Genomic DNA, 115,343 nt, shown 5'->3' with positions numbered 1-115,343 from the left:
AGCGTGAAGGTGGATCCCGCCTACGCCGGAGACGGCAGCGACCTGAAGAACACCGCCCAGGTGACGGCCGACAACATCGACCCGGCGAGCGGGAACGACAAGAGCACCGCGACCGTGCCCGGCGGGCACGTCGCGGCTCCCGCCGCGGACCTGGCCATCACCAAGAAGCCCGTCCAGACCAGCCCCGTGGCCCCGGGCGAGACCTTCGACTACGCCCTGACCGTCACCAACAACGGCCCCTCCCAGGCCGAGCAGATCACGGTCTCCGACACGCTGCCGACCGCGCTGAGCTTCGTGTCCGGCGACGCCACCTGCACCTCGGGACGGACCGTCACCTGCGGCGCACTGCCGCGGCTGGCGCCCGGGGCCTCGATGACCTGGGTGATCACGGTGAAGCTGGACCCGGAGTACACGGGGAACGGCTCCGACATCCGCAACACCGCCACCGTCGACTCCCTGACCGCCGACCCCAAGCCCGCGAACAACACGAGCGCGGCCGCCGGCCCGCCCGGCGGCACGGTCAAGGACCCGACGGCCGACCTGGAGGTCGGCAAGACGACCCCCTGACCCCGTCCCCCCACGGAAGGCCGGCAGGGCACCCCGCCCTGCCGGCCTTCCGGCGCGCACGGGGCCTCCCCGCTCCTGCGGATTCACCCGAATGGCGGCGCTCGAATGTCCCATCGCTCGCCCGCCGCGGACGCTGGGCGCAGCGCAGGACCCTCGGCGTCCCGCCCGACGAAGGAGCCTCTCGTGGCACAGGCAACGCCCCCCAGCAGGGCCCCCGGCAGCAGATACACCGACGAGAACCCGTGGGCGGCGAGCGGCGCCGTGTTCGCCGCCGTGCTGATGCTCGTGGAAGGCGTCATCGGCATCCTGAAGGGAATCACCGGCATCGCGAACGACGACGTCTACGCGAGGGTGGGCGACTACACCTTCAAGTTCGACGTCACCGCCTGGGGCTGGATCCACCTCCTCCTGGGCATCGTGCTCGTGGTCGTCGGCGCCGGCATCCTCAAGGGTGCGTCCTGGGCCAGGGCCACGGGTGTGGTGATCGTCGCGCTGGACATCATCCTCAACTTCCTGTGGCTGCCCTACACGCCGCTCTGGGGCCTCATCTCGATCGCCATCGGCGTCTTCATCATCTGGGCCCTCTGCACGGAGAAGGGCTCCCGCTCCCTCGTCTCCTGAACGGGGCACCGGGCGTCCTTCCCGATCCGCGCACCGGCCGACGGCCGGGGCGGCGGACGGGAAGGACGCCCGTCGGTGCGTTCACCGGCAGGTTCATACCTCTGAGTGAGGTCGGTGAGGTTCGCGAGGAGAGGGAGCCGACATCTGCCTAGGGTGACTCCCGGTGGGCGGGCGGCCGCTCCGACCGGCGTGTCGACTCATGGATGTACGGGAGCTTGCGTGGCGCAGCAGCACACGACGTCACTGCGGCTCCGGCTCCGGTACCGCTTCGACCATCTGGTCTCGGGCGGAACGACCGCGCTCATCGGCTGGCTCGCCCTGGCCTGCCTGGTCGTCGTCGTTCCGGCGAGCACGGTCCTGGTCTGGTCCGACCGGTCCGCTCCGACCACGCTCTCCGGCCGGCTCACCGCCGTGTGGGTCAGCGTCGGCCAGACCCTGAAGATCGGGGGCGCCGTCGGCTCCCCGCTCTACGTACTGGCCTCCGTGTCCCTCGCGCTCGTGGCGCTGCTCTTCGTGTCGACGCTGGTCAGTCTGATCACCACGGGGATCAACCGGCGCATCATGTCGCTGCGCCTGGGTCACTCCACCGTGCTGGAGACGCGGCACACCGTCGTACTGGGCTGGTCGGACCAGGTCTTTCCGGTGATCGGGGAGCTGGTGGCCGCGAACGCGAACCAGCGCAGGTCCGCCATCGCGGTGCTCGCCCCGCAGGACAAGGTGGGGATGGAGACCGAGATCTCCACCCGCGTCGGCGACAGCGGCCGGACGCGGATCATCTGCCGCAACGGGAGCACCACCGACCCCACCGAGCTGTGCCGGGTGAGTCCGCACACCGCGAAGGCCGTGCTGGTGCTGCCTCCGACCGGGGACGGCGGTGACGCCCACGTGGTGAAGACGCTCCTCGCCCTCGACGCGGCCGTGCCCGGTTCCGGCGAGGGGGACGCGGTGGCGGGCGAGGGGCGAGCGGTGGTGGTCGCCGCCGTCCGTGACTCCCGCAACCACGTCACCGCCAGGCTGGCCGCCGGGCCCTCGGGGCACGTCCTGTGCGTCGACGACATCGTCGCGCGGCTGCTCGTCCAGACGGCCCGGCAGCCCGGACTTTCCCTCGTCTACTCGGAGTTGCTGGACTTCGCGGGAGACGAGTTCTACCCGGTCGACGCCGGGGACCTCGTGGGACTGCCCTTCGGCGAGGCGCTGCTGTCGTTCGCCACGTCCTGCGCGGTCGGCCTGCTGCACGCCGACGGGAACGTCAGCCTCAACCCCGGCCAGGAGATGGTGATCGGCCCGGCGGACCGGATCATCGTCATCTCCCGGGACGACGACACGGCCGTACGGACGGACGCGGCCTCCCTGGCCTCCCTGGTCGACGAGGAGGCGATCGTGTCGGCCGTGCCCGGGCCCGCCCCGGCCGAACGACTCCTCCTGCTCGGCTGGAACCGCCGCGCCCCGCTCGTCATCGAGCAGCTCGACCAGTACGTGAGCCCGGGGACGACCCTGGACGTCGTGGCGCTCGGCGAGTACGCGGCCACGCACGCCGCCCGCGCCGTCACCGCCGCGCGGTCCCGCCTCGACGTCTCCCTCCACACCGGCGACATCACCGACCCGCTGACCCTGGCCAAGCTGGACGTGCCCTCGTACGACGGCGTGATCGTGATCGGCGAGACGGAGCACGCCGCCCCGGACGCGCCCGGCACCCTGCTCCCTCCGGACCCGGATCCGGATCCGGAGGGGCGGGCGGACGACAGGACGCTGGTGGCCCTGCTGCACCTGCGGGCCATCGGGGACGCCGCGCAGCGGGAACTCGCGCTCACCACGGAGATGTCCGACGACGGCAACCGGCTCCTGGCACCCGCCCGGGGCGGCGCGGACTTCATCGTGAGCGGCCGGCTGATCAGCCTGCTGATGACCCAGATCTCGGAAAGCCCCTATCTGGCCGAGGTCTTCGAGGAGCTGTTCAAGGCGGAGGGGCACGAGTTCCACCTCAAACCGGCCGCGGACTACGTCCGGACCGGCTCCGAGGTCTCGTTCGCCACGGTCGTCGAGTCGGCGCGAAGGCGCCGCGCCTGCGCGGTCGGCTACCGACTGCGCGCACGGAGCGCCACGGCCCCCGACCACGGCGTCCGGATCAACCCCGACAAGCGGCACCTCATCCGGTTCTCCGAGGAGGACTGGGTGATCGTGCTCGCCGAAAGCTGAGGGCTGCACCGGAGTCACCGGTGCAGCCGGGGTCCGCCGCTATGCGGTGTGGACCTCCAGGGCGGTGCGGATCGCCGATTCGAGGGCGCCCTCGATCCATGCGGGCTTGATGGACGTGTGGCAGCCGGCGAAGTGGAGGTTGCCCTCGGCCTTTCGGACGTGGGGGAAGAGCTCGGTGTGCTGGCCGGGCAGGAGGACGGAGGCCTCTCCGTAGGCGTACGGGTCGCGCATCCAGGACTGGGTGCGGCCGACGCCGGTGTAGAACACCTCGATGCGCTGGCCGAACACCTCCTGGACGCCCGCGAGGGCGCGCGGGTAGCGCTCCTCGTCGTCCAGGGAGTCCCACTTCAGGGCGTCGTCCGACCAACTGTAGGAGGCGAGGACGACTCCGCCGGCGCTGCCTTCGACGGGGTAGGAGGGCTGGAACATGAAGCGGTTGGGGTTGTCGGTGGCCGAGCCGCCGCCGATGACGCCGGCAGCCTCGGGCTGGTCGCGGGTGACGGCGCGGCTGGCGGCGTAATGGGCGCGCTGGGCCTCGGAGATGTGGCCGTCGGGTACGGAGGGGTGGGCGCCCAGCAGGGCCCCGTCCGCCGGGGTCTTCGCGACCTGGTAGCTCCGGTAGAGGCCGGTCTTCACGGCCTCCAGTTCGCGCTTCCAGTCGGCCTCGTCGAACTCCCACCAGCGGCGGCTGAATTCGAGCAGCACCTTGGTTGCGGCGTCGTAGTGCAGCTCGGTGACCGCCCGCCGCTTGCCGTACGAGAGCGCCGGGGTGATGGGGATGTGGCGGAGCCCGGAGAAGGGGACCGTGATGATGGCGGTGTCCCCGGTGAAGGTCTCGCGGCGTACGGGGCTGCCGCCGCGGCCCTCGGAGACGGTCTCGACGGTGACCTTGCCCTCGCCGTGGGTGATGCGGGTGGCGCGGCGGTCGAGCCGTACGAGGTCCTTGACGCGGGCGTACATGGCATCGGCCAAGGTGGCGGTGCCGTCGGGCAGTTCGTAGAAGGCGGTGTCGGGGCTGATCAGCGAGGCGCCGATGAAGCTGTGCACGAAGGCGAGGTGCAGGCGGGAGGTGAGGTTCTCGACGGTTCCGATCAGGTCGATGGTCCGCTCGTCGAGCTCGGCCTCCTCCGTGAGGAAGCGGTACATCGACATGTGACCGTAGCGCTGGATGACGCGCGCCCAGCCCTCGACGAGTTCCTTGTCCTTCTTGCCCTCGATCTCCTTGCGCACGGGGGCGAAGGCCTCGCGGACGATCTGCGAGGCGGGCACGGACTCGTAGGCCTGCGGCACTCCGAAGGAACGATTGAGCGTCTGCGGGGCGCGCGCGTAGTCGGCGCGGCGGACGCGGATGCCGTTGACGTAGATCCACGTCCGGTACGCGGGACGGCCGGTGGCGTCCACGTCGACCAGGTGGAAGCGCCGACGCTTGAGGCCGAGGCCGTCCATCAGGCCGGTGACCAGCGGGTGGCTGTCGGGGATGCGCATCGCGCCGGCCTCGGCGTACTGCTTCGGGTCGGCGAAGGGCTGGGCGGCCTTCTCGTGGCCGCCGGTGCGGAAGGTCTTGATGCGGCCGCCCACCCGGTTGCCGTTCGCCTCGATGACGGTGACCTGGTGGCCTGCTTCGCGCAGGAGGTGTGCGGCGGTGAGGCCGGCCGGCCCGGCGCCGACGATCAGCACCTTCTTCCCGGGCCGGCCCGAGCGGGGCAGGCCGTTCTTCAGCAGGATGTCGGCGTACCGCGGTACGAGCGGCTGGTCCTCCTCGTCCCGGACGAGGATGGCCCGCGCGATCGTCAGGCAGGTGCCCCAGTCGGCGACGGCGGCGCCGGGGACGGCCTGCGAGGTCTCGGCGGAGGTGACGGCGACCGTCAGGCCGCCGGTCGCGGCGACGGCGGCCGCGCCGGCGATGACGGTCCGGCGGGAGGGCCTGCGGGCGGGTCCGCGGGAAGGCCGGCGGGAGGGTGCCGGTGCGCCGCCGTCCGGGGTTCCGGACGGTTCGGGGGTTTCGGAGTGGGCATCGGGATCCATGATCATGAACCCACCTTCGCCGTCCGCGCGGTCCCGATCGGCCGGATCGCGCCCGCACGGGCAAGGACCACCCGGACGTGCGTCGGGCGCCGTCCCGTGCTGACGAACTGGGTTTCGTACGACCACTCTTGCCACGGGCGACGCCCCCGTACGGAGCGTCAGGAGGTCGGGGCCGCCCGCAGGATGGACGAGAGGGTGCGGTCCAGGATGTCGGGGACGTCCTTGACCTTGAGGTGCCGTGCGTCGGCCTCGGCGCCCGCCGCGTGCAGCAGGCTGTAGAAGGTGGTGACCAGCCAGGAGAGCGGCAGGTCGGTGCGGAACACGCCCTCCGCCTGGCCGCGGACCAGGACCCGTTCCACCCGCGCGAGGACCCTCTCGTGGTGCGCACGACGGCGGGCCGGCGTGATGACCCCTTCGGAGGCGGCGAGCAGGAACGCGTGGCGCTCCAGGATCCGCCAGCCGGACCGGACGAGGCGGGAGAACGCCTCGTCCGCCGGGCCCTCGTCGAGCCCCTGGGCCTGGAGGGCGGCGTCCGCCTGTCCGACGGAGTGGTCCAGTACCGCGTCGACCAGGGCCTCGCGGGACGGGAAGTGCGCGTACAGCGTGACCCGGCTGACCCCGGCCGCACTGGCGACGGCGGTCAGGCTCACGTTGGGGTCCTGTCGGAAGCAGTCGATCGCGGCGGCGACGATGGCCGCGATGCTCCGCTCCGCATCCGCCCGGCGGCGGGGTTCCTCCCGGCCTGCTGCAGGGGTGCGGCGGGCTTTCTGAGACGGCGTGGACATGGGTGGGAGCGTATGCCACCTCCTTCGCGGCACGCCAGGTCACTGCCTCCCCCGCGCGCCTGATTGCCCATCAACTTGAACAGCACTGTACAGAATACGGGCGGCGTGCCTACAGTAAACCTGACAGCACTGTTCAACTTAAGGGAGTGTGCGGTGAACCTGGAGAGTCATACCCGAGTACCGCCGGACCCGCGCCGGTGGCTGATCCTCGCGCTGCTGTGCACGGCACAGTTCATGCTCATCGTCGACGTCACCGTGGTGAACGTCGCACTGCCCACCATCGGCGCCGAACTGGGGCTGAACGCGGGTGCGCTGACCTGGGTCGTCACCGCTTACACGCTGTTCTTCGGCAGCCTGCTGCTGCTCGGCGGCCGACTCGGCGACCTGCTCGGCCGGCGCCGGATGTTCCTGGTGGGGCTCACGCTCTTCACCGCGGCCTCACTGGCCTCCGGCCTGGCCGAGAGCGGCGGCTTACTGATCACCGCTAGGGCCGTGCAGGGCATCGGCGCGGCCGTGATGTCGCCCGCGGCCATGGCGCTGATCACGACGGTGTTCCAAGGGCCCGAACGCAACCGGGCGCTCGGGGTCTGGGCCGCGATCGGCGCCACCGGCGCCGCCTTCGGCGTCCTGCTGGGCGGGGTGCTGGTGTCCGGTCCGGGCTGGGAGTCGATCTTCTTCGTCAACGTGCCGATCGGCCTCGCCGTCCTGGTGGCGGTTCCCGCCCTCGTCAAGGAGACGACGACCGCCGGACACGGACCCGGCCACGGCCACGGCCACGCCGCAGCCCCCACCGGGTTCGACCTGCCGGGCGCGCTGACGATGACGGCCACCCCCGCCCTGCTCATCTACGGCCTCGCCCGGGCCCGGGACAATGGATTCGGCGACATCGGCGCGCGGCTCCCGCTCCTGGGCGCGCTCGTCGGAGCCGTGCTGTTCGTCGTCGCGGAGCGCTCCGCCACCGCACCCCTGGTACGGCTTCCGTTCCTGGCCCGGCGCTCGCTCATCGGCGGCTGCCTGCTGATGCTCGCCGCGTCCGGGGTCCTGATCTCGGCGTTCTTCCTCTGCTCGCTCTACCTCCAGCACGTCCTCGGCTTCAGCGCCCTGCGCACCGGCCTGACGTTCCTGCCGGCCGCCCTGGCCACCCTCGTCGGCGCACACCTCGGCTCGCAGGCCGTGGCGCGGCTGGGATGGCGGGCGACCGCCGCCGGCGGCATGGCGGTCGCCGTGGCCGGGGCACTCCTGCTGACCGGCCTGGAGCGGGACGGCAACGCGTGGACCCAGGTCATGCCGGGCTTCGTCCTGCTCTCGTTCGGGCTGGGCATCGGCTTCGTCTGCGCCATCACCAGCTCCATGCACGGCGTCGAGCACGAGGACGCGGGGCTGGGCTCCGGCCTGGTCAACACCTGCCACGAACTGGGCGCGTCCCTGGGCATCGCCGTGATCGCGGCGGTGGCCGGCGCGAGCCTCGAGGGCACCACCCCGTCGGTCGACGGTTTCGGCAGCGCCTTCACCGCCTGCGCGGTCATCGCCGCCGCGGCGGCCGTGGCCGGCCTGACGCTGCTCCCCAAGGGGCTGCCCGACCCCTCGGCCGGGCCGGTGTTCGCCCACTGAAAGAGCCGACTCGAACCGTCGGTTCGCTCCGCCGGCACATCGTGGACAGCCGCTCACGGCCGTTCCTGCACCGCCAGGGCTTCCCCGACGCGCAGCGCACCCACACCGGACCCGACTAGGCAGACCTTCCCGTGGTGCATTGCGTCGAGCACCTCCCGGGGATGCCCGTACCACTCGATCTCCGTCAGTTCCACCGTTCCGTCCGCCGGCGACGGCAGCCGGTAGAGCGTCCCGATGGGTGCGGAGCCGTACAGGCTCCGCACCACGCACACGGCCCGTGAGGCGTCTGCGCTCTCGACCGAGACGATGAGGAGCCGGTGGGCATCAGCCCCCGTGCTCATGAGCCCTCCACCTCTCAGCCGCCTGGCGATGTCGATGTCGTTCCGGAGCGCGCTGAGACGGGGAAACGGCTCGCGGGCGGCGTCCAGCACGCAGACGTGGAGCTTGTCGCCGGCTTGCGGTGGCGCCACGTTCTCGTCCCGCCAGGACGGATGCTTCACCTGGTCGACGAACCCGAAGAGGCCGGCGGATCCGTCCACTTCCACCTTCGCGCCCACGGGAGCGACCGCGACCACCGTCACGTCGAGTTCTTGATGGTCATGGAACATCGATCGGGCCCTCCAAGCCGTCCCCATCGGCGAGCGGGACGGCAGCGGTCAGGACGGCGCCCTCTCCGGGGGCCGACTCGATGGTCAGGGTCCCGCCGAGCTGGCGTATCCGGGCCCGCATCGCCGGAACGCCGTGTCCGCGCACGCCCGACGGGGCCTCGGGGAGGGCGGTGGGGTCGAACCCGTGCCCATTGTCGGCCACGTCGAGGACGACCTGGTCGTCGAGCCGGGTGAGGGTGAGCGCGGCGGTGGTGGCGCCGGAGTGCTCCCGTACGTTGGCCAGCGCGCCCTGGGCGATGCGGAGCAGTGCGGACTGCACGCGTTCGGGCAGCGGGGCGGTCCGCCCGCCCGCGTCGATGTGGACGCGCACCGTGAGTCCGGCGCCGGATTCCCGTTCCGCGAGGGCGTGCAGCGCGGCGTCGAGGCCGCCGCCGTGGGCGAGGTCGGCGGGTGCGAGGTCGTGCACGAAGCGGCGGGCTTCGGCGAGGTTGAGCTCGGCGATGGACGTGGCAGAACGGACATGGCTACGGGCCTTGGCCGGGTCGGCGTCCCAGGTCCGGTCGGCGGCCTGGAGCAGCATCTGCTGGCTGGACAGGCCCTGGGCGAGCGTGTCGTGGATCTCCATGGACAGCCGTTGGCGTTCGGCGAGGGTGCCTTCCCGGCGCTCGGTGGCGGCGAGCTCGCGGCGGGTGCGGACGAGGTCGTCGATGAGGGCGTGCTGGCGGTCGGCTTGCCGCTGCATGTGGAGGAAGACGGCGGTGGTGAGCGCGGAGACGGCCGCCGGTCCGATCACCAGGTCGAGGTTGAAGCGGGGGGCCAGCGTCAGCTGCGCGAAGATCACGAGGAGGGTCAGGAACGCCACGAGGACGTACGCGGCGACGGGCGGCAGGGTGCGCAGCACGGAGTAGAAGAGGGGGACCGCGACCCACGCGAAGCTGGGCGCGAGGAGGACGAGGACGGCCCACGCGGTGACGACCATGCCCAGCCAGGCCAGCCGCGGGGCCGGAGGCCACGGCGCGCGGCCGCGGGCCTGGTGCGCCTTGACCTCGGTGGCGGGGCCCAGCAGGTAGAGGACGGCGAGCACCACGGCGAGGGCGATGACCCAGGGCGCGCGGGCTTCCTGGGTGTGCCGCTGGACGAAGCGGGCCATCGAGGTGCCGATCAGCACGAAGAAGGTGACGCGCATGACCAGCGCCAGCCACCGGTCGTCAGGATCGCTGCCGGAGCCGGCGGGGTCGCTGGGGTCGGGCCGCACGTGCACCTCTTGACATTGGGTCCCTGAACTGGACAAACAGTCACATTGTCGCCGAGTGGAACCGTGCCGGGGTCGACCGATCGGATGACCCGCGTGTCCCCCTCCTGCCCGCCGTACGCAGCCGCCCAGTCGACGGGTCGGGGCCGCCGCCGGGCCCAGGATGGATATCAGAGCGGGGCAGCCGGAACGGACGTCCCCCACACCCCTCATCAAGGAGTCGGTACACATGAAGCAGGTCAAGGTCTCCCAGCGCACCCGTGCGATCACCGGCGGCGCTCTGGTCGCGGCCCTCGCCCTCGGCGGCTTCGGCGCCTACGCCGCCAGCGCCGCTCCGGCCCAGGCCCCGGCCCCGGCCCCGGCCGCCCAGGCCGATGCGAAGACGGACGCCAAGAACAAGAACCTGACCGAGTCGACCCACCTGACCATCGACGCCGCCACGAAGGCCGCCCAGACGGCGCTCGACGCCGCGAAGAAGGAGAACCAGCGCGTCACCGTCGCGGTGGTGGACCGCAACGGCAACACCATCGTCACGCTCCGCGGCGACGGAGCCGGCCCGCAGTCCTACGATGCAGCCCAGCGCAAGGCCTACACCGCCGTGTCCTGGAACGCCCCGACCTCCGTACTGGCCGGCCGCCTCGCCCAGACGCCGACCCTGAAGGACATCCCCGGCACCCTCTTCCTCGGCGGCGGCGCCCCGGTCACCGCGAAGAACGCCCCCATCGCGGGCATCGGTGTCGCGGGCGCACCCTCCGGCGACCTGGACGAGAAGTTCGCCCAGGCCGGTGTCGCAGCGCTGAACAAGTAACCCTGCGGGACGAGTAGTCGTGCGAGCCTGACGGCGCGACTCACCCCGACCCACCCGAGGAGGACCCCCATGCCCGCTGCCGACCGAGGCCTGCTGGCCGCCGCCGACGAGGGCGACGCCGACGCCGTGCGCGCGGCACTCGCCGCCGGCGCCGACATCGAGGCCCGCGACGAACACCGCCGCACCCCGCTCCTGCTCGCAGCCCTCGGCGACCGCGTGGAGGCGGCCGAGGTCCTCGTCGCCGCCGGGGCCGACCCGAACGCCCAGGACGACCGCGACGACAGTGCCTGGCTGGTCACCGGTGTCACCGGCAGCGTCCGCATGATGCGCACCCTGCTCCCGGCCCGCCCCGACCTCACCCGGCGCAACCGTTTCGGCGGCATCTCCCTGATCCCCGCCGCCGAACGCGGCCACGTCGACTACGTGCGGGCCCTGCTCCGGGAAACCGACATCGACGTCGACCACGTCAACCGGCTCGGGTGGACCGCACTGCTCGAAGCCGTCATCCTCGGCGACGGCGGCCGCGCGCATCAGGAGATCGTGGAACTGCTCATCACCGCCGGCGCCACGGCGCACCTCCCGGACGGCGACGGCGTGACCGCGCTCGAACACGCGGAACGCCGCGGATTCACGCAGATCGCCGGCCTGCTGAGGTCCGTACGGTAGGAACGGCCACGGGACAGGCAAGGGACGGGCGAGGGGCGGGCAAGGGGCGGGGCGGACCTCGGCGGACGCGCCCGAGCACGCTCTGTCCTGTGTAGGACATGTCGATTCCAGGACACCCAGGAACCCTGGAACACCCCTTTCACCTGCGGCAATCTGATCGAGCAACCGGCGCCCCGGCCCCGTCCCCGCCCCGGGGCCCGAGCCACACGGTCGAGTTGCTCGTTCTGCCTCCCCTTGCCGCCGCGGCACCGCCCGCTCGGTGCCTACTTCCTGGAGCCTGTCTTGAAGAGATCTGCTGTGGCCGTCGCGATGGCCGCGGGCCTCCTGCTCGGCGCCCTGCCGGTGGGCCTGGTGCCCCTGGTCGGGGCGGCCCCGGCGGCGGCCGAAGAGGTCCCGGTGGACCCGGCTTTGGAGACCGGGACCGACGGCACCGGCACGGTCCGGGTGAACGTGGTGACCCAGACCCGCTCCGATGTGGCCGCGGCCGCCGCGGCGGGCGAGACGGAGGTGGCGTACGACCGGCTGCCGATGGTCACCCTCACGGTGGACCGGGCGGGGCTCACCGCACTCCGCTCCAACCCGGACGTGGTGAGCGTGACGGAGGACGTCCCGGTTCCCCCGATGCTCGACAACTCGACGATCCGGATCGGCGCGGACAAGGCGTTCGCCGGCGGTGCCACCGGGGCGGGCACCGCGGTCGCGGTGATCGACACCGGTGTCGCGAAGGGCCACCCCTTCCTGAGCGGCCGGGTGACGGCCGAGGCCTGCTTCTCGGTGAACGACGAGAGCTACGGCGCGACCAGCCTCTGCCCGAACGGCGGGACCGCCCAGGAGGGCACCGGCAGCGCCGACGCCGATGCCGGCAGCTGCGCGGAACTGGGCGCGGGCTGCTCACACGGCACCCACGTGGCGGGCATAGCCGCCGGCAACGGGACGGGCCTGAGCGGCGCCCCGAAGCGCGGGGTGGCCCCGGGCGCGAACATCGTGGCGATGCAGGTGTTCTCCCGCGTCAACTCCGACGCCTACTGCGGCGCCGGCAAGAGCCCCTGCGTACTGAGCTTCACCAGCTCTCAGATCAAGGCGCTGGAGAAGGTGTACGCGCTGAAGCAGTCCGGCATGGACATCGTGGCGGCCAACATGTCGCTGGGCGCCGGACGTTGGACCGCGGCCTGCAACACCGACCCCCGCAAGTCCGCGATCGACAGCCTGTACGCGGTGGGCGTGGCGACGGTGGTCGCGGCCGGCAACAACGGGTACGGCGACGCGGTCAACGCCCCCGGCTGCGTCCCGTCGGCGGTGACGGTCGGCGCGACGACCAACGACGACCAGGTGGCCACGTTCAGCAACCGCGGCCCGCTGCTGGACGTGATGGCGCCCGGCGCGGCCGTGGTGTCCTCGGTCCCGGGCGGCGGCTACGCGGCGAAGAGCGGCACCTCGATGGCGGCCCCGCACGTGGCGGGTTCCCTGGCGGTGCTGCGCCAGAAGTACCCGGCCAAGAGCATCGGGGACCTGGTGGCGATGCTGGGCACCACCGGTACGCCGATCACGTACACCGGGGCCGTCACCCCCCGGACCGACCTCGGCAAGGCCATCGGCGGCACGCCCGCCCCGGAGCCGGCGCCGGCCGCCCGGCCGCGTCCCTCCCAGGTCTTCGACGACACCGACCGGCCGATCCCGGACCCGGGCACCGTGGAGGCCCCGCTGACCGTCACCGGAGTGCCCGGCAACGCGCCCAAGGCGCTCCGGGTCGAGCTGGAGGGCACCCACTCCTGGCGCGGTGACCTCAAGATCGACCTGGTGGCCCCCGACGGGAAGCTGTACCGCCTGAAGTCCGCCTCCGGCACCGAGGGGGCCGGCGCGCTCGGCGGCTTCACCGTCGACGCCTCCGCCTCCCCCGCCTCCGGCACGTGGAAGCTGCAGGTGCAGGACACCTCGGCCGGCTCCACGGGCACCCTCCTCGGCTGGTCGCTGAACTTCCCCACGCCCTTCGCCATGACCGGCAACCTCAGCGTCCCGGACGGCGGTTCGGTCACCTCCGGCCTCACGGTGGCCGGCATCGGCGGGCAGGCCCCGGCCGCCCTCCAGGTCGCCGTGGACATCACCCACGAGTGGCGCGGCGACGTCCGGATCGACCTGCTCTCCCCGGACGGCCGGACCTACCCGCTGCGTTCGGCCTCCACCGCCGCCACCGAGAACGGCGGGGTGCTCCGCGAAACCTACCGGGTGGACGCCTCCGCCTCGCCCGCGGACGGCGCGTGGACGCTGAAGGTCTCCGACCCGTCCACCGGCGCCGTCGGCACCCTCAACGCCTGGTCGATGACGTTCCCCGCGTACGAGGTGCAGACCCCGCACTCGGTCCCCGACCCGGGCACCGTCGAGGTCCCGGTCACCGTCACCGGCATCGCGGGCAACGCGCCGAAGAACCTCCAGGTGTACGTGCACGCCACCCACAGCTGGCGCGGTGACCTGGACGTCAACCTGGTCGCCCCGGACGGCAAGGTGTACGTGGTCAAGGATTCCGTGGAGGACGAGGGCGAGGGCGTGATCCAGCAGATCTACACGGTGGACGCCTCCGCTTCCCCGGCGAGCGGGGTCTGGAAGCTCCGGGTCGAGGACATCTCGGCCGGCTCCGCCGGGACGCTCGACCACTGGACCCTGAAGTTCTGACCGGTCCCGACCGGACCACTCCGCACCACTCCCGAACCACTCCCGAACGCGCGGCCCCCGGCATCCCCCGCCGGGGGCCGCTGCTGCACCCCTGCATCCCTGCATCCCGCACACAATCCTTCCCACCTGTCCCTACCATCTGGGCATGGGGGATGACATGTTCGCGCCGGGCGGGTCCGTGGCCGACGGTCGCTACCGCATCGACGGGGTGCTCGGGAGCGGGGGCATGGCCACGGTCCACCGGGCCTGGGACACCTCGCTGTCCCGGCCCGTCGCGATCAAGACCTTGCTGGTGCGCCCGGAGGCGGACAGCGAGGCCGCGACCCGCTTCCAGCGCGAGGCCCGGGCCATGGCAGGGCTGGCGCACCCGCACGTGGTCACCGTGTACGACACCGGCGCCGAGCCGCAGGCGGACGGGCCGCCCGTACCGTACTTCGTCATGGAACTGGTGACGGGGCCGTCCCTCGCCGACTCGCTCCGCGAGCGGGGTGCGTTACCCGTCGCCGAGGCGGTGCGGATCGCGGACCAGGTGCTGGCAGCGCTGGAGGCCAGCCACGCCCGCGGGATGGTGCACCGGGACATCAAGCCCGCGAACGTCCTGCTCTCCGAGGACGGCACCGCGAAGGTCGCCGATTTCGGGATCGTCCGTGCGGGCGCGGGCGACGGCACCGCCCTGACCGGCACCGGCTTCACCATCGGCACACCGGAGTACATGTCTCCCGAGCAGATCCAAGGGCCGGCGGAGATCGACGGCCGGTCGGACCTGTACGCCGTCGGGTTGCTGCTGTTCGAGATGCTGACCGGCCTCCGGCCCTTCGCCGGGGCGAACCGGCTGACGATCGGCTACCACCACGTGCACGAGCCCCCGCCGACGCTCACGGCCGCAGGCCTACCGGGCCAACCCGGCCTGGAACGCATACTCACCGCCGCCCTGGCCAAGCTTCCCGAACACCGCCCCCGTGACGCCGCCACGATGCGCACCGCACTCACGGCGGCGGCTGCGCCCCACCCGGCCACGGAACTCTCCCACCCGGCCCCACTGGCCGAAACCCTGACCGCCGTGGCCGCCGCCCCGCAGTTCCTCGGCGCCCTCGCGCCCCCGCCCCGGCCCCCGTTCCCACCCACGCCGACGGCGACCGCCTGGCAGCCGCCGGGCCGCCCCCGCCGATGGCGCCTGCGCTTGCGCTTGCGGACACCCCGCTCCCTCTGGGTCAGGGCCCTGTTCCTCGTGGTCGCACTGCTGCTGGCCCTGCTGCACCTCGGGGAAGCGAGCTCGCTGAACGAGTCTCCCCGCCCGGTCGCGTTCCTCCTCGTCGGCATACCCGGGCTGCTCTGCACGTTCTACGGCCGGTCCCGCTCCCGAAAGGGGCCCTCCACCGGATGCCTGTACATGCTGTACGACACCCTCACCGGAGTCATCCTGGTCGGGCACGGCATAGCGGTGGTGTTTGCACTGACCACGCTCGGCTGGCCGGCATGAGGCACGACGGCGTCCACCGCCTTTCCCGGCCGCTGAACTCGGTTCCGGTCACGGCCGGTTCGGCCGTACAGATCCATGCCCTCCGGCGCCTCCACCGCCTCCGTCACCAGACCCAGACGGGAGGAGAGCTTGCCCTCCCCCGCCCGGTCGTCACGGGTGAAGATCACGCCCTGCAGGCCCCGCGCATCGCGGTTGTGGGCGATCTGGAGCGCCGGCGTGCTTTTGCCTGGGCATCCACCACGTTTCAGCTCGGTCCCTGCACCGCCAGGGCTTCCTCGGCACGCAGCGCACCCGCACCGGAACCAACGAGGCAGACCTTCCCGTGGTGCATTCCGTCCAGCACATCCCGGGAATGCCCGTATTCCAGCAGGGGGTCCATGTCCGCCTGGCTGATCCGACCGGGGACATGGATGCCCATGGGTACCGTGCCGTCTCGGCCCGGGTCACACGGGGCGGTCCTCGAAACGGTGGACGACGATCCAGTAGTCGTCATCCTCCTCGGTGAGGGCGCACAGCCTTCGGCCGTCCGGGGACATCGCGATGACCATGGAGCCGGCCCCGGGTACGAGGGCGGCGGAGAGCGCGGTGTGCGAGGTGCCACGCACCCGGACCCAGTCTCGATCGGCCCCCCGGACCAGGAAGCAGCCCTCGCCATCGATGACGGCAGCGGTCCGTGCGTGCTCCACCCACAGCCGGTCGGCCTCCGCCGGCGCCCCCGGCGCCGAGCGCGCCACGGTGGCCTGCGGGACCACCTCGACGTTGACGACGGCCTTGAAGGCCCGCGCGTACGAGGGCAGCCCCTCGGCGACGCCCTGCGCCACGACCTCCAGCCCGGCCTTCGCCAGCTGCGGCGCCGGCGCGCTCCCGCTCTGTTCGTCTGTCATCCTCAGCCACCGTTCTCGTAGAACAGGTGATGGTCGCCGCCTTCTTTGTTGATCTTGGCGTAGCGTTCCATCTCCTTGTAATTGCTGTTGTCCCAGCCGAAGTTGACGAATTGACCACCGTCGGGACGCTCACCCATGGCCTTCGGCATGCCCGCGTGGAAGTGCGGGCCCGCCGGATCGTGGGTGTGCTCCACGACCACGCGGGAACCTCCGCCGTTCTTGAGCTCGTACTGCCAGAAGGTACCCAGGTGGGAGGCGTTGTCGGAGTAGGTGTAGCCCTCGACATGCTTGAGACCGATGTCGTCGGTGACCTTCCAGGTGGCCCACAGGTCGTCCACGGCGGGGTCCACCCCGGCCAGCCTGTGCGCGGCCTCCCGGGCCTCCTCCCTGGTCTTGAACGGGTTGCTCTTCTCGCCCTTGGGCGGGCAGCCGTCCGGGGCCAGGCCCAGCGGATCGGCCCAGATGTGCGGGTTGACCACGTAGGTCGAAGGATTCGGCGCGGGGGCCAGGCCCAGCGGGTCGGGGCTGAGGTAGCGGGCCGTCAGCGGGTCGTAGTGACGGAAGACGTTGTAGTGCAGACCCGATTCCGGGTCGAAGTACTGACCCGGGAACCGCAGCGGGGTGTAGGCCGTCGCGTCCCGGTTCCAGGTGGTGCTCCCCCAGAGGGTGGAGCGGGTGCGCCAGGCGACGGCGCCCCGCTCGTCGACCAGCTCCGTCGGGGTGCCGACGAGATCCGTGACGATCGCGAAGAACCGCTGGTCGACCTCGCCCTGGTCCGCGGTGCGTATGCGTTCGGTCTGCGCCAGCGGATGAAGACCGCGGTGCTCCCAGGTGAGGGTCACTTCCCGGGCCGAGCCGGCCGTGCGCGTCGTCTGCTCGCACAGGGTCGAGCCGTCCCAGGTGAACACCACCTCCTCCGCGACCTCGCCGGCGTGCGTCAGCCGCTGCTTGGCCGTGCGCCGGCCCAGTTCGTCGTACCGATAGCGCCAACGGGTCCCGTCCGGCGTCCGCACGGCGACCAGTCGGTCCTGGCCGTCCCACTCGTAGCGCCAGGTGTCGGGCTTGCGCGAGAGCCGGGGCTCCTGCCGTAGTACGACGCGTCCCAGCGCGTCGTACTCGTAGCCGACCCGGCCCGCCCGGGTCAGCCGCGTCCCCTCGTAGGCGCGGAATCCGGTGGCGGACTCACCGCCCGGGTGGGACTCGGGCCAGGACGCCGACCGCTGGTTGCCCGCCTCGTCGTACGCGTAGCGCTCGGTCCACTGCGCCGCCCGCACGGCGATGACCCTTCCGGCCGGGTCCAACTCGAACCGCCGTCGGCCGCCGTGCGCGTCGTCGATCTCGACGAGCGATCCGTCGGGGCGGTAGGAGTACCCGCGGCGCTGGATCAACCTGCCGTCGTGACCGGTGACGGCCTGGTCCGCCAGCCGGCCCCGGTCGTCCCAGGTGCTGGAGAGGGTGAGGTGTTCGCCGATCCGCCGCACGAGCTCGCGGCCGGCCGTGTCGTACTCGAAGGTGATCGTGCGGCCGGAGGCCGTCATCTCACGGCAGTGGCCGGCCTCGTCGAAGCTCCACGCGCTCACGGATCCCGCCGGGGTGGTGCGCCCGGTGCGGCGGCCCAGCTCGTCGTGCTCGTACGTCAGCGTGCGCCCGTCGACGGTCTCCGAGCGCAGCCGGCCGGCGCTGTCGCGCAGGCGGGTCAGCTTGCTGTGCGGCCCCACCGCGTGGGCAAGCTTCCCGAACACGTCGTATTCCAGGGTGGTGACCACCCCGTCGCACTCCCTGCGGACGATCTGCCCGAGGTCGTTGCGGTGGTAGACGCTCTGCCCCAGGGCATTGGTCCGGCTCAGCAGCCCGCCCGCCGCGTCGTAGGCGTATGCCACGGTCCGGCCGTCGAAGTCGGTCTCGGCGATCAGCCGGCCCGCCGGATCGTAGGTGTACGACCAGTGCAGGCCCTGGGGGTTGGTGACCCGGGTGAGCTGGAGGTCGGAGTCGTGTTCGAAGGCGTGGCGCACCCCGTCGGGCCCGGTACGCGCCACCAGGAGGTCGAAGTCGCCGTACTCGTAAGAGGTGACACCGCCCAGGCCATCGGTGTGGCGCACGCAGTTGCCCTCGCCGTCGTACTCCCAGGCCTGCTCGGTGCCGTCCGGTTCGGTTCGGCGCAGCAGACGGCCCTCGGCACTCCAGGTGAGTCGGGCCGTGTTGCCGAGCGGGTCCGTGACGGCCACGGGGCGTCCGAAGGCATCGCGCCGGTAGCGGGTCACGGCTCCCAGCGGGTCCGTGATCCGCAGCGGCAGTCCGGCACGGTCGCACAGGATGGCGGTGGTGCGGCCGAGCGCGTCGGTCAGCGACGCCAGGTTCCCCCGCTCGTCGTAGGTGAAGGTGGTCGCGCTGCGGGCGCTGTCCGTCGCGGAGGTGATGTTGCCGCGCTCGTCGTAGGTTCGGCGGACCGTGGTGCCGTCGTGGCGGGTGAGGTGGGTCGGGCCTCCGTGACCGCCGTACCGGGCGGTCGCCTCTCGGCCGTCCGGCCGGATCAGGGAGACCAGTCGGCCGTCCTCGTCGTACGCCATGCGACTGCAGCGGCCGAGGGGATCCGTCCGGGAGACCAGTCGGTTGAACCGGTCATAGGCGAAGCGGGTGACGGATCCGTTGGCGTCGGTCTCGGCCACGATCTGGGCCCGCTCGTTGACCTCGTACCGGCGTCGGTGTCCGAGGGCGTTGACGACGGTGGTGACGCTGTCGCCGTACTCGAACCGGGCGTTGAGGTGCCCGTTGGTGCCGGACTGGGCGACGCAGCGGTCGCGGTCGTCGTAGACGTAGTCGAAGTGGCGGTCGTTGGTGTCGGTCCAGGAGATGATCCGGCCATGGTCGTCGTAGCCGAACCGAAAGGGCAGGCCCGAGGAGTTGGTGACCTCGCAGAGGTGGCCGTCGGTGTAGCCGTAGCGCAGGATCTCGGTCCCGTCGGCCAGGGCGAGCCGGGTGATCCTGCCCGCGGTGGCGGTCAGCTTCAGGTGGTAGCCGCCGCTGTGGACCACCTCCTGAGGGGCGCCGTCCTCGTCATGGGCGAAGGAGACGTGGTTGCCGTTGCGGTCGTCGATCTGCACCAGGAGCGCCAGCTGGTCGTTGTGGACGGCGAAATGCCATACACGGCCGCTGCGGGGGTCGGTGATGTGGTACCCGGCGCCGTCGGCGTCCCGGGAGAGCGGCCAGCGGTGGCCGTGCGTGGGGTGGACGGGGACGCCGGGCGCCGGATGCGGGTAGGCCAGGACACTGGAGTCCTCCCGCACGAAGACGATGCCCTCGGCATCGATCTCCAGCCGCTGGTCAATGGTGCTGGCCCAGGCCGGGCCGAACCACCGGCCGGCCCGGTAGGAGGACTCGAAGGTCCGCTCGAAGAGGAGCGGCAGGGTTCCGGGTAGGGCCACGTCGGTCTGGGTGAGGATCATGCGGCCGGTCGCGACGTCGACCGGGTCCTCCTCGCACGTCTTGTCCTTGGACGAGTCGCGGGAGGAGCTGTCCGGGCCGTCCTTTTCAAGGTGACTGCGGCCCAGCCCCTTGGCATCGTCGGCGTGTTTGGCGGCGGAGCCGACCTTCTTCAGCGCACCGAGCCCCTTGGAACCGATGAGTTCCGGGATCATCTTGCCGATGCCCTCGGAGGGGTCCTTCATGAACTCGTCGAGCATCTGCTTGCCCGCCCCGAGCGGGTCGTTGGCCATGGTGACCAGACCCGCGGCCGTCGAGTTCAGGTTCGTCACGTACTCGGCCGGATGCGTCAGGTTGTACGGGTCCATCGGGTTGAGCGCCCGCGCGAAGTTCACGATCCCCGCCGTGCCCTTGAACACACCACCCGCAAGGTGCGTCTTGGCGAGATCCATGTAATCCATGCCGTCACCGAGCTGCTTCGCGTACGAAGGCTTCGGCGGAGCAGCGTCCCGCGCCGCCCGCACCGCCGTACGGACCGTCTCCGCCACGTCGTTGCGCTGCTTGCGGGCGCTATCGAGCTTGTCCTGCGCGGCCGTCGCGATCGCGGTCCCCGGATCGGTGAAGTTCTCCGAGGGGCGGGGCGGCAGCGGATCCTGCTTCGCCTTCAGCGCAGTGTTGTAGGTGTCGACCAGCTTGTTGTGCGCGGTGCGGGCCTCGGTGGAGACCTTCTTCGCCCGGTTGTACTCCTCCAGCGCTTCCTTGGCCTGGCCCTGCGCCCATTCCACGGTCTCCGCGAACCGGCCCATCGCGTCGGCGGCCTTCCCGAAGGCCTCGGCCGCCTTGAACCAGCGCGGTGGCTCCTTCGCCACCGACTCCCGGAACGCATCGGCCGCCTTGCCCTTCAGGCCGTCCGGCTCTCCCATCCCCTTCAGGCCGTTGCCGACCTTGTCGAAGGAGGCCTTGAAGTCGTTCAGGTGGGACACCTGCGCCCGGATCTTCGACACGCTGCCGTAGACCAGCCGGTTCGGGTCCTCGGTCTGCCCAAGCTCCAACTCCGCAACATCCGCGCCGAGCTGGTTGGCAGCCGAGCGGCTCTTGTCCCGGATCCAGTCCCCGGCGTCGTCCAGGCCGACGTCCTCGGCGAAGTCGGCCGTCTTGTCACCGGCCCACTCGACCGCGTCACCGACCTTCTCCGCACCCTTCTCGACACCGTCCTCGATGACGTCCGGTACGAAGTCCCGCCAGCCCATCAGTGACCGCCCCCGTCACGCTTCGCCTGCTCCAACAAGTCCTTGAGCGAACCGATCTTCCCGCTGGAGGTCAGCTGGTCCCCCGTGTCCGACCAGGTCTGCTTCATCTCCTCGGCACTCTTCTCGAAGGACTCCGCGCTGTAATCGGGCTTGTAGGCGTCCGCGGAGAAGATGTCACCCCAGGACTTCTGCTCGATCTCGTCCTCGGAGGCGTGCGGATTGCCGTACGCCGCGTTCGCGACCACCTTGAAGGTGCCGTGGAGGTACTGCTCCTCCTCCCACACCGTGCCTGCCGCGATCCCCAACGACCCGGCGAGGGTGCTCGCGTTCTGCACGAGGGCGCGAACACCCCACTCCCAGCGCTCGCAGAAATCCTCGAAGTCCGTGGCGAGCCCGGCGTGGCCGGCCTCCATCCCCGTCATCGACAGGTTCTCGAACCCCGCACCCATCGAAGCGCCGGCCGCGTCCCCCGACTCCCGCAGCTCCCCGATCGCCGCCCGCAGCCCGTCCTGGATGTTCTTGACCGCCGCCGGCGAAACCTCAAGATCCCCGCTACCCGCCATCAGGCAGCCACCCCGCCGTCAGTGAGATCCACGGCGCTGCCGTCCGGAACGATCCCCGCGACCGGCGGGAAGAACATCGACCCGTCCCCGTCGGCGACGTTCACCACCACACCCGCCGGACCGTCCGCCAACGGAACCACCGCGTCCACCAGCCGCGCACCCAGCACCGAGAGGAACTCCCACTCCCGGCCGGACTCCGCCTCACCCCGCGCCACCGCGAACCGGGCCAGCGCCTCCTCATCCGTAAACGCGTAGATCCAGCGGATGCCGCCGGACACGGCCGACATCAGACCGCCGTCGGGGCCGTCGGCCAGCGGAACCAGCAGGGCAGCCCGCCGGAACTCCCCCACCAGACGTCCGGGATCACCCGCCCCGTTCCGTATAGCCGCGATCTCTGCGGTCAGTTCCATGGGCTGCATCCCTCCAGTGCCGGTCAGCATCTAGGAAGAACACGCTATCGGGGACCCCATCGGTTCCCTCAGGCCCCCTGAGGCCCTGGAGCCCTGTCAGGCGTGGTTGACCGGGAGGACGTCCGGGGAGAGGGCGCCGGCGTGGGCGGCGGCCGAGGTCATGCGCCTGCGGTGGTGGCGGCGGCAGAGGACCTCGTAGCCGATCTCCTCCGCCGGGCGGTTCACGTCGCCGACCACCACCTGGGCGCCCTCGACCACCATCTCCCCGCCCACCGTGCGGGCATTGTGCGTGGCACGGGCCCCGCACCAGCACAGGGCCTCCACCTGGAGCTGCTCCAAGCGGTCCGCCAGCTCGATCAGGCGCTGCGAGCCGGGGAAGAGCTTCGTACGGAAGTCCGTAGTAATGCCGAAGGCGAAGACGTCCATGTCGAGGTCGTCCACGATGCGCGCCAGCTGGTCGATCTGGACAGGCGCCAGGAACTGGGCCTCGTCCACGATCACGTAGTCCACTCTGCCGCCCGCCGACAGCTGGGCGACGAGGTACGCGTACAGGTCCATGCCCTCCGGCGCCTCGACCGCCTCCGTCACCAGACCCAGACGGGACGAGAGCTTGCCCTCCCCCGCCCGGTCGTCACGGGTGAAGATCACGCCCTGCAGGCCCCGCGCATCGCGGTTGTGGGCGATCTGGAGCGCCAGCGTGCTCTTTCCGCAGTCCATCGTTCCGGAGAAGAACACCAGCTCGGGCATGGGGAGTACAGCGCCTTTCGAAGGGAGGGTGAGGGGAGGCGGGGCGGCGGCGGGAGCGTCAGGAGCGGATTTCGAGCAGCGGGACGAGCTGCTCGGCCGGGGTCATCGAGCCGTGCATGCCCGCGAGGGCCGACTCGTTGGGCTCGGCCCGCGAGGCGGTGATCGCCACGTCTGCCTGGGCGGCCGCGATCACGTCGCCGATGCGGCCCAGGACCCGCTCGTCGCATGCGCCCGGCGCCCCGAACCAGCCCAGGTCCAGGGCTTCCGCGCGGCTCGCGACCCAGAAGCGGTCACCGAGCACCTCGCGCCAGACGGTCAGCACGTCGGCCTCGGCGCCCGGTACGGCGTACACGTGCCGGGCCCGGCCCTCGCCGCCCAGCAGGGCCACGCCCGCGCCGAGTTCCCAGTCGTCGTCGTAGTCGATGCGGGAGTCCTCGTCGAAGGGGACGTCCACCATGCCGTGGTCGGCCGTCACGTAGAGGGCCGTGCGCGGCGGGAGTTGCTCGGCCAGGCGCTGGACGAGGCGGTCCACGTACATCAGCTGGCCGCGCCAGGCGTCGGAGTCGACGCCGTGCCGGTGGCCGGCCCCGTCGAGCTCGCTGTAGTACGTGTAGACCAGGGAGCGGTCGCCCGCCCCGAGGCGCTCGGCCGCGAGGTCCATGCGCTCCTCGCCGGTCATCCGGCCGAGGAAGGTGCCGCCGCTCAGCGCGACCTTGGTGAGCGGGGTGGTCTGGAAGGCGGGCGAGGACACCTGCGCCGTGGCCACTCCGGCCGCGTCCGCCTGCTGGAAGACGGTCGGGTACGGCTGCCAGGGCTTGGGCGAGGTCCACGGGTGCCAGCGGAGCTGGTTCATCAGTTCGCCGGTGGCCGGATTGCGCACGGTGTAGCCGGGCAGGCCGTGCCGCGCGGGCGGCAGGCCGGTGCCGACGGAGGCCAGCGAGGTGGCGGTGGTCGCCGGGAAGCCCGCGGTGATCGGGCGGCCGGTGCCGCCGCGCGAGCTGCCGAGCAGCGAGGTGAGGTACGGGGCCTCGTCCGGGTGGGCCTTGATCTGCTCCCAGCCCATGCCGTCGACCAGGAACACGCAGTTCCGGTCGGCCGGGGTCAGCTCGGCGATGGAGGCCTCGAAGCCGGGTACGCCCTGGCCGGCCACGAGGGTGGGCAGCAGGTCGGCGAGCGAGCCGGTGCCGTAGTGCGGCACCGGGGCGCCTGCCAGGTCCAGCAGCTCGGGCTCGTCCTGCCAGCTCTGCGCGGCGGAGTACGCCATCAGCGGGCGGGGGTGGAGGTGGCCGCGGTCGCTTCGCTGAGTGCCTGCGCGAAGACCAGGGTCTGGCGGACCGCCTCGGGACCGTCGCCGGCCTCGCTGACGCGCAGGCTGAGGTCGTCGGCGGTGGAGTTGCCGGTGTAGCCGTGGTCGGCGTCGCAGTTGGCGTCGCCGCAGGCGGCGGGCTCCAGGTCGATGCGCGAGACCGCGCCCCAGCCGATGGTCAGGACGACCTCGCGGGGCAGCGTGCCCGGGGTGTAGGACTCCGGGTTGGCCACGACGCGGCTGAGCACCACGGAGGAGATGCTGGCCAGCTTGACCGACTCGGTGGAGGTGGTCGCGTACGGCGACGGGGAACCGGCGTCGGCGGCCTGCTCGTCGGTGTGGCTGACGATGAAGCGGTTGCCGGTCAGGACCAGCACGGTGACGTGCCGGCGCACCTCGTTGGAGTCGAAGGTCGTCTCCTGGTGGACCAGGTACGACGAAATCGGCTCGCCGCCCACCGCGGCCTCCACGGCCTCGGCCACGAGGGCCGGGTAGTAGCCGCTGCGCTCGATCGCCGTGCGCAGCCCCTGGGTCGTCGTACCGGATTTCGCCATGAGGTCCATCCTAAGGCCCGTAAGGGGCACCTCGGCCGCCCTGGTGCCCGCCGGACCTCAGTAGCTGGGCAGGGTCCGCGGGCCGAGGTCTCCGCGGGCGGGCGGGTGGGCGACGCGGACCGTCGCGCTGAGCACGGACAGGCCCTCGGTGGCGACGACGACGGGCTCCAGGGCGACGCCGACGACCTCGGGGTGGTCGTCGACGAGGCGGGAGAGGCGCAGGAGCAGTTCCTCCAGGGCGGGGGTGTCCACGGGGTCGCTGCCGCGCCAGCCGAAGAGCAGCGGGGCGGTGCGGATCGAGCGGATCAGGCTCGCCGCGTCCTTGTCCGTGGCGGGAACCAGCCGGTGGGCGGTGTCGCCGAGGAGTTCGGAGGCGACCCCGGAGAGCCCGAAGGACAGGACGGCGCCGGCGGCGGGGTCGATGACGGAGCGGATGACGGTGTCGACGCCCCGCGGGACCATCGACTGGACCACGGGGAGCAGCTCCTGCGGTTTGCCCAGCGCGTGGGTGAGCTCCTCGTACGAGCGGCGCAGCTCGGCCTCGGTGGTGAGGTCGAGGCGGACCCCGCCGAGGTCGGCGCGGTGGCGCAGGTGCGGGGCGGTGGTCTTGAGCGCCACGGGGTAGCCGAGGACCCGGGCGGCGCGGACCGCGGCGTCGGCGCTGGGGGCCGGGAGCGTGGAGAGCACCCGGATCCCGTAGCGGGCGAGCAGCTCGCGGGCATCGGGGTCGTCCAGGGTGGCCACCTCCTCCTCCCCCACACCGGCCAGCAGGCGGGAGAGCTGCCCGGCGGCCCCGCTCTCGTCGATGTCCTCGAACTCGGGCACCTGCCCGACCTCGGCGACGCCCCGGCGCCACTGTCCGTACCGCACGGCTTCGGCGACGGCCTTGACGGCCCGCTCGGCGGCGGGATAGCTCGGGATCCGGGCGGTTCCGGGAGCGGGCACGGCCGCGCTCCCCGCACCCTCGGCTGCCGGCTCCGGCCGGAAGGGCGCCGCCGCGGCGGCGGGCACGGCCTCGGGCTCGGCGTCGGAGGCGGGCACGGCGTCGGAGGCGGGCGCGGCATCGGAGGCGGACACCGCGTCGGAGGCGGACCCGGAGCCCAGGGCTGCCAGAGCCGTCGCGGGCGTCGGCAGCGTGGCGGGCAGTGCGTCCGCGAGGTCCGTCGCGGCGGTCGGCGCCGTGGCCGCGGAGAGCGCCTCCGCGAGGGCGCCCAGCTCCACGTGGACCACCGCCACCGGCTTGCCGGGGTGCGCGGCGGCGGCCGCCCGCAGGGCCTCCGCCAGGTCGTCGGCGAGCGCGTGCTCGCTCACCCAGGGGATCGCGGTGACGACGACGGCGTCGGTGTCCGGCGAGGCCAGCGCGGCGGAGACGGCCGTACGGAAGTCCTCCGGCGAGGCGGCCGTGGTCAGGTCGAGCGGCGGCAGCGGCCGCAGCCCCTCGGTCAGGCAGGCGTCGTAGGTGAGGACCCCGAGCGATTCGGAGTTGCCGAGGATGGCCACCCGCGGGCCGGCCGGTACGGGCTGCGAGGCCAGCAGCAGGCCGACGTCCACCAGCTCGGTCACCGTGTCGACCCGGATGACGCCGGCCTGCCGCAGCAGCTCCGAGACCGTCGCCTCGGGCAGCCGGGTGCCGGGGACCACGTGTCCGGCCGGGGTGTGCCGGCCTCCCTTGGCGACGACCACGGGCTTGACGGCCGCGGTGCGCCGGGCGAGCCGGGTGAACTTCCTCGGGTTGCCCAGGGTCTCCAGGTACATGAGCGCGACGTCGGTCGCCTCGTCGTCGTACCAGTACTGGAGGATGTCGTTCCCGGAGACGTCGGCCCGGTTCCCGGCGGAGACGAAGGAGGACAGCCCCTCCCCGCGCCGGAGCAGCCCGGAGAGCAGCGCGATGCCGATCGCCCCGGACTGGGTGAAGAGGCCGACCCTTCCCCGCGCGGGGGCCGGAGCGGGGGCCAGGGAGGCGTTCAGCTCCACCTCGGGGGCCGTGTTGATCACCCCGAAGGCGTTCGGTCCGATCAGCCGCATCCCGTACGAGCGCACCTGGCGCACCAGTTCGCGCTGGCGGGCCATGCCCTCGGGCCCGCTCTCCCCGTATCCGGCGGACAGCACGACCAGCCCCTGCACCCCGTGTTCACCGCAGGCGGCCACCGCGTCCGGGACCCGGTCCGCCGGGACCGCGATGACGGCGAGGTCGACCGGGGCGCCGACGGCGCCGAGCGTGGGGTAGGCCCGTACGCCGTCGAGCAGATCCCGGGTGACCGCCTCGTTGACGGCGTAGAGGTGGCCGTGGAAGCCGCTGTCGCGCAGGTTGCGCAGGGCCGCCGCGCCCACGCCCGCGAGGGAGCGGCTGACGCCGATCACCGCCACCGAGCCGGGGGACAGCAGCCGCTGGACGGAGCGGGCCTCGGCACGCTGTTCGCGGGCGCGCTGGACGGCGAGGGACTCGGCGGTCGGTTCGAGGTCGAGGGTGAGGTGGACGGAGCCGTCTTCGAAGCTGCGCTTCTGCTGGTAGCCGGCGTCGGTGAACACCTTGATCATCTTGCTGTTGGCCGGCAGCACCTCGGCCGCGAAGCGGCGGATCCCGCGTTCGCGGGCCACCGCGCCGATGTGTTCGAGCAGGGCGGAGGCGACTCCGCGTCCCTGGTGGGCGTCCTGGACGAGGAAGGCGACCTCGGCCTCGTCGGAGGGCCCGGTGGCCGAGCGGCCGTCGGCGCCGATCCGGTCGTAGCGGACGGTGGCGATGAACTCGCCGCCGATCGTCGCGGCGAGGCCGACCCGGTCCACGTAGTCGTGGTGCGTGAAGCGGTGCACGTCGCGGTCGGAGAGCCGGGGGTAGGGAGCGAAGAACCGGTAGTACTTGGACTCGTCCGAGACCTGCTCGTAGAAGCTGACGAGCCGGCCCGCGTCGTCGGTGGTGATGGGCCGGATCCGGGCGGTGCCGCCGTCCCGAAGGACGACGTCGGCTTCCCAGTGATCCGGGTACGAGGGGTCGGACGCGGTCGTCATGGGGTCACCTTAAGGCTCGAACGCTTCGAGTGGCCTGGGCGCGGCGCATCGGGCAAGCTGGCTCGAATAAGGGCAAGCTGGGGTAGGTCGAACGGCGGGAAAGTCGGGCCGAAGGTCGGTTCGACCATTCCGGACGCCGTGAGAGACTGGTCTAGACAACCCGTAAGAACCTGAAGGGCATCACCATGGCAGAGCGCCGCGTCAACGTCGGCTGGGCCGAGGGCCTGCACGCTCGTCCCGCCTCGATCTTCGTCCGCGCGACGACCGCTTCCGGCGTCCCGGTGACCATCGCGAAGGCCGGCGGCGACCCCGTCAACGCCGCCTCCATGCTGGCGGTCCTGGGCCTGGGCGCCCAGGGCGGCGAGGAGATCGTCCTCTCGTCCGAGGCCGACGGCGCCGAGGCCGCACTGGACCGCCTCGCGAAGCTGGTCGCCGAGGGCCTCGAGGAGCTCCCCGAGACCGTCTGACCCCTTCGGGTTCGACCCGCAGGACTTGCTGCACTTGCACGACGAAGCCGTTGCCCCCGACCACCACGGTCGAGGGCAACGGCTTCGCTGCTTTCCGCACGGGAGTCCGGCCGGACATACCTGCGCCGCCATTGCGGCGCACTCCATTCCGGCGCACCCCATTCCGGCGGCCGGAATTCAGGCAGGAATAACGTGCGAGACGCCGGGCACGCGAGCCGAATTATCCGGCCCGGATATCCCTCCTTTGTATACGGCGTTTGTTAATGCGGAACGCTTGCCGTGTTTACGGCAGGTTGCAAAGTCCTCACGCGCATCCGGTGGGCCCCCGCCGCCCGGTCCACGTGCGCCGCGGTCAGCGCCCGCGCCCGCTCGGCATCACCCCGGGCCACCGCGTCCACGATCGCGCCGTGCTCCACCCAGGACTCCACGGGCCGCACCGGGGCCTCCACCACGTACATCCAGGCCACCTTGTGGCGCATCTGGGTGAGCAGTGCGATGAGCCCGGGACTGCCCGAGGCCTGGGAGAGCGTCTCGTGGAACCAGCCGCCCAGGGACCGCAGGTCCTCTCCCTGCCCCCTCCTGGCCCGCTCCTGGCCCAGCCTGACCAGGCCGCGCAGCACCTTGAGGTGGGCCTCGCTGCGCCGCCGGGCCGCCCGGGCGGCCGCGAGGGGCTCCAGGAGCATCCGCAGCTCCAGGAGGTCGGCGGCCTCCTGTTCGGTCGGCTCGGCCACGCAGGCACCCGCGTGCCGGCGGGTGGTCACGAACCCCTCGGACTCCAGCGTGCGCAGCGCCTCGCGCACCGGGACGCGCGAGACCCCGTACCGGCGGGCCAGCACCTCCTCGGTCAGCCGGGCGCCGGGCCCGAACACCCCGGAGACGATGTCGTCGCGGATCGCTGTGCATACCGTGTGCGCGGGAATACGCAAGACCGGACCTCCGCCTTTTTCGTATGGCTGTGCGCGTTGCGACTCTATTGCAACACACGATAATTTCCGAGGACGGCCGGAAATACGAAACATTCACACATCGCGCAGCGCGAAGTACCCGGCACTGGACACTCGGCACGACGAAGGCCCCGGCTCTCAAAGAGCCGGGGCCTTCGCGGAAGACGTGTGCTGCGGAGCGCAGCGGGTCAGACGGTGACGCCGTGCGAGCGCAGGTACGTGACCGGGTTGATGTCCGTACCGTAGTCGGCGCCGGTGCGGGCCTCGAAGTGCAGGTGCGGGCCGCTGGAGTTGCCCGTGGAGCCCGACAGGCCGATCTTCTGGCCCGGGGTGACCTGCTGGCCGACGGAGACGCTCAGCGAGGACATGTGGCCGTACTGGGTGTACGTGCCGTCGGCGTGCTTGATGACGACGTTGTTGCCGTACGCGCCGCCGTAGCCAGCCTCGACCACGGTGCCGAGGCCCACGGCGTGCACCTCGGTGCCGGAGGCGGCGTGGAAGTCGATGCCGGTGTGGCTGCCGGAGGACCACATGCCGCCACCCGCGTGGTACTGGGTGCTGACGTAGGTGTCGTCGAGCGGGGAAACGAAGGTGTTGAGGCGCTTGCGCTCCTCTTCGCGGGCGGCGCGCTCGGCGGCCTCGCGCTCGGCCTTGGCCTGGGCTTCGGCCTGCGCCTTGGCCTCGGCGGCCCGCTGCTTGGCGTCGGCCTCGGCCTGCGCCTTGGCGGCGGCGGCCTCGGCGGCCCGCTGCTGGGACTGGGCCTGGGCCTCGACGTCACCGGCGAGCTCGTCGGCCACCACGATGGTGTTGAGGGTGCCGGTGTCCTCGATGGAGGGGCTGTGGTCCGCGGCGAACGCGGGACCGGCCAGGGAGCCGACGACACCAGTGGTGGCGAGGGCGGCTATGCCGGCGTAGCCGGCGGTCCTGCGGCTGAGACGACTCGAACCACGGTGCTTGCCGGAACCGGAACCGGCGGCACGACTGCCAAACGCCATGAAGGGGTTGATCCTTTCCTTCCCTCTCGCCTACCGGGTTAGCTGACGGGTTCGGAGCAGGAAGGTCTCCTACGGGCCCCCTCTTGCGAGGCGGTCCGATTCACCCCAGGGACACAAGTGGGTCCCCGGCTCCCCAGGCTCGCGCCTGACGGGGACTCGGCGATCGCTGCCCGGTGCCGCGGACGCGGCGGTTACAACTGACGGACAGCACGGCCGACGCTAGGCGGATCATCAGTCAATCGCCAAACAGACACGCCTTTTTGTTGCGTACGCCACACCACATACAAGCAACCACACCACTAAAGGCCAGATAAAGGACAAAAGGGACCCCGGCGGACAAGCCGCCGGAGCCCCTTGAATGGCGGGCCAGTTGACGGCCCGCCGGAGATCAACTGACGATCAGTTGGTGACCACGGTCACTTCGCCGATCCCGAGGGCCCGCACCGGCTCCTCGATCTGCGAGGCGTCGCCGACCAGGACCGTGACCAGACGGTCCACCGGGAAGGCGTTGACGACCGCCGAAGTGGCCTCCACCGTCCCGGTTTCGGCGAGCCGCGCGTACAACTGCGCCTGGTAGTCGTCCGGCAGCTCCTGCTCGACCTGGTCGGCGAGCGTGCCTGCGACGGAAGCGGCCGTCTCGAACTTCAGCGGGGCCACCCCCACCAAGTTCTGCACGGCCACGTCCCGTTCGGCGTCGGTCAGGCCGCCCTGCGCGAGGGTGCGCAGCACCGTCCAGAGGTCGTCCAGGGCCGGGCCGGTGTTGGGGGTGTCCACCGAGCCGCTGATGGCGAGCATCGAGGCGCCCTTGCCGTCGGCGGTGGAGCGCAGCACCTGGCCGAAGGCGCGCACGCCGTACGTGTACCCCTTCTCCTCGCGCAGCACCTTGTCCAGCCGGGAGGTGAGCGTGCCGCCGAGGCAGTACGTACCGAGCACCTGGGGCGCCCAGACCCGGTCGTGCCGGTCCGCGCCGATGCGGCCGATCAGCAGCTGCGTCTGGACCGCGCCGGGCCGGTCCACGATGACCACGCGGCCCGTGTCGTCGGCGGTGATCGGCGGGACCGGACGCGGGGCGGTGGTGTCACCGGTCCACGCGCCCAGGGTGTCGGCCAGGACGGCGTCCAGGTCGATGCCGGTCAGGTCGCCCACGACCACCGCGGTGGCGGTCGCGGGGCGCACGTGGGCCTCGTAGAAGGCCCGTACGGCCGCGGAGTCGATGCGGGCGACCGTCTCCTCGGTGCCCTGACGCGGGCGCGACATCCGCAGGGTGGCCGGGAAGAGCTCCTTGGAGAGCTGCTTGGCGGCGCGGCGCTGCGGGTTGGCGCTCTCGTGCGGGATCTCGTCGAGCCGGTTGCGCACCAGGCGGTCGACCTCGGCGTCGGCGAAGGCCGGCGTGCGCAGCGCCTCGGCGACCAGCCCCAGCGCCTTGTGCAGGCGGGACGCCGGGACCTCCAAGGAGACCCGCAGGCCCGGGTGGTCGGCGTGCGCGTCGAGGGTGGCGCCGCAGCGCTCCAGCTCGGCGGCGAACTCCTCGGCGGAGCGCTTGTCGGTGCCCTCGGACAGGGCGCGCACCATGATGGTGGCCACGCCGTCGAGGCCCTCGGGCTCCGCGTCGAGCGGGGCGGCGAGGTTGATCTCGACCGCGACCACCTGCTGGCCCGGGCGGTGGCAGCGCAGCAGGGTCAGGCCGTTGGCCAGGACCCCGCGCTCGGGGGCCGGGAAGGCCCACGGCTGCGGCTCGCCGGCCTCGGGGCGCGGGTGGAAGGTCATCGTGACGGCTGCGGTGTCGGCTGCGGTGTCGCTCACTGCTCCGCCCCTTCGTTCTCGTCGTTCTCTGCGTGCTCGTCGTGCTCGTCCGCGGCGATCGGCTCGTAGACGAGCACCGCCCGGTTGTCGGGGCGCAGTCGGGCAGCGGCCACGGCCTGCACTTCCTCGGCGGTGACGTCGAGGACGCGCTGGACGGCGGTCAGAGCGAGCTGCGGGTCGCCGAACAGCACCGCGAAGCGGCACAGTTCGTCGGCGCGGCCGGCCACCGTGCTCAGCCGGTCCAGCCATTCGCGCTCCAGCTGGGCCTGCGCGCGCTCCATCTCCTCGGCCGTCGGGCCCTCGGCGGCGAACCGCGCGAGCTCCTCGTCGACGGCCGCCTCGATGGCGGGCACCTCGACGCCGCTGGAGGTCTTGACGTCCAGCCAGCCCAGCGAGGGTGCGCCGGCGAGGCGCAGCATGCCGAAGCCGGCCGCGACGGCGCTCTGGTCGCGGCGCACCAGGCGGTTGTGGAGCCGGGAGGACTCGCCGCTGCCCAGGACGGTCAGCGCCACGTCGGCGGCGTCGCACTCGCGGGTGCCGTCGTGCGGGAGCCGGTAGGCCGCCATCAGCGCGCGGGCCGGAACCTCCTCGACGACCTCCTCGCGCAGTTGCTCGCCCATGATCTCGGGCAGCGAGCCGTCGCGCGGCGGCTGCTTGCCGTCGTGGCCGGGGATGGTGCCGAAGTACTTCTCGACCCAGGCGAGGGTCTTCTCGGGGTCGATGTCGCCGACGACCGAGAGCACCGCGTTGTTGGGCGCGTAGTACGTACGGAAGAACGCGCGCGCGTCCTCCAGGGACGCGGCGTCCAGATCGGCCATGGAACCGATCGGGGTGTGGTGGTACGGGTGGCCCTCCGGGTAGGCCAGCGCCGTCAGCTTCTCGAAGGCCGTGCCGTACGGGACGTTGTCGTACCGCTGGCGGCGCTCGTTCTTGACGACGTCGCGCTGGTTCTCCATGGACTCGTCGTCCAGGGCGGCCAGCAGCGAGCCCATCCGGTCCGCCTCCAGCCACAGCGCGAGCTCCAGCTGGTGGGTCGGCATCGTCTCGAAGTAGTTGGTCCGCTCGAAGCTGGTGGTCCCGTTGAGGGAGCCGCCGGCGCCCTGGACCAGTTCGAAGTGGCCGTTGCCGGAGACGTTCTTCGAGCCCTGGAACATCAGGTGCTCGAAGAGGTGAGCCAGGCCCGTACGTCCCTTGACTTCGTGGCGCGAGCCGACGTCGTACCAGAGGCAGACCGCGGCGACCGGGGTCAGGTGGTCCTCGGACAGCACCACGCGCAGGCCGTTGGCCAGCCGGTGCTCGGTCGCTGTGAGGCCGCCGGAGCCGGCGTGAGCTGTGGCCGTGTGACCCATGGGCATGTGGTCCCTTCGATCGCGATGCAGAGATTCCTGTCAGACCTGCCACTGTATGCAAGCGTGTCGGCCGGCGGAGAAGTTCCCGGCCCAGTCCTGGGTCGGAGTCGGCGTTGTCGGTGCCTCGGGCCACAATGGTCCGCGTCACCCCTGTCCGAAACCGGTCCGCACCCGTACCGGCACCGCCCCAGCACCGTCCCCGTCCCACCCCCCGCCCCACCCCGTGAGAGCTCAGCTCATCCCGATTCTTGGTTAAGGAGCCGCGCAGCGATGGCCCGCCGCAGCACGAAGACCCCGCCGCCGGAGGATTTCGAGGAGAAGATCCTCGACATCGACGTCGTCGACGAAATGCAGGGCTCCTTCCTCGAGTACGCGTACTCGGTGATCTACTCCCGTGCCCTTCCCGACGCCCGCGACGGCATGAAGCCGGTGCACCGGCGCATCGTCTACCAGATGAACGAGATGGGCCTGCGCCCCGACCGCGGCTACGTGAAGTGCGCCCGCGTCGTCGGCGAGGTCATGGGCAAGCTGCACCCGCACGGCGACGCGTCGATCTACGACGCCCTCGTGCGCATGGCGCAGCCCTTCTCCATGCGGCTCCCGCTGGTCGACGGCCACGGCAACTTCGGCTCGCTCGGCAACGACGACCCGCCGGCCGCGATGCGGTACACCGAGTCGAAGATGGCCGACGCCGCCTCGTTGATGACGGACGGGATCGACGAGAACACCGTCGACTTCGCCGCGAACTACGACGGCCAGGAGCGCGAACCGGTCGTCCTTCCCGCCGCGTACCCGAACCTGCTGGTCAACGGCGCGTCCGGGATCGCGGTGGGCATGGCCACCAACATGGCCCCGCACAACCTCGGCGAGGTCATCGCGGCCGCCCGCCACCTGATCCGCTACCCCGAGGCGGACCTGGACGCGCTGATGCGCTTCGTCCCGGGTCCCGACCTGCCCACGGGCGGCCGGATCGTCGGCCTCGCGGGCATCAAGGACGCCTACGAGAACGGCCGCGGCACCTTCAAGATCCGCGCCACGGTGGCCCTGGAGGACGTGACCCCGCGCCGCAAGGGGCTGGTCGTCACCGAACTGCCCTTCACGGTCGGTCCCGAGAAGGTCATCGCGAAGATCAAGGACCTGGTCGGCTCGAAGAAGCTCCAGGGCATCGCGGACGTCAAGGACCTCACGGACCGCTCGCACGGCCTGCGCCTGGTCATCGAGATCAAGAACGGCTTCCACCCCGAGGCCGTGCTGGAGCAGCTGTACAAGCTGACGCCGATGGAGGAGACCTTCGGCATCAACAACGTCGCGCTGGTCGACGGGCAGCCGCTGACGCTGGGCCTCAAGGAGCTGCTGGAGGTCTACCTCGACCACCGCTTCGAGGTCGTCCGCCGGCGCAGCGAGTTCCGCCGCGGCAAGCGGCGCGACCGGCTGCACCTCGTCGAGGGCCTGCTCGTGGCGCTGCTCGACATCGACGAGGTCATCCGGATCATCCGGGACAGCGACAACTCCGCGCAGGCCAAGGAGCGCCTGATGGAGCGCTTCTCGCTGAGCGAGATCCAGACCCAGTACATCCTGGACACCCCGCTGCGCCGGCTCACCCGCTTCGACCGGATCGAGCTGGAGTCCGAGCGCGACCGGCTGGCCGGCGAGATCGACGAGCTGACCGGGATCCTGGACTCCGACAGCGAGCTGCGCAAGCTGGTCTCGGCGGAACTGGCCGCGGTGTCGAAGAAGTTCGGCACGGAGCGCCGTACGGTGCTGCTGGAATCGGCGGGGACGCCGGTCGCGGCGGTCCCGCTGGAGGTCGAGGACACCCCGTGCCGGGTGCTGCTGTCCTCCACCGGCCTGCTCGCCCGCACGGCCAACGCGGACCCGCTTCCCGAGGAGGAGGGCGGCGCCCGCGCCAAGCACGACCTGATCGTCTCGCAGGTCGCGGCGACCGCGCGGGCCGACATCGGCGTGGTCACCTCGTACGGCCGGCTCCTGCGGCTGTCGGTCATCGACCTGCCGCAGCTGCCCGACACCCACGCCGCGCCGAACCTGGCGGGCGGGGCCCCGGTCTCGGAGTTCCTCTCCGGGCTGGAGGCGGACGAGCAGGTCATCTGCCTGACCTCGCTCGACGAGTCGGGGCAGGGCCTGGCGCTCGGCACCGAGCAGGGCGTGGTCAAGCGGGTCGTGCCGGACTATCCGGCCAACAAGGACGAGCTGGAGGTCATCACCCTCAAGGACGGTGACCGGATCATCGGGGCGGTCGAGCTGCGCACGGGCGAGGAGGACCTCGTCTTCATCACCGACGACGCCCAGCTGCTGCGCTACCCGGCGGGCCAGGTCCGTCCGCAGGGCCGCCCGGCGGGCGGTATGGCGGGCATCAAGCTCGCGGACGGCGCCAAGGTGATCCACTTCTCGGCGGTGGACCCGGCGCGCGAGGCCGTGGTGTTCACGGTGGCGGGCTCGCACGGGACGCTGGACGACTCGATGCAGTCCGGAAAGCTGACCCCGTTCGACCAGTACCCGCGCAAGGGCCGGGCCACCGGCGGAGTGCGCTGCCAGCGCTTCCTGAAGGGCGAGGACGTCCTGCTGCTGGCCTGGGCGGGCGGTTCCCCGGTCCGCGCGGCGGCGGCGAACGGCACTCCGGCCGCACTGCCCGCGGCCGACCCGCGCCGCGACGGCTCGGGCACGGCCCTGCCGGCGGTGGTCGCGGCGCTGGCGGGTACGGCGCTGTAGGAAGTTCCAGCCCATTCGGGTGGTACGTCCGAGGGACGTACCACCCGAATGGCGACTAGTGTTTTCCCTCTTGGCACTGTCGGGTGGGGCGGGGAGACACAGAACTGATGAGTCGTCGGTCGGGCGGATTGATCAGTGACTGGGCCGAGGCCCAGCGCCGGACGCAGCAGACGCAGCTGATCCAGCAGCGCGAGGCGGAACGCCGGCAGCGGGCGTACGAACGGGACGTGGCCCGGGGGCAGCGCGAACAGCAGGCCGCCTATAAACAGCACCGCGACGCCCAGGCCCGGCGGGCGACCGAGCAGCTCGACGCCCGGGTCGCGGCCCTGCAAGGGCTGTTGGCCGCGGGCTGCCGTGCCCCGGCGTTCCGGCTGGCCTCCCTGGTCAGGCCCGAGCGGCTCGACCCCTTCGATCCGGGGAACCTGGCGCACCCCGTGCCGCTGCCGCAGCTGCACCACTTCCAGCAGCAGAGCAGCGGCTGGACGCTGGGCTCGAACCGGCGGGCGCAGGCGGAGCGGGAGGCGCACGCCCGGTACACGCAGGCCTGGCAGGCGGCGCAGGCCGCGGAGGCGCAGCGGCAGCAGCAGCTGGCGGCGTACCGGCAGCAGTACGACCGCTGGGCAGCGGAGCAGCTCGCCGGGATCCGCGGGCACAACGGCGGGCTCACCGAGCTGGCCGGCGCGCTGCGCGCGGGCGACGCGGAGGCCGCGGTGGAGTACTTCTCGGCGGCCCTGTACGCCTCGGCCGGCTGGCCGGAGAACCTGCCCCGACAGGTGTCGGCGGCCTACGACCCGGCGCGCCGCCAGCTGGTACTGGACTGGGAACTGCCCGGCTACGAGGTGGTGCCGGAGGCCAAGTCGGTGCGGTACGTGCCGAGTACGGACCAGGACAAGGAGACGGCCCGCCCGGCCACGCAGCGGCGGGCGGTCTACCGGGACCTGCTGGCGCAGTGCGTGCTGCTGGTGGTCCGCGATCTGTACGCGGCCGACGAGTTCGACGCCCTGGACTCCGTCGTCGTCAACGGCTTCGTGGACGCTCACGATCCGGTGACGGGGCGGGAGGCGCAGCTCGTGCTCGCCTCGGTGTCGGCGCCCCGGTCGGCCTTCACCGGGCTGCGGCTGGAGCTGGTGAGCGCGGTGGACTGTCTGGTGGAGGGGCTGGGCGGGCAGTTGTCCGCACGGCCGGACCAGCCTGCCGCCGTGCGCCCGGAGCGTCGGCCCGGTGAGGTGGGCGGCGTCGTCCGTCACGGAGGTCACGCCGGCCGCGACGAGGACGAGCCGGACCTCTTCGCGATGGACCCGATCGCCTTCGAGAACCTGGTCGCCGAGCTGTTCCGGGCGATGGGCATGGAGGCGGTAACCACACAGCGCTCTGGCGACGGCGGGGTGGACATCGAGGCGAACGACCCGTCCCCGATCACGGGCGGGCGGATCGTGGTGCAGGTCAAGCGCTACCGCAACACCGTGTCGCCGACGGCCGTCCGGGATCTTTACGGCACGGTGCAGGACAAGGGGGCGAACAAGGGGGTGCTGGTCACCACCGCGACCTTCGGACCCACGTCGTACACCTTCGCCGACGGCAAGCCGCTGGAGCTGGTTCACGGCGCCGCCCTCGTGGAGCTGCTGCACCGGCACGGACTGCGCGGCCGCCTCGGCCCGGGCGCGGCGCCCTCGGTCCCGGCCCAGCGGACGGCCGAGCCCGAACCCGCCGCGGACCACAACGTGCTCGGCATGTCCTGGGCGGGGTCGGTCGCGCTGGACGTGTGCGCGCTGGTCTGCGAAGGCAACCGGGTGCTGAGCGAGGACCACTTCGTGTTCTTCAACAACCCGAACACCCCGGACGGTTCGGTACGGACCCATGCGCACGCGGCACCGGACAAGGCGGCGCTGCTGGTCGCCTTCGACGCGTTGCCGCAGCGGTCCGACCGGCTGGTCCTCGTCGCCGCGATCGACCCCGAGGCCGATCCGCACGCCGATCTGGCCGGCTTCACCGACGCCCGGATCCGGCTGCTGGGGGCGGGTGGCGAGGAACTGGGCCGGTTGGAGGTCTCCGACGGCCGCGCCGGCGAAACCGCCCTGGTCCTCGGCTCCTTCCGGCGCCGCCCGGGCGGCGACTGGGACTTCGTCCTCGGCGGCAAGGGCTACCCGGGCGGCCTGGAGCCCCTCCTCGGCGACTTCGGCATCGAGGTCGCCTGACCCTGCGCGGGGCGGCCCCTAGTAGTCCTCGGGATCGGGATGATCATCCGGATCCGGATCCGGATCGGATTCCGGATCGGGATCCGGAGCCTGCTCCGCCGGGCGGTGTACGTAGCGCAGGACGCCCCACATGCTCTCCGGGGCCGCGTGCCACGGCTCCGGTTCGCGGCAGTCCTCCAGCTCGCGGAGCAGCGCGGGGCCGTCGGTGCCCGAGCCGATCAGGACGAGCTGCGTCAGGCGCGGCTCGCCCCGGCCCCAGGGGTGCGGGGCGAAGCGGAGGAAGCGGCCGACCGCGTGGACCTCGTAGCGCTCCTCGTGGCCGGGGACGCCGAAGTAGACGGAGCCCTTGATCCGGTAGAGGCCGGCCGGGCGGCGGTCGAGGAACTCGATGAACCGGCGCGGGCCGAGTGCCTGCTCGGACACGAACTCCGTGCTCTCGTAGGCCGCGTGGACGTGGTCCGCGTGTTCATCGCCGTCGTGGTCGCGGTCATGGTCGTGTGCCTGGGCCAGCAGGTCCTCGAAGGACAGCTGGCCGCGCGTTTCGGTCCACGGGCGGCGGTCGAAGAGCAGCTCCGGGTCGATCCGCCCGTGGTCCGCGCCGACGACCGGGATGCCCGGTGCGCAGAGCGCGGCGAGCGCGCCCTCGATCCGGGTGCGTTCGGCGGCGTCGATCCGGTCGGTCTTGTTGAGCACCACCAGGTCGGCGACGGCCAGGTGCCGGTCGGTCTCGGGGTGCCTGGCCCGGGTCGCGTCGAACTCCGCCGCGTCGACGATCTGCACCATGCCGCCGTACCGGACGCCCGGGTTCTCGTTGGCGACGAGCATCCGGACCATCTCCTGCGGCTCCGCCAGCCCGCTCGCCTCGATGACGATCACGTCGATGCGGTGGACGGGGTCGGCGAGCTTCTCCAGGTACGCGTCCAGCTCGCTGCCGTCCACGGCGCAGCACAGGCAGCCGCCGCCGAGGGAGACCATCGAGTCCCCGACCTGGCCGGCCACCGCCATCGCGTCGACCTCGATGGAGCCGAAGTCGTTGACGACGACCCCGATCCGGGTGCCGCCCCGGTTGCCGAGGAGGTGGTTGAGGACGGTCGTCTTGCCGGATCCGAGGAATCCGGCGAGGACGACGACGGGGATGCTGTTCACCCGATCGATCGTAGCCAGCGTCAGCCGAGGGCGGGCACCGGCCGGGGCGGGGTCGGACCGGTGTAGCGGGCTGCCGGCCGGATGATCTTCGAGTCTGCGGCCTGTTCCAGGACGTTCGCGCTCCAGCCGACCACGCGGGCCGCGCAGAAGGTCGGCGTGAACATCTCGCGCGGCAGCCCGCACAGCTCCATGACCACGCCCGCGTAGAACTCCACGTTGGTGTGCAGCTCCCGGCCCGGCTTGAGCTCGGCGAGGATCTCCTCGACGTGCCGCTCGACCTCCACGGCGAAGTCCACCAGCGGGCCGCCGAACTGCAGGGCGATCCCGCGCAGCATCCGCGAGCGCGGGTCCTCGGTGCGGTAGACGGGGTGGCCGAAGCCCATGATCCGGTCGCCCGCGAGGACGCGCTCGCGGATCCACGGATCGATCCGGTCCGCCGTGCCGATGGCGTCGAGGGTGTCCAGGGCCCGGCTGGGGGCGCCGCCGTGCAGCGGGCCGGAGAGTGCGCCGATCGCCCCGGTGAGACAGGCCGCGACGTCGGCGCCGGTGGAGGCGATCACGCGGGCGGTGAAGGTGGAGGCGTTGAAGCCGTGGTCGATCGTGGAGATCAGGTACCGCTCGACCGCGCGGGCCCTGACCGGCTCGGGTTCCCGTCCGGTCAGCATGTGGAGGTAGTTGGCCGCGTACGGGAGGTCGTCCCGCGGTTCCACCGGCTCCAGCCCCTGGCCGAGCCGGTACAGGGCGGTGAGCAGGGTCGGTACGGCGGCGCAGGCGGCCAGCGCGTCGGCGGCCCGGCATTCGGGGGCCAGGTCGTAGACCGGGCGGAAGCCCGCGGAGGCGCCGAGCAGGGAGAGCGCCGTGCGCAGCCCTGAGAGCGGGCCGGACAGGGCGGTGGCACGGGCCAGGGCGGGCAGGGCGTCCCGGACCTCGGCGGGGAGCCGGCGCAGCGGGGCGATCTCGGCGGTGAAGGCGGCGCGCTCGGCGGCGTCGGCGGGCAGTGCGCCGCGGAACATCAGGTGCCACACGTCCTCGAAGGTGCGGCTCTCGGCGAGCTCGACCGCCGAGTACTGGCGGTAGTGGTAGAAGCCCTCACGGCCCCTCACGTCACCGAGCTGGGTCTCGGTGACCACGACTCCCGCGAGTCCGCGGGGGGTTTCGGCGGGTGCGACGGTGGTGTTCATGGATCGACCATCCATGATGCACTCAATCACTGTCAATATTGATCGAATCAACATATGTAGGGTGTGCGTCATGAACGACGAGCCCGGTGAGCGAAGGATCGGCACCCAGGAAGCGGCCCGGCTGCTGGGGGTGAAGCCCGCGACCGTGTACGCGTACGTCAGCCGCGGCCAGCTCACGAGCCGCCGCGACCCGGTCGGACGCTCCAGCAGTTTCGACGCCCGCGAGGTGGAGGCCCTGGCCCGGCGCAGCCGACGCGAGGCGGCGGGTCCCCCCGGGTTCGCCGCCTCCGCCGGGGAGCTCTCCGTACGCACCGCGCTCACCCTCATCGAGTCCGACCGGTACTACTTCCGCGGCGTGGACGCCGTGGAACTGGCCTCGCGGTACCGCTACGAGGAGGTCGCCGAGTGGCTCTGGACGGGGACCCTGGTGCGCGGGGCCCGGTTCACCGCTCCCCCGGAGTCCCTCGCCGCGGCCCGCCGGGCGGTCGCCGCGCTCCCCGAGCACAGCGGGCCGATCGACCGGCTGCGGGTGGCCGTCGCCGCCGCGGCGGTCGCGGACCCGCTGCGCTTCGACCTGTCCGAGTCCTCCGTACTGGGCTCCGCACGCGCCCTGATCCCCACCCTGGTCGGCGCCCTGCCCGAGGTGGGCCCGGCGCAGTGGGGCGGGGACGGCCGCCTCTCCCGGCAGCTGTGGCCGCGGCTCTCCGCCCTGGACCCCGATCCGGACGCGTTGGCCGTCCTGGACCTGGCCCTGGCCCTGCTGACGGACCACGACCTGGCCGCCTCGACCCTGGCCGTACGGGTGGCCGCGTCGGCGCGCGCACATCCGTACGCGGTGGTCTCGGCCGGGCTCGGCGCGCTCGAAGGCCCCCTGCACGGAGCGGCCGGGCGGCTCGCGCACCGGATGCTGGTGGAGGTGCTGGAGCGCGGCGGCGCGGCTCCGGTGGTGGCGGAGTACCTGCGGGCCGGACGCAGGGTGCCCGGGCTCGGGCACCGGCTGTACGGGGCTGAGGATCCGCGGGCGACGGCGCTGTTCGCCCGCCTGGAGCCGCTGGCGCAGGCCGGTCCGGCGCTGGGCGCGGCGCGCGAGGTGGCCGGGGTGATGGCCCGGCACGGCGGCGGCCTGTACCCCAACGTGGACCTGGCGCTCGCCGTGCTGACGGTCTCCTGCGGGATGGCTCCGGAGGCCGGGGAGACGGTCTTCGCGGTGGCCCGTACGGCCGGCTGGATCGCGCACGCGTTGGAGGAGTACGAGGAGCGCCCGCTGCGGATGCGACCGAGCGGGCAGTACCACGGACCCCGCCCGCCACAGCCGTTGCCGTGACGGGCGGGGTGTCACCGGGCGGGGTGTTCCCCGGCGGGGTGCCGGGGCTCAGCCGGCGTAGGCCTCGAACTCGCCGAGCTGCCCGGCCGGCCAGCCGGTGTTGCCGGTGAAGGCCAGCCGCAGGTGGCGCAGGTTCGTACCGGCGGGAAGGGTGATGGTCACCTTGTTCCCGCTCGCCGGGTCGAAGACGTGGCCCTGGGGGGCGACGACGGTGGTGAAGGAGGAGCCGTCGGTGCTTCCCAGGACCGACAGGGTCTGGGTCCTGGCCCCCCAGGCTGCCGGCGGCGGCAGTTTCAGGACCAGGCGCTTGACGGCCGTGGTGGTGCCGAGGTCGACCGTCACCGACTGCGGGAAGGCGTTGTTGAGGCTCTCCCAGTAGCTGTTCGGGTCTCCGTCGACGGCCTTGGCCGCGTCATAGCCCTGGGTGTGCGAGGACTCGGCGACCGGCCGGCCCTGGGCCAGGTTGCGGGTGGGGTCCGGGGTCGGAGTCGGGGTCGGGGTGGGCGTCGGAGTCGGGGTGGGCGTCGGCGTGGGAGTGGGGCGCGGCGTCGGAGTCGGCGTCGGGCTCGGCGTGGGAGTGGGCGTCGGGCTCGGCGTCGGTTCCGGTCCCGGCTGGTCGGTCGCCGGGGGGAACGGCCCGCAGTAGGTGTTCGGCAGCTTGGTGTTCCAGCCGGAGTTCCCGCTGCCCTGCGTCAGCTTCAGCTGCGCGCCCAGGCAGCTGTAGACCGGCTCGGTGAAGCCGATCCGGGTGGCCCTGACGTTGCTCATGGAGAGCTCGGCCGGGTCGTTGAACTGGAGCGCGAACGTCCCGGTCTTGTCGATGGTGATGTTGTCGAAGTGCACGCCCTTCGTGCTGCCGGACACGAAGTGGATGGCAGCGTAGGAGCTGTCCAGGATGTCGCTGTCGGTCACGTTGATCGCGGCCTTGTCGATGGAGCTCGACCGGCTGTCGAACCACACGGCGCCGATCGGGAAGTTCCACCCGTAGTCGGTGTTCCCGGTCCGGATCAGGGTGTTGCGGGCCAGCGTGAAGGTGCCCGAGACGTCCGTCCCCTGGCCGGGGGTGACCCCGGGATAGCGGTTGCCGACGTGCAGGCCGCCGCCGTTGGACAGGGTCTCGGCGGCCACGTTGTCGGTGACGCTGATGTCCTTGCCGCCGTAGATCGCGATGTTGTTGGCGAGGATCGGCAGGACGACGGTGTTGTGGCTGAAGGAGTTGGCGACGTTGTTCTTGGTGTCCGCCCACATGGCGAGGCCGTCGTCGCCCAGGTTGCGCAGGAAGGTGTTCTCCACGGAGGAGCGGGTGACGCCCCAGTGGAAGTTCACCCCGTCCGCCGTCTGGTCGAGGATCCGGCTGTTCCTGATGTGGAAGTTGTCCATCGGGCCGTCCATCCAGGCCCCGACCTTGGTCCGCTGCATCCACACGTTGTCGACGACGGAGTCGCTCATCGCGCCCCCGATGGCGTTGACCTGGTCGTCGTCGATGCGGTCGGCGATCTCGCCGATGATCGCGAAGTCCTTCAGCGTGACGTTTCTGCTCGGCCCGCCGCTCTCGTGCGCACGGATCTGTCCGCCGTATCCGCCGCCCTGTACGTACTTCCCGTAGATCCCGGCCGCGCGGCTGCGGTCGGTGGGGTGACGCCCGGTGAGGACGGAGTACCAGGGTCCGGCCCCGCGCAGTGTCACCTTGTCCACCACCACGTGATCGGTGAGCTTGAAGGTGCCCTGCGGGATCCACACCTCCTTCGCCTGCGCCGCGCCCGCGTCCACCGCCTGCTGGAAGGCGGCCGTGGAGTCGGCGGAGCCGTTCGGATCGGCCCCGAAGTCGGTCACCGACAGCGAGCCGGGCGGCCGCGTCCCGGGGGGCGCGACCTCCTCGAAGTCGGCGAGGTCCACGATCGCCCACGGGGTGGCGCCGAGGGAGGAGAGGGTGAGCCGGACCTTGGAGCCCGCCGTGAGGGTCTTCCCGAAGAGGGTGCGGGTCTCCTCGTAGAAGTGGTGCGGCTTGTCGCCGTTCGGCTGGTTGGTGAAGGGGTAGCTGCCGTAGAACCAGCTGTACTTGGAGGTGAAGTCCAGATCCTTCAGCTTGGTCCCGTCCAGCTTCAGCTCCACGGGTGCGCTGATCCCCGTACCGGCCGCGTTGTCCGGTACCGAATAGCGCACGCTCATCGCGTTCGCGGGTTTGGTCAGCGTGAACTCGACGTACTCCCCCGCCGCGTCCAGCCGTACGGCGCTGCGCCCGGAGGCCTCTGCGGGCAGGCTCGTGTAGGTCCGGTCGGGCCCGATCACCGACCCGTTGGTGGCCGCCCGCTCCGCCTCCTGCTCGGTGAAGGGCACGGTCGCCCCGCGCCCCGGGACGTCCAGCGGGGACAGGACGGCAGGGGCGGCCGTCGCGCTGGGGGCCGCCACCAGCGGGAGGGCGGCGGCCGCCCCGAGGACGGCGGTGGCGGCCAGCGCGGCGAGCAGTGCGCCGGCCGGCCTCCCGCGTGCTGCGATGCGTGCTGCTGCGCTCATGACGGTGGGACCTCTCCATGCGGTGCGGGGGTGTGCACGGGCGGATCTACGAGGTGGGGCGCGGGAAACAGGTGGTCCTGGCGGTCCGGCTGCGGCGTCAGGTCCGCAGCCAGACCGCCGTGTCCTGTCCGAGCAGCCCGTCCGCATCCAGCGCGGAACTGCTCAGCAGGAGGCTCGTGTGGGCCGGCAGCGGGACCGGCTCCGGGGACAGGTTGGCCACGCAGACCAGCCCGTCGGGGCGGCCGAAGGCGAGCACTCCGGGCGGCGCGGGCAGCCACTCCAGCGATCCCCCGCCGAAGCCGGCCGCGGCCCGGCGCAGTCCGAGGGCCGTCCGGTAGAGGGTGAGCATCGAGTCCGGGTCCCCGGCCTGGCGGTCCGCGGCGTACGCCGGCCAGTCCGCGGGCTGGGGCAGCCAGGGCTCGTTCCACGGCTCGGCGGTCCACGGCAGCGGGACCCTGCACCCGTCCCGGCCGGGGTCGGTGCCGCCGGAGCGGAAGTGCATGGGGTCCTGGATGCGGCCGAGCGGGATCTCGGCCTCGGGGAGCCCCAGTTCCTCGCCCTGGTAGACGTAGACGGAGCCGGGGAGGGCCAGGGTGAGCAGCGCGGCGGCGCGGGCCCGACGGGTGCCGAGGGCCAGGTCCGCGGGGGTCCCGAAGGCCTTGGTGGCGAAGTCGAAGCCGGTGTCGGCGCGCCCGTAGCGGGTGACCGTACGGGTCACGTCGTGGTTGCACAGCACCCAGGTGGCCGGGGCTCCGACGGGGGCGTGCTCGGCGAGGGTCTCCTCGATGGAGGTGCGCAGCCGGCCGGCGTCCCACGGGCAGCTGAGGAAGGAGAAGTTGAAGGCGGTGTGCAGCTCGTCGGGGCGCAGGTAGCGGGCGAACCGCTCGGAGTCCGGCAGCCAGACCTCGCCGACGAAGATGGCTCCGTACTCGTCGGCGATGGCCCGCCAGGAACGGTAGATGGCGTGCAGGTCGTCGCGGTCGATGTACGGGTGCACTTCTCCGGGCCACGGCTCGGCCGAGCGGCCTGCCAGGTCGGGGAGGGCCGGGTCCTTGGCGAGCAGGGCCGCGGAGTCGATCCGTACGCCGGAGACTCCGCGCTCGAACCAGAACCGCAGGACTTCCTCGTGCTCCCGGCGGACGGCGGGGTGGTCCCAGTTGAGGTCGGGCTGCTCGGGGGTGAAGAGGTGCAGGTACCACTCCCCGTCCGGTACCTGCGTCCAGGTGGCGGCTCCGTTGAACTGCGAGGGCCAGTCCCCCGGCGGCAGTTCGCCGTGCTCCCCGCGGCCCGGGCGGAAGTGGAAGAGCTCCCGCTCGGGGCTGCCGGGGCCGGCGGCGAGGGCGGCCTTGAACCAGGCGTGCTGGTCGGACACGTGGTTCGGGACGATGTCGACAATGGTGCGGATGCCCAGTTCACGGGCCTCGGCGATGAGCTTCTCGGCCTCGGCGAGGGTGCCGAAGGCGGGGTCGATGGTGCGGTAGTCGGCGACGTCGTAGCCGCCGTCGGCGAGCGGGGAGAGGTACCAGGGGGTGAACCACAGGGCGTCGACGCCCAGTTCGGCGAGGTAGGGGAGGCGGGCGCGGACGCCCGTGAGGTCACCGGTGCCGTCCCCGTCGCCGTCGGCGAAGCTCCGTACGTACACCTGGTAGATGGCGGCCGAGCGCCACCAGTCGGCGGCGTTTTCGGGCAGGGGAAAGTCAGCCACGGAGGGGTCCTTTCAGGGGGGCGACCGGGCACGGCGGCGGTGCGGGGTGGTGCTCACCCCTTGAGGGAGCCTGCCGTCAGGCCGCTCATGATGTTGCGCTGGAAGATCAGGAAGATGATGAGCGTGGGCGCCGAGGCCATCGCGAGCGCGGCGACGAGATGGTTCTCGGGCACTCCCCTGGCGAGCGAGTAGATGCCGACGTTGAGCGTCTGCAGGGCCGGGTCGGGGAGGGTGAGCATGGGCCAGAGGAAGTCTTTCCAGACCCCGACGATGGCGAAGATCGACACGACGCCGAGGACGGGCCGGGACATCGGCAGGACCACGGAGCGCAGGGTGCGCAGGGAGGAGGCTCCGTCGATGGCGGCGGCATCGAGGATCTCGCCGGGGATGGAGTCGAAGAATCGTTTCAGAAGGAAGATGTTGAAGGCGTTCGTGACCGAGGGCAGCCAGATCACCCAGGGCGTGTTGAGCAGGTTCCGCTCGATGAGCGGCATGTCCAGGACCGTGAGGTACTGCGGTACGACGAGGACGGTGGCCGGGATCATCAGCGTCGCCAGCATCATGCCGAGGACGGCCTTGCCGAAGACCGGCCGGAGCTTGGACAGCGAATAGGCGGCGGCCACGTCGAGGACGAGCTGGAAGGCCAGGGCGCCGAACGCGTAGTAGAGGGTGTTGAACAGCAGCTTGGCGAGGTCCATGACCTTCCAGGCCGCCGAATAGTTCCCGGCGTGCAGGGAGTCCGGGACCACGGTCGGCGGGACCTGGGTGAACTCCGCGGTGCTCTTGAGGCCGTTGGCGACCATCCAGTAGAGGGGCCCGAGGAAGACGATCGTGAAGCCGATCACGACCGCGGCCAGGACGGTCCAGTAGGCGATCTTGCCTCGGGTGCGGCCGAGTTGGGCCGGGGATATCAGCGTGCGCTCTGACATGTGGGTCCTCCCGTCAGTTCTCGTTGTCGCGGCTCAGCCGGACGTACACGGCGGAGAAGCCGGCGAGCAGGACGAGCAGGCACAGGCCCAGGGCCGCGGCGCCGCCGTACTGGTTGAAACTGAAGGCGTACTGGTAGATGAGGACGACGACGGTGGTGGTCGACCCTTCGGGACCGGCGCCGCCGGTGAGCATGAACGGTTCGACGAACACCTGCATCGTCGCGATGATCTGCATGAGGAGCATCAGCGAGAGGATGAGCTTGGTCTGCGGGATCGTGACGTGCCAGATCTTGCGCAGTACCCCGGCTCCGTCGAGTTCCGCCGCCTCGTAGAGCTCTCCGGGGATGCCCTGGAGGGCTGCCAGGTAGATCAGGGTCGCGCCGCCCATGTTCATCCACGTGGAAGCGATGACGACGGAGACCATCGCGGTATCGGTGGATTGCAGCCAGTCTTGCGCCGGCAGGTGCAGGAATTCCAGAATTCTGTTGAAGACCCCGTAACCGGGGTCGTAGAAGTACTTGAAGAGCAGGATCGAGGCGACCGGCGGCATCATCACCGGGAGGTAGACCAGCAGGCGCAAGTAGCCCTGTGCGTGCCGGAATTCGTTGAGCACGATCGAGACCACGAACGGGACGGCGAAGCCGAGTACCAGCGCGAGCCCGCTGAAGAGCAGGGTGTTGCGCCAGGCCTGCCAGAACGCCGGGTCGTTGAAGACGTAGCGGAAATTGTCCCAGCCGACCCAGTGGACGGCTCCGCCCTCGGTCTTCTGGAAGGCCAGCAGGAACTCCCGGACCATCGGGTACCAGGAGAAGAAGGAGAAGCAGAGGACGGCGCCGATCAGAAAGCCGTGGGCCGAGAGGTTCCGCTTGAACGCCCGGAGGAATTCCTCACGAGAGGTACCGGGCAGGGTGGGAGCCGACATCGCCGCTCGCTCCTTGGTGGGTCGTCGCCATCTGTGTACGGGGTGGGGGCCTGCGGGCGGGTCCGGGCCGGGGAGGCCGCCCGGACCTCCCCCGGCCGGGGCCGCTACTGGTTGGCCAGCACCTGGTTGACGGCCTTCTCGGCCTCCGCGAGGAGCTGCGCCGAGTCGGCGTCCTTGTTGGTCAGGACCGCCGACATCACCTTGTCGAGGACCTTGTAGACCTCCTGGGCCTTCGCCGGCTCGGCCTTGCCGGCCACCGGGTTGTCCAGGAAGGGCTTGAAGTTGATGACCGGCATGGTGGCGTTGGCGGCCTTCAGCTCGTCGTCCTTGGCCTTGCTGGCGCCGGTGAAGAAGGCGGGCTGCGGAAGCCCGACCGGCAGGCCGTCGGCCTTGGAACGGTCGTACTGGAACTGCCCCTTGCCGACCGCGAGCGTCTTGAAGTTCAGCCAGGCGATGGCGGCCTTGACCTTGTCGGGAGAGCTGCCCTTCTTGATCATGTAGCCGTTGCCGCCGGCCAGCGTCGCGGCGCCGCCGGGGATGGGGCCCATGCCGAAGTTCTCGTACTTGCCCGAGAGCTGCTGGACCATGTACGTGATGTCGTCGGGCGCGGCGAGGAACATGCCGAGCTTGTCCGAGGCCATCTGCTTCTGCAGGTCACCCCACTTGAGCAGCTGGGTCTTGCCCATGCTGTCGTCCTCCCAGCGCATGGCGTGGAGGTTGTCCACGACCTGCTTGCCGGTCGGGTTGTTGAAGGCCGCCCTGCCGTCGGCTCCGACGACATCGCCGCCCATGCCGTACATGGCGGCCGTGAAGTGCCAGCCGCCGGTGTTCTCGACGCTGTACTCGCCGTAGCCGGCGGTGCCGTTGCCGAGCGCCGCGATCTTCTTGGCGGCCGCGCGGACCTCGTCCCAGGTGCGCGGGGGCTGGTCGGGGTTGAGGCCCGCCTGCTGGAAGAGCTTGCGGTTGATCAGCAGGCCCATCGTGTAGTTGCTGGTCGGCACCCCGTAGAGCTTGCCGTCCTGCTTGAGGGTGTTGACGACGTTCTTGTCGATGTCGTCGAAGGCCGGGACCGACTTGGCCGTGACGTAGGCCGTGATGTCCTCGGCGCCGTCGTTGTCCAGCACCTGCTTGAGGTCGGTGAAGTAGGCGTAGAAGACGTCCGGCTGCGACTTGGCCTTGAGCATCGCCGTGAACCGCGGGGGCTCCAGGCACTGGCCGGGGGTGGAGCGGCCGTCGATCGTGACGTTCGGGTAGGTCTTGTTGAACTCCGCCACGTCCTCCTTCCACTGCTTGAGCTCGGCGGCCTTCGCCGCCGGCGGCATGCAGTCGATGGAGAGGGTGACCTTGGTCTTCGGGTCGAGCGGCGCGGAGGCGTCCGTGGAACCGCCGGACGGCTGGTTCTTGGTGTCGTCCCCGCTGCTGCTCGTGCCACAGGCCGCGAGGGCGGTGACGGCGAGCGCCGAGACGAGGGCGGTCGCGGTGGTGCGGCGGATGTTGGTTCTCATCGGTGGTCCCCTTCGAGCATCGAGCAGGAGGCGTGGGGCGTGTAAGGAGGCGAGCGCGGCACACTCAATCACCACCGACAGATGAACGCAATATCTCGCGCAGATTTCGCAAGAGATTGGCAGTGGAGCGCCGGGCGGCTCGGGGGGCGAACGCAAAACAGGGCCCCGAAACGTCAGCGAGACGTTTCGGGGCCCTGTGGCCGGGGGCCGAACTCGGCGGAGACCGGTGGGGCGTTACTCGGAACGGGGGCGCGGGGCCTGGGCGGTGGAGCCCCGCACGACGAGCTCGGGCTCGAAGAGCAGCTCTCCGGGCTGTACGGCGGCGCCCTGGATCTGCGCGGTGAGCAGCTCCACGGCGGCCCTGCCCATGGCTTCGATGGGCTGCCGGACGGTGGTCAGCGGGGGTTCGGTGCAGTTCATGAAGGCCGAGTCGTCGTACCCGACGACGGAGACCTGGCCAGGCACGTCCAGCCCGCGCCGGCGGGCCGCCCTGATGGCCCCCAGGGCCAGCGGGTCGCTCGCGCAGATGATGCCGGTCACCCCGCGGTCCAGCAGCCTCGACGTGGCCGCGTGGCCGCCTTCCAGGGAGAACAGCGCCCGCTCCACGTGCGCCGCGGGCAGCTCGGTGCCGGCCGCCGCGGCGACCGCCTGGGCGGCCACCAGCTTGCGCAGGGAGGGGATGTGGTCGGGCGGGCCCAGCACCAGCCCGATGCGCTCGTGACCGAGGGAGGCCAAGTGGCGCCAGGCCTGTTCGACCGCGACGGCGTCGTCGCAGGAGACGCACGGGAAGCCGAGGTCCTCTATCGAGGCGTTGATGAGCACCACCGGGACCTTGCGGTCGTGGAGCAGCCGGTAGTGCTCGTGCGGGGCGTCGGCCTGCGCGAAGAGCCCGCCGGCGAAGACGACGCCGGAGACCTGCTGCTGGAGCAGGAGCTCGACGTAGTCGGCCTCGGAGACCCCGCCGGTGGTCTGCGTGCAGAGCACCGGGGTCAGCCCCTGCTGGGCCAGCGCGCCGCCGATCACCTCGGCGAAGGCCGGGAAGATCGGGTTCTGGAGTTCCGGCAGGACCAGGCCGACCAGCCGGGCCCGTTCGCCGCGCAGCTGGGTGGGGCGTTCGTAGCCGAGGACGTCCAGTGCGGTGAGCACGGACTGGCGGGTCGTCTCCGAGACGCCCGGCTTGCCGTTGAGCACCCGGCTGACCGTTGCCTCGCTGACCCCCACCTTCTTCGCCACTTGAGCAAGTCGTCGCGTCATGAGCGCAAGAGTAGCGCAAACAATGCAAGTTCCTTGCAGTTCGATTACGGCCAGTTTGGCCCATCGGAAACCGGCGCGGAACCCCCCGCGTCCCACCGGCCCGGCGGACCTCATGCCGGCGAGTGGCGGGGCACCCCGAAGGGATGCCCCGCCACCCTCGTTCCCCGGTGTTCGCCGCCCGCTACGGCAGCTGGTTGATCTTGAACGTCGAGGTCGTGTTCCGCACGTCCACGGCGTTGTCGCTCATCCTCAGGTTCTGGATGGTGACCTCACCCACCGCGGGTCCTTGTCCCGCCTCGGGCATCTCGTTCGCCCAGAGACCGAACCCGGACTTGGCGTCGAAGGCGTCACCGCTCTTCTTCGCCCCCGTGATGGTGATGTCCTTCAGAATGGTGTCCTTGATGGGATTGACCGGCTGGCCGCCGACGTACTGCGTCTGGAACATGATTCCGCTGTAGGTCGGATCGGCGATGTCCACGTTGTTGATGCGGATTCCCTGGAACACCTTGGAAGCCGAGAAGATCCAGATTCCGGGGAAGGTCTGCGCCCCCCAGAAATGGCCTCCGGCCCGGACGATCGAGATGTTCTCGAAGAGCGTCGGGTCGGTCCCGAATCCGTTCATCGGATACCCGAAGTCCAGCGAGCTGATGGTGATGCCCGAGTAGACCAGGATGTCGGCGATGTAGATGTTGCGGAAGGTGTTGTTGAAGCCGCCGTAGACGGCGACACCCGCCGCGCGCCAGGTCAGGATGGCGCTCAGGTTCTCGTAGACGTTGTTCTTCATGTCCGCGCCGCCCGCGTCGATGGCGGAGAACAGCGCGAAGCTGTCGTCACCCGTGGAACGCGCCTCGATGTTGGCCACGAGGTTGTCCGTGCTGCCGTTGGTCATGTTGATGCCGTCGGCGAAGGTGTCCCGGATCCGCGAGTTCTTGATCGTGATCCGGTCGGTGTTGGCACCCCAGTAGAGGCACACCTGGTGTTCGTTCCAGATGTTGTCGATGGTCATGTCGGTCACGTTGGCGAAGTCGAAGACCTTGCCCGGACCGTCGATGCGCGAGGTGTAGTTGCCGAAGTAGGCGAACCCCGTGAAGGACGAGCCCTTGGCGGTGCCCTCCGCGCGCCATCCGTTGTCGGTGTTGTCCTGCGAGGACGGGGCGTGGAAGCGCGCGAACCAGGGCCCGGCGCCGACGACCTGCACGGCCTTTCCGTACACCTGGAACTTGCTCGCCGTGTCGTAGTCGCCCGGCGGCAGGTAGACGCCCACGAGCTTGCCCGTGGTGTCCATGCGGACCTTGTCCAGGGCGTTCTGCACGTCCTGGTGGGTGAAGCCGGCGGGCACCGTGTAGGTGGCCGGGTCGGGGTTGGGGATCACCGTGGCCTGTTCCAGGCTCACGAAGTCGATCGCGTAAGTGGTGGTGTTCGCCGCGTCCTTCTGGAGGCGGATCTTGCTGCCCGCCGCAACGGTCTCGCCGAGGAGGATGTTCGCCTCGTCGTAGATGTGCCGCGGGGCTCCGGCGCTCGGGGCGTTGCCCGGTCCGGCCTCGGCCCCGTAGAGCCAGGCGTACTTCGAGGTCAGCGGCAGGGCCTTCTTGAGGACGCCGTTGACGTAGACGTTGATGGTGGAGTCGATGCCGCCGCCGCCCGGGGCGTCCGGGATGGAGAAGCGGGTGACCAGGGTGTTGGTCGCGGCCCGGGTGGTGAACTCGACGTACTCGCCCGTCGCGTCCAGGTTCACGGCCTTGCGGCCCGAGGCCTCGCCGGCGATGTCGCCGACGGTGCGGTTGGGGCCGACGACGTTGGCTCCGCCGCCGACCACGCCGTCCTCCGCCTCGTAGGTGTCGAAGGGCATGTTCGCCCCGCGGCCGACGAAGAAGGGCTTGGCGGAGGTGTTGTTGGCGCGCTTGACCGGCAGCTCGTTGGCATCGTCGGCGAGGACCACCTTGACGGTGTACTTGCCGTTGGCCGCCGTCCAGTTGCCGAGCGCGATCGGTGCGGAGGAGGCACCGGCCGCGAGCGCGCCGCTGAAGGATCCGGTCAGCGTACGGATGGTGGCGCCGCCCGCGTCCTGGAGCGTGAGGGTGACGTTGTGGGTGCCCGCGGCGGCGGCCACGGTGCCCTGGTTCTTGACCGTGACGGAGAAGCCCACGGACTGGCCGGCGGACGGGGCGCTCGGCGACCACCCGACGGACGAGGCCACCAGGTCCGAGCTGTCGACCGGGCGGACCACCAGCGGGGAGCCGGTGAGGCTGTTGTTGGTGTCGTTCTGCTCGACGACCGTGTTCGCCTCGTCGACGATCGCGCTCAGCGGGTAGCTGCCCGCGTCGCGCGGGCCGATGCCGGCCGTGACGGTGGCCGAGGCGCCGGCGGCCAGCGCGGGCACGTTGGCGGAGGCGATCTTCGAGCCGCCGAGCTGGAAGGAGACGGCGGTCGCCGGCGCCGGGGCCGGGCCGGTGTTCTTGACGGTGGCGGACAGGGTGACGGAGTCCGACTCCACCGGCGCGGCCGGGCTGGCGCTCACCGCGGTGACCTGGAGGTCCGGGTTGGGCGCCGCGACGCCGATGACCTGGAACTCGGCGATCTGGCCGTTGGAGGAACCGGTGTTGGAGGTGAAGCGCAACTGCACGTCCGCGACCCGGGCGTTCAGCGGGATGGTGACGGTGTTGGAGCCGGAGGCCGGGTTGAAGACGTAGTCCTTGGCGGCCACCAGGCCGGTGACCCCCGAGGCGCTCTGCTCGCGGCCGAGGACCTGGATGTTCTGGGTGCGGGTGCCCCAGCTGCTGTCCGGGTTGAGCTTGAGGACCAGACGGTCGACGTCGGCGTTGGCGCCGAGCTTGACGGTCAGGGTGCTCGGGTAGGCGCCGCCCGCCCCCTCCCAGTAGGTGGAGGTGCTGTTGTCGTTGGCGTTCTCCGCGACGAAGGTGTGGATCACGGAGGAGCCCTCTATGGGCTTGCCGACGGCCAGGTTGGAGCCGCCCGTGCCCCCGCTGCCGTTGCGGGTCACGGAGTTGCTGTCGCCGGAGCGGTTGCCCGCCGCGTCCTTGGCCCGGACGAAGTAGCTCACGGTGGCGGTGGCGGGCTGGGTGTCGGTGTAGCTGGTGGCACTGCCCGCGACCGTCGTGAGCAGCACGTTGTTGGCGAAGACCTCGTAACCGGTGACGCCGACGTTGTCGGTGGAGGCCTGCCAGTTCAGCTTGATCTGGCCGGCGGCCGGCTCGGTGAAGGTCAGGGCTCCCGGGGTGGTCGGGGCCTGGGTGTCACCGGTGTCGCCGGCGCGGGTGACGCTGTTGCTGTTGGCCGACTGGTTGCCGGCCGCGTCCTTGGCCCGGACGTAGTACGTCACGCTCGCGGAGGCCGGCTGGGTGTCGGTGTAGGTGGTGACGTTGCCCGCGACGCTGGTGCGCAGCTGGTTGTTGGCGTAGACGTCGTAGCCGGTGACGCCGGTGTTGTCGGTGGAGGCGTTCCAGGTCAGCTTGATCTGGCCGGTCGCGGGCTCCGTGTAGGCGAGGGCGGCCGGGGCCGTCGGGGCCTGGGTGTCGCCGGTGGTCGGGCCGTAGATCTCCAGCTCGGAGAGCTGCCCGCCGGGCTGTACGGAGTTGGACGCTATCCACACCCGGACGTAGCGGGTGGTGGTGGCGTCGAAGGCGATGCTCACCGTGTTGGCGCCGGCGGCGTTGAACTCGTACCCCTTGGACGCCGTCAGGTCGGTGTAGTCCGTGCCGTTCGCACTGCCCTGGATCTTGAGGGTCTGGGTGCGGGCGCCCCAGTTCTCGGGAAGCTTGAGGACCACGCGGTCCACGCGCACGGAGGAGCCCAGGTCGGCCTGGAGCCACTGGGGCATGGCGTTGTTGACGCTCTCCCAGTAGCTGGCGGTGTTGCCGTCGTTGGCGTTGCCCGGCACGTAGACCTGGGTGTTGCTGCTCGCGGTGAGCGTCTTGCCGAGGGCCAGGTTGGTCCCGGACTCGCCGGGGGCGCGGACCTCCAGCTCGGAGAGCTGGGCGGCCTGCCAGCCGGTGTTGGCGGTGATGTCGATGCGGACGTACCGGGCCTGGGTGGCCGGGAAGCCGATGGTGACCACGTTTCCGGCGCCCTGGCCGAAGGTGTAGGTCGCCGAGCTCACCAGGGTGCTGAAGCTGGTGCCGTCGGCGCTGCCCTGGACGGACAGGGTCTGGTTGCGGCTCTCCCAGGAGGCGGGGAGCTTGAGCACCACCTGATCGACGCGGGTGGTGGCTCCGAGGTCGGTCTGCACCCATTGCGGGAAGGTGCTGCCGGCGCTCTCCCAGTACGACGACTGGTTGCCGTCGGTGACGTTGCCGGCCGCATAGGCGCCGTTGGTACTGCTCGCCGTGGCGGGCCTGCCCGCCGAGACGCTCGGTCCGCCGGCGGCCACGGCGGTCAGAGCGGGCCAGCCCAGCATCAGCAGGGCCGTGCTGATCAAGGCGGCCAGGGTCCGCCATCTCCAGTTGTGCCTTCTCATATGTCCTCGTCCCTCGACATGAACTTTCTGAACCATGGGAGACAGAAATTTGCGGTGTGCGGTGCGAGAGTTGCAGAGCTTTGGCGAGTCGTCTACATCCCTGACCGCACTTTTATGCCGTCATCGCTTGCGCAAGCTGGGCGCAAATAACGCAAGCTATTTGCGTGAGGGGGAGAAATTCCGCTTACGCCCGAACCGGCCTACGGTTCGTACTCATGCGGTTCATGCGGTCCCTGAGGTTCCTCCCCACGCGCGCTCGGCGCCTCGGGCTGCCCCGACGGGCCGCCTCCCAGATCCTGCTGACCCAGCTGGCCATCGCCGCCGGGGTCCTCGCCCTGGCCACCGGCCTATTCCTGGCCCCGCTGAGCGCGCAGCTCGACGACCAGGCCATGCGGCGCGCCCTGGCCATCGCCCAGAGCGCCGCCGCCGACCCCTCCCTGGCCGCCGGGCTCATCGGCTCGGCCCCCTCGCCGGACAGCCCGGTACAGGTCTCCGCGGAGCGGATCCGCTCGGCCACGGGCGCCGAGTACGTGGTGGTCCTGGACCTGGACGGCATCCGCCGCTCGCACCCGAGCCCCGACCGCATCGGGAGGCCCGTCTCCACCGACCCCGGCGAGGTCCTGGCCGGCCGCGAGGTCATGGAGATCGACGAGGGCACCTTGGGGCGCTCGGCGCGCGGCAAGGTGCCCCTGCTCGCCGCCGACGGGGAGATCGTCGGTGCCGTATCGGTCGGCATCGCCTACGACAGCGTCCAGGGCCGCCTGCTCGGCGCCATCCCGGGCCTGCTCGCGTACGCCGGCGGCGCCCTCGCGGCGGGCGCCCTCGCCGCCTACCTGCTCTCGCGCAGGATCCACCGGCAGACCCGCGACCTGGCCTTCTCCGATATCGCGGGCCTCCTCGCCGAACGCGAGGCGATGCTGCACTCCATCCGCGAAGGCGTGATCGCCCTCGACCGGGCCGGCCGGGTCCGGCTGGTCAACGACGAGGCGGCCCGGCTCCTGGGCCTCGCGCCCGAGGCCGCCGACGCCGCCACCGGCCGCGCCCTGGACGAGGTGCTCGGCGCGGGACGCACCACCGACGTCCTCACCGGCCGGGTCACCGGCCGCGACCTGGTCACCGTCCAGGGCGCCCGGGTCCTGGTCGCCAACCGGATGCCCACCGAGGACGGCGGAGCCGTGGCCACCCTGCGCGACCGCACCGAGCTGGAGCACCTGGGCCGCGAGCTCGACTCCACCAAGGGCCTGATCGACGCCCTGCGCGCCCAGGACCACGAGCACGCCAACCGGCTCCACACCCTCCTCGGCCTGCTGGAACTGGGCCTGTTCGAGGAAGCCGTCGAGTTCGTCACGGAGGTGGTCGGGGTGCACCGCAGCACCGCCGAGCAGGTCACCGAGAAGGTGCACGACCCGCTGCTCGCCGCCCTGCTCATGGGCAAGGCCACGGTCGCGGCGGAGCGCGGGGTCCCCCTGCGGCTGGCCGGCTCCGCGCTGCTGCCCGACCGCCTCGTCGACCCGGGAGGCCTGGTCACCATCCTCGGCAACCTGGTCGACAACGCGCTGGACGCCGCGGTCGGCTCGTCCGAGCCGCTGGTCGAGGTCGACATCCGGGCCGACGGCCGCACGGCAGTCCTGCGGGTCCGCGACAGCGGCCCCGGCGTCCCGGTGGAGCGCCGCGAGGAGATCTTCACCGAGGGCTGGTCGACCAAGCAGCCCCGGGCCGGCGCCCACCGCGGACGCGGCCTCGGCCTCGCCCTGGTGCGGCGCCTGGCCGAACGGCAGGGCGGCACGGTCCGGGCCGGCGAGGCGGCGGACGGAGGGGCGGAATTCTCCGTCGTCCTCCCGGAGGCCCTGCGATGAGCACCTTCGACGCGTCCGGCGGCTCCCGTGCGTCCGGCGCTTCCGGTGCGGCCGACGCTTCCGGCTCTTCCAACGCTTTTGACGTTCTGGTCGTCGACGACGACCTGCGTGTCGCCCGGATCAACGCGGCCTACGTGGCCAAGGTGCCCGGCTTCCGCGTGGCGGCCCAGGCCCACTCGGCGGCGGAGGCGCTGGCGCTCCTCGACTCCCGCCCCGTGGACCTGATCCTCCTCGACCACTACCTCCCCGACGAGAACGGCCTCGACCTGGTCCGGCGCCTGCGCGAACGCGGCCACCACACCGACGTGATCATGGTGACGGCCGCCCGCGACCTGGCCACCGTCCAGGCCGCGATGCGCCTCGGCGCCCTCCAGTACCTGGTCAAGCCCTTCACCTTCGCGGGCCTGCGCACCCGCCTGGAGGCCTACGGGGCCCTGCGCCGCACCCTGGACACGGGCGGCGAGGCCGAACAGGCGGAGGTGGACCGGATCTTCGGCGCCCTCGCCGCAGCCGGCGCCGACGCCCCGAGCGACCTCCCCAAGGGCCACTCCCCCACCACCGCCGACCTGGTCCGCGGGATCCTGCGCGCGGCCGAAGGCCCGCTCTCCACCCAGCAGATCGCCGACCGCGCGGGCATCAGCCGCCAGACCGCCCAGCGCTACCTCAAGCTCCTGGACCGCGCCGGCCGCGTCGTCCTCGCCCTCCGGTACGGCGAGACGGGCCGTCCGGAACACCGCTACGCCTGGCGTCCGCCCACGACCGGCTGACGACTCCGGCCCGCGGCCGGTCCCGCTCCCGCTCCTCGCCGTACCGGCCCTACACCGCCCCGGCGCCCGTCAGCGCGCGGACCTCGGTCTCCGCGTGCCGCCGCTCGTCCGGCTCCTCCGCCGAGGTAACGGTGCCCAGCCAGCCCGCCAGGAAGCCCAGCGGGATGGACACGATGCCCGGGTTCTGGAGCGGGAAGAACTGGAAGTCCACGCCCGGGAACAGGGATTCGGGGCTGCCGGAGACCACCGGGGACAGGGCCACCAGCAGCACGGCCGGGAGCAGCCCCCCGTACACCGACCAGACGGCGCCCCGCGTGGTGAACCCGCGCCAGAACAGCGAGTACAGCAGCACCGGCAGGTTCGCCGAGGCCGCCACCGCGAAGGCCAGGCCCACCAGGAAGGCCACGTTCAGGTCCTGGGCGAGCAGACCCAGCGCGATCGCCACCGCCCCGATCCCGACCGCCGCCACCCTGGCCACCGCCACCTCGCTGCGCTGCCGGGCGTGGCGGCGCTTGAGCGAGGCGTACAGGTCGTGCGCGACGGAGGCCGAGGAGGCGAGGGTGATCCCCGCGACCACCGCGAGGATGGTCGCGAAGGCGATGGCCGCCACGAAGGCGAACAGCACCGCGCCGCCGGTGGAGTCGGCCCCGCCGCCCAGGAAGGCCGCGAGCAGCGGCACCGCGGTGTTCCCCGAGGCGTTGGAGGCCCTGACCTGGTCCGGCCCGAGCAGCGCCGCCGCACCGAAGCCGAGGACGATGGTCATCAGGTAGAAGCCGCCGATCAGCCCGATCGCCCACACCACCGACCGGCGGGCCGCCCGCGCCGTGGGCACGGTGTAGAAGCGGGACAGGATGTGCGGCAGCCCGGCCGTGCCCAGGACCAGGGCGAGCCCGAGGCTCATGAAGTCGAAGCGGGCCGTCCAGTCGCCCCCGTACTTGAGCCCGGGGCCCAGGAAGCGGTCGCCGTGCCCGCTGCGCTCGGCGGCGCTGCTGAGCAGCTGGTCGAAGTTCCCGTGGAAGCGCAGCAGCACGAGCACCGTCAGCGTGATCGCGCCGCCCATGAGCAGTACGGCCTTGACGATCTGGATCCAGGTGGTGGCCCGCATGCCGCCGAAGGACACGTAGATCACCATGAGCGCACCTACGCCGATGACGGTCAACGTCCGTGCGGCCCGGCCGGAATCGGCGAGCAGCAGGCCCACGAGGCTGCCGGCGCCGACCATCTGCGCGACGAGGTAGAGCACGGAGACGACCACCGACGAGGTTCCGGCGGCGATCCGCACCGGCCGCTCGCTCATCCGCGCGGCGACCACGTCGGCCAGGGTGAACCGGCCGCAGTTGCGGACGAGTTCGGCGACGAGGAACAGGACGACCAGCCAGGCGACGAGGAAGCCCACCGAGTACAGCAGGCCGTCGTAGCCGAAGAGGGCGATGAGGCCGGAGATGCCGAGGAAGGAGGCGGCGGACATGTAGTCGCCGGCGATGGCGAAACCGTTCTCCATCGGGGAGAACAGCCGCCCGCCCGCGTAGAACTCCTCTGCCGAACCGTGCCGGTTGCGGCTCACCCAGGTGGTGATGCCCAGGGTGACGGCGATGAAGACGCTGAACAGGAGCAGCGCCAGGGTCTGGTGTTCGGTGGTCACCGGCCCGCCCCCCGTGCCCGGGTGCGCTCGCCGGCGTCCGCCCGGCGGACCTGCTCCTGCTCGAAGACCGTCCAGCGCAGGTCCAGTGCCGCGCGGTCGCGCCGCAGCCGGGCGTGACGGGCGTAGGCCCAGGTCAGCAGGAAGGTGCTGAGGAACTGGCCGAGGCCCGCGAGCAGGGCCACGTTGACGGACCCGAACACCGGCCGGGCCATCATGCCGGGCGCCGTGGTCGCGGCGACCACGTAGGCCACGTACCAGAGGAAGAAGCCGACGGTGGCGGGGACGACGAACCTCCGGTAGCGGCCGCGCACCTCCTGGAAGGCGGCGCTGCGCTGCACTTCGAGGTAGATGTCGGACGCCGCGCGCGCGGGCGCGCCACCTGGGGAGGTGTTCGGCGGTGACGTTTCCGCTCCACCGCCGGTCGCTCCACCGGCACCCTCGCCCTCGCCCCAACCGACGGCCAGCGCGTCGTACCAGGGGTCGTCCAGCCGGATCGTTCCGGCATCACGACCTTCGTGCTTGTCCACCGAACTCTCCTTGTCCGCCGCCGCAGTGGCCGCGTGCCCACAAGGATGTGCGGGAGGGACGGTTTCCGGACTGGTGTCCCGGTGCTCTTCACTCCATCAGGTGATGGAGTGAAGAGCACCGGTGTGCCAGGGCGGAGGAAGTGCCACCGGAGGTCCCCCGATGGCACTCGTCAGCGGACGGGGGCCGCTCAGGCGTCGATCCGCGACCGGTCCAGGGTGGCGGCGGAGCTGGTGATGAACTCCTTGCGCGGAGCCACCTCGTTGCCCATGAGCAGGTCGAAGACCGACTCGGCCGAGTCCAGGTCGCCGATGTTGATCCGCCGCAGAGTGCGGAAACGGGGATCCATGGTGGTCTCCGCCAGCTGGTCGGCATCCATCTCGCCGAGGCCCTTGTAGCGCTGGATCGAGTCCTTGTACCGGATGTTCTTGCGCTGGTACTCCAGCAGGGTCTGGCGCAGCTCGTTGTCCGAGTACGTGTAGACGTACTTGTCCTGGCCCTTCTTCGGCTGGACGAGCTCGATCCGGTGCAGCGGCGGCACCGCGGCGAAGACCCGGCCCGCCTCGACCATCGGGCGCATGTAGCGCTGGAAGAGCGTGAGCAGCAGGCAGCGGATGTGCGCGCCGTCCACATCGGCGTCCACGAGCAGGACGATCTTCCCGTACCGGGCGGCGTCGATGTCGAAGGTCCGGCCCGAGCCGGCTCCTATGACCTGGATGATCGCCCCGCACTCGGCGTTCTTGAGCATGTCCGAGACCGAGGACTTCTGGACGTTGAGGATCTTGCCCCGGATGGGCAGCAGCGCCTGGAACTCGGAGTTCCGGGCGAGCTTGGCCGTACCGAGCGCCGAGTCCCCCTCGACGATGAAGAGCTCGCTGCGCTCCACGTCGTCGCTGCGGCAGTCGGCCAGCTTGGCGGGCAGCGAGGAGGACTCCAGCGCGGTCTTGCGGCGCTGCGCCTCCTTGTGCTGGCGGGCCGCGATCCGGGTCCGGGCGGCCGCGACGATCTTCTCCATCACGGAGCGGGCCTGCTGCTTGTCGTCGCGCTTGGTGGAGGTCAGGAAGGCCTTGAGCTCCTTGGCGACGACGGCCGCGACGATCCGGGTGGCCGCCGAGGTGCCGAGCACCTCCTTGGTCTGCCCCTCGAACTGCGGCTCGGCGAGGCGGACGGTGACGACCGCCGTCATGCCCTCCATCGCGTCGTCCTTGACCACGTCGTCCTCGGCCACGCGCAGCAGCTTCGCGGAGCGCAGCACCTCGTTCACGGTCTTGGTGACCGAGCGCTCGAAGCCGGAGATGTGGGTGCCGCCCTTGGGGGTGGCGATGATGTTCACGAACGACTTCACGTTCGTCTCGTACCCGGTACCCCAGCGCAGGGCGATGTCCACGCCGAGCTCGCGGGTGACCTCGGTGGGGGTCATGTGGCCGCGGTCGTCGAGGACCGGGACGGTCTCCTTGAAGGTGCCGGTGCCGGTCAGGCGCAGGACGTCGCAGGCCGCCTTGTCCTGGGCGAGGTACTCGCAGAACTCGCTGATGCCCCCGTCGAAGCGGAAGGTCTCCTCGGTCTTGCCGGCGCCCTCCAGGGCCCGCTCGTCGCGGACCACGATGGTCAGGCCGGGCACGAGGAAGGCCGTCTGGCGGGCGCGCTGGTAGAGCGTGTCCAGCGTGAGCTTGGCGTCCTTGAGGAAGATCTGGCGGTCGGCCCAGTAGCGGATCCGGGTGCCCGTCTTGCCCTTGGCGATCCGCTTGCCCTTGCGCAGGCCGTTGGCGGGGTCGAAGGGGCTGTCGGGGCCCTGCTCGGTGAACATGCCGGGGACGCCGCGGCGGAAGCTGATGGCCTGCGTGGCGCTGCCCCGGTCGACCTCCACGTCCAGACGCGCCGAGAGCGCGTTGACGACGGAGGCGCCGACGCCGTGCAGGCCGCCGGAGGCCGCGTACGACCCGCCGCCGAACTTGCCGCCGGCGTGCAGCTTGGTCATGACGACCTCGACGCCGGAGAGGCCGGTCTTGGGCTCGATGTCGACGGGGATGCCGCGACCGTTGTCGCGGACCTCCACGGAGGAGTCCTCGTGGAGGATCACCTCGATGTGGTCGCAGTAGCCGCCCAGGGCCTCATCGACGGAATTGTCGATGATCTCCCAGAGGCAGTGCATGAGGCCCCGGCTGTCGGTGGAGCCGATATACATGCCGGGGCGCTTGCGGACGGCCTCGAGGCCCTCGAGGACGAGCAGGTGCCGCGCGGTGTAGTTGGAGCCGTCCCGGTCTGCTCCGGTCAGCAGTGCGCTGGAAGGCACGGACGTGTCGGCGGTCACGCAGTTCGCTCCTCGCTGAATTCTTTTTCTGGCCCGGTCGGGCGCAGTGGTGGCTCGGTTGCCGCTGGAAGGGTACCGAGGCCTGGTAGAGCCGATGCAACGCCACCCCAGCCCCTTCGTCAGCCTAGTGCAGGTCCGTACGCATGTTCGATCCCCCGTGGGAGTGAAGCAAACATCACGTTCCCTTCCGCGCATGAACCATTTAGTGTTCGGGCACGTCCTCATGAACAACCGGCACTCAGCCGGAGAGGGCAGAACTGCGACAAGCGAACGACCTGACAACGCGAAACCGTAAAGCAACGCAATACGGCTCCTTCGCCGCCAACCGGCAACGGCCGGCCAGCTTCGGAAGGAAGTTTCGAGGAAAAGCCGCGAGCGGGAACGTTTTCGGCCTGGTTGGATGTTGACCCTGGTACGACAGCTCGTCGAGCTAGAGAAGAGGCGACGTGACTACTGTTCTGACACCCGCGACCCCGCTGACGGCCGCTGACCGATGCGACCGTTGTGGCGCCCAGGCATATCTGCGCGTCGTCCTGCTGAGCGGCGGTGAACTGCTCTTCTGCGCCCACCACGGGCGCAAGTTCGAGCCGGAACTCAAGAAGATCGCCGCGGAAATACAGGATGAGACCGAGCGGCTTACGTCCGCTCCGGCGGCCAGTGCCGCCGAACCCGAGGACCGCTGACACAAGGCCTATACCTCGCATCCGACGAGCCAGGACCGGCGATGCCGGTCGACGGGCGGTACCTCTGCGACCCAGAGGGACCGCCCGTCCTCATGTCCGGGCGCGGTTCAGCGCCCCGGCGCGGGGCGGTCCCCCGCCGCGAGGCCCTTCCCGGGCCCCTGAGCGGGGCGTACGTCCATCCCCAGCACTCCGCGGGCACCAGGACGGCCCAGCTTCCCCCGGGCCGCCTCCGGGCCGCTGGCGGAGTCGACCGAGTTGGCCGAGTGTGCCGATTCGGCGACGAAGCCGATCAGCGGTGCGATCCGCGTGTACACCCCCGGACTGTCCGCCCGCCCGCAGCCGCGCCCCCAGGACACCAGTCCGATCAGCCGGCCCTGGGCCACCAGGGGGCCGCCGCTGTCCCCCTGGCAGGCGTCCTTGCCGCCCTCCCGGTCCCCCGCGCACACCATGGAGTCGGCCCGGTACTGACCGTCGGCGTCTCCCGGGTAGGCCCGCCCGCACACCTCGTCCGCCAGCACCGTGACCCTGGCGGCCCGCAGCGCGTAGGCGTAGTCGCCGAAGCCGCTGGTGTCGCCCCAGCCGTATACGGCTGCCTCGGTGCCGGCGCCGTACGCCGGATGCCCGTGGTCGGCCATCGGCAGCACGTTCTGCGCGGCCACGGCTTCGGCCAGCTCCAGGACGGCCAGGTCGCCGGCATTGCTGGCCGGGTCGTAGGCCGGGTTCACCCGGGCGGAACGCACCGCGATCTCGCGGCCCTCGCCCGCGCGCAGCTCCGTACGCCCGGTGATCACCCGGAAATCGCGGACGGAGTCGACCGGGCCGCCCAGCACCTGGCGCCCCAGGCAGTGGGCCGCGGTCACCACCTTGGTCGGGGCGACGAGGACGCCCCCGCAGAACTGCCCGCCGCGCGTACCCCCGAACCGGTCACGGCTGGCGAGGGCCACCACCCAGGGGGCATCGGCCACCTTCACCGGCGTTCCGCCGATCACCACGCTGTCCGCGGCCGCTCGCGGCGCCTGGAAGAGCGGCGCCGCCGCCGCTCCCGCCGCCAGGGTCAGCGCTCCCGCCAGGACACGGGCAAAGGGACGACGCATGAGGCCTCCTGACTCCGAGTGTGCATGACTCCACTCAGAGTGGGACGCCCGGTGGCCGTGCGCACCCGCGCGGCCACCGGCGACGACCTGCGGCGAACCCCTCGCCGCGCCCCGGTCCGTCCTAGTCGAGGTAGTCGCGCAGCACCTGGGACCGGGACGGGTGGCGGAGCTTCGACATGGTCTTCGACTCGATCTGGCGGATGCGCTCACGGGTGACCCCGTAGACCTTGCCGATCTCGTCGAGGGTCTTGGGCTGGCCGTCCGTGAGGCCGAAGCGCATCGAGACCACGCCCGCCTCGCGCTCGCTCAGCGTGTCGAGGACCGAGTGCAGCTGCTCCTGCAGGAGCGTGAAGCTCACGGCATCGGCCGGTACGACCGCTTCGGAGTCCTCGATGAGGTCACCGAACTCGCTGTCGCCGTCCTCGCCGAGCGGGGTGTGCAGGGAGATCGGCTCGCGGCCGTACTTCTGGACCTCGATGACCTTCTCGGGGGTCATGTCGAGTTCCTTGGCCAGCTCCTCCGGGGTGGGCTCGCGGCCCAGGTCCTGGAGCATCTGCCGCTGGACACGGGCCAGCTTGTTGATGACCTCGACCATGTGCACCGGGATGCGGATGGTGCGGGCCTGGTCGGCCATGGCGCGCGTGATCGCCTGCCGGATCCACCAGGTGGCGTACGTGGAGAACTTGTAGCCCTTGGTGTAGTCGAACTTCTCCACGGCGCGGATCAGACCCAGGTTGCCCTCCTGGATCAGGTCCAGGAAGAGCATGCCGCGGCCGGTGTAGCGCTTGGCGAGGGAGACCACGAGACGGAGGTTGGCCTCCAGCAGGTGGTTCTTGGCCCGGCGGCCGTCCTCGGCGATGATCTCCAGCTCGCGCTTGAGCTTGGGCGCCAGCTTGTCGGAGTTGGCGAGCTTGTCCTCGCCGAAGAGTCCGGCCTCGATGCGCTTGGCGAGCTCGACCTCCTGCTCGGCGTTGAGGAGGGGGACCTTGCCGATCTGCTTGAGGTAGTCCTTGACGGGGTCGGCGGTGGCGCCGGCCACGGCGACCTGCTGGGCCGGGGCGTCGTCCTCGTCGTCCGAGATGACGAAGCCCTTGCTCTCGGCGCCTTCCTCCTCGTCCTCGGACTCGGCCTTGGCGGCTCCCGGGCTGTCTTCCGCGGAGTCCTCGTCGCCCGCTTCGTCGGCGTCCTTCTTGGCGGTGGTCTTCTTCGCCGCCGTCTTCTTCGCCGCGGTCTTCTTGGCGGGCGCGGCCTTCTTCGCCGCCGTCTTCTTCGCCGCCGTCTTCTTGGCGGCGGGCTCGGTCGCGGTCCCCTCCGCGAGTGCGTCGAAGGCTGCGTCCGTGCCGACGGCGTCCGGTTCCGCCGCCTCGGCCGCCGCGTCCGGTCCGGCCACGGCGGGCGCGGCCGCCGTCCCGGCCGCCGCCTTCTTGGCGACGGGCTCGGTGGCCGTCCGCTTGACGGGGCTCTTCGCTGCGACGCTCTTGCGGGTGGTGCGCTTGGGCGACTCCGCGGCACTGACCATCAGCGTCACACCCTCTTCCTCGAGGATCTGGTTGAGGCTGCGCAGAACATTCTTCCACTGGGTCGCAGGAATCTGGTCAGCCTCGAAGGCCCGACGCACGTCATCGCCGGCGATCTGCCCCTCGGCCTTGCCCCGCTCGATGAGCGCCATCACAGACTCGGAATCGGCGATCTCCGGCGGGAGCGTACGGGATGTGCTGGCCGACACGAACAACCTCTCGGAACGATGGAAACGGCTTCCGACCCCGGCCTGGTGGTGCTGGACCGGAGCCGACGACCACCGACTGGGGATGGGCCGGGGGCGCGGGCAGGGGCCGGGGAGCTGCACAGCACCCCCAAGGGCTGCTGTCTTCCCTCCGTCGGCCATCACCTCTTAGGTCATCGCGTGACCTCGCGGAGCGTTACGCCCAATCTTCGTGGCCCGAGTCACACCCCGTTTGATGCCATGCCGGTCATACCGTGATTTCTGCACGTCCGGTGTGCCCGAACACGCCCCGTTTCGCGGGCCGGACGACTCCCCGGAATCGGCCTCCCGGCGGCCGCGGACCGGAGCCGGGAACCGGCCGGGGCGCTCAGAACCCCGGCGGGGGGCCGGACTCCGCTGCCGCCGGGCCCTCCCCGGACCCCGTCCGGGGATGCCGCCCGGGGCGCTCGACCCATCGACACGCCCGCGCCCGTGCGGTGCGGCCCGTCAGTGCTCGCGCGGGGCGGGGACCACGCGCTCGACCTCCGGATGCACCGTCAGAAGCTGGCGCATGGCGTTCTCCGCGCCGATCGCGTCACCGGCGGCGAGGCACTCGACCATGCGCGCGTGGTGCGCGACGCAGGTCTCGCTGGGGCGGTCGCAGGCGGTGACGGGACTGCCGGACACCTGCAGGGCGGCGGAGACGATGCCGGAGAGGTGCTCCAGCATGCGGTTGGCCGCGACCTGGATCAGCAGGGCGTGGAACTCGTTGTCGGCGCGCGCGAAGGTGATCGAATCACCCTGCCCGAGGGCGTGTCCCATGATCTCGACCATGTCGGCGAGGCGCTGCTGGATCTCCGGCCGGCCGTGGCCGGCGGCGAGCCGGGCCGCGAGCGGTTCGATGGTCCAGCGGAGTTCGCCCAGCTCACGGCGCTGGTCGTCGCGCTGCGGGCCGAAGGCGCGCCACTCGATGATGTCGGGGTCGAGCAGGTTCCAGTCGGCGACCGGGCGGACCCGGGTGCCGACGTTGGGGCGGGCGCTGACGAGGCCCTTGGCCTCGAGGACCCTCAGGGATTCGCGGACGACGGTGCGGGAGACCTCGAAACGCTGCCCGATCTCCTCGGGGACCAGCGGGCGGTCCGCGCCGAGGTCGCCGGAGACGATCATCTGGCCGAGCTGCTGGACGAGTTGGCCGTGCAGTCCGCGGCCGCGGCTGCCTGCGGCGCGGCGGCCGACCCGGCTCAACTCGACGTCGGATCCGTCCCAGTGGGGCACTCCCACCCGGTCGGCCCCCGAGGCCTCCGGGTAGGGGTAGCGGTCGAGTTCGCCCGCGCCGGCGAGGCCGGAATCGGCATGGCGGGCGGCGGTCATCATGGTGTGCGCAAGGGTACTCACGAATCCTTTGTCGGCCGTGTCTCCGCGACCCTTGAGGTCTTTGGTGAAAAGCACACGAAAGGGTGATCGGTGCCACCTACGCAATTGACGACTTATCGTAAAGAACCGGGCTATTCGCGGGGAGTTGCGGTCCGCCGGGCCTGATGTGGACCACAACGGTCCCGTTGGGTCCGGACCGGCACCGGAACGATCACCAACGATCCCTCACAAACGGACGCGGCCGCGCAGTCCTGTGAACCCATAGGCGCACAACAGGACCATCAGCGACAACACCAGCGCGGTGCCGACCGGTTGGGCCATCACCCGGATCGCCCCGAGGACCACCCGGTCCGCCTCCGGCGGCCACTGTGCCCAGGCCAGGCCGCGCAGCCGCTCCGCGAGTCCGGTGACCGGGTACGCGGACGGGCCGTCCAGGGCCTTGCGCACCAGCGGTACGACCATGACCGGTACGGCGAGCACCGCGGCCAGACCGGCGGAGGCGGACCGGAAGACCCCGGAGGCCAGGACTCCGGACCAGGCGCAGCCGATGAGCAGCCCCGCCCAACTCGCGGCCGGGGAGACCCACTCCGCGGGGGTACGGAGCGGCCCGCTGCCGAACACCAGCGTGAGGGCGGAGGCGTCCGCGGTCACGGCGAGGGCTCCGAGCAGCAGCGCCAGGGCGGCGCTGACGCCGAGTTTCGCCGTGAGCAGCCCGAGTCGGCGCGGGACGGTGCCGCGGTCGGCGGCGAGCGCGGGGTAGCGGTACTCCTCGCCGAAGGCCAGGGCTCCGAGCAGTCCGGCCCCGAGCGCCGCGGGCGGCAGCGGCAGCAACTCCGGCCAGGCGGCGAGCAACCGGTTCTGCGGGGTGTGGCCGGCCCGGGCCAGCACCAGCGCGGTGACGACCGAGACGGCGACGACGAAGGCGGCGGTGAGCACGGGGGTGGCGGTGCCGAAGGCCCGGTGCAGCTCGTAGCGCAGGGGCCGCAGCGGGCCGCCGAGCCGGCGCACGGCCGAGGCGGGCCGGCTCGACCGGGATGGTCGGGCGGAGCGGGCGCGGTCGCCGCCGCCTGCTCCGGACGCGGCCGGCGTTGCGCCGGCGGCCGTGTCCGTGGCCCCGGATCCGGCGTGGTCCCGGGCGCGCGGCAGCGACGGCTGCGCTCCCGCGTCGCCGGTCTCGTCGGCGAGTTGGTGGACGAGCACGCCGTTCCGGAAGGCGGCCTCGCCGACCTCGGCGCAGTTGCTGCCGTAGACGGACAGCCGACTGCCGCTCTCCTCCACGATCTCCACCGTGCGCTGGGCGGCCCGTGCCTCCCGGCCCAGTACGTCGGCCAGCCGGGCGGCGTGCGGGGTGCGGACGGCGACCCGCGGCCGGAGCCGGGTCCGGGCGAACTCCGCGGCGTCCTGGTCGGCGACGAGCCGGCCCGCCTCGATGCTCACCACCCGGTCCGCGCTGCGGGCGGCCTCCTTGGCGTCGTCGGTGGTGAAGAGCACCGCGCCGCCGAGTGAGGCGTGGCCGCGCAGCAGCCCGTGCAGCCAGCTCCGTTCACGGGGCGAGAGCCCGGCGGCGGGCTCGTCGAGGAGGAGCGTGCAGGGGTCCGCGAGCAGGGCGGCGGCCAGCGCGACCCTGCGCTCCATGCCGAGCGAGAGCGAGCCGAGCCGCTGGTCGCGCAGTCCCGCGACGCCGACGACCTCCAGCATGGCGTCGGCCCGTGCGGCCGGCACGCCGGCGGCGGCGCAGAGCATCCGCAGCTGGCCGCGCACGGTGCGCGAGGGGTTGCCGGGGAGATCGCCGAGGAGCACGCCGACCTCGCGGCCCGGATGCGGGATCCGGTGCAGGGGGCGCCCGCGGAAGTAGGTGACTCCGCGGCCCGGTTCGAGTTCGAGCATGAGCCGCAGTGCGGTGGTCTTGCCCGAGCCGGGCTCGCCGAGCAGTGCGGTCACGCTCCCGGGGCGGGCCTCGAAGGTGAGGTCGTCCACGAGGGGCGGGTTGTTTCGGCGGGGGGTGCTGGTGAGTCCGATGGCCTGGAGCATCGCTTCTCTCGCGGGGGGTGAGACCGCTCTGCGGCAGGGTGAATACCGCAAACAAGATAACGCGATATGTCCGATTTAAGGCGCAGGTTGTCGCGCCTCTCGCCCGTGTCGGCGCCGAAGCCGTCGCCCCCGGCCGTGCGAACCCAGCCACCGGCCGGCCCACCGGCGCGCGTGGCGCCCCGGCGGCGGCGCCGGGCGCCCGTGCGTCAGACTTCCGGGCGCAGCATCGGCGGGTTGAGCAGGGTGGCCCCGCCGGCCCGGAACAGCTGGGCGGGGCGGCCGCCCTGACGCGTCGTCGTGCCCCCGGCCGGGACCAGGAACCCGGGGGTGCCGGTGACCTTGCGGTGGAAGTTGCGGGGGTCGAGGGCGACCCCCCAGACCGCTTCGTAGACCCGGCGCAGCTCGCCGACGGTGAACTCGGGCGGGCAGAAGGCGGTGGCCAGCGAGGAGTACTCGATCTTCGAGCGGGCCCGCTCGACCCCGTCGGCGAGGATCTGCTCGTGGTCGAAGGCGAGTCCGGCGCCGGTCTGGCCGTCCGTGGACAGGAGCTCGTCGACGGGGGCCCAGCGCGCGCTGTTGGCATCGCCGCCGGCCCGCGGGGCGGGCAGATCCGGAGCCAGCACCAGATGCGCGACGCTGACCACGCGCATGCGCGGATCCCGCTTCGGATCACCGTAGGTCGCCAGCTGTTCGAGGTGCGCCCCGTTGCCCACGTCCGGAGCGGCCGGGTCGTGGGCGCAGAGGCCGGTCTCCTCGGACAGTTCTCGGGCCGCGGCCGCCGACAGGTCCTCGTCCCCACGGACGAATCCGCCGGGCAGCGCCCAGCGTCCCTGGAACGGCTGCTCACCCCGTCGGATGACCAGCGCGCAGAGCGCATGGCGCCGCACGGTGAGCACGACCAGGTCGACGGTGACGGCGAAGGGCGGAAAGGCCGACGGGTCGTAGGGCGACATGACGCGATCATAGTCGTCTGCCTGACGATAAACAGAGCTTTGGGGATCTTCGGACCCGGGGACCGGAAGCCCCGGCCCGCTGCGGCCCGATCGGCAGGGCGCCTCCTACCCGCCCAGTTGCAGTGCATCGGCGGCCTCCTCCACCATGCCCAGGCCCATCCGGCTGATCCGGACGGCGAAGGGTTCCCCCGAAACCCGCAGCCCTGAGAGGCGGAGCCCGCCGAGCGGAGCACCGGGGAGCGGGACGAGCGCGACCGTGCCGGCGGGGGCATCCGGACGGATACCGGCCAGCGCGGTCAGTACGTGGATCCCCGCGGCCGCCGCGACCGCCGCCGGCCGGCAGGCCGCCGGATGCGGAAGCGGAGCGCTGCCCTCGGTGCGCTGCTCGGCCGCGTACATCTCCGGGAGGCGGTACCCGAAGCCCTCCGCCGCGTCCAGCAGGCCCCGGAGCAGCCCCGTGGCTTCTTTCTCGAAGCCCGCCTGGGCCAGGCCGGCCACGGCGACCGCGCTCTCGTACGGTCGCACCGCACCCGAGCGGTACCCGAACGGGTTGTGCCCCGGCTCGCGGAGCGCCATGCTGCGCAACCCCCATCCGCAATCCATGGCGGGGGCTCCCAGCAGCCGTGCCAGCTGCTCGGCGCGGACCCGGTCGAGCAGCCCGCGCGCGAGCCGGCCGCCGCCGAGCAGCCCGGTGTCCAGCAGGTGGGCGGCGGCCCCCGTCAGCCGGGGCAGGGGCCGCCCGTCGGGATGCAGGGCCGCCGCGGGCCGGCCGCCGTCCGGGCCGTCGACCCAGAAGCGGGCTGCGAACCGCTCCCGCAGCGCGGCCGCCCGGTCCCGCCACTCCTCGGCTCCGGGCCGCCCGCACCCGGCGAGCAGGTCGGCCCCGAGGAGCAGGGCGCGATGGGCGTGGGCCTGGGTTTCACAGCGCCGGGGTCCGGGATCGGGATCGGCCAGGAAGCCGTCCTCCCCGAAGGCGCCCCGAAGCCAGTCCAGGCACCGCTCGGCGGCGGGGAGCAGCTGGGCCACCTCCGCCTCGGGCATCCCCCAGAGCCGGGCTTCGGCGAGCACCGCGGGAAAGGCGAGCGTCGCCTCGGTCCCGGTGCATCCCGGGGGCAGCTGCGGCCCCGCGCCCCGGAGCGGCCCCGGGATCTTCCCCGCGTCGGAGCCCCGCCCTGCGGTCTGGGTCCGGGCCAGGATCCGCAGGGTCGCGGCGGCCAGTCCGGTGCCGAGCGGGAGCGCCATGCGGGCGGCCCACAGGGACTCCGCCGGGGCCAGTCCGAGCCTCCAGGGCACTCCGGCCGCCGCGTAGCTGTCGGCCGGCTGCTTCGGGTCCCTGAGCAGCAGGGCGCCCAGGTCCTGCACGCTCGTGCGCAGCCATGCCTCGGCCCGCGGGTCGTCGCCCTCCGCGCGGGCGTCGTCGGACAGCGGGTTGGCCACTTGTCCGGCGGGGGCCCGGGCTGCTCGGTCCCGGGTGGTCCGCAGCTCGATGGTGCGGGACTCGCCGGGGCGCAGTTCGAGCTGCCAGCGCAGCAGCCCGGCCGAGGCCAGGGCGTCGTCCGGAGGCGGCTCGGCCGCGGTGACGGCCTGGGCCTCGCCGTCGGTCCAGCGCAGCCCGGCGGCGTGCACCCCTGCGGGCAGCTCCGGCCCGGCCCGGCCGGCGGCCACGTCGGCCAGCTCCGCCAGGTCGGTGCCGAGCGAGACCTCCACCGGGAACCGCAGGGGCCGGCCGGTGAAGCTGCGCAGGGTGATCCGCTCGGTGCCGTCGGCGTGCCGGATCCGCTCGACCCCGACGTCGGGGTCGGGACCGGGCTCCGCTCCGGTACGGACGGTCGCGGTGAAGGAGGCCCGGTCGGCGCCGAGGCTGCGGCCCTGCACCGCGACCGGGTCCCGGCCGGCGACGCGCAGCACGCAGCGGGACAGCAGCCGGAGCCCGGCCCGGTAGATCCCGTCGACCCCCCGCCCGGTGAGCTGGCCGTGCTCGGGCGAGATGACCAGGCACGGCGCGGAGACGCAGATGACGGCACCGTGCACCGGCGGCAGGTCGGCCCTGCGGGTGGGGGCTACGCGGGCGGGGGGTACGGGGTGAGACATGGGTCGCCTTGTCTGCGCTCCGGGTGGGTCGGCTGGGCGGCGGCGCGGCCGGATCCCCACCACCCCCCAGCGCAACGCCCCCGCCCCCGCCCGGGTCACGGGCCCCGGTGGGGGCTGCGCCCGGCGGAGCACCGGCCTTCGCGGGGGCGGCCACCTCAGAACCGCTCGCGCCCCTCCCCGGAGCCCGGCCCCGCAGCCCTCACCCGGACCACCCACCCGGCCCTCACCCCGACCGCCCACCCGTCCCCTGTCCCGCCCCGCGACCCGACGGCCCAGCCGGCACGTATCCCAGCCCGCGGCCCAGCGTCCCAACCGGCCCGTGTCCGGGCCCTCACCCCGACCACCCACCCATCCCGAATCCCAACCCGCGACCCGACCGCCCGACCGGCCCTCACCCCGGCCGCGGCACCAACCCCCGCCAGAGCCCCGCCCCCACCCGCGCCTCACTGCTCGCTCCCAGCGGTGCTGCCGAACTCGCGGCGGCTGCTCGCCCTATCCGTCCTATCCGCCCTGCCCGGACGGCCGGGCGGCCTGGTGGCGGAGCCCGCCCGCCGGGGTCCTGCCGGCAGGCGCCCGCGGCGCGGCTCCCGGCGCCGCCGCTCCTCCCGCAGGCACTCCCGCAGCCCCTCCGGGTCGATCCCCTCGTTGCACGCGTGGTGCAGCAGCTGCGCGAAGCGGTACCCGTCGTCCGCCCGCAGGGCCAGCCCCAGGGCGATCCTGGCCGTCGGCTCGTCCCCCGTGGACCACGAGACCCAGCCCGCCAGGGTGAGGGGAGCCGCCGCGTGCTCCCCGTAGGCCCCGACGCAGCGCCGGGCCAAGGCGCGCCAGAGCCGCAGGGCGGGGGCCGCCTCCTCGCCCTCCATCCACTCGGCGGCGATGTCGCGGATCTCGCGGTCCTGGAGCCCGAGGATCAATGAGGCAGCCTCGTCGTGGCCCAGTAGCCCGTCGTCCCAGGCATCGGCTCCGGGGCCGCCTTCGGACGGCGGTGCCAGGGTCATGCGCTGGATCAGCGCGCGGGCGAGCAGGACGGTCTCGGCCCCCACCTCCTCCCGGGTGGCCCCGTCGAGGATCTTCGGCACCAGCGCGACGGCAGCACAGTCCAGGGCCCCTTCCATCGCGTCGGCCACCGTCCCGCGCAGCGGTGTCAGCCGGCGCTCGATCTCCCGGAGGGAGCCGCGTACCTGGAGGCCCGCGAAAGTGGCCGCGGCCGCCATCACCGAGGTGCCCGGCGCGGCCAGTGCGGTGCCCTCGGCGGGGCAGCAGCGCCCGTCCGGGCAGCAGTAGGACCAGTACCGCCCGGCGGAGAGGCACAGGGCCTCCAGTACGGGCACGTCCAGGGCTCCGCAGGCCAGCCGGATCCGCTGGGCGAGGGGGCGCAGCCTGGTCATCACCCGCTGCGCGCTGTCGCCGCGCTGCGGGTCCTGGCAGAGGAACACGATGATGCCGTCGGGCCGGGACCCGCGCCGCACGCTGCCGCGGATCAGACAGTCGGCGACCTGCCGGGCGGTGTCCTCCCACTCGTCGGGGGCCGCGGGAATGCCCACCCGGAGCCGGCCGCCGAAGCGGCCGGCCTCCCCGTGGACGGCGACCATGACGAGGGAGTCGCTCGGATGGAAGCCGAGCATGTAGGGCAGTGCGTCGGCCAGTTCGGCCGGACTGCGCAGGGTGATCCGGGATGCGTCGACGCCTCCGGGCGATCCTCCGGACGAGCCGTTGGACGAGCCGGTGGAGGAGGGGTCGGACGAGGGGTCGGACGGGATGCGTGCCGCTTCGTGGTTGTTGTTCGTCATGTCCCGAAGGTCCCGTGTCCGACCGGATTCAGAAACCCCTGTGGATAACTCCCGATACCTAGGCTCGTACACCCGCTTGTGCCCGAACAGCCCGGCCAGCCGGTACGGCCCGGTGGTCTCCCTCGGCGCGGGGTGGTCGCCGCCGTCGACCGGGAAGGGGTGCTCGTGGCGTTCCCGGTAGTCGGCGTAGCCGATCGCCCGGCGCCGGGCGATCGCCTCGCGGTGCTGCTCGGCGCAGGTGCGCGCGGTAGCCCGGGACCGGGACTCCGGCGAAGAACTCGGCGACGCCGCCCGACCCGTAGTTGAACAGGCCGATGGCCTGCCCGGTCAGATCGTCGGCGTTGTCGAGCAGGGCGGCCAGCCCGAGGTACAGGGATGCGGTGGCCACGTGTGCGGCGGGACGACCGCGGCGGGTGTCGGACGCATCGATGATGTCGTCGTGCATCAGGGCCGACGCGTGCAGCAGTTCGAGCCCCGCGCAGGCGGTCAACACGGCTGCGGTGCCCGGATCGTCCTGGTCGAGCCGGTCCCGATCCAGCCCAGCCAGGCGAAGACCGGTCGGACACACTTTCCGCCGCTCAGGACGTAGTTCTCCAGCTCCGCGACCACGGCCGCGAAGTCCTGGCCGAGCGCGTCGGCTTCGGCTCGGCGCCGGCCGAAGAAGTCACTGATCACGGCGTCGATGGCAGTCGTATCCACGGCTGCCCCGAGATGACTGACGGTCGTGCTCTCATCTCCGGGTCGAGGTGACGGCCATTCTCATAATCAATCCCTTACTGGCATGCGCAATTTCACGAATTCACCGTCATCACGTCACTGATCAGCATGCTTAGATTCTATCCACGGGGCGCCAACCTGCCTACTACTCAACCGAGTGAGACATTCAGCGGACAACACCGGCCGGTCATGCTTTCATTGACGGGCCGGGGTCACTGGCGAATGGATCGTCCGCAAGACCAAGCGGGTGTCGGGCCCGAGGAGCTCGCGTACATCGTCGTCGACACGTCCACGCCGGATCACCCGCAGCCGTCCACGGCGAGCATCGTCCAGCACCGGCTGGGGGCGGTGAACGCGGCGGCCTTCGACCTGAACGCGGTGTGCAGCGGTTTCGTGTACGCGCTGACGGTCGCCGAGCGGATGTTCTGCACCGAGCCCGGCGACCGCTGCGGACTGGTCATCGGCGCGGACATCCACCCCCGAATCCTCGACTACTCCGACCGCCGGACCGCCATCCTGTTCGGTGGCGGCGCCGGGGCCGTCGTCCTCGGCCCGGCCCCGAACGACCGCGGCATATTCGCCACTTCGCTGCTCACCCGGGGCGACCAGCACGAGCTGATCAGCGTCCCGGCCGGCGGCAGCCGGACCCCGACCAGCGTCCGGACGCTGGACGAGGGCCTGCAGTACTTCCGGATGGACGGCCGACGGGTCCGCGAGTTCGCGCAGGCCGCCTCCTCCATGCCGAGCAGGGAGTACCCCAGGATCACGGAGGCCTCCGCATCGAGCCGGGCGGAAGCCGAACTCGTGGAGCCGGACAGGACGCGCTCCGCCGTACGGATTCCGGCTGTCGACCTTCCGTCCATGATCAGGCCGTGGGGCTTCGAGCAGACCTCGCCCGAGTCGCCCGCAGCTCCTGGGGCGGACCGGCCGGCCGGTCGGCCATCCACGCTCTGGAATACGAGTTGGCGTTCCGCCGCAACGACGAAACCCGAGGAGATCGCTTCATCCAAGGACGAAAGCAGGCTGGCGGTGGATTTTCCCAGCATTCTGGAAGCGTCCTCCAGCATGCAGGACCTGCCCAAGACCGCGGCGACCTTGAGGAATCTCTGACAGTCCAGGCCGAGATCACCCAGCAGACGCTTCACGAACGCCACCACGCGGCCCGGGACCCTGCGCTCCGTCAGCCCGACCGTTCTCCCACGCTCCTTTGCGAGCCCTTCTTCCACGAGCCCGGTCGCGCATTGGGCAAGCAATCTCGAATTCCCGCCGGCATCGGCCGTGAAGTCGCGCAGCTCTTGGTCCGGTTCACCCCCGAGGAGTCGGCAAAGGAGGCCAAGCGGCATCGCCGCTCAACCCTCCTCCGAGGATCCTACGAAGCCGGGTCCGGTCTTGACTTGGCGAACGGTTGCCGCGGACTACCCGTTGATGGGGGGGGTACGAGTGCCCCGCGCGCCGGTGTTCCCTCAGCCCGCCAGAGCAAGGGTCAGGGGGAGCACCATGTCGGCCCCGCCCTGGCGCAGGAGGCGTGCCCCCACGGCCAGGGACCAGCCGGAGTCGGCGTAGTCGTCCACGAGCAGGACCGGTCCGGGGGTGGCGGCCAGGGCGGCGGCGAGCTCCTCGGGGACGGCGAACGAGGCGGCCAGGGCGCGCAGCCGCTGGGCGGAGTTGCTGCGGTGCGCGCCGTACTCGCCGGCCTGCGGGGTGTAGGCGAGGCTGCCCAGCAGCGGGAGCCGGCCGACCCGGGCCAGGCCCTCGGCGAGCGAGCCCACCAGCTGCGGGCGGGAGCGGGAGGGCATGGCCACGATTCCCACGGGCCGGGCCATCGCCCCACCGGCCCAGCCGCCCGGCGAACGGGCCCAGTCGGCCACCACCGTCACCACGGCCGCCAGCACGTCGTCCGGAACCGGGCCGTCCGCGGCCTGCTCCGACAGGAGCGGGCGCAGGCGGTTGCCCCAGCCGATGTCCGACAGCCGGCCCAGCGCGCGCCCCGTGGCCGCCTGCTGGCCCACGGGGATGCGGCCCTTGAGGTCGACGCCGACCGCGGGCATGCCCGAGGGCCACATGCGGCGGGGCTCGACCTCGACCCCGGGGCGGTCCAGCTCGCCGGTCGCCGCATCGAGGGCACCGTGGGACACGGCGGGGTCGAGCCAGGGCCCGGCGCAGGAGTCGCAGCGGCCGCAGGGGGTCGCCTTCTCGTCGTCGAGCTGCCGCTGGAGGAACTCCATCCGGCATCCCGTGGTCGACACGTAGTCCCGCATGGCCTGCTGCTCGGCCTGCCGCTGCCGGGCCACCCGTTCGTACCGCTCTGCGTCGTAGGCCCACGGCTGACCGGTGGAGGCCCAGCCGCCCTTCACGCGCTTGACCGCGCCGTCCACGTCCAGGACCTTGAGCATCGTCTCCAGCCGCGACCGCCGAAGATCCACCAACGGCTCCAGCGCCGGCAGCGACAACGGACGGCCCGCCTGCTCCAGCACGTCCAGGGTCCGCCGGACCTGCTCCTCGGGAGGGAACCCGACCGAAGCGAAGTACGCCCAGATCGCCTCGTCCTCCCGGCCCGGCAGCAGCAGCACGTCGGCGTGGTCCACGCCGCGCCCCGCACGCCCCACCTGCTGGTAGTAGGCGATCGGGGACGAGGGAGAGCCCAGGTGCACCACGAATCCGAGGTCCGGCTTGTCGAAGCCCATGCCCAGCGCGGACGTCGCCACCAGCGCCTTCACCCGGTTCGCGAGCAGGTCCTCCTCGGCCTGCAGCCGGTCGGCGTTCTCCGTCTTCCCCGTGTAGGAGGCCACCGGATACCCGCGCTGCCGCAGGAACGCCGCGACCTCCTCGGCGGCGGCCACCGTCAGCGTGTAGATGATCCCCGAGCCCGGCAGGTCCCCGAGCCGCTCCCCCAGCCAGGCCAGCCGGTGCGCCGCGTTCGGCAGCTCGAGCACGCCCAGCCGCAGGCTCTCGCGGTCGAGCGGGCCGCGCAGGACCAGGGCGCCCCCGCCTCCCGTGCCCAGTTGCTCGGCCACGTCCGCCGTGACCCGTGCGTTGGCCGTCGCGGTGGTGGCGAGCACGGGCACGCCGGGGGCGAGCTCGGCGAGCATGGTGCGCAGCCGGCGGTAGTCGGGGCGGAAGTCGTGGCCCCAGTCGGAGATGCAGTGGGCCTCGTCGACCACCAGCAGGCCGGTCGTGGCCGCGAGCTTGGGCAGCACCTGTTCCCGGAAGTCCACCGAGTTGAGGCGCTCCGGACTCACGAGGAGAACGTCGGTCTCGCCCCGCTCGACCTCCCCGTAGATCGTCTCCCACTCCTCCGGGTTGGCCGAGTTGATCGTCCGTGCCTGGATCCCGGCCCGTGCCGCCGCATCGACCTGGTTGCGCATCAGCGCCAGGAGCGGCGAGATGATCACGGTCGGGCCGGCGCCTCGACGGCGCAGCAGAGCCGTCGCCACGAAGTACACGGCCGACTTGCCCCACCCCGTGCGCTGCACCACCAGGGCCCGTCGGCGCTCCTCCACCAGGGCCGACACCGCCTGCCACTGGTCCTCCCGCAGCCGCGCCGAGCCCCCCGGGGCACCGACCAGCTCAGCGAGGATGGCATCGGCTTCAGCGCGGAGCTCCAGGTTGTCCATCCCCCCATGCAACCCGATGCCTAGGACAATCGGCCAATTCACCCAGCGTGACGTGCGGCCCACCACCCGTCCGCGCCGCCGCGCGACCGCCACGCGACCGCCACTCCGGACCGGCAGCCGAGGATGTGTTTCCCCTGGTGCCCGCGCTCCGGCCCGGACGGAATGAGTCATCTTCGGCGTGGCGGGGCAAGGATATGAACGGCATACCGGCGAATTCCGGTCGGCGGCTCCAATTGCTCGTTGCCGCATGCTCACGGGCCACGCGAGAATTGTGTTGCTCCCGCTCGGCTCGACGGCGCTCTCCTGAGCCGTGCCGCGGCGCGCCCGCACTCCAGCTGTGCCCGTACCCGGGCGTGTACCCGAAGGGAGGACCGTGACCTTCGGATTCGCCCCGCCCTCGACCACGTCCCTGACCATGGCAACCGGCCGCGCCAGCCGGCACGGCAGACTGCTGGAACCCTCCGAGTGGACGGCGTCGGGCGTCCCCCTGCTGCGCAATCCGCGCGAGGTCGTCAGCGGGCTGCATTCACGGCACAGCCCCGGTCCGTCCACGGCGGTGATCGCCGTCCTGGGGCCCGAGGAGCGGCTCGTGGCCAGCGCCTCCTTCGTGCAGCGTTCCACCGCGGCCGACGGCTGGGAGTACCGCAACGCCCTGCTCTCCCGGCTGCGCCGGGTCATTCCGCACGACCTGCGGCGCCGGACCCCGGTACGGACCGCCGTGCTGTTGTTCTGCCGCGACGGCGACGAGCGCTGGACCGAGGAGGACGGGGCCTGGATGTGGGGGCTGCGGGACGCCTGCACCCTGCACGGGCTGCGCTGCGGCGCGTACATCACGCTGACCCGGGGTGGCTGGCAGGTGCTGGGCGAGGGACGCGGCGGCCGGAGCCCCAGCTCGGAGTCCCGGCCCGAGCGCCTCGGCGAGGCGCCGTCCGAGTTCGGGCCGCTCTCCCTGCGCAGCGGCGGCGGAGCCACGGAGGCCCTGCGCCGCACCGCCGCGCGCTGAGCCCGCAGGGCCCCGTACCCGGGAACGACCAACGGCCGTACACCCGGAACGGGCGTACGGCTGGTCAGGCCTCGGACTTCGGCAGGGCCGGCCAGCGGCCCGCCCCACCCCTCGACCGTGCGGGAGTACGGAGCGTCAGACGCCCGCACCCAGCACGGAGTTGATCTGCTGCGGCTCGCCGCACACGATCAGGAGCGCACCGGCTCGCGCGAGCGCGACCGGCAGGGCTCCGGCTGCCGCCGAGACGAGTCCGCCGTTGGCCGCGAAGACCACGACGGGACGGCCGGCCGCGCGCTGCACCTGCGCCGCGTCCGCGTAGAAGACGTCGTCCCCGGCATCGTGCAGGGCCCAGTACGCGGCCTCGCCGAAGGACAGCTCGTGCGCGGCCCACGGGTGCGGGTCGCCGGTGGTGAGCACCAGGATGTCACCGGGCGCCCGCCCGGTGTCGAGCAGCAGGTCCACGGCCTCTTCGGCCGCGTCCAGCGCGCCCTCGGCGGATGCCGGGATCAGCTGGATCTGCGGGACGGCCGCCGAGACCGAAGGTGCGGCGGCTACGGGAACGGGGGTGGCCTGCGGTTTCCGCGGCGCGGGCGGCGCGGGCCTCGGGGCGGGACGCGGACCGGGTACGGGGCGGGGGGTCTGCGCGCTGCGGCTCGCGGCCGGCGTGACGCGGGGACCCTGGGCACTCTCGTGAATCTGAGGCTCCTCGGGGGCGGGGGTGAGAGGCATGAGCTGACATTCATCAAACACCGGTGCGAAACGTACCGGTTGGTGGCACGTGCGTGCGATCAGAAATCGAAGCCGAGTTGGCCTCCGTTTTCCAGCTCCATCGATTCCTCGCTGCGGCGCACCTTCTTGAGGTGGCTCCAGCGGGGCAGCGCGTCGAGGTAGGACCAGGAGAGCCGGTGGTACGCGGTCGGCCCCTGCTCGTCCAGTGCCGCCCGGTGCACGGGCGAGGGATATCCGGCGTTGGCGGCGAAAGCGAAGTCCTCGATTCCGCCACCCTGTTCGCCGATCTCGGCCATCATCCGGTCGCGCCGGACCTTGGCGATCACCGAGGCCGCGGCGACGGCGACGCAGGACTGGTCGCCCTTGATCACCGTCCGGACCTGCCAGGGCGCACCGAGGTAGTCGTGCTTGCCGTCGAGTATCACCGCGTCGGGCCGCACGGGCAGCGCCTCCAGGGCGCGCACCGCGGCGAGGCGCAGGGCGGCGGTCATCCCGAGCTCGTCGATCTCCTCGGGGGACGAGTGGCCCAGGGCGTAGGCCGTGACCCAGTCCTCCAGGACGCCGACGAGCGCATCACGGCGTTTGGCGGTGAGCAGTTTGGAGTCGGTGAGTCCCGCGGGCGGCCGGCGCAGGCCGGTGATCGCCGCGCAGACGGTGACGGGACCGGCCCAGGCCCCTCGTCCGACTTCGTCGACCCCGGCGATGACCTTGGCGCCGGTGGTCGCTCGGAGGGAGCGTTCGACGGTGTGAGTGGGTGCTTCGTACGGCATGGCGCCAGCAAGGTTACGCCGCCCCGGGCCGCCTGCACACCCCGCCCCCTCTCCGCCGCGCCGCCGCCCCCTTCCCGCCGCGCCCCGGCCACCTCGGCGCCGCGCCACCCACCCCGCCCCGTCTCACACCCTGAGCAGCGGCACCATCACGCCGTCGATCATCTCGGCGATTTCCGCGTCCGCCCATTCGCTCCCGCACACCTTCGCGCGGTACATCATCAGCGCCGGGATGACCTCGACGAGCAGCGGACCGGTCGCGTCCGGCCGGACGTCCCCTCGGGCGATTCCTCGGCGCACGAGCTCGCCGATCAGCCCGTGCGCCGGTTCGTACAGCCCGGCCCGGACCAGGTCGCGGAACCGTTCCGCATGGATGTGATCGCACTCGTGAAGCACCGTCCTCAGTGCCTGCCCGGCCCGCGACCGCATGACGTCCCGCATCCGCACGCACACCGCGTACAGGTCCTCGCGCACCGACCCCAGGTCCGGAATCCGGCCGAGCGGGGGCAGCCGCATCCGCAGCGCCTCGGCCACCAGGTCCGCTTTCGAAGGCCAGCGGCGGTACAGCGCGGCCTTGCCCGTCTGCGCCCCCGAGGCGACGCCCTCCATCGTGAGGGCGTTCCAGCCGTCGGTGCCCAACTGCTCCAACACGGCGTCGAGGATCGCCCGTTCGAGTTCGGGTCCGCGCCTGCGACCCGGGGCCGCCACCGGCCGGCGTGAACCCACCACTCCCGTTACCTCCGACCGGCTCATGCGTACGTCGCACACATTTTCAGCCTTAGTGAACGCTTGCGTTCACTAAGGCTGTCTCCCTACCGTGGAACCGCCGTGAACGATTGCGTTCACTATTTCACTTGGGGGGACCCACAGTGACAACTCCTCAGCTCTCCACACTCCGGATACCGGCCGCGGCCCGCCGAGGGGGGCGCCCGGGAGTGGCGCTCACCGTCATCGCCGCCTGCCAGCTCATGGTCGTCCTCGACGCGACGATCGTGAACATCGCGCTCCCGCACATCCAGACCGACCTGGCCATCTCCACCACCGACCTGTCCTGGGTGATCAGCGCCTACACGCTCGCCTTCGGCGGGCTGCTGCTGCTCGGCGGCCGCGCCGGCGACATCCTGGGCCGCCGCCGCGTCTTCCTGACCGGCATCCTGCTCTTCACCCTGGCCTCCTTGCTCGGCGGATTCGCCGAGGAGTCCTGGCAGTTGCTCGCCGCCCGGGCCCTCCAGGGCGTCGGCGGCGCCATCGCCTCGCCGACCTCCCTCGCCCTGGTCACCACGACCTTCGCCGAGGGACCCGCACGCAACCGCGCGTTCGGCGTGTTCGCCGCCGTCTCCGCGGGCGGCGGCGCGGTCGGCCTGCTGGCCGGCGGCATGCTCACCGAATGGCTCGACTGGCGGTGGGTCTTCTTCGTCAACGTGCCGATCGGTCTGCTGATCGCCTTCCTGACCCCGCTCTACATCAACGAGTCCGAGCGCCATCCGGGCCGCTTCGACATCGCCGGAGCGCTCACCTCCACCGGAGGCATGACCGCGCTCGTCTACGGGTTCATCCGCGCGTCCCAGGACGGCTGGCGCGACGGCGTGACCATCGGCTCGTTCGGCGTGGCCGTCCTGCTGCTCGCGACCTTCGCGCTCGTAGAGTCCCGGGCCACCGATCCGATCATCCCGCTGCGCATGTTCGCCTCGCGCAACCGCACCGGGACCTACGTGATCATGCTCAGCCTCGCCGCCGCGATGTTCGGGATGTTCTTCTTCATCGTCCAGTTCGTGCAGAACGTCCTGGACTTCTCCCCGATCCGGTCGGGCATCGGCTTCCTGCCGATCACGGCCGCCATCATCACCGCCGCCGGACTCTCGCAGCGCCTGCTGCCGCGCTTCGGTCCCAAGCCGTTCATGGTCATCGGATCCGCCCTCACCGGCGCCGGCCTGACCTGGCTGTCCTTCATCGAGACCGACAGCTCCTACCTGTCCGGGGTGCTGGGCCCGATGCTGCTGTTCGGCTTCGGCATGGGCCTCAACTTCGTCACCCTCACCCTCACCGCCGTCTCCGGAGTGGCCCCGCAGGAAGCGGGTGCGGCCTCCGGACTGCTCAACGCGAGCCAGCAGGTCGGCGGCTCGCTCGGACTGTCCATCCTGGTCACCGTCTTCGGCACCGCCGGCCGCAACGAGGCCGCCCGACAGATCCCGGACTTCCAGGCGCACGCCGACCCGGGACAACTGGAGGCGTTCCTGAAGACCGGCCGGCTGCCCGACCCCTGGGGGGACCTCGTCCTCACCCGGGGCATCGCCACCGCCTTCATCGCCGCCGTGGTGATGGCGGGGATCGCGCTCCTCACCGCGCTGCTGGTGATCCGCGTGCGCCCGAGCGACCTGGAGGCCCTGAACGGAGCCGCCGCGAAGGCCGGTCCGGCCGCCTGAGCACGCAGTCCCGTACGAAGGGCCCGGCGCGGGAAGCTTCCGCGCCGGGCCCCGCGCGGGCCTGGTCCGGCACCTTCGGCCTAGTGCTCGATCCGGCTGCCGAAGGTTCCCAGGCCCTTGCACTGCTCGTACGAGGCGCTCACCCCCCGCTCGCTCAGGATCTCCCGGGCCCGGCGCTCCCCCAGGCTCGTCGCGTACCAGGGCGTCCGGCCCGCCGCCGCCAGGTCCCTGGCGATCCCGCGCAGGGCACAGGAGCGCTGGGGCTCGGGCAGCCGGTCCAGGGCGGGTACCGCGTCCGCCGACAGCGACTGGAAGTAGGCCAGGTCGATCTTGCCGTCCTGTTCGTACCGCGTGACGTTGCCCTCCGCGATCACCCCGTCCGGGGACATCAGCCCGAAGGCCAGTACGGCCGCAACGGCGCTCCCCGCGACCGCGCGGGGCAGCCAGCGCGCGCCGAACAGCCCGCCGGCCATGATCAGTACGATGACCAGCCCGAGCCACAGCTCCACACCGGCCACCGACAGGCGCAGCCTGGTCAGCCCGTACGCGTCCACGTACAGGTCCATGCGGCGGAGCGCCGAGGCGACGACCACGAGGGTGAGCACGCCGAGCGTGCCGAGCACGACGCGCACCAGCCGCCGGTCGCCGGCTCCGTCGCGCGGGGCCCAGCGCAGGGCGAGCGCGATGACGGCGAGGGTGAGCAGCGTGGCCCAGAGCAGCTGCCAGAAGCCCTGGCGCGCGTACGCGGCGTAGGTGAGGCCGGTGGCCTCAAGGACCTTGCGGTAACCGCCGAAGAGGACGGCGAGCTGGACGGCGTTGAAGGCGGCGAAGAGCAGGTTCAGCACGATGAGCGGAAGGGCCCACTCCACCCGTGAGCGCGCCTTGCCCGGGCGCACCTCGATCCGGTCCCAGCGGGAGGGAGCGGCGGCGGCGCGGGCGACGGCGACCGCGACGAGGAGGCCCACCGCGAACAGCAGGAAGCGGACCGGGCCGCCCATGCCGCTGACGTCGGGGGTCAGTCCGCTCAGCAGGTCGGCGAACGCGGCGTCGGCGGAGGCGAACAGGGTGCCGAAGAGCGCCAGCAGGACCACGGCCACCACGACGGCCTTCGCCACCGGCAGCCAGCGCTCGCGGCGCCCTTCGCCGCGCGAGCGCAGGCCGCTCCAGACCCAGCGCACCCCGAGGACGGCGGAGTCCAGCAGCCCGACCGGGCCGAGCAGGATGCCGGGCCACCTGCGGCTGCCGTGCAGGGCCAGGGCGCCCGTCAGGAGGGCCGCGAACAGGGCCGTCACGGCCGGCCAGGCGGAGGCGCGCAGGGCGGGCACGGTGAGCAGCGCGAGACAGCCGAGCGCCCAGAGCGCGGTCCACGGACGCAGTCTGCGGCCGGCCGCACGGGCGGCCGCGTAGGCGGCGACGAGCGCCGGCAGGACCGCGAGGAGCAGACCCGGGCCGAGCCCCTCGCCGAGGAGCAGGGAGGCGGCGAGGCCGGAGGCGAGCACGGCCCCCAGCACGACGGCCGGTACCGGTCCCACGGCGGCCGGGCGCGCGGCCTCGGCCCAGGCGAGCGGGGCGATCGACCAGGCGCCGGAGGCGGCCCGCTCCTTGCGCACCTGGTGGGCCTGCCAGGCCTTGGGATCCCAGCCGGGCGGCGCGACTGCGGCCCCCGTGCCCGCGCCGCTCGCGCCGCTCGGGCCGCCCGTCGTACCGGCGTTCTCCGCGCCGGTGTTCCCTGCTGACATCGGGTTCCCCTCCCCTGTCGGCCTCCCCGGCCGTGTGGCGGGGGAGGCGAAGCCGACAGGGTAGGCCGGTCAGATGCGGTTTTGAACAGGCTCAAAAGACGCCTGTGGCAGGACCGTGACAAACGGAGGGGTGCGCTACTCCGCCGCCTCCGGCAGCCAGGCCGGCAGTGCCTCGGTCCGGGCCAGCCAGGCCTGCGGCAGCACCGCGTCCCCGCGTGCGCCCAGCACTCCGCCGACGATCGCGCAGGTGGTGTCCACGTCCCCGCCCACCTGGGCGGTGGTCCAGAAGGCCCGCTCGTAATCGTCCAGGCCCCGCGCCGCCGACCACAGGGCGAACGGCACCGTGTCGTGGGCGCTGGTGCGCCGGCCGCAGCCCAGTACGGCGGCGACGGTGGTCGCGTCGCCGTAGTCGAGCATGTCGCGCGCCCGCCGAACTCCGGCGCCCACCGCGCTCCGCGGCACCAGCGCGATCACCCCGTCCAGCAGGTCGGCGGCCTTCGGCGGCCCGGCCGGATCGGCCGCCAGCGCGGCCGCGGCGGCCACGGCCATCGCGCCGCACACCGCTTCGCGGTGCTGGTGGGTGGTGTAGGCGGAGATCTCCGCCTGGTGGGTGGCCTGTTCCGGGTCGTCGGCGTACCAGGCGCCCAGCGGGGCGACCCGCATGGCCGCACCGTTGCCCCAGGAGCCCTGCCCGTTGAACAGTTCCGCGGCGAGCGTGCGCCAGTCCGCGCCCTCGCGGATCAGACGCAGCATCCGGTTCACGGCGGGCCCGTAGCCGCGGTCGAAGTCGTGGTGCGCGGCGAAGGAGGCGGCCAGCGCGTCCTGGTCCACCCGGCCGTGCCCGGCGAGCACGGCCACCACCGAGCAGGCCATCTCGGTGTCGTCGGTCCACTGCCACGGATCGCTGCCGGCGGGCAGCTCGCGCCGCTTGAGCAGCGGGTAGTTCACGGGGACGAAGTACTGGGAACCCAGTGCGTCGCCCAGGGCCAGCCCTCGCAGGCTGGCCATGGCGCGTGCGTAGCGCCCTTCGGGAGAGGAGTCAGAGGTCATCGCGCGTCACTCTAGCCGTCCAGGTCGTAGGGCTCGGGTGTGGTCCACCGCTCAAACGGGCGGTCCATCCGGTACCGCCCGTCGGAGCCCAGCAGGAGCACCCGGTACTCGCCGTTCCCCGGGTTGGAGAGTGCCTCGAACTCGGCCACGGACCAGTGGAACCAGCGCATGCAGAACAGCCTCATCGTCAGGCCGTGCGTCACGAGCAGCACGTTCTCCGGATGGTCCGGTGCCTCGAAGCTGCGGTAGAGGCTCTCCAGGAAGGCCCCGACCCGGTCGTACACGTCCGCGCCCGACTCCCCCTGCGCGAAACGGTAGAAGAAGTGCCCGTACGCGTCCCGGTAGGCCTTCTGCAGCCGTACGTCCTCCCGCTCCTGCCAGTTCCCCCAGTCCTGCTCGCGCAGCCTCGGCTCCTCGCGCATGCGGACGCGCGTCGGGTCCAGGCGCAGCTCGCGGAAGGTCTGCAGGGTCCGGCGGTACGGGGAGACGTACGCGCTGACGTGCTCGTCCCCGAAGAGCTCGCGCAGGCGCACGCCGGCCTCCGCCGCCTGCTCGCGCCCGGTGCGGGTCAGCCGGAGGGCGTGGTCGGGCTCCCGCTCGTACACCGTGTCATCGGCATTGCCCTCCGATTCCCCGTGCCGGACAAGGACGATGCGCCGTGGTCGAACCATTCCACGACCCTATTCGGCCACCGCCGGGCACATCGACCGGGCTCGCCGGTCGAGACCGGCGCCGACCATACAGTCGGGTCGTCAGACACTCCCGGTCACACCGTCCAGGACGGTTCGAGGTCGACGACGTCCCCGGTGAGGGCCTCCACATCGGCCTGGATCTGGGCGCGCAGCGACAGCCGTTCGACGCGCTCCTGCCGGTACTTGCCGTGTTCGGCCGCCGCGTGCCACATCGACAGCACCAGGAACTCGCGGCCGGGAGCCTCGCCGAAGAGACCCCGGACCATGCCGGGCGAGCCCGCCATGGCCGGATTCCAGACCTTCTCCTGCATGAGCGCGAAATGGTCCACGCGGCCCTCCCGCACCCGGGTGTGGGCGACCCGGACGACGTCGGCGTCGGTGAAGCGCGGTTCGAAGCCGGTCTTCACGTCGAAGCGGTGGTCGAAGAGCGTGACCCGCGCGTCGGTGTAGGTGCCGTTCTGCGAAGCGGCCAGCCGGTCGTGGGAGCGGGCCATGAAGGAGTCGTAGAAGGAACGGCTCTCCCAGAAGGTGAAGACGTGCGCCACCCCCTGCCGGCCCCGGCTCCAGCCGCCGCCCTGCCCCCGGAATCCGGGTTCGCCGGGCAGCCCCGCCCATTTGCGCTGCCCGCGCTCGAACCCGCGTCGGTCCGTCACCGTGCAGCGAATCCACTTGACCAGCACTGCGCCATCGTACGGGCCCGGCGGGGCCCGGGTCAGTCCTCGGCGCGGTACATCCGAAGGAGTTCCGCCGCGTCCCGCTCGGACAGCCGAAGCCCGAACTCCCGGCCGAGCAGGGCGAGCAGTTCTCCGGCCGGAACCTCCCGCCGCTCGGTCCGCCCGTCGGGGAGCAGCCGCGAGAGCTCCCGCCCTACGAGGGCCAGGCGGTCGGAGTCGCCCTGCCGCTGGACGACGACCCGGCCGACGAAGGCGGAGCGGGGGTGCGAGGAGCTGTAGTGGTTCAGCACCACGTAGTCGACGGGGTGGTAGGGCTGCGGGGAGAAGGCGTACAGGTCCCGCCAGGCACCCTCGCGCGGCACGCACAGCACGAGGACCCCGTCCGGTTCCTCCCGGACGCGGAACACCCACTCCCCCTGGCGCACTTCGGCTCCGGGGCGCGCCAGCGGCACGGGCTCGCGCGGCCCCTGCCAGCCGAACCCGGCGTCGCAGAGCCACGGTTCCCCTTCCACGGTGACGACGAGGACGGCGTGCGTCACCGCGGTCAGAGCGCCTCCCCGGGAGCGGTTGCGGGCACCGCGTCCGGAGACCTCGAAGCCGATCCGCTCCAGGGCGGCGGCCAGCAGGGTGTTCTGCTCGTAGCAGTACCCGCCGCGGCGGCCGTGCACGAGCTTGCCCTCGACCTCCTTGACGTCCAGCCCGACGGGGCGGCCGAACAGCACGTCCAGGCTCTCGAAGGTGATCGCACCGGTGTGCGCCCGGTGCACTGCCTTCAACGTGGCCAGGTCGGCGCGGAGTTCCCCGCCCTCCCAGCCGATCCGCTCCAGGTAGGCGTCGAGATCCAGCTCGTCGCCGCCCCACACCGCGCCCCTGCTCCCCATGGCTCCCCCGTTCTGCCGTTCTCCGCACCGCGATATTCGGGGGCGGTCGTCCGGCCGCCCCCGCACAATGATCGCCATGCCCGCCTTCCACACCAACCCGCTGTTCACCCGCCTGGCTTCGGCCGAGCGGATCCTGGTCGCCGGGGCCGGAGGCGGCTTCGACGTCTACGCCGGCCTCCCGATCGCCCTCTCCCTCCTGCACCAGGGCAAGGAGGTCCACCTGGCGAACCTCTCCTTCAGCGCGCTCGCCGGCCTCCCGCTCGACGACTGGGTCGCCCCGGACGTCGTCGCCGTCGGCCCCGACTCGGCACCGCACCAGACGTACTTCCCCGAGCGGACCCTGGCCCAGTGGCTGGAACTGCACCGCTACCCGTCCACGGTGCACGCCTTCCAATCCGTCGGCGTCCAGCCGCTGCGGGCCGCCTACCGGGCCCTGATCGACCGGCACGACATCGACGCGGTGGTCCTGGTCGACGGGGGCACCGACATCCTGATGCGGGGTGACGAAGCGGGGCTCGGCACCCCCGAGGAGGACATGACCAGCGTGGCGGCCCTGGCAGCGCTGGACGACGTACCCGAGCGGCTCGTCGTGTCGGTCGGCTTCGGCGTGGACGCGTACCACGGGATCAGCCACTCGCTCGTGCTGGAGAACATCGCGGCCCTGGAGCGGGACGGGGCCTATCTCGGGGCGTTCTCGATCTCGCGCAACACCCGCGAGGGCGCCCTGTACCTCGATGCCGTGGCCCATGCCCAGGACCGCACCCCGGACCACCCGAGCATCGTGCACGGCTCGATCGCGGCGGCGGTCCGGGGCTCCTTCGGGGACGTCCGGTTCACCTCCCGCACCCGGGGCACCGAACTGTTCGTGAACCCGCTGATGTCCCTGTGCTTCGCCTTCGACCTGACCGGCCTCGCCGCCCGCTGCCTCTACCTGGACCGGATCGAGGACACCCACCTCATGCGCCAGGTCGCCTCGGAGATCGAGGTCTTCCGCGAGGAAGTGATCACCCGCCCGGCCCGGACCTTCCCCCACTGAGCGCGCACGCAGAAGCGGGGACCGGCCGGTGGCCGGTCCCCGCTTCACTCGCTACTCAGTGGCAGCGGCGTACTCGTCAGCTGCAGCCGCTGGTGGAGCCGCAGCCCTCGCAGATGTAGCAGGAGCCGGCGCGCTGCATCTTCGTACCGCAGGAGAAGCACAGCGGGGCGTCGGCGGAGACGCCGAGCTGCATCTCGACCAGTTCGGCGTTGGAGTGCGCCGTCTTGGTGGCCGGGGCCGGGACGATCGCGACCGGCTTGACGACCGGGACGACCTGGACCGCGGCGAGCGGGGCCGCCTGGGTCAGGGACTCCGTGTCGAGCTCCTCGTCGAGGGGCTCGTAGGAACCGGTGTCCAGGTGGCGCTGACGCTCCTCGGCGGAGTGGATGCCGAGGGCCGAGCGGGTCTCGAAGGGCAGGAAGTCGAGCGCCACGCGACGGAAGATGTAGTCGACGATCGACTGCGCCATCCGCACGTCCGGGTCGTCCGTCATGCCGGCCGGCTCGAAGCGCATGTTCGTGAACTTCGCGACGTACGTCTCCAGCGGGACGCCGTACTGCAGACCGACCGAGACGGCGATCGAGAAGGCGTCCATCATGCCCGCGAGGGTCGAACCCTGCTTGGACATCTTCAGGAAGACCTCGCCGAGACCGTCGTCCGGGTAGGAGTTCGCGGTCATGTAGCCCTCGGCGCCACCGACCGTGAAGGAGGTGGTGATCCCCGGGCGGCCCTTCGGGAGGCGCTTGCGGACCGGGCGGTACTCGATGACCTTCTCGACGGCCGTCCGGATGGTGTCCTCCGCCTTGGCGGTGACCTCCTCCTTCTCCTCTTCCTTCTTCTTCGCGGAGAGGGGCTGGCCGACCTTGCAGTTGTCGCGGTAGATCGCGAGCGCCTTGACGCCCAGCTTCCACGCCTCGAAGTAGATCTCCTCGATCTCCTCGACGGTCGCCGTCTCCGGCATGTTGACCGTCTTGGAGATCGCGCCGGAGATCCAGGGCTGGATCGCGGCCATCATGCGCACGTGGCCCATCGCGGAGATGGAACGCTCGCCCATCGCGCAGTCGAAGACCGAGTAGTGCTCGGTCTTGAGGCCCGGGGCGTCGACGACCACGCCGTGCTCGGCGATGTGGGCGACGATCGCCTCGATCTGCTCTTCCTGGTAGCCCATGCGGCGCAGGGCCTGCGGAACGGTGCCGTTGACGATCTGCATCGAGCCGCCGCCGACGAGCTTCTTGAACTTGACCAGGGCCAGGTCCGGCTCGACGCCCGTGGTGTCGCAGGACATCGCGAGACCGATGGTGCCGGTCGGCGCGAGGACGGAGGCCTGCGAGTTGCGGAAGCCGTTCTTCTCGCCGAGGCGGATCACGTCCTGCCAGGCCTCGGTGGCCGCGGCCCAGATGACGTTGTCCAGGTCTTCAGTGCGCGGCGCAACGGCGTTGGCGTCGGCGTGCTGCTTCATGACGCGCTTGTGCGACTCGGCGTTGCGGGCGTAGCCGTCGTACGGGCCGACGATCGCGGCCAGCTCGGCGGAGCGCTTGTACGCGGTACCGGTCATCAGCGAGGTGATCGACGCGGCGAGGGTGCGGCCGCCGTCGGAGTCGTACGCGTGGCCGGTGGCCATCAGCAGGGCGCCGAGGTTGGCGTAGCCGATGCCCAGCTGGCGGAAGGCGCGGGTGTTCTCGCCGATCTTCTGCGTCGGGAAGTCCGCGAAGCAGATGGAGATGTCCATCGCGGTGATGACCAGCTCGACGACCTTGGAGAAGCGCTCGGCGTCGAAGGACTGGTTGCCCTTGCCGTCGTCGTCGAGGAACTTCATCAGGTTCAGCGAGGCGAGGTTGCAGGACGTGTTGTCCAGGTGCATGTACTCGCTGCACGGGTTGGACGCGGTGATGCGGCCGGACTCGGGGCAGGTGTGCCAGTTGTTGATCACACCGTCGTACTGGATGCCCGGGTCGGCACAGGCCCACGCGGCCTCGGCGAGCTTGCGGAAGAGCGACTTGGCGTCGACCGTCTCGATGACCTCGCCGGTCATGCGGGCGCGCAGGCCGAACTCGGTGCCGTTCTCGACGGCCGTCATGAACTCGTCGTTCACGCGGACGGAGTTGTTGGCGTTCTGGTACTGGACGGACGTGATGTCGTCGCCGCCCAGGTCCATGTCGAAGCCCGCGTCGCGCAGGGCGCGGATCTTCTCCTCTTCCTTCACCTTGGTCGCGATGAAGTCCTCGACGTCCGGGTGGTCCACGTCCAGGACGACCATCTTGGCCGCGCGGCGGGTGGCGCCGCCCGACTTGATCGTTCCGGCGGACGCGTCGGCGCCGCGCATGAAGGAGACCGGGCCAGAGGCGTTGCCGCCGGAGGAGAGGAGCTCCTTGGAGGAGCGGATGCGGGAGAGGTTCAGGCCGGCGCCGGAGCCGCCCTTGAAGATCATGCCCTCTTCCTTGTACCAGTCGAGGATCGACTCCATGGAGTCGTCGACGGCCAGGATGAAGCAGGCGGAGACCTGCTGCGGCTGGGGCGTGCCGACGTTGAACCACACCGGCGAGTTGAAGCTGAAGATCTGGTGCAGGAGCGCGTAGGTCAGCTCGTGCTCGAAGATCTCCGCGTCGGCGGGCGACGTGAAGTAGTCGAAGTCCTCGCCGGCCTTCGTGTACGTCTTCACGATCCGGTCGATGAGCTGCTTCAGACCGGTCTCGCGCTGCGGGGTGCCGACCGCACCGCGGAAGTACTTGCTGGTGACGATGTTGACCGCGTTCACCGACCAGAAGTCGGGGAACTCGACGCCGTACTGCTCGAAGTTGACCGAGCCGTCGCGCCAGTTGGTCATGACGACGTCGCGGCGCGCCCAGGTCACCTCGTCGTACGGGTGCACGCCCGGGGTGGTGTGGATGCGCTCGATACGCAGGCCGCTCTTGGCAGTCTTGGTGCCCTTGGCGCGGGAACCTCGTGCCGAGCTGCTCGCCGTCTCTGTCATGCCGTTCCTCCCAATGCGGGCAAAACGCCCTAAAGTGCCAGCGCTATTCCGCGGCACGGTGCTGTGTGTCTTGTATCTACGTCTTCTTCGCCGGACCCACCGACCGTTCCACGACGCGCATGCGACGGAGAACGGGCAGGCCGGTCAGTCGGCGGCGGAGGCGGGCACGGGGACCGGAGCGGTCCCACCGGGCTCGCACTCTTCGTGAGGCCGCGGCACGCGGAGTTCCGCGATGGCGGTCTCGAAGTCTTCGAGTGTGTCGAACGCCTTGTAAACGGACGCGAACCGGAGGTACGCGACCAGATCGAGGTCCTGCAACGGGCCGAGTATGGCCAGACCCACGTCGTGGGTCGTCAGCTCGGCGCTCCCGGTGGCGCGCAGCGCCTCCTCGACCCGCTGGCCGAGTTTGGCGAGGGCGTCCTCGGTGACCGGCCGCCCCTGGCACGCCTTACGGACGCCCGAGATGACCTTGGTACGGCTGAAGGGTTCGGTCACCCCGCTGCGCTTGATCACCATCAGCGAGGCCGTCTCCACCGTCGTGAAGCGACGGGAGCAGTCGGGGCACTGGCGGCGCCGGCGGATCGACGTGCCGTCGTCGGTGGTGCGACTGTCGACGACACGGCTGTCGGGGTGCCTGCAGAAGGGGCAGTGCATGGTTCCCTCACCCTCCTCTTGGCACGACTGAATCACCTCGTGAGACCCCTGAACGGCAGAGTCGAAGCTCTGTCGGAGGCTCTCGAAGCAGCCACAAGCATATGCGATGTCGGGGACCCCGGCAGACCGAGGACCACAACTTCTGGGTGGCAGCGCTCATCCAACCACTAGATCTTGGGTTGTAGTGGATTTACACCGCTCCGCGTGTCGCGGCGTCCGATGGCCGGATAACAGGCCCCTCGGTGCCACACTGGGCGCAGACCCGGACGGTGGCGACCCGACCCGGAAGGGTACCGTAAGCAGTGGCTCCACAGCCGAACCCCCGTTCGGTCCGTGCCCCGTCGGCGGTCTATACACCTCACGAAGTGACCACGGTGGGTGATCTCCGATTTTTCACTCGAACGTGTGTTTGGCGCAACCTTTCGAAAGCTACTACCGTTGTCCAGCTAGGGAGAACATTTCGAGAGGGGCCGACGTGACCACCACCGCAGACAGTGCCACCATCACTGCCCAGAACCGCTCCCAGAGCCGACTCGAGCCGGTGCATGCCATGAACGACGCAAGTCTGAACCCGGAGGCGGAGCCCGTACGCCCCGCACGCTCGCTGCCAGGGCGACCTCCAGGCATCCGCGCCGACAGCTCCGGGCTCACGGACCGGCAGCGGAGGGTCATCGAGGTCATTCGCGACTCGGTGCAGCGGCGCGGGTACCCGCCGTCGATGCGGGAGATCGGCCAGGCGGTCGGCCTGTCCAGCACCTCTTCGGTCGCGCACCAGCTGATGGCCCTCGAGCGCAAGGGCTTCCTGCGCCGCGACCCCCACCGCCCCCGGGCGTACGAGGTGCGCGGCTCCGACCAGCCCAGCTCGCAGCCCACGGACACCACGGGCAAGCCCGCGGCCTCGTACGTTCCCCTGGTCGGCCGGATCGCGGCCGGTGGCCCGATCCTGGCCGAGGAGTCGGTGGAGGACGTGTTCCCCCTCCCCCGCCAGCTCGTGGGCGACGGAGAGCTGTTCTGCCTCAAGGTCGTCGGCGACTCGATGATCGAGGCCGCCATCTGCGACGGCGACTGGGTCACGGTCCGCCGCCAGCCCGTCGCGGAGAACGGCGACATCGTCGCCGCCATGCTGGACGGCGAGGCCACGGTCAAGCGTTTCAAGCGCGAGGACGGCCATGTCTGGCTACTCCCGCACAACGCCGCCTACCAGCCGATCCCCGGCGACGAGGCCACCATCCTCGGCAAGGTCGTGGCGGTACTGCGCCGGGTCTGACGCCCCGCGCCCTCATCCAGCTCCGGGACCTACTGCGCCGGTCCCGGAGCTGCTTTGTGTCTACGGGGCCCTCGGCCTACTTGCCCTCGGCCTACTTGCCCTCGGCCTACTTGCCCTCGCCCTGCTTGTCCTCGGCCTACTTGTCCTCGGCCTTCGCCGCTGCGTCGATCGCGGACAGCGAGCGGCGGACCTGGTTGCGGTCCGTGGTGTACCAGAAGTCCGGCAGCGTGGCCCGCAGGAAGCTCCCGTAGCGGGCCGTGGCCAGCCGGGGGTCCAGGACCGCCACGACGCCCTTGTCCCCGGTGGCCCGTACGAGCCGGCCCGCGCCCTGGGCCATGAGCAGTGCCGCGTGCGTTGCCGCGACGGACATGAAGCCGTTCCCGCCGCGCTCCTCGACCGCCTTCTGCCGGGCGCTCATGAGCGGGTCGTCGGGACGCGGGAACGGGATCCTGTCCATGATCACCAACTGGCAGCTGGGCCCCGGCACGTCCACGCCCTGCCACAGCGACAGGGTCCCGAACAGGCAGGTCTTCGGGTCGGCTGCGAAGGCCTTGATCAGCTCGCCGAGGGTCTCCTCGCCCTGGAGCAGGATCGGGTTGTCGAGCCGGCCGCGCAGCTCCTCGGCGGCGGCCTTCGCCCCGCGCATGGAGGAGAACAGTCCTAGGGTGCGGCCGCCCGCCGCCTCGATCAGCTCCGCGAGTTCGTCCATCATGTCGCCGCGGGTGCCCTCGCGGCCGGGGGTGGCCAGGTGCTTGGCGACGTAAAGGATGCCCTGCTTGGGGTAGTCGAAGGGCGAGCCGACGTCGAGGCCCTTCCACTGCGGCACGTCCTCGCCCTCGACGCCCTCCGGGGACAGGCCCATGGACGCCGCGACGCCGTTGAAGTCGCCGCCGAGTTTGAGGGTCGCTGAGGTCAGGACCACCGAGCGGTCCGCGAACAGCTTCTCGCGCAGCAGGCCGGACACCGACAGCGGAGCCACCCGGAGGGTGGCGCCGAAACGGTCGTGGCGTTCGTACCAGACCACGTCGTACTCGGACCCGGCCACGATCCGCTCGGCCACCCCGTGCACGCTCTCCACCGCGGCGAGCGCCTGCTTGCGGACGGCGTCCTCGTCGTGGACCGACTTGTCCCGCGTGTTGCCGATCGCCGAGATCACGCTGCGCGAGGCGTCCCGCAGGGCCATCAGTGCGTAGCCGAGATCCTCGGGGATCTCCTCGAGCCGGCCGGGAAGAGCCAGCTCCATGACCCGCTCGAAGGTCTCGGACGCGGTCTGCAGGGAGTCGGCGGTCTTCTCGTCGACCAGCTTCGCCGCACGCTTCACGGCGCGGTTGACCTGCCCCGGGGTGAGCTCTCCCGTGGCGACCCCGGTCACCCGGGACACCAGCTCGTGGGCCTCGTCGACGATGAGCACCTCGTGCTGCGGGAGCACCGGGGCGCCCTCGATGGCGTCGATGGCGAGGAGCGCGTGGTTGGTGACGACCACGTCCGCGAGCTTGGCCCGCTCGCGGGCGGCCTCCGCGAAGCACTCGGCGCCGTACGCGCACTTCGTCGCGCCCAGGCATTCGCGGGAGGAGACGGAGATCTGCGCCCAGGCCTTGTCGGAGACGCCCGGAGTGAGGTCGTCGCGATCGCCCGTCTCGGTCTCGTCCGCCCAGTCGCGCAGCCGCAGCAGGTCCTGGCCGAGCTTGCTGGTCGGGGCGGCCGCCTCGAACTGGTCGAAGAGGCCCTCCTCCTCGTCCTGCGGGGCGCCCTCGTGCAGACGGTGCAGGCACAGGTAGTTGGAACGGCCCTTGAGCATGGCGAACTGCGGGCGGCGGCGGAGCTGCGGATGCAGCGCCTCCACCGTCCGCGGCAGGTCGCGCTCGACGAGCTGGCGCTGGAGGGCCAGCGTCGCCGTGGCCACGACCACGCGCTCGCCGTGCGCGAGGGCCGGCACCAGGTAGCCCAGGGACTTACCGGTGCCGGTACCGGCCTGGATGAGGCGGTGGGAACTGTCGTCGATCGCTTCGGCGACGGCTTCGGCCATGGCCACCTGGCCGGGGCGCTCCGTGCCGCCGACGGCGGAGACGGCGGCGTGCAGCAGGTCGGGGAGGGAGGGCTTCGTCATAGCAGTGCCAACCCTACGGGGCTCCGCCGACAGTGGCCGCACCGGCGAGCGGTCATGACCGGTGGAGGGGGTTCGGCACGGTGCCGTAGCGCACGGCGTGCGGGCGGTCGGGCCGGTCGCGGTAGCCGTCCTCGTAGAGACGGTTCCTGTTGAGGCAGAGCCGCACGATGCGTTCGCCGAGCAGGTCGAAGAGCTCGTAGCGCTCCTTGAGCTCCGGGAAACGGGCCTGGTGGCGCAGGATCTCCGCCCGCACGAGGGACCAGAACATGTCCTCCGGGACCCCGAGCCGGTCCTCGCAGAGGGCGGAGAGGTAGCGGAAGACGCCGACGAAGAGCCCCGAGTGGATGAACTGGGGCAGGAAGTCCGCGGGCTCGGTGAGCAGGACCGCGCGCACCTCCTCGGGCATCGCCGCCAGCTCCGGCAGCGGTTCGGCGCTGATGTTGACGTCGTCCACGAAGTCCTTGACCGCGAGCCGGACCGGGACGTCGTGCTCGTCGAAGATCACGATGGTGTTCTCTCCGTGCGGGGAGAAGACCGTGCCGTAGCGGTAGAGGAAGCGGAGCAGGGGCGGCAGCAGGGCGGCGAAGAGCCGCTGGAGCCAGACCGTGGGCGTCAGACCGGAACGGGCGACGAGCTCGGCGGTGAAGGACCGGCCGCGGGGATCGGTGTGCAGGAGCGAGGCGAGGGTGCGGGCCCGCTCGCCGGGGGCGAGGTGCCCGGTCAGCGGCTCGCGCCAGATCGCACCGAGCAGCTCCTTGTACTGGTACGGGACTTCGGGGAGCGCGTCGTAGACGGGGTGGCGGACCGTGACGGAGGCGACCTCTCCGAGCAGGATCACTCCGCATTCCTCGCGGAGGAAGGGGTCGCCGTCGCGCAGGGAGTGGATCCAGGCCGTGACGGCGGGCGCCGCGAGGGCCAGGTCCGAGGGCAGGCCGCGCCAGACCATGGTGTTGAGGACGGAGAGCGGCAGTTTGACGCTGTGACGGTCGGGGCGGGTGAGGTTGAGGAAGGTGCGGATCGACTGCTGGGGAAGGCGGAGGTCGGGGTCGGCGGGGAGCGGGACCAGGGTGCCGGCGGCGAGGGCCGGGGCGAAGAGGGGCAGGAGGACCTCGTCCCACTGCCAGGGGTGGACGGGGAGGTAGAGGTAGCCGAGCGGATCGAGGCCGCGGTCGCGCAGGGTCCGGTCGAAGAGGGCGCGGGTGACGGGGTCGAGCTCGGCCGAGTAGAGGCGGGCGGGGTCTTCCAGGCCTGCGGTGCCCCGGTAGTGCGCGAGGGAGGTGTGGGCGGCGAGCCAGGGCAGGCGCTGGGCGGTGCGGGCCTCGGGCGCCCAGGCCGCGGTGTCGGAGGCGGAGAGTCCGATCCGCCCCTTGTTGAGGACGAGCCAGGGGTGGCCGGTCTGGTGGCCTTCGAGGGCCGCGTAGTCGAGGTCGGCCAGGACGTCCGCGGTGAGCGCGGTGTGGTCGATGCGGGCGTCGGCCGCGAGCGTGGCGCTGAGCTCGCGCACGAGGTGGCCGAGGGTGGCGCCGTCGAGGCCAAGGAGGGTGCGCGCGCGGATGAGGAAGGCGTACGGGTCTCCGAAGGCGCACGGGTTACCGGAGGCGGTCGGCGACGCGGAGGCGGTCGGCAACGCGGAGGCGGTTGGTGCCCCTGAGGCGGTCGGTGCCCCGGAGGGCGCGGGCTGCGGGGTGAGCGTGATCGTGTCGGGGGTGACGTGCCAGCTGCCGTACGAGCGGCGGCGGGCCCGGAAGCCGAGGCTGCTGCCGTCGTCGAGGGTGAGCGTCCAGGCGTCACCGGAAGCGGCCGGGGCGGGGACCGGGGTGATGATCTCCTCGTACGCGAACTCGCCGAGCATCTTGGCGAGCAGCCGGCGGGCGGCGAAATCCCAGGTCGGACGGTTCAGTTCGGGCGGTGTGCACGGGTGCTGGGGCGACGGGGGCACGGTGTCCGGGAAGTGGGGGCCTGGGGAGTCGGGGGCTGCGGGGAAGTTCTGCACGGGACTCCTCAAGATCGGGAACTTTGCTGCGTGGCGCAGAGTTTTCGAGGTGAGATGTGCGGGAAGTGAAGAGGTGTACGGGAACCGCGGGGCGGCGGGGGCTTCGGGGACGGCGTGGGTGAGGCGGGCGGGGCGGCGCTCAGAGGAGATTGCGCAGTGCCCGTTCGCGGATCATCAGGGCGGCTCGCTTGCCGGGCAGTTCGATCTCGGCGGGGCAACGGAAGCCGGAGTTCAGGAAGGCTGATACGGAGGGGGTGTTGCGGATGTCCGGTTCGGCGATGACGCGCATGCAGCGGGGGCGATTGTCGAGCACCAGGTCGGCGACGGCGCGCAGGAGCGCGGTGCCCAGACCTCGGCCGCGGTTCGTGCCGTCTCCGATGAGCAGGTGGATACCCGTGTCGTGGGGGCGCGCCGGGTAGTACGCGGAGAGCGGGTCGAGGTCGGCCCGGTAGATCTCCCAGTAGCTCATCGGCGTCCCGTCGAGGAGGCCGAGGCACGGGATGCTGCGACTTTCCCCGTCCAACTGCCTCCACACGTGGGCGGCGGTGACGGCGGCCGGGCCGGCCAGTTCCCAGTAGGCGTCCACCTGTGGGTCGTTCATCCAGCCGGTGAGCAGCTCCAGGTCGCGGTCGAGCCGCACCGGTTCTAGGCGGAAGACACCCGACCTCGTCGTGACGCCGCCCCAGGCCGCCGGGGAGTCGAGCAGATCGGCTTCGGCGAGCCGGGGCAGCGACTCGGCGCTGAGACGCGGCGCTGGGGTGCGGAACACCTCCGTGCGGAGCACATCGGTGCCGGCCACATCGGTGAGGAGCACTCCGGTGTGGAAGTCGGTGGAGGGCATCGGGGGCTCTTCTCCGTTTCGGTGCTGACGCGTCAATCGTGAAGGGGGTTGGCGATGGTGACGTAGACGGACTGGGTGTCGACGGGGCCGACGAGCTCGTCCAGGCCTCCGAGGCGGGTGAGCAGATTCGCCTTGCAGCGCAGGGTGGGCGAGTCGAGCAGCCTCTCGGGGAGCGGGCCGAGGCCCCTGGCCTTGCCGAGGAATCGACGGAAGGCGGCCAGCAGGATGCGCTCGTCGGCGAGCCGCTGGGATCCGAAGGCCCCGATGAGACCGAGCACGTTGTTGATGCCGAGGTAGTAGGCGAAGCGTTCGTCGGTGACGGCGTCGGAGACGAAGGTGTCGCTCGTGGCGCCGATTCCGGGAAGCCGGCGCTCCAGCTCCGAGCGGCGGGATTCGCGGAAGTAGTAGCCCTGGTTGTCGCGGTAGCGGCCGCCGACCGGCCAGCCGGCCGGGTCGAGGAGCACCAGCGTGTTCTGTTGGTGCGCTTCGAGGGCGATGCCGGCGAGCGCGTCGAAGGCGAGCACCGGCAGGACGACGTGTTCGAGGTAGCGCAGGAACCACTCGGCGGCGACGGCGGAGGTCGTCTGCCCTGTGGTGGCGGCGAGCCGCGACACGGTCTCGGCGAGCCGGGAGCTCATGCCGGTCCGCCCGGGCCACGGGCGGGGTGCGGTGAGTGCGGCGATGCAGAGGGCGTCGTCGTCCGGTCGGAAGGGGTTGTGCCGGAGCATGACGTCGAGTCCGGGGACGGGTGCGCCGTCCGGGGCGTCGACGGCGACCCACGCGGGATCGCGGACGATGTCGAAGCCGGGGTGAGCGGACTGCCACCGCTCGGCGAGTCCCGTGCGGAGCAGCCGATGCACCTCGATGCCGCGGTGGAGTTCCTTGCGGAGGTTCTCCCGACGGGAGTTGGTGATGCGCAGGCCGAGGGAGAGCTTGAGCATTGCGGGGGCGCCGGGCCGGTGGACGGTGCGGATGGAGGAGGTCGGATACCAGGGGGCGCCGTACGGGCCCAGGTCATGCAGGAGTCCCGCGTCGCGGAGGGCGGCGGCCGCGGGGCGCTGGAGCAGGTCGCGGGCCTGCCAGGGGTGAAGGGGAAGGGGGGTGGCACCGTCGGGCACCGGGAGCCCGGGGGCGAGACGGCCCAGGAGCCGGGCGGCCGTGACCGGGCGGCCGCGTTCGGTCCAGGCGGAGTCGGTGGCGAGGACGGCGGGTGCGACCGCCACCCAGTGCAGGGGGAAGGAGCCGTGCAGTTCGGGTGAGTAGCGGCGCACTTCGGCTTCGGAGAGCCCCTCGCGGCTCTTCGGGGTCGGGTGCAGCGGGTGGCCGAGGAGGAGCGACTGTTCGGCGGTGAGGAACCGGTCCGCGGCGACGGGGTCGGGTGCGGCGGGGCGTTGGCGGCGGTCCGTGATGAACTCGGCGGTCCGGTGCACCGAGTCGGCGACCCGGCCGACGAGGTCGGCGCCGCCGGGGGCACCGTCGCCGAGGGCCTTTCCGGGGGTGCCTTCGCCTTCGCGGGAGATCAGTGCCGCGAGGGTGACCGCGTCCACGGCTGGGGCATCGGCGGTGACGCCTTCGATGCGGGCCGGGCCGAAGCGGTGCCAGCCGGCTGTGGACCAGTAGCGGACGGCGACGAGCAGGGCGGCGCCCGATGCGGGGAGGGGGATGCGCAGGACGGGCCCGGCGGGCTGTTCGAGTCCGGTCTCGCGGACCCAGCAGCGCAGCAGGTTCTCCACCGAGGCGGCCTCGGCGGCGACCCTGGGGTCGGGGTGGTCCAACGGGTCGGCCGCTCCCACGCGCGGTCGGGCGGTGCCGTCCTTCTGCCGTGGCACCGCGGCGGGTGACTGCGGCTCGGCCGGCGGCCAGGGCATGCCCGCCGCAGGCATGCCAGGAAGCCCACCGGCAGAACCGGTGGAGCCGTCACCCGGCGGCGCCGACGCCGTGGCCCGCTCTTCCGCTTCGGCTGCTCCGCGTCGTGGGGCCACCGCGTCCTGGGCAGCGGTGGGCGTGCCGGTGGAACCCGATGTCGAAAGGGCGGCCTCAGAAGGCCCCTTGGGCAGGGCCTTGCCCTGTCCCCCCGAGGGCAGCTCGCCCGAACGCCCGGGACCCGACGGCGCCGGGTCGGCCGAGGAAGCCGGTCCGGTCGCCGCTCCCAGAACCTCCGCCCCGGGCCACCCGGCAAGGGCATCCGCGAAGCCCCCGGCCGACAGCCCCTCAGCCAGTCCTGCCGGACCGGCGTCGGCCGCATCCCCGGAAGCCGGCCCCGAAGCCGCGGCCGAAGGCACACCGCCCAAGGCCCCATTGAGAGCCGTCCCCCCGGGCCACGCGGCGGCGCCGGCCGAAGACCCGCCGGGCACGGCCGCATCGGCGGTGGACCGGGGGAAGCCGCCCGCCGAAGCGAGCAGCGGCGGCCACGCGGTGGGAGGGGCCGTCGGCCCACCTCCCACAGCCGCATCGGCGGCGGGCCGAGAGGAACCCTCCGCCGAAGCAAACAAGGGCGGCCACGCGGTAGGCGGGGTCGTGGACCCACCGGCCACAGCCGCATGGGCGGCGGGCTGGGGAGAACGTTCCGCCGAAGCGGCTGTCGGCTGCCATCCGGGGGCGGCAGGCGGAGGCTCGCTGCCCGGCGACCCAGGTCGGGGCGCAGCAGCCGTTGCAGCCGAGGCCGCACTGACTGGGGGCTGCCCGGCCGGGGCCGGGCTCGGACCGGGAGCCGTGGGCTCGGTACCGGAAGGCTTCCCCAGGCGGGTCGGCACGTTCCCGGCGGAGGCCGTCAGCGACGGTGAGGGCCGTCCGTACGGATGCGGCGTCGGCGCGGCGTCCGGGGTCGGACCCGACACCTGCGTCGGCGCGGATCCGAGGATCGGGGCCGCCAGTGGCGTAGGTGCGGCGGGGCCTGCGGGAGCGGGAGCCGGTGCGCTCTCGACGGCGGACCGGGCCCCCGGGGCGGGGGCCGGCGGCGGCTGGAACCCTGCGGGGGCGGTCGGAAGCGTCGTGGGCCGGTGCCCGTCCGCGGCAGCCGAACCCTGGGTGGCGCTTGGGGGTGTCCCGATCGTGGGTGGTTCTCCGGGAGGAGTGGCTGACGCGGTTGAGCGGGGCCCGACCTCGGAGCCGACGAGGAAGGGTGCGGAGGATGTGTGCCCGTACCCGAGAGCAGAGGGGGAGCCCGAGGTGTCCGGAGAGGGGATCGGACCGCCCCCTACACCGGGTGGCGTGCCCGGGGCCGAGGCCGGCATCGGCGGTGGCGCGGCCGCAGCAAGAGGGGACCGTGACGGATCGGCCTGCGCCGACAGCGGTAGCGCGGGAGCGGGCGACGGATCCGATGAGGAGGACGGCTCAGCGGCCATCGGAGCTGGCAGGGACTGGGGCGCGTCTTCCGGCGCCGAGGCAGGCGGCACGGAAGCAGCCCACGGAAGCGGTGAACCCGGCCGGTCGGCGGGCGACGACGGCGGCAGCGCGGGGGCCGGAGAAGAGTCCGGCGACAGAGGAACGGAGTCAACCGAAGCGGCCGGTCGCCAGGGCGGATCGGCGTGCGGCGCAGAGGCCGTCGTAGGGAGCGGCGAACCCAGCCGATCAGAAGGCACCGGTGGCAGAGGGGCCGGGGCAGACGGCGAGTCCGGTGACACCAGCGGATCAGCGGGCATCTGCGCGGGCTCGGCCGGAGCTACCGGGGACCGTAGTGAAGAGGGCGGGGTGGCGGCTGCCCGAGGTTGCAGGGACCCCAACGGAGGCGGGAGCTGCGGCGGTGCGGTGGCAGCAGTCGGAGTCTGCGGTGGTTGTGGGGAGTTGGCAGGTGGCTGCGCGGAAGCGGACGGCGGGAAGGCGGGGCCCGAGGGGCTGAGCGGCGGGGCCATCGGCGCCGCGGGCGTGGCCCAGGGAAGGCCGGAGCCCAAAGCTGCGGACGGCGATACCGGGGACGGGGCTGACGGAAGGGTGGAGTCCAGGGCGCCGTACGACGGGACCGGGGACGACGGAGGGGTGGGACCCGAGGCGCCGGGCAGCAGCGCGGTGGGGGTCGCCGCCGGAAGGGCCGGGTCCAACGCTGCGGGCGACAGGACCGGTGGCACCGTGGACGGGGCCGACGGAAAGGTGGGATCCCCGGCTGCGGGTGGCAGCACTGCGGCCGGGGCCGCGGACACGATGGCGGCGGACGGCAGCAGCACCGTCGGCGAAAGCGGCGAGTCCCCCACCACGGGCGGCAGCGCCGCAGGCGGGACCGGGGACACCGTGGCAGCGGCGGACGGAAGGCTGGGATCCGGGGTACCGGACGGCAGCAGCAGCGTCGGGGGCGACAGCGGAAGGGGCGGGTCCCCCACCACGGGCGGCAGCGCCGCAGGCGGGACCGGGGACACCGTGGCGGTCGCCGACGGAAGGCTGGGATCCGGGGTACCGGACGGCAGCAGCACCGTCGGCGACGACAGCGGAAGGGGCGAGTCCCCCACCACGGGCGGCAGCGCCGCAGGCGGGACCGGGGACACCGTGGCGGTCGCCGACGGAAGGGTGGGATCCGGGGTACCGGACGGCAGCAGCAGCGTCGGGGGCCACAGCGGAAGGGGTGGGTCCCCCGCTGCGGGCGGCAGCACCGTGGGCGGGGCCGGGGACGCCGTGGCGGTTGCCGACGGAGGGGTGGGACCTGCGGGGCCGGGGCGCAGCACCGTGGCGGCGGCCGGCGGGAGGGGCGGTACCGAGGTGGTGGGGGGCGGGATCGGGGATGTGGGGTGGAGGGGGTCGGGCATGGGGGTCCTTAGCGGCGGGTGGCGGCGGGGATGGCGTCGGCGAGGCGGTCGAGGACGGCCGCGGCCTGTTCGTCGGTCAGGGTGAGGGGAGGGAGGAGGCGGACGACGCTGGAGTGGCGGCCGCCGAGTTCGACGATCAGGCCGCGGTCCAGGCAGGCCTGGCGGACGGCGACGGCGAGGTCGGGCGAGGCTTCCCCGGTGTCGGGGTCGGCCAGTTCGACGCCGATCATCAGCCCGCGGCCCCGTACGTCCGCCACGCACGGGTGCGCCGGGATCAAGCCGCGCAGGGCGGCGAGCATGCGCGCGCCCAGGACCCGCGCGCGCTCCGCGAGGCCGTTCTCCCGGACGTAGGCCAGCGTCGCGGTGCCCGCCGCCATGGCGAGCTGGTTGCCGCGGAAGGTGCCGGCGTGGGCACCGGGGGCCCACTGGTCCAGCTCCGCCCGGTACACGATCACCGCGAGCGGCAGGCTGCCCCCGATGGCTTTGGAGAGCACCATCACGTCGGGGACGACCCCCGCGTGGTCGACCCCCCAGAAGGCCCCGGTGCGCCCGACCCCGGTCTGGACCTCGTCGGCGATCAGCGGGATCCCCCGCTCCGCCGTGATCTCCCGCATGCTGCGCAGCCAGGCGTCGGGGGCGGGGTGGACCCCGCCCTCTCCCTGGACGGGTTCGACGATCATCCCGGCGGGCACGGGCACCCCGCTCTTGGGGTCGTCCAGCAGGTTCCGCGTCCAGCGGGCCGACAGCTCCGCCCCCTCGGCCCCGCCGACTCCGAACGGGCAGCGGCGGTCCTGCGGATACGGCAGCCGGGCCACCCGTACGTCCGCGGCCCCGCCGGAAGCGGCCAGCGCCCCCGCCGTCATGCCGTGGTAGGCCCCCGTGAAGGCGAGCAGCCCCGACCGGCCGGTCGCGGTGCGGACGAGGGTGAGCGCGGCCTCCACCGCGTCCGTCCCGGCCGGGCCGCAGAACTGGATGCGGGCGTCCGCGGCCAGCTCCGCCGGCAGGTTGGCGAACAGTTCGGTGGTGAAGGCGTCCTTGACCGGAGTCGCGAGGTCCAGCACGTGCAGCGGGGCCCCCGAGTCGAGGACCCCGCGGATGGCTTCGAGCACCACCGGGTGGTTGTGGCCCAGGGCGAGGGTTCCCGCGCCGGAGAGGCAGTCGAGGTAGCGGCGTCCGTCCGCTCCCTCGATGGTCAACCCCCGTGCGCGCACGGGCACGATGGGCAGGGAGCGCGCGTACGTCCGTGCCGCGGACTCCCGTTGTGCCTGCCTGCGCAGGATCCCCTCCGCCGCACCCGGACCTGCGCCCGGCCCCGGATCCACGAAGTGCCCTTCCTCCGCGCCCCGGTTCGCCTGCGCCGGCACCTGCTCCCCAGCCGTGGCCTGCTCGCCCGTCCAAGCCGTCAAAGGCACGAGTCTCGCTCCTCCCGCACGGTTGCCCTTCCGGGGTGTGCTTCGAACACCCACGCTGCTCCCCCATCCCCCGTACGTACCAACGACGGTGGCGGCGACGGATCACGGGTGGGCCCAAGATCCTTGCCCGCCGCGGGATCCCCGTCCGGCCCGGATCCCTTTCCGGCCCGGGGGAACCGGTGCCCCGGGCTGTGCCGTCCCCCACGGCAGCGGCATAGTGGGGTGCTGCAACCCAGGCGCCCGCCTACCCAGGCACCGTCCCGAACCAAGAACCATCCAGGGGGATTCACGACATGCGACCGATCCGACCGGTCACCGCGATCCTGTGCTCGGCCGCGCTCGCGCTGACCGCCGCGGCGTGCGGGCCCGGCGACGGTGAGACCGACGCCAAGCCGACCGTGGCGGTGAGCGTGCCCACCAGCCTCGACGGGGTGAAGATCCCGGACGGGCTCAAGGACAAGCTCAAGGAGCACGGCATCGACCTGGAGAAGTGGAAGGGGGGTGAGTGGAAGAACTGGAAGAAGGAGGACTGGCTCCGCGAGGCGGGCGACTACATCAACCCGATCATCGAGGACCTCTGGGACCCGGACCGGATGCGTGACGCCGCCAAGACGCCGCAGCCCCCCGCCGTCGACCCCGATGCGGGCAAGGACCAGGGCGTCACCGACCCGACTCCGGCTCCGGTGGCCGCCAAGGCCGCCACCCCGCCCTACCACCAGAGCGTCCCCGCCTCCGGCAAGGTCTTCTTCGACGGCCCCGAGGGATCGATGGTCTGCTCGGCGACCGTGGTCAAGGACCCGGCGCACCCCGGCAAGTCCAACATGGTCTGGACGGCCGGCCACTGCGTGCACGCGGGCAAGTCCGGCGGCTGGTACCGCAACATCGCCTTCGTCCCGTCGTACAACAACAGCGGCAAGGCCGCGGCCGCGCTCAAGGGTGCGCCCCGCGAGGAAGTGGCCCCGTACGGCGTGTGGTGGAGCGACTGGGCGCAGACCTCCGACCAGTGGATCGCGACCGGCGGTCCGACCGGCGGCGCGGGTGCCCCGTACGACTTCGCGGTGCTGCACGTGACCCCGGAGAAGGGTGGCGGCAAGTCGCTGGAGGAGACGGTCGGTACGGCGCTCCCGGTGGAGTTCAACGCCCCGGCCGCGCCCAAGATCGCGAAGATGACGGCCACCGGTTACCCGGCGGCGGCTCCGTTCGACGGCCAGAAGACCTTCCAGTGCACCGACAAGCCCGGCCGGCTGTCGCTGAACGCGACCGACCCCACGATGTACCGCATCGGCTGCACGATGACCGGCGGTTCCTCGGGCGGCGGCTGGGTCGCGGCGGGTGCCGACGGCAAGCCCGCGCTGGTGTCGAACACCTCCATCGGTCCCGCCAAGGCGGGCTGGCTGGCCGGGCCCCGGCTGGGTCCGGAGGCGAAGGGCGTCTTCGACGCGGTGAGCGGCAAGTTCAAGTAACCACACGCACCACACACACCGAATGAGTGAGGGCCCCCGCTGGTGCGGGGGCCCTCACTCGTTCATCCCGTGCGCGTCAGTGCTTCGCGAGCACGTACGGAGCGAGCTCCGCCGCCAGTTCCGCGTGCACCCGCGCCTTGAGCAGGGTGCCCTCCGCCGTGTGCTCCTCGGAGATCACCTCGCCCTCGGCATGTGCCCGGGCGACCAGGCCGCCGCGCGTGTACGGGACCACGGCCTCGATCTCGATCGCCGGCCGCGGCAGCTCGGCGTCGATGAGCGCGAGGAGTTCCTCCATGCCCTGACCCGTGCGCGCCGAGACGGCGATGGAGCGCTTCTCGATCCGCAGCAGGCGCTGGAGCACCAGCGGGTCGGCCGCGTCCGCCTTGTTGATCACCACGATCTCGGGCACCTTGACGGCGCCGACCTCGCGGATGACCTCGCGGACCGCCGCCAGCTGCTCCTCCGGAGCCGGGTGCGAGCCGTCCACGATGTGCAGGATGAGGTCGGAGTCGCCGACCTCCTCCATCGTGGAGCGGAACGCCTCGACGAGGTGGTGCGGCAGGTGCCGGACGAAGCCGACCGTGTCGGCCAGGGTGTAGACCCGGCCGGACGGGGTCTCGGCCCGGCGCACGGTCGGGTCGAGGGTGGCGAACAGTGCGTTCTCCACCAGGACGCCCGCGCCCGTGAGGCGGTTGAGCAGCGAGGACTTGCCGGCGTTGGTGTATCCGGCGATGGCGACCGAGGGCACCTTGTTGCGGCGCCGTTCCTGCCGCTTGATGTCGCGGCCGGTCTTCATCTCCGCGATCTCCCGGCGCATCTTCGCCATCTTCTCGCGGATCCGGCGCCGGTCGGTCTCGATCTTGGTCTCACCGGGGCCGCGGGTGGCCATGCCGCCACCGCCGCCGCCACCCATCTGCCGGGACAGCGAGGCACCCCAGCCGCGCAGTCGCGGCAGCATGTACTGCATCTGCGCGAGTGCGACCTGCGCCTTGCCCTCTCGGGACTTGGCGTGCTGGGCGAAGATGTCGAGGATGAGCGCGGTCCGGTCGACCACCTTCACCTTGACGACGTCTTCGAGGGCGATGAGCTGGCCGGGGCTGAGCTCACCGTCGCAGACGACGGTGTCGGCGCCGCTCTCCATCACGATGTCGCGCAGCTCGCGCGCCTTGCCGGAACCGATGAAGGTGGCCGGGTCGGGCTTGTCGCGGCGCTGGATGACGCCGTCGAGTACGAGCGCGCCCGCCGTCTCGGCGAGGGCGGCGAGCTCCGCGAGGGAGTTGTCGGCGTCCTGCACCGTGCCGGAGGTCCATACGCCGACGAGGACGACCCGCTCCAGGCGGAGCTGGCGGTACTCGACCTCGGTGACGTCTTCGAGTTCGGTGGAGAGGCCGACGACGCGGCGCAGGGCCGCGCGCTCGGAGCGCTCGTACTGGTCGCCGTCCCGGTCTCCGTCGATCGCGTGGCTCCAGGCGACGTCCTCTTCCATCAGGGCGTCGGCCCGAAGGCTCTCGGTGAAGCTCTGCGGATCCGGCGCATCCTGTGCGTCGTCCCGCGCGTCCTGGGAAGGGGAAGAAGAGGAGGTCATTGGATCCTTACGTCGTTTTCGAATGCGTCCGCGTCAGGCGAAGCGGAGCCAAGGCCAAAGCTACTCCCGCGCGTGACATAACACTGTCACGTCCAACGTGTGACACTCCCCGGAGATTCCCTCTGGAGATTCGCCCGAAGCACCCCGCGGAACGGCCTCGTCGATGGTGGCATGCCCGTTCCGCACGCGTCACACGCTTTTCGGGGCGCTCCACTCCGGGTGCCCCGGCATCGCCGGCGTCTTCTTCCCGTACAGCCACGGCTCCAGGAACGCCGCCAGGTCCCGCCCCGCCTCCTGCGAGGCCAGCCGTACGAAGTCCTCCGTGCCCGCGACCCCGTCCCGGTGCTCGCCCACCCAGCGCCGCTCCACCCGGTCGAAGGCCTTGACCCCGATCTCCTGCCGCAGCGCGTACAGGATCAGTGCGGCCCCGTCGTAGACCGCCGGCCGGAACAGCCCGATCTTCTCGCCCGGGGCGGCCGGCTTGGGCGCGGCCGGGGGGCCGCCGGCCGCGCGCCACTGGTCGGAGCGCTGGTACGCCTCGCGCATCCGCCGCTCCAGGGAGTACTTGCCGAGGCCGTCCGCGTACAGGGCTTCGTACCAGGTGGCGTGGCCCTCGTTGAGCCACAGGTCGGACCAGGTCCGCGGGCTCACGCTGTCGCCGAACCACTGGTGGGCCAGCTCGTGGACCATCACGGACTCGACGTACCACTCGGGGTATCCGCCACCGCCCGCGAACAGTGCGCTCTCGAACAGCGACAGGGTCTGCGTCTCCAGCTCGAAGCCGGTACGGGCCTTCGCGATCAGCACGCCGTAGTTCTCGAAGGGGTAGCGGCCGACCCGTGCCTCCATCCACTGGATGTGCCCGGCGGTCTTCTTCAGCCAGGGCTCCAGCCGTTCCCGGTCCGCCGCGGGGACCACGTCGCGCAGCGGCAGTCCGTGCGGCCCGGAGCGGTGGATCACGGCCGAGTCGCCGATCGAGACCTGGGCGAGCTCGGTGGCCATCGGATGCAGCGTCCGGTACGTCCACGTGGTCGCGGCGCCCGCCCGGCGGGCCGGCAGCGCGCCCGGAACCCCGTTGGCCACGGCCGTCTTCCCGGCCGGCGCGCTCACCCGGAAGGTGAAGTACGCCTTGTCGGCGGGGTGGTCGTTGCACGGGAAGACCCGGTGTGCGGCATCGGCCTGGTTCGCCATGGCCAGCCCGTCGTCGGTCACCACCCAGCCGCCGTCACCGCGGCCGCGCGGGTCGCTCGTGTGCCGGACGGTGATGTGGAGCGGAAGGTCCGGCTCCACCGGCCGGGCGGGGGTCAGCACGAGGTCCTCGCCGACGCTCGCGAAGCCGGCGGGTTCGCCGTTGACCTCGGCGGAGGCCACTTTCCCGTGGGTGAAGTCGAGGTTGACGGTTTCGAGCCGGGTGAGGCTGCGCGCGTCGATGACGGTGACCGCGTCGAGGGGACTGTTGTTGTCCTTGTACGCGAAGGACAGGTCGTACGAGAGCACGTCGTATCCGGGGTTCCCCAGCTCGGGGAAGAGCGCGTCGCCGATGCCGAGCGCCTTGGGCGGGGGCACGACGGCGGCGACGAGGGTGAGGGAGGCCGCGGCCAGCAGGGCGGCGCGCAGGCGCGGGGAGGTGAGCTGCATCCCCCACCGCTTATCAGCGCCCGCCACGCGCCCGCGAACGGCGCGCGACGGCTCCACCCGAAAGGGGTCGGGCGGGCTACGCCCGGCTGACGTCGTAGACCCCCGGCACGTCCCGCATGGCCCGCATCAGCGCCGGGAGACCCGTCGCGTCGGGGAGCTGCAGGGTGTAGCTGTGCCGGACCCGCTGTTCGACCGGCGGCTCCACGGTCGCGGAGACCACCTCGACCCCCTCGCGGGCGATGGCCTCGGTCAGATCGGCCAGCAGGTGGGGGCGGCCGAACGATTCGGCGAGCAGGGTGACCCGGCAGTCCGCGGTCGCCCGCCAGTGCACGGCGACGGGGGTCCGCCCCACCGCCCGCATCTGGGCCACGGTCGCGCAGCGGACCCGGTGCACGGTGACGGCCCCGCCGCGTACGACGAACCCCTCGACGGCGTCCGGCGGGACCGGCGTGCAGCACCCCGCGAGCCGCACGGTGGCGTCGGGCAGGTCGGCTACGGCGTTGCCCCCGCCACTGCGGAGGCCGATCACCGAGAGCGGCGGCCTCGGTGCGGCGTCGGCGGGCCGGGCCCCGTCGGGGTGGGACTCCAGCCAGCTGCTGACGGCGATCCGGGCGGCCGGGGTCCTGGCGTGGTCCAGCCAGTCGGCGGTGGGCCCCGAGGAGGCGTCGTGCGCGAGCAGGAGCTGGACGGTGTCCCCGTCCGAGAGCCGGGAGGACAGGGAGGTCAGGCGCCCGTTGACCCGGGCGCCGATACAGCCGTGGGCCGCCTCGCCGTACTGCGCGTAGGCGGCGTCGATACAGCTGGCGCCGGCGGGCAGGCCCAGAGTGCCGCCGTCCGCCCGGAACACGGTGATCTCCCGGTCCTGGGCCAGCTCCGAGCGCAGGACGTCCCAGAAGGTGTCGGGGTCGGGCGCCGACTGCTGCCAGTCGAGCAGCCGCGACAGCCAGCCGGGCCGGGTCGGGTCCACCCGCTCCTCGTCGCAGTCGGCCGCCGCGACCTGCTCGGCCTGCTGCGGGGAGGTGTACGGATTGCCGAGCGCGACCACGCCCGCCTCGGCGACCCGGTGCATCTGCCGGGTCCGGACGATGACCTCGGCGACGTAGCCCTCCGGCGTGGCGAAGGCCGTGTGCAGGGACTGGTAGAGGTTGAACTTCGGGGAGGCGATGAAGTCCTTGAACTCGGAGATGACCGGGGTGAAGCAGGTGTGCAGCTCCCCCAGCACGGCATAGCAGTCCGCGTTCTCTCCCACGAGGACCAGCAGGCGGCCGAAGTCGGAGCCGCGCAGCTCCCCGCGCTTGAGGGAGATCCGGTGCACGGAGACGAAGTGCCGGGGCCGCACCACCACCTCGGCGGCGATGCCCGCCTCGCGCAGGACGGCCCGTACCGAGTCGGCGATGGCGGGCAGCGGGTCGCGTTCTCCCGCGTGGGCCGCGATGAGGGCGCGGGTGTGCTCGTACTCCTCGGGGTGCAGGATCGCGAAGACGAGGTCCTCGAGCTCGGTCTTCAGGGCCTGCACGCCGAGCCGTTCGGCGAGCGGGATGAGCACGTCGCGGGTGACCTTGGCGATGCGTGCCTGTTTCTCGGGCCGCATCACCCCGAGGGTGCGCATGTTGTGCAGCCGGTCGGCGAGTTTGATGGACATCACGCGGACGTCGTTGCCGGTGGCGACGAGCATCTTGCGGAAGGTCTCGGGCTCGGCGGCGGCGCCGTAGTCGATCTTCTCGACCTTGGTGACCCCGTCGACGATGAAGCAGACCTCGTCGCCGAACTCCTCGCGGACCTGATCGAGGGTCACGTCGGTGTCCTCGACGGTGTCGTGGAGGAGCGAGGCCGTCAGGGTCGTGGTTTCGGCGCCCAGTTCGGCCAGGATGAGCGTGACGGCGAGCGGATGTGTGATGTACGGCTCACCGCTTTTGCGCATCTGGCCGCGGTGCGAGGTCTCGGCGAGCAGGTACGCGCGGCGCAGGAGCGACAGGTCCGCGTCGGGGTGATGGGCGCGGTGCGCTTCGGCGACATGGCCGATGGCGTCCGGCAGCCGGTCCCGGGGCGTGGGACCGAGCAGCGCAGCGCGTCCGAGTCGTCGCAGGTCAAGCCTGGTCCGGCCGCGTCTGCGAAGTTCGGGGAGCGCTTCGGGACGTGCTTCGGGGTTCGTGGCCTCTGCACTCATGGGCACCTCCGACGGCTTCGACCGGCGGTGGTGGGCATGGGGTGCGCCCGCAGGGCCGGTGCCTGATGCTACCGACCCCACCACGTGGCGCAGTCCACCTCTCGCTCAGCGTGAAACGGATCACCCATTAGAGGGAAGCTTCAGGCGAAAGCCGTTTCGGTGAGCCAGGCGGGATCGAACTCGCCCTCGGCCACGATCACGGCGGGTCCGGTCATCTCGATCCGCCCGTCGGGGTGCTCGGTGATGAGCAGGGTGCCGCCGGGCAGATCGACGGTGTACGTGGCGGGCGCGCCGGTGACGGCCGGGTCGGCGCCGTCGCGGCGGATGGCGGCCACGGCGACCGCGCAGGCGCCGGTGCCGCAGGAGCGGGTTTCGCCGGAGCCGCGCTCGTGGACGCGCATGGCGACGTGGCGGGGTCCGCGGTCGACGACGAACTCGACGTTGACGCCCGTCGGGTAGGCGGACACAGGGCTGTACGGGGGCGGGTCCAACAGCTTCCCGGCGTCGTCCAGGCTGTCGACGAAGGCCACCGCGTGCGGGTTGCCCATGTTGACGTTGCGCGCGGGCCAGGAGCGGTCGCCGACGGAGACGGTGACCTCGCCCTCGGGCAGCTCGGCGCGGCCCATGGAGACGGTCACGTCGCCGGTCTTGTCGAGGTGCACCCGCTTGACTCCGCCGCGCGTGGCGACGGCCAGGTCGCCCGGCTCCACGTGCCCGGCGTGCTGGAGGTAGCGGGCGAAGACGCGGACGCCGTTGCCGCACATCTCGGCGATGGAGCCGTCGCTGTTGCGGTAGTCCATGAACCACTCGGCCTCGTCGGCCAGGTGCGCCGCCTCGGGGTGCGCGGCGGAGCGCACGACGTGCAGCACGCCGTCGGCGCCGATCCCGGCCCGCCGGTCGCACAGCCGCGCGACGGCGGAGGCCGGCAGCTCGATGGCGTTGTCGGGGTCCGGGACGATCACGAAGTCGTTCTCGGTGCCGTGGCCCTTGAGGAAGGAGAGGCTGGTCTGCGTCACCCGCCCATGGTACCGAGCCCGCACCTCACGGAGCCGGGCCACCCCTGGGCCTAGCGGAGCCGGGCCACCCGGTACACCGCGAGCGCCACGACACCCAGCGCGACCAGCGCGTACAGCAGGGCGAGGCGCCAGTCGGGGCGCTGCCCCGAGCCGCGGGCCGGGAGCCCCGGCAGGGCGTAGCCCACGCGGCGCGCGGCCATCATGCCCCAGCCGCCCGCGCAGCAGCTGATGAGGAATCCGAGCATGGCGACGACCGCTCCGCCGTCGCCGAACTCGAAGGCGAGCGGGAAGGCGAACATCAGGGATCCGGCCGCGGCCAGCATGACGATGGGGGCGATCTGCCACAGCCTCAGCCTGCGCTGCGGGCGCAGCTCCACCTCGAACGCGGGGGCGGCGGCGGCCTCCGCCTCGGCGGAGTCCGGCGCGTCCGGGCCGTCGGGGGTCAGTCGGGCGGGATCCGCGGGCAGTCCCAGTCCCGGGCCGCCGTCGGCGTCCGCGGGCAGGGCGAGGGCGTCGGCGTCCGCCGGCGCTCCGTCGATCAGGCCGTCGCCGTCGGCGAGGGCGCTGTGAAGCGTCGGGTCCGTTTCCCGCCGGGTGTCGTCCCGACCGGTGTCACGAGGGCCGGCCTCCATCGCCACGCGCCCTCCCCACTTGGACTTCGTACGCCGCCGTTCACCGCCGGTGACGGCACCGGCGGAAGTTTGATGATGGCACGCCGTCAGGCCCCGGACGGGCGTGCGGGGCGTCCCGATGCCATCACGTGATCAGGCTGTGACCGCTCGTTCGACCAACGACTGCGCGAGTCCGGCGAGTTCCGCGCGGTCCTCGGCGGCCCCGCTGAGCCAGTGCACCCTCGGGTCGCGGCGGAACCAGGAGTCCTGGCGGCGGGCGAACCGCTTGGTGGCGCGGACCGTCTCGGCGCGCGCTTCCTCCTCCGTGCACTCCCCGGCGAGCGCGGCCAGCACCTGCTGGTAGCCGAGCGCCCTGGGGGCGGTGACTCCGTCCCGCAGGCCCGCGGCCTCCAGCGTGCGGACCTCCTCCACCAGCCCGGCCTCCCACATCCGGTCCACGCGCAGCGCGATCCGCTCGTCGAGCTCGGGCCGGGCCACGTCCACGCCGATCTGGACCGTGTCGTAGACGGACTCGTGGCCGGGCAGGTTGGCGGTGAACGGCCGCCCGGTGATCTCGATGACCTCCAGCGCGCGCACGATGCGGCGGCCGTTGCTCGGCAGGATGGCCTGCGCGGCGGCCGGGTCGGCGGCGGCGAGCCGGGCGTGCAGGGCGCCGGGGCCGCGCAGGGTGACCTCGGCCTCCAGCCGGGCCCGGACCTCGGGGTCGGTGCCGGGGAACTCCATGGCGTCGAGCGCGCCGCGGACGTAGAGGCCGGAACCGCCGACGAGGACCGGCGTACGGCCCTGCGCGAGCAGCTTGTCGATCTCGGCGCGGGCGAGGCGCTGGTACTCGGCGACGCTCGCCGTCTCGGTGACGTCCCAGATGTCGAGGAGGTGGTGCGGGACACCTCCGCGCTCCTCGGTCGTCAGTTTGGCGGTACCGATGTCCATCCCCCGGTACAGCTGCATCGAGTCGGCGTTGACGACTTCGCCGTCGAAATGACGGGCCAGGGCTACGCCCAGATCGGACTTTCCGGCCGCGGTGGGTCCGACGACGGCGATGACCCGCGGGGCGGGGGCTGCTTTCCTCACCGCACCAGTCTCGCAGCCCCTCGTCAAGGCGCTGCCATGTACCCGATCGAGCTACGTGACGGGACCGGGCCGGGGTCGTTGCCTTGGCGGGGTTCCGGCCGGGCGCGCGCCTGCCGTGCGGCGGCCCGTCCACGGCGGAACTTCACTCACACGAGTAACGTTATAGGAGTAGACATGGGCATTTTGGACCGGCTTCTCGGCCGCAAGACCCAGGCGACGACCGAAGAGGCCGTTTCCGCGGATCTGACGGTGGAGTCCGCGACGGCCGACGAGGCCGGGACCGAGCAGGCTGTGGCGGAGGAGAGCGCGGCGGTGGAAGCCGTCGAGATCCCGAAGCAGCAGTCGGCGGAGGCCACCGCGGACAGCGAGGCCGCAGAGGGTGCCCGCACGTAGCCTCGCTATTGGAAGGTGACCCATGGGCCTGCTGGACAATCTGAAGGCCAAGCTCGCGCCCGCCAAGGACAAGGTCGGCGACCTCGCTGCACAGCACGAGGGCAAGATCACCCAGAATCTGGAGAAGGTGGCCAAGGCCGTCGACTCCAAGACCAAGGGCAAGTACAGCGGCCAGATCTCTAGCGGTGCGGACAAGGCGAAGGACGCCCTGGGCAAGATCGCGCACAAGGACGCTCCCGGCGGGCCGACACCGCCGGCCGCTTCCTGACGCGGTCCGGGAACGACGGAAGGGGGGGTGCGCCCCCTTACTGTTCCCCCCCCTCCCCCCCCCCCCCCCCCCCCCACCCCACCCCCCCCCCCCCCCCCCACCCTCCCCCACCCCCCCCCCACCCCGCC

The 115,343-nt window shown here is 72.0% G+C and carries 83 protein-coding genes, 1 pseudogene and 1 riboswitch (1 of these 85 running past the window's edge); of the genes and pseudogenes, 23 read left to right on the top strand and 61 right to left on the bottom strand.

The features are described from left to right. The 3 genes from ACFRU2_RS19565 to ACFRU2_RS19555 all read left to right on the top strand — a co-directional run. A protein-coding gene (locus ACFRU2_RS19565) for a DUF11 domain-containing protein (RefSeq protein ID WP_382973578.1) crosses the window boundary here: on the top strand, positions 1-567 show its end. Its footprint begins 1,524 nt before the window's first position; the window shows 567 of its 2,091 coding nt (coding positions 1,525-2,091); its start codon lies beyond the left edge, outside the window; it ends in the stop codon at positions 565-567. Positions 568-750: 183 nt separating this feature from the next. Then, complete coding sequence (locus ACFRU2_RS19560) at positions 751-1,188, top strand: hypothetical protein (protein WP_382973576.1); 438 nt, start codon at positions 751-753, stop codon at positions 1,186-1,188. Between the two features lie 219 nt (positions 1,189-1,407). Further along, complete coding sequence (locus ACFRU2_RS19555; protein WP_382973573.1) at positions 1,408-3,384, top strand: NAD-binding lipoprotein; 1,977 nt, start codon at positions 1,408-1,410, stop codon at positions 3,382-3,384. Positions 3,385-3,423: 39 nt separating this feature from the next. Here the strand turns inward: ACFRU2_RS19555 and ACFRU2_RS19550 are convergent, their stop codons facing one another. Both ACFRU2_RS19550 and ACFRU2_RS19545 read right to left on the bottom strand, forming a co-directional pair. After that, a complete protein-coding gene (locus tag ACFRU2_RS19550) occupies positions 3,424-5,415 on the bottom strand; it encodes a flavin monoamine oxidase family protein (protein WP_382973571.1) in 1,992 nt (663 codons plus the stop codon). Positions 5,416-5,567: 152 nt separating this feature from the next. Then, a complete protein-coding gene (locus tag ACFRU2_RS19545; RefSeq protein WP_382973568.1) occupies positions 5,568-6,194 on the bottom strand; it encodes a TetR/AcrR family transcriptional regulator in 627 nt (208 codons plus the stop codon). Between the two features lie 153 nt (positions 6,195-6,347). Between ACFRU2_RS19545 and ACFRU2_RS19540 the strand changes: the two genes are divergently transcribed. Next, positions 6,348-7,805, top strand: a complete 1,458-nt coding sequence (locus ACFRU2_RS19540; RefSeq protein WP_382973566.1) for an MFS transporter — start codon at positions 6,348-6,350, stop codon at positions 7,803-7,805. A gap of 53 nt (positions 7,806-7,858) precedes the next feature. On the opposite strand, the gene ACFRU2_RS19535 is transcribed toward ACFRU2_RS19540, so the two are convergent. Then, complete coding sequence (locus ACFRU2_RS19535) at positions 7,859-8,413, bottom strand: hypothetical protein (protein WP_382973564.1); 555 nt, start codon at positions 8,411-8,413, stop codon at positions 7,859-7,861. After that, positions 8,403-9,599, bottom strand: coding sequence for a sensor histidine kinase (locus ACFRU2_RS19530; RefSeq protein ID WP_382974017.1), 1,197 nt, complete (start codon positions 9,597-9,599; stop codon positions 8,403-8,405). The genes ACFRU2_RS19535 and ACFRU2_RS19530 overlap by 11 nt, the downstream gene beginning before the upstream one ends. 295 nt (positions 9,600-9,894) lie before the next feature. Here ACFRU2_RS19530 and ACFRU2_RS19525 point away from each other — a divergent pair, with 295 nt between their 5' ends. From ACFRU2_RS19525 to ACFRU2_RS19510, 4 genes are all read left to right on the top strand, one after another. Beyond that, entirely contained in the window at positions 9,895-10,473 is a 579-nt protein-coding gene (locus ACFRU2_RS19525; RefSeq protein WP_382973561.1) for a heme-binding protein, read from the top strand. A gap of 69 nt (positions 10,474-10,542) precedes the next feature. Further along, complete coding sequence (locus ACFRU2_RS19520) at positions 10,543-11,139, top strand: ankyrin repeat domain-containing protein (RefSeq protein WP_382973560.1); 597 nt, start codon at positions 10,543-10,545, stop codon at positions 11,137-11,139. 282 nt (positions 11,140-11,421) lie between these two features. Continuing rightward, entirely contained in the window at positions 11,422-13,806 is a 2,385-nt protein-coding gene (locus ACFRU2_RS19515; RefSeq protein ID WP_382973557.1) for a proprotein convertase P-domain-containing protein, read from the top strand. Between the two features lie 145 nt (positions 13,807-13,951). Further along, complete coding sequence (locus ACFRU2_RS19510) at positions 13,952-15,286, top strand: protein kinase (protein WP_382973554.1); 1,335 nt, start codon at positions 13,952-13,954, stop codon at positions 15,284-15,286. Here the strand turns inward: ACFRU2_RS19510 and ACFRU2_RS19505 are convergent. From ACFRU2_RS19505 to ACFRU2_RS19460, 10 genes and pseudogenes are all read right to left on the bottom strand, one after another. After that, positions 15,280-15,534, bottom strand: a pseudogene (locus ACFRU2_RS19505) (hypothetical protein); the annotation flags it as partial. The gene ACFRU2_RS19510 and the pseudogene ACFRU2_RS19505 overlap by 7 nt on opposite strands. Continuing rightward, a complete protein-coding gene (locus ACFRU2_RS19500) occupies positions 15,531-15,704 on the bottom strand; it encodes a hypothetical protein (RefSeq protein ID WP_382973551.1) in 174 nt (57 codons plus the stop codon). The gene ACFRU2_RS19500 and the pseudogene ACFRU2_RS19505, both read right to left, overlap by 4 nt. 25 nt (positions 15,705-15,729) lie before the next feature. Next, positions 15,730-16,170, bottom strand: coding sequence for a hypothetical protein (locus ACFRU2_RS19495; RefSeq protein WP_382973549.1), 441 nt, complete (start codon positions 16,168-16,170; stop codon positions 15,730-15,732). 2 nt (positions 16,171-16,172) lie between these two features. After that, the gene (locus ACFRU2_RS19490) at positions 16,173-20,840 is read right to left on the bottom strand and encodes a putative T7SS-secreted protein (RefSeq protein ID WP_382973546.1); all 4,668 of its coding nucleotides are present in this window, start codon (positions 20,838-20,840) and stop codon (positions 16,173-16,175) included. Next, a complete protein-coding gene (locus tag ACFRU2_RS19485; RefSeq protein ID WP_382973544.1) occupies positions 20,840-21,403 on the bottom strand; it encodes a hypothetical protein in 564 nt (187 codons plus the stop codon). The genes ACFRU2_RS19490 and ACFRU2_RS19485 overlap by 1 nt, the downstream gene beginning before the upstream one ends. Then, entirely contained in the window at positions 21,403-21,813 is a 411-nt protein-coding gene (locus tag ACFRU2_RS19480) for an SseB family protein (RefSeq protein ID WP_382973543.1), read from the bottom strand. Before ACFRU2_RS19480 ends, ACFRU2_RS19485 begins: the two co-directional genes overlap by 1 nt. A 96-nt stretch (positions 21,814-21,909) precedes the next feature. Next, positions 21,910-22,560 (bottom strand): thymidine kinase, encoded by a 651-nt coding sequence (locus ACFRU2_RS19475; RefSeq protein WP_382973541.1) that lies wholly within the window; start codon positions 22,558-22,560, stop codon positions 21,910-21,912. Positions 22,561-22,618: 58 nt separating this feature from the next. After that, a complete protein-coding gene (locus tag ACFRU2_RS19470) occupies positions 22,619-23,824 on the bottom strand; it encodes an alkaline phosphatase family protein (RefSeq protein WP_382973539.1) in 1,206 nt (401 codons plus the stop codon). Then, a complete protein-coding gene (locus ACFRU2_RS19465) occupies positions 23,824-24,420 on the bottom strand; it encodes a DUF5998 family protein (protein WP_250746479.1) in 597 nt (198 codons plus the stop codon). The genes ACFRU2_RS19470 and ACFRU2_RS19465 overlap by 1 nt, the downstream gene beginning before the upstream one ends. Before the next feature lie 57 nt (positions 24,421-24,477). Further along, positions 24,478-27,426: a GNAT family N-acetyltransferase gene (locus ACFRU2_RS19460; protein ID WP_382973537.1), complete on the bottom strand. Its 2,949-nt coding sequence runs from the start codon at positions 27,424-27,426 to the stop codon at positions 24,478-24,480. A 185-nt stretch (positions 27,427-27,611) separates the two neighbouring features. Between ACFRU2_RS19460 and ACFRU2_RS19455 the strand changes: the two genes are divergently transcribed. Continuing rightward, positions 27,612-27,893 carry an HPr family phosphocarrier protein gene (locus ACFRU2_RS19455; RefSeq protein ID WP_250746483.1) on the top strand — a complete coding sequence of 94 codons (282 nt, stop codon included), beginning with the start codon at positions 27,612-27,614 and terminating at the stop codon, positions 27,891-27,893. Between the two features lie 260 nt (positions 27,894-28,153). Here the strand turns inward: ACFRU2_RS19455 and ACFRU2_RS19450 are convergent, their stop codons facing one another. From ACFRU2_RS19450 to ACFRU2_RS19435, 4 genes are all read right to left on the bottom strand, one after another. After that, on the bottom strand, positions 28,154-28,819 hold the full coding sequence (locus tag ACFRU2_RS19450) for a GntR family transcriptional regulator (protein ID WP_382973534.1): 666 nt from the start codon (positions 28,817-28,819) through the stop codon (positions 28,154-28,156). A 206-nt stretch (positions 28,820-29,025) separates the two neighbouring features. Next, entirely contained in the window at positions 29,026-29,832 is an 807-nt protein-coding gene (locus tag ACFRU2_RS19445) for a M23 family metallopeptidase (protein WP_274549901.1), read from the bottom strand. A 12-nt stretch (positions 29,833-29,844) separates the two neighbouring features. Continuing rightward, positions 29,845-30,004, bottom strand: a riboswitch (cyclic di-AMP (ydaO/yuaA leader). A 227-nt stretch (positions 30,005-30,231) separates the two neighbouring features. Continuing rightward, positions 30,232-31,599, bottom strand: coding sequence for a M16 family metallopeptidase (locus ACFRU2_RS19440; RefSeq protein ID WP_382974015.1), 1,368 nt, complete (start codon positions 31,597-31,599; stop codon positions 30,232-30,234). A gap of 32 nt (positions 31,600-31,631) precedes the next feature. Beyond that, positions 31,632-32,984: a M16 family metallopeptidase gene (locus ACFRU2_RS19435; RefSeq protein WP_382973532.1), complete on the bottom strand. Its 1,353-nt coding sequence runs from the start codon at positions 32,982-32,984 to the stop codon at positions 31,632-31,634. Between the two features lie 270 nt (positions 32,985-33,254). On the opposite strand from ACFRU2_RS19435, the gene ACFRU2_RS19430 reads away from it, so the two are divergent. Continuing rightward, complete coding sequence (locus tag ACFRU2_RS19430) at positions 33,255-35,711, top strand: DNA topoisomerase (ATP-hydrolyzing) subunit A (protein WP_382973529.1); 2,457 nt, start codon at positions 33,255-33,257, stop codon at positions 35,709-35,711. 107 nt (positions 35,712-35,818) lie between these two features. Continuing rightward, positions 35,819-37,906 (top strand): restriction endonuclease, encoded by a 2,088-nt coding sequence (locus ACFRU2_RS19425; protein ID WP_382973526.1) that lies wholly within the window; start codon positions 35,819-35,821, stop codon positions 37,904-37,906. Positions 37,907-37,924: 18 nt separating this feature from the next. Here ACFRU2_RS19425 and ACFRU2_RS19420 read toward each other — a convergent pair whose 3' ends face one another. Continuing rightward, the gene (locus ACFRU2_RS19420; RefSeq protein ID WP_382973523.1) at positions 37,925-39,052 is read right to left on the bottom strand and encodes a CobW family GTP-binding protein; all 1,128 of its coding nucleotides are present in this window, start codon (positions 39,050-39,052) and stop codon (positions 37,925-37,927) included. A gap of 20 nt (positions 39,053-39,072) precedes the next feature. Then, complete coding sequence (locus tag ACFRU2_RS19415; RefSeq protein ID WP_382973520.1) at positions 39,073-40,248, bottom strand: citrate synthase; 1,176 nt, start codon at positions 40,246-40,248, stop codon at positions 39,073-39,075. 55 nt (positions 40,249-40,303) lie between these two features. On the opposite strand from ACFRU2_RS19415, the gene ACFRU2_RS19410 reads away from it, so the two are divergent. Then, complete coding sequence (locus ACFRU2_RS19410; RefSeq protein WP_382973517.1) at positions 40,304-41,557, top strand: citrate synthase; 1,254 nt, start codon at positions 40,304-40,306, stop codon at positions 41,555-41,557. A gap of 48 nt (positions 41,558-41,605) precedes the next feature. On the opposite strand, the gene ACFRU2_RS19405 is transcribed toward ACFRU2_RS19410, so the two are convergent. The 7 genes from ACFRU2_RS19405 to ACFRU2_RS19375 all read right to left on the bottom strand — a co-directional run bounded on the left by ACFRU2_RS19405 (position 41,606) and on the right by ACFRU2_RS19375 (position 54,860). Further along, a complete protein-coding gene (locus ACFRU2_RS19405; RefSeq protein WP_382973514.1) occupies positions 41,606-44,071 on the bottom strand; it encodes a discoidin domain-containing protein in 2,466 nt (821 codons plus the stop codon). A 97-nt stretch (positions 44,072-44,168) separates the two neighbouring features. Next, on the bottom strand, positions 44,169-45,776 hold the full coding sequence (locus ACFRU2_RS19400) for an alpha-amylase family glycosyl hydrolase (protein ID WP_382973511.1): 1,608 nt from the start codon (positions 45,774-45,776) through the stop codon (positions 44,169-44,171). Positions 45,777-45,829: 53 nt separating this feature from the next. Beyond that, positions 45,830-46,705: a carbohydrate ABC transporter permease gene (locus tag ACFRU2_RS19395; protein ID WP_382973509.1), complete on the bottom strand. Its 876-nt coding sequence runs from the start codon at positions 46,703-46,705 to the stop codon at positions 45,830-45,832. Positions 46,706-46,718: 13 nt separating this feature from the next. Then, entirely contained in the window at positions 46,719-47,627 is a 909-nt protein-coding gene (locus tag ACFRU2_RS19390; RefSeq protein WP_274549892.1) for a carbohydrate ABC transporter permease, read from the bottom strand. A gap of 104 nt (positions 47,628-47,731) precedes the next feature. Beyond that, on the bottom strand, positions 47,732-49,132 hold the full coding sequence (locus ACFRU2_RS19385; protein ID WP_382973506.1) for an ABC transporter substrate-binding protein: 1,401 nt from the start codon (positions 49,130-49,132) through the stop codon (positions 47,732-47,734). Positions 49,133-49,366: 234 nt separating this feature from the next. Continuing rightward, on the bottom strand, positions 49,367-50,386 hold the full coding sequence (locus tag ACFRU2_RS19380) for a LacI family DNA-binding transcriptional regulator (RefSeq protein WP_382973503.1): 1,020 nt from the start codon (positions 50,384-50,386) through the stop codon (positions 49,367-49,369). 181 nt (positions 50,387-50,567) lie between these two features. Then, positions 50,568-54,860 (bottom strand): discoidin domain-containing protein, encoded by a 4,293-nt coding sequence (locus ACFRU2_RS19375; RefSeq protein WP_382973500.1) that lies wholly within the window; start codon positions 54,858-54,860, stop codon positions 50,568-50,570. A 224-nt stretch (positions 54,861-55,084) separates the two neighbouring features. Here ACFRU2_RS19375 and ACFRU2_RS19370 point away from each other — a divergent pair, with 224 nt between their 5' ends. After that, the gene (locus ACFRU2_RS19370) at positions 55,085-56,716 is read left to right on the top strand and encodes an ATP-binding protein (protein WP_382974012.1); all 1,632 of its coding nucleotides are present in this window, start codon (positions 55,085-55,087) and stop codon (positions 56,714-56,716) included. Beyond that, positions 56,713-57,483: a response regulator gene (locus ACFRU2_RS19365; protein WP_382973497.1), complete on the top strand. Its 771-nt coding sequence runs from the start codon at positions 56,713-56,715 to the stop codon at positions 57,481-57,483. Before ACFRU2_RS19370 ends, ACFRU2_RS19365 begins: the two co-directional genes overlap by 4 nt. 49 nt (positions 57,484-57,532) lie before the next feature. Here ACFRU2_RS19365 and ACFRU2_RS19360 read toward each other — a convergent pair whose 3' ends face one another. The 3 genes from ACFRU2_RS19360 to ACFRU2_RS19350 all read right to left on the bottom strand — a co-directional run bounded on the left by ACFRU2_RS19360 (position 57,533) and on the right by ACFRU2_RS19350 (position 61,961). Then, positions 57,533-59,125, bottom strand: coding sequence for a cation acetate symporter (locus tag ACFRU2_RS19360; protein WP_382973495.1), 1,593 nt, complete (start codon positions 59,123-59,125; stop codon positions 57,533-57,535). Next, complete coding sequence (locus tag ACFRU2_RS19355) at positions 59,122-59,652, bottom strand: DUF485 domain-containing protein (protein ID WP_382973492.1); 531 nt, start codon at positions 59,650-59,652, stop codon at positions 59,122-59,124. The genes ACFRU2_RS19360 and ACFRU2_RS19355 overlap by 4 nt, the downstream gene beginning before the upstream one ends. 188 nt (positions 59,653-59,840) lie before the next feature. Continuing rightward, positions 59,841-61,961 (bottom strand): type IIA DNA topoisomerase subunit B, encoded by a 2,121-nt coding sequence (locus tag ACFRU2_RS19350; RefSeq protein WP_382973489.1) that lies wholly within the window; start codon positions 61,959-61,961, stop codon positions 59,841-59,843. Between the two features lie 446 nt (positions 61,962-62,407). On the opposite strand from ACFRU2_RS19350, the gene ACFRU2_RS19345 reads away from it, so the two are divergent. Next, positions 62,408-62,644, top strand: a complete 237-nt coding sequence (locus tag ACFRU2_RS19345; protein WP_112449103.1) for a hypothetical protein — start codon at positions 62,408-62,410, stop codon at positions 62,642-62,644. Positions 62,645-62,751: 107 nt separating this feature from the next. Here the strand turns inward: ACFRU2_RS19345 and ACFRU2_RS19340 are convergent, their stop codons facing one another. From ACFRU2_RS19340 to ACFRU2_RS19300, 9 genes are all read right to left on the bottom strand, one after another. Then, positions 62,752-63,738, bottom strand: coding sequence for a serine protease (locus tag ACFRU2_RS19340; RefSeq protein WP_382973486.1), 987 nt, complete (start codon positions 63,736-63,738; stop codon positions 62,752-62,754). Positions 63,739-63,859: 121 nt separating this feature from the next. Further along, positions 63,860-65,470, bottom strand: coding sequence for an RNA polymerase sigma factor (locus ACFRU2_RS19335; RefSeq protein ID WP_382973483.1), 1,611 nt, complete (start codon positions 65,468-65,470; stop codon positions 63,860-63,862). A gap of 477 nt (positions 65,471-65,947) precedes the next feature. Continuing rightward, positions 65,948-66,889: a FadR/GntR family transcriptional regulator gene (locus ACFRU2_RS19330; RefSeq protein WP_274549883.1), complete on the bottom strand. Its 942-nt coding sequence runs from the start codon at positions 66,887-66,889 to the stop codon at positions 65,948-65,950. Between the two features lie 150 nt (positions 66,890-67,039). Beyond that, complete coding sequence (locus ACFRU2_RS19325; RefSeq protein ID WP_382973480.1) at positions 67,040-68,845, bottom strand: ATP-binding cassette domain-containing protein; 1,806 nt, start codon at positions 68,843-68,845, stop codon at positions 67,040-67,042. Positions 68,846-69,051: 206 nt separating this feature from the next. Next, entirely contained in the window at positions 69,052-69,798 is a 747-nt protein-coding gene (locus ACFRU2_RS19320) for an NUDIX domain-containing protein (RefSeq protein WP_250748883.1), read from the bottom strand. Between the two features lie 105 nt (positions 69,799-69,903). Next, the gene (locus ACFRU2_RS19315; RefSeq protein ID WP_382973476.1) at positions 69,904-71,889 is read right to left on the bottom strand and encodes a glycogen debranching N-terminal domain-containing protein; all 1,986 of its coding nucleotides are present in this window, start codon (positions 71,887-71,889) and stop codon (positions 69,904-69,906) included. A 443-nt stretch (positions 71,890-72,332) separates the two neighbouring features. Further along, entirely contained in the window at positions 72,333-73,679 is a 1,347-nt protein-coding gene (locus ACFRU2_RS19310) for a DUF4192 domain-containing protein (protein WP_382973473.1), read from the bottom strand. A 58-nt stretch (positions 73,680-73,737) separates the two neighbouring features. Then, positions 73,738-74,169: a hydroxymethylglutaryl-CoA synthase gene (locus tag ACFRU2_RS19305; protein ID WP_382973470.1), complete on the bottom strand. Its 432-nt coding sequence runs from the start codon at positions 74,167-74,169 to the stop codon at positions 73,738-73,740. Then, positions 74,166-74,378: a hypothetical protein gene (locus ACFRU2_RS19300; protein ID WP_382973467.1), complete on the bottom strand. Its 213-nt coding sequence runs from the start codon at positions 74,376-74,378 to the stop codon at positions 74,166-74,168. The genes ACFRU2_RS19305 and ACFRU2_RS19300 overlap by 4 nt, the downstream gene beginning before the upstream one ends. 240 nt (positions 74,379-74,618) lie before the next feature. Between ACFRU2_RS19300 and ACFRU2_RS19295 the strand changes: the two genes are divergently transcribed. After that, entirely contained in the window at positions 74,619-75,506 is an 888-nt protein-coding gene (locus ACFRU2_RS19295; protein WP_382973465.1) for a 3-oxoacyl-ACP synthase III family protein, read from the top strand. 353 nt (positions 75,507-75,859) lie between these two features. Here the strand turns inward: ACFRU2_RS19295 and ACFRU2_RS19290 are convergent, their stop codons facing one another. After that, positions 75,860-78,010 (bottom strand): RecQ family ATP-dependent DNA helicase, encoded by a 2,151-nt coding sequence (locus ACFRU2_RS19290; RefSeq protein WP_382973462.1) that lies wholly within the window; start codon positions 78,008-78,010, stop codon positions 75,860-75,862. Between the two features lie 373 nt (positions 78,011-78,383). Here ACFRU2_RS19290 and ACFRU2_RS19285 point away from each other — a divergent pair, with 373 nt between their 5' ends. Further along, the gene (locus tag ACFRU2_RS19285) at positions 78,384-79,013 is read left to right on the top strand and encodes a hypothetical protein (protein ID WP_382973460.1); all 630 of its coding nucleotides are present in this window, start codon (positions 78,384-78,386) and stop codon (positions 79,011-79,013) included. A gap of 135 nt (positions 79,014-79,148) precedes the next feature. On the opposite strand, the gene ACFRU2_RS19280 is transcribed toward ACFRU2_RS19285, so the two are convergent. The 3 genes from ACFRU2_RS19280 to ACFRU2_RS19270 all read right to left on the bottom strand — a co-directional run bounded on the left by ACFRU2_RS19280 (position 79,149) and on the right by ACFRU2_RS19270 (position 81,238). After that, on the bottom strand, positions 79,149-79,742 hold the full coding sequence (locus ACFRU2_RS19280; RefSeq protein ID WP_382973457.1) for a hypothetical protein: 594 nt from the start codon (positions 79,740-79,742) through the stop codon (positions 79,149-79,151). A 59-nt stretch (positions 79,743-79,801) separates the two neighbouring features. Beyond that, positions 79,802-80,512 carry a ribonuclease HII gene (locus ACFRU2_RS19275; RefSeq protein WP_382973454.1) on the bottom strand — a complete coding sequence of 237 codons (711 nt, stop codon included), beginning with the start codon at positions 80,510-80,512 and terminating at the stop codon, positions 79,802-79,804. A gap of 123 nt (positions 80,513-80,635) precedes the next feature. Next, positions 80,636-81,238: a TetR/AcrR family transcriptional regulator gene (locus ACFRU2_RS19270; RefSeq protein ID WP_382973451.1), complete on the bottom strand. Its 603-nt coding sequence runs from the start codon at positions 81,236-81,238 to the stop codon at positions 80,636-80,638. A 140-nt stretch (positions 81,239-81,378) separates the two neighbouring features. On the opposite strand from ACFRU2_RS19270, the gene ACFRU2_RS19265 reads away from it, so the two are divergent. Then, on the top strand, positions 81,379-82,932 hold the full coding sequence (locus tag ACFRU2_RS19265) for an MFS transporter (RefSeq protein ID WP_382973449.1): 1,554 nt from the start codon (positions 81,379-81,381) through the stop codon (positions 82,930-82,932). Positions 82,933-83,012: 80 nt separating this feature from the next. Here ACFRU2_RS19265 and ACFRU2_RS19260 read toward each other — a convergent pair whose 3' ends face one another. The 5 genes from ACFRU2_RS19260 to ACFRU2_RS19240 form a co-directional block, all read right to left on the bottom strand. After that, positions 83,013-84,671, bottom strand: a complete 1,659-nt coding sequence (locus tag ACFRU2_RS19260; RefSeq protein WP_382973446.1) for a DUF4173 domain-containing protein — start codon at positions 84,669-84,671, stop codon at positions 83,013-83,015. A gap of 135 nt (positions 84,672-84,806) precedes the next feature. Further along, the gene (locus ACFRU2_RS19255) at positions 84,807-85,721 is read right to left on the bottom strand and encodes an ADP-ribosylglycohydrolase family protein (protein ID WP_382973444.1); all 915 of its coding nucleotides are present in this window, start codon (positions 85,719-85,721) and stop codon (positions 84,807-84,809) included. Positions 85,722-85,732: 11 nt separating this feature from the next. Next, on the bottom strand, positions 85,733-86,392 hold the full coding sequence (locus tag ACFRU2_RS19250) for a histidine phosphatase family protein (RefSeq protein WP_250748834.1): 660 nt from the start codon (positions 86,390-86,392) through the stop codon (positions 85,733-85,735). 95 nt (positions 86,393-86,487) lie between these two features. Further along, positions 86,488-87,093, bottom strand: coding sequence for a YdbC family protein (locus ACFRU2_RS19245; RefSeq protein WP_250748831.1), 606 nt, complete (start codon positions 87,091-87,093; stop codon positions 86,488-86,490). Positions 87,094-87,125: 32 nt separating this feature from the next. After that, complete coding sequence (locus tag ACFRU2_RS19240) at positions 87,126-87,968, bottom strand: arylamine N-acetyltransferase (RefSeq protein WP_382973441.1); 843 nt, start codon at positions 87,966-87,968, stop codon at positions 87,126-87,128. Positions 87,969-88,044: 76 nt separating this feature from the next. Between ACFRU2_RS19240 and ACFRU2_RS19235 the strand changes: the two genes are divergently transcribed. Then, positions 88,045-89,004 carry a DUF1152 domain-containing protein gene (locus ACFRU2_RS19235; protein ID WP_382973439.1) on the top strand — a complete coding sequence of 320 codons (960 nt, stop codon included), beginning with the start codon at positions 88,045-88,047 and terminating at the stop codon, positions 89,002-89,004. A 76-nt stretch (positions 89,005-89,080) separates the two neighbouring features. Here the strand turns inward: ACFRU2_RS19235 and ACFRU2_RS19230 are convergent, their stop codons facing one another. Both ACFRU2_RS19230 and nrdR read right to left on the bottom strand, forming a co-directional pair. After that, positions 89,081-91,975, bottom strand: coding sequence for a vitamin B12-dependent ribonucleotide reductase (locus tag ACFRU2_RS19230; protein WP_382973436.1), 2,895 nt, complete (start codon positions 91,973-91,975; stop codon positions 89,081-89,083). 144 nt (positions 91,976-92,119) lie between these two features. Further along, complete coding sequence (nrdR, locus tag ACFRU2_RS19225) at positions 92,120-92,629, bottom strand: transcriptional regulator NrdR (RefSeq protein WP_250748823.1); 510 nt, start codon at positions 92,627-92,629, stop codon at positions 92,120-92,122. A 475-nt stretch (positions 92,630-93,104) separates the two neighbouring features. Between nrdR and lexA the strand changes: the two genes are divergently transcribed. Beyond that, positions 93,105-93,896 carry a transcriptional repressor LexA gene (gene lexA, locus ACFRU2_RS19220; protein WP_214953278.1) on the top strand — a complete coding sequence of 264 codons (792 nt, stop codon included), beginning with the start codon at positions 93,105-93,107 and terminating at the stop codon, positions 93,894-93,896. Positions 93,897-94,032: 136 nt separating this feature from the next. Here the strand turns inward: lexA and ACFRU2_RS19215 are convergent, their stop codons facing one another. The 5 genes from ACFRU2_RS19215 to ACFRU2_RS19195 form a co-directional block, all read right to left on the bottom strand. After that, entirely contained in the window at positions 94,033-96,003 is a 1,971-nt protein-coding gene (locus ACFRU2_RS19215; protein WP_382973431.1) for an ATP-dependent DNA helicase, read from the bottom strand. 52 nt (positions 96,004-96,055) lie between these two features. Then, positions 96,056-97,996: an IucA/IucC family protein gene (locus tag ACFRU2_RS19210; protein WP_382973428.1), complete on the bottom strand. Its 1,941-nt coding sequence runs from the start codon at positions 97,994-97,996 to the stop codon at positions 96,056-96,058. Between the two features lie 139 nt (positions 97,997-98,135). Next, the gene (locus tag ACFRU2_RS19205) at positions 98,136-98,837 is read right to left on the bottom strand and encodes a GNAT family N-acetyltransferase (protein WP_382973425.1); all 702 of its coding nucleotides are present in this window, start codon (positions 98,835-98,837) and stop codon (positions 98,136-98,138) included. A 32-nt stretch (positions 98,838-98,869) separates the two neighbouring features. Then, complete coding sequence (locus ACFRU2_RS19200; protein WP_382973422.1) at positions 98,870-100,720, bottom strand: IucA/IucC family protein; 1,851 nt, start codon at positions 100,718-100,720, stop codon at positions 98,870-98,872. Between the two features lie 2,858 nt (positions 100,721-103,578). Then, the gene (locus ACFRU2_RS19195; RefSeq protein WP_382974010.1) at positions 103,579-104,892 is read right to left on the bottom strand and encodes a diaminobutyrate--2-oxoglutarate transaminase family protein; all 1,314 of its coding nucleotides are present in this window, start codon (positions 104,890-104,892) and stop codon (positions 103,579-103,581) included. A 383-nt stretch (positions 104,893-105,275) separates the two neighbouring features. Between ACFRU2_RS19195 and ACFRU2_RS19190 the strand changes: the two genes are divergently transcribed. Then, the gene (locus tag ACFRU2_RS19190; RefSeq protein WP_382973419.1) at positions 105,276-106,445 is read left to right on the top strand and encodes a hypothetical protein; all 1,170 of its coding nucleotides are present in this window, start codon (positions 105,276-105,278) and stop codon (positions 106,443-106,445) included. Between the two features lie 76 nt (positions 106,446-106,521). Here the strand turns inward: ACFRU2_RS19190 and hflX are convergent, their stop codons facing one another. The 6 genes from hflX to miaA all read right to left on the bottom strand — a co-directional run bounded on the left by hflX (position 106,522) and on the right by miaA (position 114,554). After that, entirely contained in the window at positions 106,522-108,030 is a 1,509-nt protein-coding gene (gene hflX, locus ACFRU2_RS19185) for a GTPase HflX (protein WP_382973416.1), read from the bottom strand. A gap of 189 nt (positions 108,031-108,219) precedes the next feature. Further along, positions 108,220-109,668, bottom strand: coding sequence for a M1 family metallopeptidase (locus ACFRU2_RS19180; RefSeq protein ID WP_382973412.1), 1,449 nt, complete (start codon positions 109,666-109,668; stop codon positions 108,220-108,222). 76 nt (positions 109,669-109,744) lie between these two features. Next, positions 109,745-111,835: a RelA/SpoT family protein gene (locus ACFRU2_RS19175; protein ID WP_382973409.1), complete on the bottom strand. Its 2,091-nt coding sequence runs from the start codon at positions 111,833-111,835 to the stop codon at positions 109,745-109,747. A gap of 140 nt (positions 111,836-111,975) precedes the next feature. Next, a complete protein-coding gene (gene dapF, locus ACFRU2_RS19170) occupies positions 111,976-112,851 on the bottom strand; it encodes a diaminopimelate epimerase (protein ID WP_382973406.1) in 876 nt (291 codons plus the stop codon). Between the two features lie 50 nt (positions 112,852-112,901). Further along, positions 112,902-113,489, bottom strand: coding sequence for a hypothetical protein (locus tag ACFRU2_RS19165; protein ID WP_382973404.1), 588 nt, complete (start codon positions 113,487-113,489; stop codon positions 112,902-112,904). 126 nt (positions 113,490-113,615) lie between these two features. Further along, positions 113,616-114,554 carry a tRNA (adenosine(37)-N6)-dimethylallyltransferase MiaA gene (gene miaA, locus ACFRU2_RS19160; RefSeq protein WP_382973401.1) on the bottom strand — a complete coding sequence of 313 codons (939 nt, stop codon included), beginning with the start codon at positions 114,552-114,554 and terminating at the stop codon, positions 113,616-113,618. Between the two features lie 174 nt (positions 114,555-114,728). Between miaA and ACFRU2_RS19155 the strand changes: the two genes are divergently transcribed. After that, positions 114,729-114,947 (top strand): gliding motility protein, encoded by a 219-nt coding sequence (locus ACFRU2_RS19155; protein WP_351370657.1) that lies wholly within the window; start codon positions 114,729-114,731, stop codon positions 114,945-114,947. Between the two features lie 22 nt (positions 114,948-114,969). Further along, positions 114,970-115,215 carry an antitoxin gene (locus ACFRU2_RS19150; RefSeq protein ID WP_266881466.1) on the top strand — a complete coding sequence of 82 codons (246 nt, stop codon included), beginning with the start codon at positions 114,970-114,972 and terminating at the stop codon, positions 115,213-115,215. Positions 115,216-115,343 lie beyond the last annotated feature (128 nt).

The sequence above is a fragment of the Streptomyces sp. NPDC056883 genome (assembly GCF_042788835.1).
Taxonomy (GTDB): Bacteria; Actinomycetota; Actinomycetes; order Streptomycetales; family Streptomycetaceae; genus Streptomyces; species Streptomyces stoeckheimensis.
The sequence above is the reverse complement of the archived record's forward strand: the minus strand, read 5'-3'. Positions and strand labels throughout refer to the sequence as shown.

Bases quoted from the DNA above. Each gene is read 5' to 3' on its own strand.
- ACFRU2_RS19315 (WP_382973476.1), bottom strand. From the start codon at position 71,889: ATGTCTCACCCCGTACCCCCCGCCCGCGTAGCCCCCACCCGCAGGGCC.
- ACFRU2_RS19430 (WP_382973529.1), top strand. From the start codon at position 33,255: ATGGCCCGCCGCAGCACGAAGACCCCGCCGCCGGAGGATTTCGAGGAG.
- ACFRU2_RS19215 (WP_382973431.1), bottom strand. From the start codon at position 96,003: ATGACGAAGCCCTCCCTCCCCGACCTGCTGCACGCCGCCGTCTCCGCC.
- ACFRU2_RS19380 (WP_382973503.1), bottom strand. From the start codon at position 50,386: ATGACGCGACGACTTGCTCAAGTGGCGAAGAAGGTGGGGGTCAGCGAG.
- ACFRU2_RS19415 (WP_382973520.1), bottom strand. From the start codon at position 40,248: ATGGATGGTCGATCCATGAACACCACCGTCGCACCCGCCGAAACCCCC.
- ACFRU2_RS19460 (WP_382973537.1), bottom strand. From the start codon at position 27,426: ATGACGACCGCGTCCGACCCCTCGTACCCGGATCACTGGGAAGCCGAC.
- ACFRU2_RS19290 (WP_382973462.1), bottom strand. From the start codon at position 78,010: ATGGACAACCTGGAGCTCCGCGCTGAAGCCGATGCCATCCTCGCTGAG.
- ACFRU2_RS19235 (WP_382973439.1), top strand. From the start codon at position 88,045: ATGCCCGCCTTCCACACCAACCCGCTGTTCACCCGCCTGGCTTCGGCC.
- ACFRU2_RS19205 (WP_382973425.1), bottom strand. From the start codon at position 98,837: ATGCCCTCCACCGACTTCCACACCGGAGTGCTCCTCACCGATGTGGCC.
- ACFRU2_RS19470 (WP_382973539.1), bottom strand. From the start codon at position 23,824: ATGGCGTACTCCGCCGCGCAGAGCTGGCAGGACGAGCCCGAGCTGCTG.
- ACFRU2_RS19385 (WP_382973506.1), bottom strand. From the start codon at position 49,132: ATGAGAACCAACATCCGCCGCACCACCGCGACCGCCCTCGTCTCGGCG.
- ACFRU2_RS19260 (WP_382973446.1), bottom strand. From the start codon at position 84,671: ATGTCAGCAGGGAACACCGGCGCGGAGAACGCCGGTACGACGGGCGGC.
- ACFRU2_RS19370 (WP_382974012.1), top strand. From the start codon at position 55,085: ATGCGGTCCCTGAGGTTCCTCCCCACGCGCGCTCGGCGCCTCGGGCTG.
- ACFRU2_RS19155 (WP_351370657.1), top strand. From the start codon at position 114,729: ATGGGCATTTTGGACCGGCTTCTCGGCCGCAAGACCCAGGCGACGACC.
- hflX (WP_382973416.1), bottom strand. From the start codon at position 108,030: ATGACCTCCTCTTCTTCCCCTTCCCAGGACGCGCGGGACGACGCACAG.
- ACFRU2_RS19425 (WP_382973526.1), top strand. From the start codon at position 35,819: ATGAGTCGTCGGTCGGGCGGATTGATCAGTGACTGGGCCGAGGCCCAG.
- ACFRU2_RS19490 (WP_382973546.1), bottom strand. From the start codon at position 20,840: ATGGGCTGGCGGGACTTCGTACCGGACGTCATCGAGGACGGTGTCGAG.
- ACFRU2_RS19240 (WP_382973441.1), bottom strand. From the start codon at position 87,968: ATGGGGAGCAGGGGCGCGGTGTGGGGCGGCGACGAGCTGGATCTCGAC.
- ACFRU2_RS19175 (WP_382973409.1), bottom strand. From the start codon at position 111,835: ATGAGTGCAGAGGCCACGAACCCCGAAGCACGTCCCGAAGCGCTCCCC.
- ACFRU2_RS19465 (WP_250746479.1), bottom strand. From the start codon at position 24,420: ATGGCGAAATCCGGTACGACGACCCAGGGGCTGCGCACGGCGATCGAG.
- ACFRU2_RS19445 (WP_274549901.1), bottom strand. From the start codon at position 29,832: ATGGCGTTTGGCAGTCGTGCCGCCGGTTCCGGTTCCGGCAAGCACCGT.
- ACFRU2_RS19525 (WP_382973561.1), top strand. From the start codon at position 9,895: ATGAAGCAGGTCAAGGTCTCCCAGCGCACCCGTGCGATCACCGGCGGC.
- ACFRU2_RS19520 (WP_382973560.1), top strand. From the start codon at position 10,543: ATGCCCGCTGCCGACCGAGGCCTGCTGGCCGCCGCCGACGAGGGCGAC.
- ACFRU2_RS19495 (WP_382973549.1), bottom strand. From the start codon at position 16,170: ATGACAGACGAACAGAGCGGGAGCGCGCCGGCGCCGCAGCTGGCGAAG.
- ACFRU2_RS19480 (WP_382973543.1), bottom strand. From the start codon at position 21,813: ATGGAACTGACCGCAGAGATCGCGGCTATACGGAACGGGGCGGGTGAT.
- nrdR (WP_250748823.1), bottom strand. From the start codon at position 92,629: ATGCACTGCCCCTTCTGCAGGCACCCCGACAGCCGTGTCGTCGACAGT.
- ACFRU2_RS19435 (WP_382973532.1), bottom strand. From the start codon at position 32,984: ATGGGTCACACGGCCACAGCTCACGCCGGCTCCGGCGGCCTCACAGCG.
- ACFRU2_RS19310 (WP_382973473.1), bottom strand. From the start codon at position 73,679: ATGACGAACAACAACCACGAAGCGGCACGCATCCCGTCCGACCCCTCG.
- ACFRU2_RS19375 (WP_382973500.1), bottom strand. From the start codon at position 54,860: ATGAGAAGGCACAACTGGAGATGGCGGACCCTGGCCGCCTTGATCAGC.
- ACFRU2_RS19230 (WP_382973436.1), bottom strand. From the start codon at position 91,975: ATGACAGAGACGGCGAGCAGCTCGGCACGAGGTTCCCGCGCCAAGGGC.
- ACFRU2_RS19405 (WP_382973514.1), bottom strand. From the start codon at position 44,071: ATGAGCGCAGCAGCACGCATCGCAGCACGCGGGAGGCCGGCCGGCGCA.
- ACFRU2_RS19250 (WP_250748834.1), bottom strand. From the start codon at position 86,392: ATGGTTCGACCACGGCGCATCGTCCTTGTCCGGCACGGGGAATCGGAG.
- ACFRU2_RS19395 (WP_382973509.1), bottom strand. From the start codon at position 46,705: ATGTCAGAGCGCACGCTGATATCCCCGGCCCAACTCGGCCGCACCCGA.
- ACFRU2_RS19390 (WP_274549892.1), bottom strand. From the start codon at position 47,627: ATGTCGGCTCCCACCCTGCCCGGTACCTCTCGTGAGGAATTCCTCCGG.
- ACFRU2_RS19255 (WP_382973444.1), bottom strand. From the start codon at position 85,721: ATGACCTCTGACTCCTCTCCCGAAGGGCGCTACGCACGCGCCATGGCC.
- ACFRU2_RS19550 (WP_382973571.1), bottom strand. From the start codon at position 5,415: ATGATCATGGATCCCGATGCCCACTCCGAAACCCCCGAACCGTCCGGA.
- ACFRU2_RS19455 (WP_250746483.1), top strand. From the start codon at position 27,612: ATGGCAGAGCGCCGCGTCAACGTCGGCTGGGCCGAGGGCCTGCACGCT.
- ACFRU2_RS19150 (WP_266881466.1), top strand. From the start codon at position 114,970: ATGGGCCTGCTGGACAATCTGAAGGCCAAGCTCGCGCCCGCCAAGGAC.
- ACFRU2_RS19530 (WP_382974017.1), bottom strand. From the start codon at position 9,599: ATGCGCGTCACCTTCTTCGTGCTGATCGGCACCTCGATGGCCCGCTTC.
- ACFRU2_RS19510 (WP_382973554.1), top strand. From the start codon at position 13,952: ATGGGGGATGACATGTTCGCGCCGGGCGGGTCCGTGGCCGACGGTCGC.
- ACFRU2_RS19190 (WP_382973419.1), top strand. From the start codon at position 105,276: ATGCGACCGATCCGACCGGTCACCGCGATCCTGTGCTCGGCCGCGCTC.
- ACFRU2_RS19275 (WP_382973454.1), bottom strand. From the start codon at position 80,512: ATGCCGTACGAAGCACCCACTCACACCGTCGAACGCTCCCTCCGAGCG.
- ACFRU2_RS19535 (WP_382973564.1), bottom strand. From the start codon at position 8,413: ATGTTCCATGACCATCAAGAACTCGACGTGACGGTGGTCGCGGTCGCT.
- ACFRU2_RS19545 (WP_382973568.1), bottom strand. From the start codon at position 6,194: ATGTCCACGCCGTCTCAGAAAGCCCGCCGCACCCCTGCAGCAGGCCGG.
- ACFRU2_RS19280 (WP_382973457.1), bottom strand. From the start codon at position 79,742: ATGCCTCTCACCCCCGCCCCCGAGGAGCCTCAGATTCACGAGAGTGCC.
- ACFRU2_RS19320 (WP_250748883.1), bottom strand. From the start codon at position 69,798: ATGTCGCCCTACGACCCGTCGGCCTTTCCGCCCTTCGCCGTCACCGTC.
- ACFRU2_RS19180 (WP_382973412.1), bottom strand. From the start codon at position 109,668: ATGCAGCTCACCTCCCCGCGCCTGCGCGCCGCCCTGCTGGCCGCGGCC.
- ACFRU2_RS19365 (WP_382973497.1), top strand. From the start codon at position 56,713: ATGAGCACCTTCGACGCGTCCGGCGGCTCCCGTGCGTCCGGCGCTTCC.
- ACFRU2_RS19440 (WP_382974015.1), bottom strand. From the start codon at position 31,599: ATGACCTTCCACCCGCGCCCCGAGGCCGGCGAGCCGCAGCCGTGGGCC.
- ACFRU2_RS19475 (WP_382973541.1), bottom strand. From the start codon at position 22,560: ATGCCCGAGCTGGTGTTCTTCTCCGGAACGATGGACTGCGGAAAGAGC.
- ACFRU2_RS19500 (WP_382973551.1), bottom strand. From the start codon at position 15,704: ATGGGCATCCATGTCCCCGGTCGGATCAGCCAGGCGGACATGGACCCC.
- ACFRU2_RS19200 (WP_382973422.1), bottom strand. From the start codon at position 100,720: ATGCCTGCGGCGGGCATGCCCTGGCCGCCGGCCGAGCCGCAGTCACCC.
- ACFRU2_RS19295 (WP_382973465.1), top strand. From the start codon at position 74,619: ATGGATCGTCCGCAAGACCAAGCGGGTGTCGGGCCCGAGGAGCTCGCG.
- ACFRU2_RS19340 (WP_382973486.1), bottom strand. From the start codon at position 63,738: ATGCGTCGTCCCTTTGCCCGTGTCCTGGCGGGAGCGCTGACCCTGGCG.
- ACFRU2_RS19325 (WP_382973480.1), bottom strand. From the start codon at position 68,845: ATGCTCCAGGCCATCGGACTCACCAGCACCCCCCGCCGAAACAACCCG.
- ACFRU2_RS19410 (WP_382973517.1), top strand. From the start codon at position 40,304: ATGAACGACGAGCCCGGTGAGCGAAGGATCGGCACCCAGGAAGCGGCC.
- ACFRU2_RS19485 (WP_382973544.1), bottom strand. From the start codon at position 21,403: ATGGCGGGTAGCGGGGATCTTGAGGTTTCGCCGGCGGCGGTCAAGAAC.